At 45.3% G+C, this 115343-nt stretch carries 107 protein-coding genes, 1 pseudogene and 1 other annotated feature (2 of these 109 cut by a window edge); of the genes and pseudogenes, 55 read left to right on the top strand and 53 right to left on the bottom strand.

Features of this window, described 5'->3' with window-relative positions:
* Positions 1–406, bottom strand: partial view of a DKNYY domain-containing protein gene (locus YWE_RS0105950; RefSeq protein ID WP_029093697.1) — the beginning only. It extends 914 nt beyond the left edge of the window; 406 of the gene's 1320 nt are visible here — the first part of the coding sequence; it begins with the start codon at positions 404–406; its stop codon lies off the left edge, out of view.
* A 205-nt stretch (positions 407–611) separates the two neighbouring features.
* Between YWE_RS0105950 and YWE_RS0105945 the strand changes: the two genes are divergently transcribed.
* On the top strand, positions 612–923 hold the full coding sequence (locus tag YWE_RS0105945; protein ID WP_029093696.1) for a hypothetical protein: 312 nt from the start codon (positions 612–614) through the stop codon (positions 921–923).
* Between the two features lie 197 nt (positions 924–1120).
* Here the strand turns inward: YWE_RS0105945 and YWE_RS0105940 are convergent, their stop codons facing one another.
* From YWE_RS0105940 to uxaC, 3 genes are all read right to left on the bottom strand, one after another.
* Complete coding sequence (locus tag YWE_RS0105940) at positions 1121–2611, bottom strand: UxaA family hydrolase (RefSeq protein ID WP_029093695.1); 1491 nt, start codon at positions 2609–2611, stop codon at positions 1121–1123.
* Positions 2612–2621: 10 nt separating this feature from the next.
* Positions 2622–4070: a tagaturonate reductase gene (locus YWE_RS0105935; RefSeq protein WP_029093694.1), complete on the bottom strand. Its 1449-nt coding sequence runs from the start codon at positions 4068–4070 to the stop codon at positions 2622–2624.
* A 163-nt stretch (positions 4071–4233) separates the two neighbouring features.
* Positions 4234–5643, bottom strand: coding sequence for a glucuronate isomerase (gene uxaC, locus YWE_RS0105930; protein WP_029093693.1), 1410 nt, complete (start codon positions 5641–5643; stop codon positions 4234–4236).
* Between the two features lie 543 nt (positions 5644–6186).
* Between uxaC and exuR the strand changes: the two genes are divergently transcribed.
* The 3 genes from exuR to YWE_RS0105915 all read left to right on the top strand — a co-directional run bounded on the left by exuR (position 6187) and on the right by YWE_RS0105915 (position 9636).
* Positions 6187–6957: a transcriptional regulator ExuR gene (gene exuR / locus YWE_RS0105925; RefSeq protein ID WP_029093692.1), complete on the top strand. Its 771-nt coding sequence runs from the start codon at positions 6187–6189 to the stop codon at positions 6955–6957.
* Between the two features lie 719 nt (positions 6958–7676).
* Entirely contained in the window at positions 7677–8945 is a 1269-nt protein-coding gene (locus tag YWE_RS0105920; RefSeq protein WP_029093691.1) for an MFS transporter, read from the top strand.
* A gap of 208 nt (positions 8946–9153) precedes the next feature.
* Complete coding sequence (locus YWE_RS0105915) at positions 9154–9636, top strand: hypothetical protein (RefSeq protein WP_029093690.1); 483 nt, start codon at positions 9154–9156, stop codon at positions 9634–9636.
* Between the two features lie 57 nt (positions 9637–9693).
* Here the strand turns inward: YWE_RS0105915 and YWE_RS0105910 are convergent, their stop codons facing one another.
* The 7 genes from YWE_RS0105910 to YWE_RS0105880 all read right to left on the bottom strand — a co-directional run bounded on the left by YWE_RS0105910 (position 9694) and on the right by YWE_RS0105880 (position 14542).
* Positions 9694–10344, bottom strand: coding sequence for a glutathione S-transferase family protein (locus tag YWE_RS0105910; protein ID WP_029093689.1), 651 nt, complete (start codon positions 10342–10344; stop codon positions 9694–9696).
* Between the two features lie 126 nt (positions 10345–10470).
* The gene (gene yajD, locus YWE_RS0105905) at positions 10471–10815 is read right to left on the bottom strand and encodes an HNH nuclease YajD (RefSeq protein ID WP_029093688.1); all 345 of its coding nucleotides are present in this window, start codon (positions 10813–10815) and stop codon (positions 10471–10473) included.
* A gap of 113 nt (positions 10816–10928) precedes the next feature.
* Positions 10929–11564 (bottom strand): helix-turn-helix transcriptional regulator, encoded by a 636-nt coding sequence (locus YWE_RS0105900; protein WP_029093687.1) that lies wholly within the window; start codon positions 11562–11564, stop codon positions 10929–10931.
* The gene (locus tag YWE_RS0105895) at positions 11561–12700 is read right to left on the bottom strand and encodes an aminotransferase (RefSeq protein WP_029093686.1); all 1140 of its coding nucleotides are present in this window, start codon (positions 12698–12700) and stop codon (positions 11561–11563) included. The genes YWE_RS0105900 and YWE_RS0105895 overlap by 4 nt, the downstream gene beginning before the upstream one ends.
* A gap of 19 nt (positions 12701–12719) precedes the next feature.
* The gene (locus YWE_RS0105890) at positions 12720–13676 is read right to left on the bottom strand and encodes an ornithine cyclodeaminase family protein (RefSeq protein ID WP_036015232.1); all 957 of its coding nucleotides are present in this window, start codon (positions 13674–13676) and stop codon (positions 12720–12722) included.
* A 187-nt stretch (positions 13677–13863) separates the two neighbouring features.
* Positions 13864–14151 (bottom strand): hypothetical protein, encoded by a 288-nt coding sequence (locus YWE_RS0105885; RefSeq protein WP_029093684.1) that lies wholly within the window; start codon positions 14149–14151, stop codon positions 13864–13866.
* Between the two features lie 25 nt (positions 14152–14176).
* On the bottom strand, positions 14177–14542 hold the full coding sequence (locus YWE_RS0105880) for a hypothetical protein (RefSeq protein ID WP_036015230.1): 366 nt from the start codon (positions 14540–14542) through the stop codon (positions 14177–14179).
* A gap of 603 nt (positions 14543–15145) precedes the next feature.
* Here YWE_RS0105880 and YWE_RS0105875 point away from each other — a divergent pair.
* The gene (locus YWE_RS0105875) at positions 15146–17140 is read left to right on the top strand and encodes a multiheme c-type cytochrome (RefSeq protein WP_029093682.1); all 1995 of its coding nucleotides are present in this window, start codon (positions 15146–15148) and stop codon (positions 17138–17140) included.
* A 104-nt stretch (positions 17141–17244) separates the two neighbouring features.
* A complete protein-coding gene (locus YWE_RS26745) occupies positions 17245–17709 on the top strand; it encodes a rhodanese-like domain-containing protein (protein WP_051323220.1) in 465 nt (154 codons plus the stop codon).
* A 70-nt stretch (positions 17710–17779) separates the two neighbouring features.
* Here YWE_RS26745 and YWE_RS28920 read toward each other — a convergent pair whose 3' ends face one another.
* The 3 genes from YWE_RS28920 to YWE_RS0105855 all read right to left on the bottom strand — a co-directional run bounded on the left by YWE_RS28920 (position 17780) and on the right by YWE_RS0105855 (position 23402).
* Positions 17780–20113: an autotransporter domain-containing protein gene (locus YWE_RS28920; RefSeq protein WP_051323219.1), complete on the bottom strand. Its 2334-nt coding sequence runs from the start codon at positions 20111–20113 to the stop codon at positions 17780–17782.
* 398 nt (positions 20114–20511) lie between these two features.
* Positions 20512–21420, bottom strand: a complete 909-nt coding sequence (gene ccmI, locus YWE_RS26735; protein ID WP_051323218.1) for a c-type cytochrome biogenesis protein CcmI — start codon at positions 21418–21420, stop codon at positions 20512–20514.
* 20 nt (positions 21421–21440) lie between these two features.
* Complete coding sequence (locus YWE_RS0105855; protein WP_029093681.1) at positions 21441–23402, bottom strand: heme lyase CcmF/NrfE family subunit; 1962 nt, start codon at positions 23400–23402, stop codon at positions 21441–21443.
* A 668-nt stretch (positions 23403–24070) separates the two neighbouring features.
* Between YWE_RS0105855 and YWE_RS0105850 the strand changes: the two genes are divergently transcribed.
* From YWE_RS0105850 to YWE_RS0105835, 4 genes are all read left to right on the top strand, one after another.
* Entirely contained in the window at positions 24071–24718 is a 648-nt protein-coding gene (locus YWE_RS0105850; protein ID WP_029093680.1) for a 4Fe-4S dicluster domain-containing protein, read from the top strand.
* Positions 24719–24734: 16 nt separating this feature from the next.
* Entirely contained in the window at positions 24735–25532 is a 798-nt protein-coding gene (gene phsC, locus YWE_RS0105845) for a thiosulfate reductase cytochrome B subunit (protein WP_029093679.1), read from the top strand.
* Positions 25533–26038: 506 nt separating this feature from the next.
* Positions 26039–27373, top strand: coding sequence for an APC family permease (locus YWE_RS0105840; protein ID WP_227659941.1), 1335 nt, complete (start codon positions 26039–26041; stop codon positions 27371–27373).
* Positions 27374–27584: 211 nt separating this feature from the next.
* Positions 27585–29303, top strand: a complete 1719-nt coding sequence (locus YWE_RS0105835; RefSeq protein ID WP_029093677.1) for an amidohydrolase — start codon at positions 27585–27587, stop codon at positions 29301–29303.
* 154 nt (positions 29304–29457) lie between these two features.
* Here YWE_RS0105835 and YWE_RS0105830 read toward each other — a convergent pair whose 3' ends face one another.
* A complete protein-coding gene (locus YWE_RS0105830) occupies positions 29458–30651 on the bottom strand; it encodes an amino acid aminotransferase (protein WP_029093676.1) in 1194 nt (397 codons plus the stop codon).
* A gap of 289 nt (positions 30652–30940) precedes the next feature.
* On the opposite strand from YWE_RS0105830, the gene cobO reads away from it, so the two are divergent.
* Positions 30941–31540, top strand: a complete 600-nt coding sequence (gene cobO, locus YWE_RS0105825; RefSeq protein WP_036015226.1) for a cob(I)yrinic acid a,c-diamide adenosyltransferase — start codon at positions 30941–30943, stop codon at positions 31538–31540.
* Positions 31541–31628: 88 nt separating this feature from the next.
* Here cobO and YWE_RS0105820 read toward each other — a convergent pair whose 3' ends face one another.
* A complete protein-coding gene (locus YWE_RS0105820; RefSeq protein ID WP_029093674.1) occupies positions 31629–32186 on the bottom strand; it encodes an acyl-homoserine-lactone synthase in 558 nt (185 codons plus the stop codon).
* Between the two features lie 95 nt (positions 32187–32281).
* The gene (locus YWE_RS0105815; protein WP_029093673.1) at positions 32282–32710 is read right to left on the bottom strand and encodes a DUF4902 domain-containing protein; all 429 of its coding nucleotides are present in this window, start codon (positions 32708–32710) and stop codon (positions 32282–32284) included.
* Positions 32711–32949: 239 nt separating this feature from the next.
* Here YWE_RS0105815 and YWE_RS0105810 point away from each other — a divergent pair, with 239 nt between their 5' ends.
* Positions 32950–33660, top strand: coding sequence for an autoinducer binding domain-containing protein (locus YWE_RS0105810; protein WP_029093672.1), 711 nt, complete (start codon positions 32950–32952; stop codon positions 33658–33660).
* A 296-nt stretch (positions 33661–33956) separates the two neighbouring features.
* Here YWE_RS0105810 and cobT read toward each other — a convergent pair whose 3' ends face one another.
* From cobT to YWE_RS0105785, 5 genes are all read right to left on the bottom strand, one after another.
* Complete coding sequence (cobT, locus tag YWE_RS0105805; protein WP_029093671.1) at positions 33957–35009, bottom strand: nicotinate-nucleotide--dimethylbenzimidazole phosphoribosyltransferase; 1053 nt, start codon at positions 35007–35009, stop codon at positions 33957–33959.
* 73 nt (positions 35010–35082) lie between these two features.
* The gene (cobC, locus tag YWE_RS0105800; protein ID WP_029093670.1) at positions 35083–35679 is read right to left on the bottom strand and encodes an alpha-ribazole phosphatase; all 597 of its coding nucleotides are present in this window, start codon (positions 35677–35679) and stop codon (positions 35083–35085) included.
* A gap of 3 nt (positions 35680–35682) precedes the next feature.
* On the bottom strand, positions 35683–36432 hold the full coding sequence (gene cobS / locus YWE_RS0105795) for an adenosylcobinamide-GDP ribazoletransferase (protein ID WP_099044172.1): 750 nt from the start codon (positions 36430–36432) through the stop codon (positions 35683–35685).
* A 5-nt stretch (positions 36433–36437) separates the two neighbouring features.
* Positions 36438–36998: a bifunctional adenosylcobinamide kinase/adenosylcobinamide-phosphate guanylyltransferase gene (gene cobU / locus YWE_RS0105790; RefSeq protein WP_029093668.1), complete on the bottom strand. Its 561-nt coding sequence runs from the start codon at positions 36996–36998 to the stop codon at positions 36438–36440.
* Positions 36998–38563 (bottom strand): cobyric acid synthase, encoded by a 1566-nt coding sequence (locus tag YWE_RS0105785; protein ID WP_029093667.1) that lies wholly within the window; start codon positions 38561–38563, stop codon positions 36998–37000. Before YWE_RS0105785 ends, cobU begins: the two co-directional genes overlap by 1 nt.
* A gap of 188 nt (positions 38564–38751) precedes the next feature.
* On the opposite strand from YWE_RS0105785, the gene YWE_RS0105780 reads away from it, so the two are divergent.
* Complete coding sequence (locus YWE_RS0105780; RefSeq protein ID WP_029093666.1) at positions 38752–38952, top strand: 2-hydroxymuconate tautomerase family protein; 201 nt, start codon at positions 38752–38754, stop codon at positions 38950–38952.
* Positions 38953–39096: 144 nt separating this feature from the next.
* Here the strand turns inward: YWE_RS0105780 and YWE_RS0105775 are convergent, their stop codons facing one another.
* From YWE_RS0105775 to fdrA, 4 genes are all read right to left on the bottom strand, one after another.
* Positions 39097–40023 (bottom strand): carbamate kinase, encoded by a 927-nt coding sequence (locus tag YWE_RS0105775; RefSeq protein WP_036015223.1) that lies wholly within the window; start codon positions 40021–40023, stop codon positions 39097–39099.
* Between the two features lie 148 nt (positions 40024–40171).
* Positions 40172–41047: an oxamate carbamoyltransferase subunit AllH family protein gene (locus YWE_RS26730; protein WP_051323217.1), complete on the bottom strand. Its 876-nt coding sequence runs from the start codon at positions 41045–41047 to the stop codon at positions 40172–40174.
* 93 nt (positions 41048–41140) lie between these two features.
* A complete protein-coding gene (locus YWE_RS0105765; RefSeq protein ID WP_029093664.1) occupies positions 41141–42400 on the bottom strand; it encodes a YlbE family protein in 1260 nt (419 codons plus the stop codon).
* 10 nt (positions 42401–42410) lie between these two features.
* Positions 42411–44078: an acyl-CoA synthetase FdrA gene (fdrA, locus tag YWE_RS0105760; protein WP_029093663.1), complete on the bottom strand. Its 1668-nt coding sequence runs from the start codon at positions 44076–44078 to the stop codon at positions 42411–42413.
* Between the two features lie 457 nt (positions 44079–44535).
* Between fdrA and allD the strand changes: the two genes are divergently transcribed.
* The 4 genes from allD to allE all read left to right on the top strand — a co-directional run bounded on the left by allD (position 44536) and on the right by allE (position 49148).
* Positions 44536–45585: an ureidoglycolate dehydrogenase gene (gene allD / locus YWE_RS0105755; protein ID WP_029093662.1), complete on the top strand. Its 1050-nt coding sequence runs from the start codon at positions 44536–44538 to the stop codon at positions 45583–45585.
* Between the two features lie 229 nt (positions 45586–45814).
* Positions 45815–47050, top strand: coding sequence for an allantoate deiminase (gene allC / locus YWE_RS0105750; protein ID WP_029093661.1), 1236 nt, complete (start codon positions 45815–45817; stop codon positions 47048–47050).
* Positions 47051–47067: 17 nt separating this feature from the next.
* Positions 47068–48312, top strand: coding sequence for an MFS transporter (locus YWE_RS0105745; protein WP_029093660.1), 1245 nt, complete (start codon positions 47068–47070; stop codon positions 48310–48312).
* 47 nt (positions 48313–48359) lie between these two features.
* On the top strand, positions 48360–49148 hold the full coding sequence (allE, locus tag YWE_RS0105740; RefSeq protein WP_029093659.1) for a (S)-ureidoglycine aminohydrolase: 789 nt from the start codon (positions 48360–48362) through the stop codon (positions 49146–49148).
* Positions 49149–49221: 73 nt separating this feature from the next.
* Here allE and YWE_RS0105735 read toward each other — a convergent pair whose 3' ends face one another.
* Complete coding sequence (locus YWE_RS0105735) at positions 49222–50139, bottom strand: DMT family transporter (RefSeq protein ID WP_029093658.1); 918 nt, start codon at positions 50137–50139, stop codon at positions 49222–49224.
* 228 nt (positions 50140–50367) lie between these two features.
* Positions 50368–51597: a dicarboxylate/amino acid:cation symporter gene (locus YWE_RS26725; RefSeq protein ID WP_211230993.1), complete on the bottom strand. Its 1230-nt coding sequence runs from the start codon at positions 51595–51597 to the stop codon at positions 50368–50370.
* Positions 51598–52359: 762 nt separating this feature from the next.
* On the opposite strand from YWE_RS26725, the gene allS reads away from it, so the two are divergent.
* On the top strand, positions 52360–53298 hold the full coding sequence (allS, locus tag YWE_RS0105725) for an HTH-type transcriptional activator AllS (protein ID WP_029093657.1): 939 nt from the start codon (positions 52360–52362) through the stop codon (positions 53296–53298).
* Between the two features lie 60 nt (positions 53299–53358).
* Here the strand turns inward: allS and YWE_RS0105720 are convergent, their stop codons facing one another.
* Positions 53359–54174, bottom strand: a complete 816-nt coding sequence (locus YWE_RS0105720; protein ID WP_029093656.1) for a VanW family protein — start codon at positions 54172–54174, stop codon at positions 53359–53361.
* A 455-nt stretch (positions 54175–54629) separates the two neighbouring features.
* On the opposite strand from YWE_RS0105720, the gene YWE_RS0105715 reads away from it, so the two are divergent.
* The 3 genes from YWE_RS0105715 (at position 54630) to ade (ending at position 59620) form a co-directional block, all read left to right on the top strand.
* Positions 54630–55952: an NCS2 family permease gene (locus YWE_RS0105715; RefSeq protein ID WP_029093655.1), complete on the top strand. Its 1323-nt coding sequence runs from the start codon at positions 54630–54632 to the stop codon at positions 55950–55952.
* A 15-nt stretch (positions 55953–55967) separates the two neighbouring features.
* Positions 55968–57773, top strand: coding sequence for an adenine deaminase (locus tag YWE_RS0105710; RefSeq protein WP_029093654.1), 1806 nt, complete (start codon positions 55968–55970; stop codon positions 57771–57773).
* Between the two features lie 113 nt (positions 57774–57886).
* Entirely contained in the window at positions 57887–59620 is a 1734-nt protein-coding gene (ade, locus tag YWE_RS0105705; protein WP_029093653.1) for an adenine deaminase, read from the top strand.
* A gap of 111 nt (positions 59621–59731) precedes the next feature.
* Here the strand turns inward: ade and YWE_RS0105700 are convergent, their stop codons facing one another.
* The gene (locus tag YWE_RS0105700) at positions 59732–59944 is read right to left on the bottom strand and encodes a YccJ family protein (protein WP_029093652.1); all 213 of its coding nucleotides are present in this window, start codon (positions 59942–59944) and stop codon (positions 59732–59734) included.
* Positions 59945–60222: 278 nt separating this feature from the next.
* On the opposite strand from YWE_RS0105700, the gene yqhD reads away from it, so the two are divergent.
* Positions 60223–61380 (top strand): alcohol dehydrogenase, encoded by a 1158-nt coding sequence (gene yqhD / locus YWE_RS0105695; RefSeq protein ID WP_029093651.1) that lies wholly within the window; start codon positions 60223–60225, stop codon positions 61378–61380.
* A 79-nt stretch (positions 61381–61459) separates the two neighbouring features.
* Here the strand turns inward: yqhD and nikR are convergent, their stop codons facing one another.
* Positions 61460–61915: a nickel-responsive transcriptional regulator NikR gene (gene nikR / locus YWE_RS0105690; RefSeq protein WP_029093650.1), complete on the bottom strand. Its 456-nt coding sequence runs from the start codon at positions 61913–61915 to the stop codon at positions 61460–61462.
* Between the two features lie 386 nt (positions 61916–62301).
* Here nikR and YWE_RS0105685 point away from each other — a divergent pair, with 386 nt between their 5' ends.
* The 5 genes from YWE_RS0105685 (at position 62302) to artM (ending at position 66033) form a co-directional block, all read left to right on the top strand.
* Positions 62302–62892, top strand: coding sequence for a phosphatase PAP2 family protein (locus YWE_RS0105685; RefSeq protein WP_029093649.1), 591 nt, complete (start codon positions 62302–62304; stop codon positions 62890–62892).
* Between the two features lie 253 nt (positions 62893–63145).
* Positions 63146–63874, top strand: a complete 729-nt coding sequence (gene artP / locus YWE_RS0105680; RefSeq protein ID WP_029093648.1) for an arginine ABC transporter ATP-binding protein ArtP — start codon at positions 63146–63148, stop codon at positions 63872–63874.
* 46 nt (positions 63875–63920) lie between these two features.
* Complete coding sequence (artJ, locus tag YWE_RS0105675; protein ID WP_029093647.1) at positions 63921–64652, top strand: arginine ABC transporter substrate-binding protein; 732 nt, start codon at positions 63921–63923, stop codon at positions 64650–64652.
* An 11-nt stretch (positions 64653–64663) separates the two neighbouring features.
* On the top strand, positions 64664–65368 hold the full coding sequence (artQ, locus tag YWE_RS0105670) for an arginine ABC transporter permease ArtQ (protein WP_029093646.1): 705 nt from the start codon (positions 64664–64666) through the stop codon (positions 65366–65368).
* On the top strand, positions 65368–66033 hold the full coding sequence (artM, locus tag YWE_RS0105665) for an arginine ABC transporter permease ArtM (protein WP_029093645.1): 666 nt from the start codon (positions 65368–65370) through the stop codon (positions 66031–66033). Before artQ ends, artM begins: the two co-directional genes overlap by 1 nt.
* Positions 66034–66190: 157 nt before the next feature.
* Here the strand turns inward: artM and YWE_RS0105660 are convergent, their stop codons facing one another.
* On the bottom strand, positions 66191–67018 hold the full coding sequence (locus YWE_RS0105660; protein ID WP_029093644.1) for an SDR family oxidoreductase: 828 nt from the start codon (positions 67016–67018) through the stop codon (positions 66191–66193).
* Between the two features lie 85 nt (positions 67019–67103).
* A complete protein-coding gene (locus YWE_RS0105655) occupies positions 67104–68390 on the bottom strand; it encodes a DUF2207 family protein (RefSeq protein WP_029093643.1) in 1287 nt (428 codons plus the stop codon).
* Positions 68391–68877: 487 nt separating this feature from the next.
* On the opposite strand from YWE_RS0105655, the gene hisL reads away from it, so the two are divergent.
* The 9 genes from hisL (at position 68878) to hisIE (ending at position 76118) form a co-directional block, all read left to right on the top strand.
* Positions 68878–68925, top strand: coding sequence for a his operon leader peptide (gene hisL / locus YWE_RS30360; protein ID WP_114987577.1), 48 nt, complete (start codon positions 68878–68880; stop codon positions 68923–68925).
* Positions 68901–69025 (top strand) — a sequence feature (His leader region). (Overlaps the previous gene by 25 nt.)
* A 46-nt stretch (positions 69026–69071) precedes the next feature.
* Complete coding sequence (gene hisG, locus YWE_RS0105650) at positions 69072–69971, top strand: ATP phosphoribosyltransferase (protein ID WP_029093642.1); 900 nt, start codon at positions 69072–69074, stop codon at positions 69969–69971.
* 5 nt (positions 69972–69976) lie between these two features.
* Positions 69977–71272, top strand: coding sequence for a histidinol dehydrogenase (hisD, locus tag YWE_RS0105645; RefSeq protein WP_029093641.1), 1296 nt, complete (start codon positions 69977–69979; stop codon positions 71270–71272).
* Between the two features lie 8 nt (positions 71273–71280).
* On the top strand, positions 71281–72336 hold the full coding sequence (gene hisC / locus YWE_RS0105640; RefSeq protein ID WP_029093640.1) for a histidinol-phosphate transaminase: 1056 nt from the start codon (positions 71281–71283) through the stop codon (positions 72334–72336).
* A 14-nt stretch (positions 72337–72350) separates the two neighbouring features.
* Positions 72351–73418: a bifunctional histidinol-phosphatase/imidazoleglycerol-phosphate dehydratase HisB gene (gene hisB / locus YWE_RS0105635; protein ID WP_029093639.1), complete on the top strand. Its 1068-nt coding sequence runs from the start codon at positions 72351–72353 to the stop codon at positions 73416–73418.
* Positions 73419–74006, top strand: coding sequence for an imidazole glycerol phosphate synthase subunit HisH (gene hisH, locus YWE_RS0105630; RefSeq protein WP_029093638.1), 588 nt, complete (start codon positions 73419–73421; stop codon positions 74004–74006).
* Between the two features lie 5 nt (positions 74007–74011).
* Entirely contained in the window at positions 74012–74749 is a 738-nt protein-coding gene (gene hisA / locus YWE_RS0105625; protein WP_029093637.1) for a 1-(5-phosphoribosyl)-5-[(5-phosphoribosylamino)methylideneamino]imidazole-4-carboxamide isomerase, read from the top strand.
* Positions 74731–75507, top strand: a complete 777-nt coding sequence (gene hisF / locus YWE_RS0105620; protein ID WP_029093636.1) for an imidazole glycerol phosphate synthase subunit HisF — start codon at positions 74731–74733, stop codon at positions 75505–75507. Before hisA ends, hisF begins: the two co-directional genes overlap by 19 nt.
* Positions 75501–76118, top strand: a complete 618-nt coding sequence (hisIE, locus tag YWE_RS0105615) for a bifunctional phosphoribosyl-AMP cyclohydrolase/phosphoribosyl-ATP diphosphatase HisIE (RefSeq protein WP_029093635.1) — start codon at positions 75501–75503, stop codon at positions 76116–76118. Before hisF ends, hisIE begins: the two co-directional genes overlap by 7 nt.
* A 90-nt stretch (positions 76119–76208) precedes the next feature.
* On the opposite strand, the gene YWE_RS0105610 is transcribed toward hisIE, so the two are convergent.
* The 4 genes from YWE_RS0105610 to YWE_RS0105595 form a co-directional block, all read right to left on the bottom strand.
* A complete protein-coding gene (locus tag YWE_RS0105610; protein WP_029093634.1) occupies positions 76209–76637 on the bottom strand; it encodes a hypothetical protein in 429 nt (142 codons plus the stop codon).
* A 78-nt stretch (positions 76638–76715) separates the two neighbouring features.
* Complete coding sequence (locus tag YWE_RS0105605; protein ID WP_174768726.1) at positions 76716–76943, bottom strand: DUF7660 family protein; 228 nt, start codon at positions 76941–76943, stop codon at positions 76716–76718.
* Between the two features lie 36 nt (positions 76944–76979).
* Positions 76980–77507, bottom strand: a complete 528-nt coding sequence (locus tag YWE_RS0105600) for a GNAT family N-acetyltransferase (RefSeq protein WP_029093632.1) — start codon at positions 77505–77507, stop codon at positions 76980–76982.
* A 200-nt stretch (positions 77508–77707) separates the two neighbouring features.
* Positions 77708–78991, bottom strand: a complete 1284-nt coding sequence (locus tag YWE_RS0105595; RefSeq protein ID WP_373875614.1) for a TolC family outer membrane protein — start codon at positions 78989–78991, stop codon at positions 77708–77710.
* Positions 78992–79781: 790 nt separating this feature from the next.
* Here YWE_RS0105595 and fucO point away from each other — a divergent pair.
* On the top strand, positions 79782–80933 hold the full coding sequence (gene fucO, locus YWE_RS0105590) for a lactaldehyde reductase (RefSeq protein ID WP_029093630.1): 1152 nt from the start codon (positions 79782–79784) through the stop codon (positions 80931–80933).
* A gap of 80 nt (positions 80934–81013) precedes the next feature.
* Here fucO and YWE_RS0105585 read toward each other — a convergent pair whose 3' ends face one another.
* The gene (locus tag YWE_RS0105585; RefSeq protein WP_029093629.1) at positions 81014–81910 is read right to left on the bottom strand and encodes a LysR family transcriptional regulator; all 897 of its coding nucleotides are present in this window, start codon (positions 81908–81910) and stop codon (positions 81014–81016) included.
* Positions 81911–82023: 113 nt separating this feature from the next.
* Between YWE_RS0105585 and YWE_RS0105580 the strand changes: the two genes are divergently transcribed.
* The 3 genes from YWE_RS0105580 to fghA all read left to right on the top strand — a co-directional run bounded on the left by YWE_RS0105580 (position 82024) and on the right by fghA (position 85524).
* Positions 82024–83238, top strand: coding sequence for an MFS transporter (locus YWE_RS0105580; protein WP_051323216.1), 1215 nt, complete (start codon positions 82024–82026; stop codon positions 83236–83238).
* Positions 83239–83353: 115 nt separating this feature from the next.
* On the top strand, positions 83354–84478 hold the full coding sequence (locus tag YWE_RS0105575) for an S-(hydroxymethyl)glutathione dehydrogenase/class III alcohol dehydrogenase (protein ID WP_029093627.1): 1125 nt from the start codon (positions 83354–83356) through the stop codon (positions 84476–84478).
* A gap of 197 nt (positions 84479–84675) precedes the next feature.
* Positions 84676–85524, top strand: a complete 849-nt coding sequence (gene fghA, locus YWE_RS0105570; RefSeq protein WP_036015207.1) for an S-formylglutathione hydrolase — start codon at positions 84676–84678, stop codon at positions 85522–85524.
* Between the two features lie 61 nt (positions 85525–85585).
* Here the strand turns inward: fghA and YWE_RS0105565 are convergent, their stop codons facing one another.
* The 6 genes from YWE_RS0105565 to YWE_RS0105540 form a co-directional block, all read right to left on the bottom strand.
* The gene (locus tag YWE_RS0105565) at positions 85586–86089 is read right to left on the bottom strand and encodes a DUF4274 domain-containing protein (protein ID WP_029093625.1); all 504 of its coding nucleotides are present in this window, start codon (positions 86087–86089) and stop codon (positions 85586–85588) included.
* A gap of 258 nt (positions 86090–86347) precedes the next feature.
* Entirely contained in the window at positions 86348–87205 is an 858-nt protein-coding gene (locus YWE_RS0105560; protein WP_029093624.1) for an AraC family transcriptional regulator, read from the bottom strand.
* A gap of 88 nt (positions 87206–87293) precedes the next feature.
* A complete protein-coding gene (locus tag YWE_RS0105555) occupies positions 87294–88895 on the bottom strand; it encodes a UxaA family hydrolase (RefSeq protein ID WP_029093623.1) in 1602 nt (533 codons plus the stop codon).
* Positions 88896–89004: 109 nt separating this feature from the next.
* On the bottom strand, positions 89005–90288 hold the full coding sequence (locus YWE_RS0105550; RefSeq protein WP_029093622.1) for an MFS transporter: 1284 nt from the start codon (positions 90286–90288) through the stop codon (positions 89005–89007).
* Positions 90289–90738: 450 nt separating this feature from the next.
* Complete coding sequence (locus YWE_RS0105545; RefSeq protein WP_161628767.1) at positions 90739–91806, bottom strand: GGDEF domain-containing protein; 1068 nt, start codon at positions 91804–91806, stop codon at positions 90739–90741.
* A 955-nt stretch (positions 91807–92761) separates the two neighbouring features.
* Positions 92762–93244, bottom strand: coding sequence for an anti-virulence regulator CigR family protein (locus YWE_RS0105540; protein ID WP_029093620.1), 483 nt, complete (start codon positions 93242–93244; stop codon positions 92762–92764).
* A gap of 306 nt (positions 93245–93550) precedes the next feature.
* On the opposite strand from YWE_RS0105540, the gene YWE_RS0105535 reads away from it, so the two are divergent.
* On the top strand, positions 93551–93751 hold the full coding sequence (locus tag YWE_RS0105535) for a hypothetical protein (protein WP_029093619.1): 201 nt from the start codon (positions 93551–93553) through the stop codon (positions 93749–93751).
* Between the two features lie 658 nt (positions 93752–94409).
* Here the strand turns inward: YWE_RS0105535 and YWE_RS31855 are convergent.
* A complete protein-coding gene (locus YWE_RS31855; RefSeq protein ID WP_227659999.1) occupies positions 94410–94625 on the bottom strand; it encodes a YceK/YidQ family lipoprotein in 216 nt (71 codons plus the stop codon).
* A gap of 188 nt (positions 94626–94813) precedes the next feature.
* Positions 94814–94921 (bottom strand): annotated as a pseudogene (locus YWE_RS31355) (IS630 family transposase); the annotation flags it as partial.
* A gap of 285 nt (positions 94922–95206) precedes the next feature.
* On the opposite strand from YWE_RS31355, the gene YWE_RS0105530 reads away from it, so the two are divergent.
* Positions 95207–95440: a hypothetical protein gene (locus YWE_RS0105530; RefSeq protein WP_029093618.1), complete on the top strand. Its 234-nt coding sequence runs from the start codon at positions 95207–95209 to the stop codon at positions 95438–95440.
* 366 nt (positions 95441–95806) lie between these two features.
* A complete protein-coding gene (locus YWE_RS0105525) occupies positions 95807–96121 on the top strand; it encodes a BON domain-containing protein (RefSeq protein ID WP_029093617.1) in 315 nt (104 codons plus the stop codon).
* 123 nt (positions 96122–96244) lie between these two features.
* Here the strand turns inward: YWE_RS0105525 and YWE_RS0105520 are convergent, their stop codons facing one another.
* The 3 genes from YWE_RS0105520 to YWE_RS0105510 all read right to left on the bottom strand — a co-directional run bounded on the left by YWE_RS0105520 (position 96245) and on the right by YWE_RS0105510 (position 97756).
* The gene (locus YWE_RS0105520; RefSeq protein WP_029093616.1) at positions 96245–96547 is read right to left on the bottom strand and encodes a hypothetical protein; all 303 of its coding nucleotides are present in this window, start codon (positions 96545–96547) and stop codon (positions 96245–96247) included.
* Between the two features lie 271 nt (positions 96548–96818).
* On the bottom strand, positions 96819–97112 hold the full coding sequence (locus YWE_RS0105515; RefSeq protein WP_029093615.1) for a hypothetical protein: 294 nt from the start codon (positions 97110–97112) through the stop codon (positions 96819–96821).
* A gap of 269 nt (positions 97113–97381) precedes the next feature.
* Positions 97382–97756, bottom strand: a complete 375-nt coding sequence (locus YWE_RS0105510; RefSeq protein ID WP_029093614.1) for a SecDF P1 head subdomain-containing protein — start codon at positions 97754–97756, stop codon at positions 97382–97384.
* A 305-nt stretch (positions 97757–98061) separates the two neighbouring features.
* On the opposite strand from YWE_RS0105510, the gene YWE_RS30355 reads away from it, so the two are divergent.
* The 7 genes from YWE_RS30355 to dmsD all read left to right on the top strand — a co-directional run bounded on the left by YWE_RS30355 (position 98062) and on the right by dmsD (position 105973).
* Positions 98062–98211, top strand: coding sequence for a hypothetical protein (locus YWE_RS30355; RefSeq protein ID WP_154661405.1), 150 nt, complete (start codon positions 98062–98064; stop codon positions 98209–98211).
* Between the two features lie 225 nt (positions 98212–98436).
* Entirely contained in the window at positions 98437–99867 is a 1431-nt protein-coding gene (gene sbcB, locus YWE_RS0105500) for an exodeoxyribonuclease I (protein WP_029093613.1), read from the top strand.
* A gap of 153 nt (positions 99868–100020) precedes the next feature.
* A complete protein-coding gene (gene rarD / locus YWE_RS26720) occupies positions 100021–100938 on the top strand; it encodes an EamA family transporter RarD (protein WP_036015202.1) in 918 nt (305 codons plus the stop codon).
* 543 nt (positions 100939–101481) lie between these two features.
* Entirely contained in the window at positions 101482–103914 is a 2433-nt protein-coding gene (locus tag YWE_RS0105485; RefSeq protein ID WP_051323215.1) for a DMSO/selenate family reductase complex A subunit, read from the top strand.
* A gap of 12 nt (positions 103915–103926) precedes the next feature.
* A complete protein-coding gene (locus YWE_RS0105480) occupies positions 103927–104544 on the top strand; it encodes a DMSO/selenate family reductase complex B subunit (RefSeq protein ID WP_029093610.1) in 618 nt (205 codons plus the stop codon).
* A 1-nt stretch (position 104545) separates the two neighbouring features.
* A complete protein-coding gene (locus YWE_RS0105475) occupies positions 104546–105325 on the top strand; it encodes a dimethyl sulfoxide reductase anchor subunit family protein (protein ID WP_029093609.1) in 780 nt (259 codons plus the stop codon).
* A 51-nt stretch (positions 105326–105376) separates the two neighbouring features.
* Entirely contained in the window at positions 105377–105973 is a 597-nt protein-coding gene (dmsD, locus tag YWE_RS0105470) for a Tat proofreading chaperone DmsD (protein WP_029093608.1), read from the top strand.
* Positions 105974–106141: 168 nt separating this feature from the next.
* Here dmsD and YWE_RS26715 read toward each other — a convergent pair whose 3' ends face one another.
* Positions 106142–107572 carry an APC family permease gene (locus YWE_RS26715; RefSeq protein WP_084167004.1) on the bottom strand — a complete coding sequence of 477 codons (1431 nt, stop codon included), beginning with the start codon at positions 107570–107572 and terminating at the stop codon, positions 106142–106144.
* A complete protein-coding gene (locus YWE_RS0105460; protein WP_029093607.1) occupies positions 107568–107777 on the bottom strand; it encodes a hypothetical protein in 210 nt (69 codons plus the stop codon). Before YWE_RS0105460 ends, YWE_RS26715 begins: the two co-directional genes overlap by 5 nt.
* 457 nt (positions 107778–108234) lie before the next feature.
* Between YWE_RS0105460 and YWE_RS0105455 the strand changes: the two genes are divergently transcribed.
* The 4 genes from YWE_RS0105455 to sanA all read left to right on the top strand — a co-directional run bounded on the left by YWE_RS0105455 (position 108235) and on the right by sanA (position 112193).
* The gene (locus YWE_RS0105455) at positions 108235–108630 is read left to right on the top strand and encodes a CidA/LrgA family protein (protein WP_029093606.1); all 396 of its coding nucleotides are present in this window, start codon (positions 108235–108237) and stop codon (positions 108628–108630) included.
* Positions 108630–109313 carry a CidB/LrgB family autolysis modulator gene (locus tag YWE_RS0105450; RefSeq protein ID WP_036015199.1) on the top strand — a complete coding sequence of 228 codons (684 nt, stop codon included), beginning with the start codon at positions 108630–108632 and terminating at the stop codon, positions 109311–109313. Before YWE_RS0105455 ends, YWE_RS0105450 begins: the two co-directional genes overlap by 1 nt.
* A 247-nt stretch (positions 109314–109560) precedes the next feature.
* A complete protein-coding gene (locus tag YWE_RS0105445; RefSeq protein ID WP_029093604.1) occupies positions 109561–111258 on the top strand; it encodes an NAD-dependent malic enzyme in 1698 nt (565 codons plus the stop codon).
* Positions 111259–111431: 173 nt separating this feature from the next.
* Positions 111432–112193, top strand: coding sequence for an outer membrane permeability protein SanA (gene sanA, locus YWE_RS0105440; RefSeq protein ID WP_029093603.1), 762 nt, complete (start codon positions 111432–111434; stop codon positions 112191–112193).
* On the opposite strand, the gene yeiB is transcribed toward sanA, so the two are convergent.
* Positions 112186–113397, bottom strand: a complete 1212-nt coding sequence (gene yeiB / locus YWE_RS26710) for a DUF418 domain-containing protein YeiB (protein ID WP_051323214.1) — start codon at positions 113395–113397, stop codon at positions 112186–112188. The genes sanA and yeiB overlap by 8 nt on opposite strands.
* Before the next feature lie 15 nt (positions 113398–113412).
* A complete protein-coding gene (gene folE / locus YWE_RS0105430) occupies positions 113413–114084 on the bottom strand; it encodes a GTP cyclohydrolase I FolE (protein ID WP_029093602.1) in 672 nt (223 codons plus the stop codon).
* 227 nt (positions 114085–114311) lie between these two features.
* Between folE and moeA the strand changes: the two genes are divergently transcribed.
* Positions 114312–115343: the 5' portion of a molybdopterin molybdotransferase MoeA gene (gene moeA, locus YWE_RS0105425; RefSeq protein ID WP_029093601.1), read on the top strand. The gene runs 213 nt beyond the window's last position; the window shows 1032 of its 1245 coding nt (coding positions 1–1032); the start codon lies at positions 114312–114314; its stop codon lies beyond the right edge, outside the window.

Below are 115343 nucleotides of genomic sequence, written 5' to 3'. Positions count from 1 at the left end.
CCTGATAATAGATACTCGATTTATCAACGGCAAAAGAAAAATTATTGAAGGGTTGTCTGAAGGTTTTCGCATCAATAGCCGGCAAATCGGGTGAGTTGGCCAACACCTGACCGTTATACAACACTTGCTTATTGTCGGTAAAATAATTGGCATCATTGAAATAACGGACGCCATCGACCCAGCTTTTAGGATCCTTATCTAATGGCAATACCCGATGAAACTTAGCCAAATTAACACCGGCTAACCGCTGCGCTATCGATACCGTTTTATCTTCACTCCATCGTTCATAGACCAATTGGCCATATTTAGCCGCGTAGCGGTATTCGTAAAATATCGGTGAACACGCCAGCGCGGCACCGGAAAAAAACCATAAACCAGCCAGACTGCCTAACGTTTTTAGTTCCATCTAATCCTCATCGGTCTGCGAGTTATCACCATGAATAATCTGTTTAACGACCTGATTTATCTCTGAGCCTGTTCGACATTAGCCTGACGGTAAATTGAAAATCCGCATAGGCCGTTGTCGTCAATTCGCGCCCGATATCACTATGCCATAGTATAACGATATAAAGATAAGCGTTTGTGAATGAATAAAAAAACCACGCGGTTGCGTGGCTGAGAAGGATAACCATCGTGTTCAACTGGCGTTGGAACACGACGCTAACGCGGCAAATTCTCGTTTCAAGATGGTCAATGCACGCTTAATATCGGCCCGATTAATGCCGCCAAAACCGAAAAGCATCAGCGCTAATTCATTCTCTTTCTGGTTCCACCTATGTGAACAGCGCTGCCAACAGCAGGACAACTTTGGATTCTATGCTTCATTATCATCGTTGCTACAGGCATTTATTCAACAAGATATCAGTCTGTTACAAGAATGGATTGGGTTAGCTGAGTCATCACAAAATAGCCCGGCGGTTTAATATTGATAGTGTTATCACGTCTGTTTGGTACTGAAATCCGTGCCGATTAAAAGACAAAACCCACGCTATTGCGTGGGTTTGATTAATAACAACGTCATTTAATGTCAGTGCAGGTTTGGTCGGTATATTCAACGGCAGAATAGTTGTGTTTTCTCGCGGTCCGGGGGACGGTTTTGCATCCATCCCTCGGATAATAGTTACAACGTCACACCACTTTTAAAAATAGCCAGCTCACGGAAGTCGTTAATCTCATTGCGAGCCTGTTGGCCATTGGCAATATTAACAATAAGATCGACGAACTCTTGCAGCAGAGTATCCATATCCGTGCCGTGAATAAGTTTACCGGCATCAAAATCAATCCAATGGGGCTTTTTAGCCGCGATCTCACTGTTGGTTGCCAGTTTGACCGTCGGAACAAAACCACCGTAAGGTGTACCCCGCCCGGTACTGAATAAAACCATATGACAGCCAGCGCCCGCTAAGGCGCTGGTTGCGACGGCATCATTGCCCGGTGCACTTAACAGGTTTAATCCCGGCGTTTTTAAGCGCTCACCGTATTTGAGCACATCCACTACCGCACTTTGCCCTGCCTTCTGTGTACAACCGAGGGATTTCTCTTCCAAGGTAGAAATACCGCCGGCTTTATTACCCGGCGACGGGTTTTCATAAATTGGCTGTTGATGGTCAATAAAATAGCGTTTGAAATCGTTAACCATGCTGACCGTTTTTTCAAACGTTGCCTGGTCGCGGCAATGGCTCATCAAAATCCGCTCCGCGCCAAACATTTCAGGTACTTCTGTTAGTACTGATGTTCCGCCGTTAGCAATAACATAGTCAGAGAAACGCCCCAACAGTGGATTAGCCGTAATACCTGACAGCCCGTCCGAACCGCCACATTCCAGGCCAAACTTCAACTCACTCAACTTACCGCGGGTACGGCGATCGTTACGCATAGCCTGATAAAGCGCTTGAAGTCGTTCAACACCGGCTTCAACCTCGTCATCCTGCTGCTGACAGATCATAAATCGGGTGCGTTGGTCATCGACTTCCCCCATGGTCTCACGGAAGGCATCAACCTGATTATTCTCACAGCCAAGTCCGATAACCAGTACCGCTCCGGCGTTGGGGTGACGTACCATATTTTGCAGCATTGTTCGGGTGTTTTCGTGGTCTTCTCCCAACTGAGAACAACCAAACGGGTGACTGAAAAGATGAACGCCATCAATATCTTCAGCCCCGTTATTTTCTTTCAAAAAACGCTGCTGGATTTGACGGGCAATGCCGTTAACGCATCCTACGGTTGGGATAATCCACAGTTCGTTACGAATACCGACTAAGCCGTTATTACGACGATAGAGCTGAACGTCACGATCCGGTATTTGTGGCATAAGCTCAATAGGCGTTGGCTGATACTGGTACTCATCAATCTCGTTGAGATTAGTTTTGATATTCTGTGAGTGAATAGATTCACCTTCAGCAATATCAACCAATGCATGGCCTATAGGTAGCCCGTATTTAACAATATTTTGCCCGCGGGCAATCGGATTCAAAGCAATCTTATGCCCGCGAGCTACCGGTTGCTGCAAAGTAATAAACCGATCGCCTAATTCCAGTTGCTGGCTTTGTTCCAAATCGCACAGGGCGACGGCAACGTTATCCAGAGGATGTATTTTAATAAAACTTTGCATCACAATACCTTTAACAATGAGCTGCCAGAGCTGCTCTCATACCACGATCAACGATAGCCTGAAGTTGTTCCGTTACATTCTCAGCTAACTGGGGAACCTGATTAAGATCTTCTCCCCAATGGGCGCTGTCCGATAGCACCTGTTCAACCAGTTTAGCAACGGATAGTTTGCCCTCAGCCACCTGTCCCCATAGGTTTTTAAAACGCTCTAACCAGTGAGCATCGTCCTGTAGCGGATAAGATTCACCATCGCGTTCGCCACGATAGAACGCCAGCAGAGCCGCTAGCGCAAATGTTAAGCGCGCAGGCACAGTGCCGTTCTTTTTCTGATTAGCCAGTAATTGCGGAAGGATACGGGTACGGAACTTAGTCATTCCATTAAGAGAGATCGACAGCAACTGATGCTGAATAAATGGATTGCGGAAACGACTCAGTACCGCCTGAGCAAAAGAGCGGAGTTCTTCAGCCGGTAAATCCAGCACCGGAACAATTTCTTGGGCAATGGTTAACTCAACGAAACGGCTCACTTGTTCATCAGCCATTGCTTCACCCACGGTATTAATACCGGCAACAAAAGCAACCGGTACCAGCGCGGTGTGAGCACCATTAAGAATGGCCACTTTTTGTTCTTTATAAGGCTTAATATCATCCACGATGCGGATATTTAGCGGATACTTATCTAAGCGTAGCTCTTGAGCCAGCCACTGTGGGCCCTGGATAACAAACAGGTAAAAGTATTCAGCGGTATCAAGAAAACTATCCTTATAACCGAGTTCAGACTCCAGCGTTGCCACTTCATCAGCCGGGTATCCGGTCACAATACGGTCAACTAAGGTTGAACAGAACGTATTATGCTGGGTTAACCATAAGGTAAATGCCTCGCCAAGCTGCCACTGTTGCGCATAACGCAGCACTAATTCCCGTAAGGCTTCCCCGTTATAATCAATCAGCTCACAGGGCAATAACACCCAGCCTTTATCCGCCGCACCGGCAAAGTGGCTAAAGCGCTCATACAGTAATCGGGTTAATTTGGCCGGGAAAGAGGATGGCGGAGTATCGCTAAACTTATCACTTTCGACGTAGGCAATCCCTGCTTCGGTGGTATTAGAAAACACCCAGCGCATATCAGGGTCGCGGGCCAGCGCTAAATAAGCGTCGAAATCCTGATAAACATTAATTTCGCGATTAACAGAGCGAATCAGGCGAGCATCTCGTACCGTCTCGCCCTGCTCATTTAACCCGCGGATGACCGTGGTATATAAACCGTCTTGTGTATTAAGCGATGGCGATTGACTATCGATCGGGCGCACAATAACCACCCCGGCATTAAGGTCAGTATGCTCATTCAGTAAATCCAACTGCCAGTCAACAAAGGCGCGCAGGAAATTACCCTCACCGAATTGAATAATTTTTTCTGGGTGGCTACGCCCCGGGAAGTTACTACGGTTTAACGTTAACATAAAAAATCACCTATCAACCTGAATAATGAAATGTAGTAATACCTGCGTATCGATAGCGAGGTATTCACTAGCTAAAATTTTATTGAATAACCGTCTTGATAAACCATTGCAGCCATAGTTGTTATGACGGCAATGGTGCCGTTATCCATGTCGCTATGCGCGACTAGAGCTCAATTGAAAAATACTGTTCTGCATTATCGAAGCAGATGTTTTTCACCATATTGCCCAGCAGTTCGATATCAGCCGGCGCTTCCCCTTCCTGAACCCAGCGCCCGATCATTTGGCACAAAATACGGCGGAAATATTCATGGCGGGTATAAGAAAGGAAGCTGCGGCTGTCGGTTAACATGCCAACGAAGCGGCTCAATAATCCAAGGTTAGCCAGCTGCGTCATTTGGCGCTGCATACCGTCCTTCTGATCGTTAAACCACCAGCCTGAACCAAACTGCATTTTGCCCGGCGTTCCCTCACCCTGAAAATTACCCACCATCGTACCGATGGTTTCGTTATCGCCAGGATTCAGGCAGTACAGGATGGTTTTAGGTAATGAATTATTCTTCGCCTGAGCGTCAAGCAGGCGAGAAAGCGGCTCTGCTACCGGCTGATCGTTGATTGAATCAAATCCGACATCCGGACCAAGCGTCTGGAACATCCGAGTATTATTATTGCGCAGGGCACCGATATGGTATTGCTGAACCCACTCGCGACGTTGATATTCGCTGGCTAAAAAGAGTAATACTGCCGTTCTGAACTGAGCAATTTCCTCTTTAGTCGGCAAGGTCCCCTTCAGGCGACGGGACAGAATAGCGTCCAGCGTTGACTCATCGGCTTCGCCGTAAACCACTACGTCCAGCGCATGATCGGATACTTTGCAACCGTGAGCGGCAAAATGGTCCATGCGTTTTTTCAGCGCATCACACAGCGAACTAAAATGAGTAATTTGGGTATCGGCAGCCTGACCTAAGCTATTGAGATAATCATTGAAGCCCTGAGCTTCAATATTAAATGCTTTATCCGGGCGCCAGCTTGGTAAAACTTTAATCGAGAAGCTGGTATCCAGCGCAATCGCCCGATGATGTTCAAGAGAGTCGATTGGATCGTCAGTAGTGCCGGCCATTTTCACGTTCATTTGTTGCATGATACCGCGGGCACTGAAGCTCTCTTGTTCTAATAATGAATTACAACGCTGCCAAATATCTTCAGCGGTTGACGGCGATAATAGCCTGTCAGTAATGCCAAACGGGCGGCGCAGCTCTAAGTGGGTCCAGTGATAAAGCGGATTACCAATCGTATGCGGAACGGTCTCAGCCCAAGCGCTAAATTTTTCCCAATCGCTTGCATCACCGGTACAAAACCGCTCTGCAACACCGTTAGTACGCATTGCCCGCCATTTATAATGGTCACCTTTCAACCAGATATCATACAGGTTTTTAAACCGCGTATTTTTAGCGATGTGTTCCGGCGGTAAATGACAATGGTAGTCAAATATAGGCTGGTCCTTTGCGTAATCGTGGTACAAACGGCGTGAAAATTCAGTATCCAGCAAAAAATCTTCAGTTAAAAACAAAGACATATCGAGTTCCTTATCTTGTTGAAAATGTTAAATCGGTATCCACCAATAAAGTTATTACACCAATTATTTATGTTACCCAGCGTTACTTCTTATCCATTACGCCAAGAAAAATCACAAAAAAACCTTATTTATTAACGTTAACTAGAAATCAGGTCAATTGAAAGCAATAAATACCCTTTCCATCATTATGGCTTAGTTAATAAATTTCTTTTGTGATGGTTCTCATCTTTTTAAGAGGTATAACAACTTTTAGCAACTTTATTTTTTATCATTCCAGAAATTCACTCAACCGCTATCGATCAACTATGGACGACTTAGCTAAACGTTAACTACCATGACTCAATCGAGGCTAACGTCGGTAAAATATGAAAAAAACCTCGTTCATCTCCCAGTTTTTTATCGACAAACCGTGACAAGAGTAGGCTTAGTTACTGAAAATAAGGTATACTCGCCAAGTGGTGTAACAAGTTTAAAACAGATGGTAACTCACTTAGACTATTGGTTTTATAGTCATGTCCGCGACACAACCCAAGAGCATTTATTATGGAATTAATCGAAACGAGTCGGCTATATCAGCAGTTGGCCTCGACGTTAAAACAGCGCATTGAAACCGGCGTATACCCTGTCGGGGAGAAGTTACCGGCTGAGCGCTTAATTGCTGAAGAAATGAATGTGAGCCGTACCGTCGTTCGTGAAGCCATTATCATGCTGGAAGTTGAAGGCTATGTTGAAGTCCGCAAGGGCTCGGGTATTCATGTTATTGCCAGCCAGCAGAAGAATCTGATTGTTCCCAACAACCTGTTCGAATTTGGTACCGTGGGGCCATTTGAGCTACTACAGGCTCGGCAACTCATTGAGTGTAACATTGCTGAATTTGCTGCGACTCAGGTCACCAAGCAAGACATTGTTCAACTAATGGAAATACAAGAGAACGCGCTGCAAGAAGACCGCCACCGTGACTCTGCCTGGGACCTAAAATTCCACGTACAGATCGCTATGGCTACCCAAAATACCGTTATGATTACCATCGTAGAGAAGATGTGGAGCCAGCGGGTTCATAATCCATACTGGCGAAAACTGCATGAGCATATTGATGATAAATCGATGGAAAGTTGGTGTGAAGATCACGAACTGATTCTAAAAGCCCTGATGCGAAAAGATCCTCATGGAGCAAAACTCGCCATGTGGCAACATCTTGAAAAAACTAAAAAAATGTTATTTGATGCAACGACTGATGACTTTGAATTTAACGTTGACCGTTACCTGTTTACTGAGAATCCGGTGGTAAACATCAATTCATCTATCTTAAAGTAATCCGTTAACTTAATTGGCTGACCGGAACAAGGTCAACCAAGCCGGCTAAAAATACCACCACCGTCAATCACGGCATCTCACCGATGCCGGCAGGCTTACCACCATCTCCCTCATGCTTTTCTAATATTAGCTCCCCCACACGTTCAATATATTAATAACTCTGGTTAACGACCCGTTAGAGACCACTATTTTGCCCTGCCCTCATTTTTGTCCACATCGGCTCAATTTATCAGTCTATCCACCAATAGAACGCCCTGTAACCCAGTCTCCACAAGGCATAGACCAATGCCAATCATGTTATACCAATAAAAATAAAAGCTATTTCTCGAACAAAAAACGCCATCAAACAGAAAAGTGTCAAACAACAAGAAAAATAAAAAATTCAATAAATTCAATTAAATAAAAATAACCTTACTTTATTATCGTAATTTTGTGATGAGCCTCAAACACAAAAGATGTAATACAACTTAACATAAGCTGTATACCATAAGTTTTATATGGTTAATAACTGTGTCAGTACTGGGTAACTCTTACTACGAAACACTAGTTACACAGGCTTAGCGTTTAGCGTAGAAACGCAAACGTATGAAAGGTTTAGAGGAGGAACCACAATAAAATCATAGCCTGCGAAAAATACCAAAAAAATAATTACATCATATTTTAAATAAAGCCCATCAGCCATTGGCTTATATGGATAAATAAAGCGAAGGAAACTCAGTATGAAGAAAATATTGAAATTAAGATGGTATATCGTGTTTATCATTTTAATTGGTACTATTCTCAACTATCTGGCTAGAAGCTCTTTATCGGTAGTTGCACCGACCTTAACCAAAGAGTTTTCTTTAACAACCGAGCAATACTCTTATGTTATTGCAGCATTCCAGGCTGCATATACTATTGCTCAGCCTCTCGCCGGTATGGTTATTGACCTTATTGGCGTGCGTGTCGGATTCTTTATCTTTGCATTAGGTTGGGGCATCTCTTGTATGCTTCACTCTTTCGCAACCAGTTGGCCGACGTTGGCGGTATTTCGTGCCATGTTGGGGCTGTCAGAAGCGGCTATTTTCCCGGCAGCCATAAAATCGATCTCTAACTGGTTCCCAAGAAAAGAACGCTCTATCGCCATCGGTTGGGTTAACTTTGGTACCAGCATTGGTGCAATGATCGCCGCGCCGATTATGGTGTTTTTCATCATTAACTATCAGTGGCAGTATGGATTCCTGTTTATCGGTGGACTAGCCGTATTCTGGGCTTTGATCTGGTTGTATTTCTACCGTGACCCTAAAAAGAACAAATGGTTAACCGACGAAGAACTTAAGCATATTCTGGGTGATAGAAACGATAGCGCTCAGCTAAGCGATGAAAAACCGATCAGCCTGTGGCAGCTATTTAAGAAAAGAAACTTCTGGGGTATCGCGATTCCTCGTTTTCTTTCTGAACCGGCATGGCAAACCTTTGGTTTCTGGATCCCAATTTATCTGGTCACCGTGCGTAATATGGATCTGAAAGATATTGCGATGTTCGCATGGCTTCCTTTCCTGGCTGCTGACTTAGGCAGTATTGTTGGTGGCTATCTGGCTCCATTCTTCCGTAAATTCTTTAATGTAAGTACCTCTACCTCTTATAAACTGACCCTGTTCTGCGGTGCAGTATTTATGATCGGGCCTGCCTGTATCGGTTTGGCGTCCAGTGCTTATGTTGCTATCGCTATGTTCTGTATTGGTGGTTTTGCTCACCAAATAGTCTCAACATCGTTGTACTCATTAACGACCGACAATTTCTCAGAAAAAGATGTCGGTAAAGCAACCGGTGGTGCCGGCATGATGGGATATTTAGGCGGAACTATATTCTCATTAATCGTTGGTGGACTAGCCACAACAATCGGCTTCAACCCGCTGTTTATTTGTCTGGCCATCTTTGATATTGCCGCCGCTATTGTTGCCTGGGTGGTATTAAAACCGGTGGTTAAAAGCGTTATTAATTCCTAACTGATTAGTGCACCCGTTGAATTGAGCGCCTTAGCTCAGCCCATCGGGTGCATTTTTTATTCGCCATAACCTCGTTACTCAAATAATCAGTCATTAACCACAGAAGTCATAGTTCACTCCCGTTATTAACCGATAAGCGACTGATTTATTTTCCTCAACACGCTATACTGCCCGCCGCGGTTACCCGAATAAAAAAAGAGAATAATGAATGGACGTGGTGAAGTACTCATATAAAATCAATCGTTTTTTTGTCCTTATGGTAGCCTGCTTTTTTGGCGGTTTGGCTAACTTTACCATCAATCGAATAGGTACGGCCGATAGTGAGCTTGCCGTTGGCAAAATAATCACCCTGTCATCCGGCCAGACCAAAGTGCTGTTAATTGTCGTGGTATTGATCTTTATTACACTGGCACTGATGTCGCTCGCGGTACTGCTCATCAGTTTTCTTCCCCGCCAGAACGTTATTTTCTCTGCAGATACTGTGAGCTATCCTGTTAGTGCCCTGCGTAATAAAACGGTGACTATCCGCTACTCCGATATCAGCCAGCTTAAACGGGTTAACGCCCAGCATAACGAAGCGCTGCAGGTGACAACCCCACAGGGGCAATTTTTGATTCAACGAAGCATGCTAAAAAACGATAAGGTTTTTACTGAAGTGTGCGATTTATTGAAGAAAAGAGCCGGAATCTAACGTCCCCCTGTTTATTCGCCGCATCCGAGATGCGGCGAAGACTATCAAGCAGGTCTTCTACTGACTCCGAGAAACTAATACGGCTTTGGCCGATGGGCGTTCTCTTATCCGCTTTAGATAAAGCGGCAGATACTGCAGATCAGCAAACAGTCGGGCTGAGTGAGGCAGTTTTTCAATGTAGTCCAACATCGGTATTAAGATAGCATCGGCAATAGTAAATGATTCTGTTCTAAAAAATTGCTTGGTACCAAGCTGATTATCCAACAATTCGAGCATTTTCATCACGGCAGGCTCAGCCGCTTGAACAACCTCCCCCCTGATTTGCTTATCTGGCCCCTTGGGAAAAGCAAACTCCAACAAGTAGTCGCGAACCAAGATGCGATCGGTATATAAAGACAAACTGTTAGACCACTGATCGACATCCGCTCTCTCTATCAGACTTTCAGGCTGTAGATCGGCTCCGCTAAAGGCGGCGTCCAGATAACGACAAATGGAGGCCGTCTCAAACAGGCGATGACCGTGATGAATCAGCACCGGGACCTTACCAAACGGGTGAAACTGATAGCGACTGTCGTCAGCCAGATTGACCATCTGCCCTTCATAGGTTGTCCCTAGCGTATAGTCGATCCCTTTCTCTTCACAACAGAGCTGGACACTACGAACAAAGGTACTGAACTGTGGACCTAAAATATGTGGCTTATGGTTCATAATAACACCTTGGAAAAGTGACAACGTAACTATCACTGAGCTAAGTGGAATACAATCAATAAAAATACCATGATGGCCATTATCCCTCTGAGCGGTAATAGGGACAAAGAAATAGCAACTGCGGGGCTATTTCTTATTCATCATTGCTTTTAGATCGGCAAAAGGATTGTGCGTCGCCAACCCTTGATCCTTTTGAGCATCATCTCCGGCAATAACCGTTGAACCATACATATCAGCCTCGGTATATTTAGAATGCTCGTGATCGTGGCAAAACAGGCAAAGCATCTCCCAGTTACTGCCATCTTCCGGGTTATTTGAGTGGTCGTGGTCGATATGGTGAACCGTCAGTTCCCGCAGGTTGGAATAGACAAATTCACGGGAACACTTGCCACAAACCCATGGAAACAATTTCAGCGCTTTTTCGCGATAACCGCTTTCAAGGCGGGCGTAGTTATTTGGTATATAAGCCATCGTTAATCCTGATGTTAATCTGCTGTAGAACCCCATCGATTTATTCTGACATCTTATCGCTAAAACGACGGGGTTAACAGACTGAAAATAGCTCACCGTGCCGGTACTCTGGCCTATGACTTTAACTCTTTAATATACTTAAAAACGCTGGCGCGGCTAACGCCGACAATATTAGCAACGTAGTTCGCCGCACTTTTACCGTTAAACGCCCCTTCAGCATACAGCGCCTCGACTAACAGGCGTTTTTCAGCCCTTGATAGGGTAGACAACGAAAGCCCCTGCTTTTGTAACCAACTGTGCATAAAGGTATTTATACGCTCCTGCCAGTCATCGCGAAATAATTTCTCCGGCTGTGGAATCAGCTGCCCGCCGGACAGAAAAATATTCAGCGCACCTCGGATTTGTTCAAAATCATAAGTATTAAAATTGATGCACAGCAGAGCTTCCGGCTGACCAGTCAGAGGCGAGCGGATTACGCTACTGATAGCCCGCATTTTCCGCCCGTCCCAGTTGAGTTTTTCATAAGGTCCGATAACGTTTTCCGACTCAGTAAACTCAATGTTTTCCAGTGCTGAATCATCGCCGATTTCCCGGCGAGAAATATTATTGGCCAGATAGCTGACTTTCTGCGTTAGCAGGTCGTGAATCACCACCTCAACATAGGGATAAAATAGCGCAGAAATGGCCTCACACAGCGGGTGATACCCTGCCAGTAATCGCTGATGCTCAGAATCAATACTTAGGCTCATTGTGCGTTGGCTTCAACATCAAGGGTGCGCAGGAATCCGGACAGCGCAATCAGGCCCAATCTTAATATCTCCGGATTATTAGCATAGCCAATGCGTAAGTACCCTTCCATATTCAATACGCTGCCCGGAGATAACATCACGCCGGTAGTTTCAACCAGGCGAACGCAGAAATCCCACGAGGTCATATCAAAGTCATATTTTAATAATGCCGTCGTACCTGATTTTGGCCGGATATATGACATACGCGGCTCTGAGGCAATCCACTCATCTAAAATTGCCAGATTATTTTGGGTAATTTCGCGACTCCGCCCCAAAATTTTGTCTTTGACTTCCAGCGCCATCACGGCGAAGTAATCGTCCAACATACCGACGCTGATCGTGTTGTAATCTCGGCGGGTGATAAGCGTAGTAATTAACTCCGGGCTGCATACCACCCAACCAAGGCGTAACCCGGCCAGGGAATACGCTTTTGACATACTCGAAGTACTAATCCCCTTTTCATACAGGTCGGCAATTGATGCGGTAAAACCATCACCCTGCTGGTCAATACCGCGATAGACTTCATCACACAAAATATAGGCATCGTTAGCTCTGGCAATATCGATGATCTGATTGAGAAATGCCTTGTCCATCAATGCACCGGTTGGATTGTTCGGGTTATTGATGGCAATCAGCTTAGTTTGTGGATTAACCAGCTGCTTCAGTTGCTTCAGATCTGGCATAAAACCCAGCTCTTCTTTCAGGGGCCATAGGCTGACGCTGGCGCCGTAGCTTTCCGGAATTGAGTGATGTTGTTGATAGGTTGGAGAAACCGCCACCACGTGGTCGCCGGGCTCAATCAGGGTTTCATACACTAAGGCATTGGCACCGATAGCGCCGTGAGTGATTAACACATTATCTTTTGACTGACGCTCATACAGGCCGGCCACCAGCGTTTTTAACCGTTCAGATCCGGTTATCGCACCGTAAGTTAGCTTCATGGGCAAAATATCAGCCAATAACGTCTCTTTCTTATCGGCTAACTGCAATAAGTGGGCAACGGTCAGGGATTCAACGCAGGTTTCAGCCAGATTATACCGGCATTTGTTTTCATATAAGTCCATCCAGCGTTCAATACCAAAATCTTGAATATTCATATTGAGTTCTCTTATCGATTTATTCTGTAATAGATTGCTGATAAACAGCATAAGCAATGGCAATATCTTCTATTCCAAGCCCGATTGAGCGGAAAAAGACCGAGCGCTGGTAGTCAGGCTTCTGACATTGCTGGCTAACTAAATCGGCTAAATCGCCTTTGATGCTATCCGCTGACCAATGATGTCGTTCCGCAGCCAGCAGCATCTCGCCGGCACTGTGCGGGGTCGAGATTTTATCATCACAATAAACGTCCATATCAGGCAGGCAAGCAGGATCAATTTCATGTGCTTTCGCAGCATTGGTACTGATAGAGGTAATCAATGCCGTTTTTCCGATATCATTGAAATTAAATACCGGCGCCGCAGATGAAGTACACAGCATCACAACGTCGGCCTGTTCAACGCATTCTTCCGCAGAATTGGTAATTAAAATACGGGAATCCAGAGACAAGAATGTCGCCTGCTTCAACCCGTTCTGACTGAGGCTCGGAGAATAGACTCTTACCGACTCCCATTCGCGCAGGGTTAATACATAGTTTAAATGCGCCATAGCCAGCGGACCTGAACCAATTAACGCCAGCGTTTTGCTCTCATTAGGGGCTAGTCTGTCAATGGCCAGCGCTGTCACAGCAGCCGTACGCTGCTGGGTTAATCGTCCGGAATCACAAAGTAATAAAGGTTGGCCAGACTCCATCGACATCAATGTAGTCCACGCGGTAACGATTGGGGCAGCGGATGTCGGTAAGTAGGGTGACATTTTACTGCCAAATACCTTTAAGTGGCCCAATACGCCAGAATAGGTAATGAAGTCGCCGCTATCTTCGGGGAACGGCGTTAGCACCTGAGCGGGCTGAATAACGTCCCCCTTTGCCCGTGCTAAAAACGTCTCTTCCATCGTCTTAAGCACGTCAATTTTACTCAGACATCTGGCCACATCGGCCGCTGTCAGTACTTGTATCTCCGTTTGTCTGCTCATATACAGCCTCTGCGTTTTTATTCTTACAAAGAGACTTTATAGTCTAATACAGACTTTTTTTCTATATATTTATGCAATAACGGGGAACAATAGCGGTTAAAGAATCCGCAATTTATCATTTCTATATTGATTAATAGCCGTATTTCTCCTCATGCCAGAGGATGTCGTGAGAGTGCTTCACTGCGTTCTACACTTCTTCAATTGAATAACCGACTGACAGCCGGTTAAGCACCGTTTCGATTAACTGAAACAAACTCTTATTACTGCTACCGTTCATATTGGTCACAATAAAAAAACCGTCATCACTTTTTTCTATTGAAAAATCTATCCAGTGACTGTATTCACCCGGCAACCATAATGAGTGGCTATCATCGGATATTTTAGCCTCAGGTATATTCTGGATAATATTTTCCGCAACGGCATCAAAGCATTGGTTTTCTCCCGGAGCCATAAAAACGGTATATTCGAGACTCATTGGCTTCTACCTATCAATGAATAAATCAATAAAAATGCTTATCGCCAAACTGATGAATAATCTCAATCAGGCCTACAATATTCTTATTTAACTCGGCTAAATCTTCAGCAGGTATCCACCATTCTTTATGTTCTGCACCACCGGCTGAATGTATTTGATAGCGTGACATAAACTCTTTTTTCACTTGAAATATCGTGACAAACCCGCTTCCACTTTCAGGCACATTCCAGTCGCGGGCAATTTGAATGGCATACTGCTCATTGGTGACAGGATAAAATATAGGTTGTTCTGGCAATCTGGGCGGCCATTGTTTAAAACCGGATTGACGCACTAACGCTAATTCAGCCGGTCCGATGGGACGATATAAAGTTACCGTTTCATCTGTATACATATCGATATATCCTTATTGTTTTGGTAAATTTTCCGTAGAATTCGTTGATCATAATAAACATTTATTCAGTAGCTATCTAAAGCACCTTAGCTTAGGAATGATCCTTATCACAAATTTTAAAATTAACTTTAAGATAAACCCCCGCATAAAACAATATGCTGCAAACGCTTAATAATGTTAAAAACAAAAACCATTAATTGACTTAACAATAAACCGATAAGTGGAAAACATTGAATCCTCCTATTAGTTAGATAGGAAACACTATATTTAAATTCTCAAGCAAGGTTAAACGGAATAATTATGGCGTTTTTATTATCTGCTATGTAATGAATTTGTTATTGACTGTTAAGAAACAAACTTCCTTATTATTTTTAATCGCAGTGAATTGACAATTTTGCATGTTGTTCAGCCAATTAGCTCAATTTATACGTGCTTGAAATATGACCAAAATCAATAACCACACTCATCAAAAGGTTATCTTATCTTCATCACTACCTCTTTGTGCGTAGTGTGAGGCACCATAACTATTCTAAGAAATATCAAAAAATAAAAATTTATCCCGGTTTGCAAAGGATTAACTTTTAATACATGAGGGGCATACGTATGAGCATACGTCGACGATCTCTTTCCTGTGCGGCGTTACTTTCTTTTAGCCTGTTATTGCCATCAGCAATGGCTCAGCCGGCAGAAAGTAATGCTTCAACGGCAACGGCACCCGCGCCGCTTGCTGTACCCGAACCTTATACACCCAGAACGTTAGAAGACTATGTGGTTCAGGAAAAAGATTACTTTGAGTTTCTGTTTAAAAACCATCCGATGTTCAAGTATGAAGCTGAAGGGAGGCTGATTGGGAAATACTCTATCAGCAACCGTGAAGAAGAGTTCGTTGAATTTGGTGGTGGTAAGCAATATGCAGAAAAGCACGGCAGACCTACCGCAATGACCTATCGGCTAGGTGCCGAATCCTTCCTTGATTTCCCAAACAAATATGTTGGCCCGGCTAAATGTGGTGAGTGTCACCCGGCACAGTACGAACGCTGGGAACGTTCCCGTCATGCGAAAACGCTGCGCTTTCCGAGCGAAATGGATGAAGTTCCGGATAAGAACTTCAACAAAGGTATGTACGGCGGCAAAGCCTCCATTCTTCCACAAGGAATCACTGGCGATGCCGTATATGGAATTGTCGGTACACCACGTACTAAATATGGCTTTATCGATAGTTATTTAGTCCGCGGGACTTACCATGTCAAAGGTGGTTTGCTGAAGGACGGCACCGGTACCATGGTGGCCGGAGGTAACCAATTCTCCCGAGGCTGGGCAGAATCCTTAACGCCTGAAATGGTTAAGAGAATTGCCAGCTATGTGCCCGGCTTCCCGACTAAGATCGATCAGTTTGGCATTCGGGGTTCAGAAATTTGGGGAATGACCTCTTACGGTGCTTCTGACCGTGAAAATATGTTATTTCAGCCAGCCAGCGCCTATTGCGAGGTCTGCCATACCTTCAAGTTTGACTTTAAGAATGCCAATGAGTTTTATGCCGCCTTGGGTAATCCGAAAGCCTTGCAGGAACATACCGTCAGTAAAGGCATTGCCTGTGAGGAATGTCATGGTGCCGGCGCCCACTTATACGGAGCGCGAGGGGCTGGTATGCCATCCAACTGTGAACGCTGTCACCAGCGCTTTGCCTGGACGGCTGAAGGGGCCGAAAAAGATCCAAAAAATCCGTTCAACTCCTACTTTAAATCATCTTGCCCTTCTTGCGGTACCGAAGGTTCACAAATGTATAACTCTGCCCACTACGGCAAAGGTATGCGCTGCTCAACCTGTCACGACCCGCATGAAGTTACCTCTAATGATTGGCAGTCTGGTGTGACCCGAACCAACCTGAAAAAGGAGTGTTCTGATTGTCATACCCAACAGGCACAGGTGCTTTCACAGGGTGATACTCACAGTAAAAATAACTGTACCGCCTGTCACATGCCGAATATGGGTAGCTGTGAAAACTTTGCAGCCATTCAGTATCCGGATATGGCCGGATTCGATAACGTACGAAAAGCGCATATCTGGAAGATCCTGGTCGATGAAGAGGCTAAAACGCTCAATCCTCCAGAAGGGAAACCGCGTGATTCAAACGTTAAAGGCTGGACCATTGCTAAGCAAGACGGTAAAGGCTATCTCGACCTGATGTGGTCTTGTGGACGAACCAGCTTTAGCGACGTCGATATGCTCGAAGGTGGTGGTTGCCACAGTCCGGTACAAACGGTGCTTTCAGAGCGGCTTCAGTTTAAAGATCAGGAAACTATCTATGGCAAAGTGATTGAATGGCAAATGCCGGTGAAAGATGGCTATGCCACCATTCAGAACTCACTGAAATCCATTGATAAGAAACTGCCGAAGAGCAAAATCACGCTGGATGAGAAAGTACAGGTCCAGCTGTTGGCTAAACAGGCCAGAGAAATTGCCGACGCCGTTAAGAAAGATGGTTCCTGGGGTGTTCATGGACCGAACTACACCAAGAGCCGGATTGATGAAGGTGTAGTCTATGTTCAACAGGCTGAAGCTATCCTTAGTGGTGAAGCCCGTAAAACCAAGAAGTAATTGCCGGAATCCTTGTTGATAACACGGTCTATAGCGCCGGCATATTTGCCGGCGCTATTTATACCAGCAAACTTATGCTGAAATAAATGGCTATAGGAGCCGATATGTCGATACGCAAGGCACTAATTCCTATGATATTCATCCTGTCAGGGCTGTGCATCACACCGACCGTTTTGGCTAATGGCGGTACATGGGGTGACGATCAGGCCTCTGCGCCCAGCTTTCACTCCCCTATCAGCCTAAAACAGGCTGAACGGTTATTAGGCCAAAAAGACGTCTATTTCTTTGATGTTAATCCTGAAGATATCTGGCAACAGGGCCACATTCCGGGAGCGGTCAATATTAATAAACCAGATTGGCAATCGCTATTGCCGAAGAATAAAACCGCGACGCTGATTTTTTATTGTATGAATAAGCTGTGCGTTGCCAGTGATGAAGCGGCCAAAGCGACCGAGGCAATGGGATATACCCATGTTTTTACCATGCCTGAAGGCATATTTGGCTGGATGAGTTCAGGTAGAAACTTAGAGAAAGAGCCGGTTGCCGATTTCAACTTCAATCCTAGCTAACACCCCGATTATCACTACCGGGCCTTAATATTTAAGCCTTAAGACCCGGCGTTATTTCAAGACAATCAAATCAGAACTTAAAGGTAAAACCGGCCCTGATACTGGTATCAGGCTGATAGCTACGGCCAATTGTTGACGTTGCCGCCGCAGAAATGCCCATATCCGACGTCAGTTGATACGACATTCCCAACGTAACTTCACTCCAGTCGGTCGGTAAATCAACCTTATCAGACTGAATATCAGCTACGCCGATTAGTTCGCCGGAAACCCGATCAACACCGCCGGACAAACGATGAACCCATGCAGCGCTGGCGTTAACATTCAGTTGATTGTTAATGGCATAGCGCAGTTCACCACCGAGACGTGAATCAGTTTCATCCGCGCTACGGCCATCATAATCAATCGGAAAAGTGCCGTTAGATTCACGATATCCATCAATGGTAGCCCTTGCCCAATTGACTTCGGCAAACGGAATCACCGCAACATCAGCCACCGGGCGGAAAGTCCAGCCTAAACGGGCCAGCGCACCTAATGAATATCCTTTGCTGTCACCGTCAGAATAAGTATTCAGCTGAGTGTTATTACCATAATTACGCCGGATGTCGTAATCCAGATGGTTGGCAGTAACGGCCCCGAAAGCGCTTAACCCTTCATCACCACGGGTGTAATTAACAAACAAAGCACTACCATAACTATCTACTTTATTTTTACCATTCAGGCGCAGGTCAACATCGCTGCGCCCCAGATAAGCGCTGGCGCCTAAGGTCAATGAGGGTGACAGGCGAACGGCTAAACCGACAGAGCCGCGCCCCAGTGAACCATCCCCACGCCAGAATTCTCCGCTACCGGTTATAAAGCTACAATAGCGTTTATCACTCTCATTCCATAGCCGATCGGAATCACACTGTTGTGCAGCAATAAACCGCTGATCCTGCAATGCACCCTGAGCAACGGAAAGCCCGGCCATCGGCACATAGGTCATATCGGACAGTGAACGATTCAGCTCATTGATAGAAATAAATCCCGGCGGCGGAGTGACTTCCGGATCGGGGTCGATGGGCGTCGTCGGATCCGTCGGGTCAGTAATAATCGGCGGAGAGATCGGAGTTTCCGGCTTAGGTATACGCGCCATCCAGCCCTCAGCGTAACCGTCAGGATTCGTGCCCATGCCAACAACCACTTCGCCATTCCCTGATATTGAAGAGGCATCTTCTAATGCCCAGCTATCAAGGTTAATGCCGTTGGAGGCGAGGAAATCCTGAATGCTAATCATGCCGAACTCTTCACGCCAGATATAGGCAGCAGCCGTATCCTGATCGGTAGAGCTGAGGCCGACAATGGTAGAACCATCGGCGCTTAATGCCCTGGCCTGACTAACATGTATTGTATTCCCGCCCAGAAACCCTAAGCCGACCATTCCACTCTCTTCAGTCCAACGAAAGCTTTCAACCGGACTGTCATCCTGAGTGGTTGAATTACTGCTTGCACCCACAATCACACGACCGTCAGCGCTGATGGCGACCGGAATGCTTTTAGGCATCAAACCGCCACCGTCAATAAAGCCCAACCCTTTCATTCCGCTATTTTCGGTCCAGACAAAGGCTTCGCTAAGATCGCGGTCATTGTTACTAACACCAGAAACAACCCGGCCATCATGGCTAACAAATAAAGCCATGCTTGACGGGGCAGTTCCGCCACCGTTAATAAAGCCCAGCCCTTTGATTCCGCTATTTTCGGTCCAGCGGAATGCTTCATAATAAGCATCGGAATTAAGGCTATAGCCCACCAGCGTATCGCCGGTTTCATCAATAGCGATTGCCTGAGAAAACCTAAGCGGCTGAGTACTGTCAGTAAGAAAACCTAACCCTTCCATACCCCGGCTTTCAGTCCAGCGGAATGCTTCCATATATCCGCCCATCGCATTTCCGCTATACCCTGCAACGGCTTGACCATCATTACTGATAACGGAAGCGTGGCTATCCTCAACCAGCGGATCGCCAAGGACACCGAGCAGTTGATACCCGCTATCGGCACGCCAGATAAATGCTTCATTTTTACCCATAGCATTTCTGCCGGTCCCCAGAATCGTGGCACCGTCACCGCTGATGCTATCTAACGTAAGCTGAGTCAACCCTTGTCGATCGCCGGTAAGGCTCTGTAATCCCTGCCCCGGCGTCCAAAGTGCATATTCAAATTCGGAGCGGTCGTTCAAACCGGCAAGTATTGCCGTACTTCCGTCATGGCTGAGTTTCCATGCGCGGCTATGAGGTGTGGACGCTCCCGGGAAAAATCCCATAGGATCAAAAATATAATCCTGAGCATAGGCGGATGAAGATAAAAGCAGAGAGAGACCTAGCGCGGTTTTCGCCAAACGAAAACCACCGCGAGATGGCGTACATAACATAATGAAATCCCTGTTAACTAAAGCGCGTCATTCCATTTGAAAAATAATTACGTTACGTGCACAAAAAAGCACCGATTAACCATTTGTAATATATTAAATTTAAAATATGGATCAACTAATTAAAAAACAACCAATCAAACAAGTTGCAAAGTCTATATTTTGGCAAGTATATCGGTGGGAGCCGGTGGCTTCAATAACTATTTTACAATAAAAAAATATCAATAACTTACTAAATAGCAAGGAAATTATACCAACAGAAGTCATTATCCCTTCAAAGAGGGGCTTAGCTATTGTTTTTAAAAAGACAAAGTGAAAAAATATTATTGCTATAGGCTAACATCCCCCATAAATAACATAAATGTGTGGTTATAAATAATTTTTAAAAAACTCATATATAACTATTTTGGGCTAGATGGTATTAACATCTGTTTTCTCGCCATAGCGATACTGTCTTCAATCATTTGAATACGTTTATCATTTGGCGGTAGGTTATTTAATAAAACTTGCCACGCCCGGATAGCCTGTACATAGTCCTTCAGCTCAAACGCGTTGTAACCAAACAGGCTTAATGCCTGAATATTATTACCTTCTTGCGATAGAATCTTCACTAAAACCACGCTCGCCTTAATATTGTCATCATTCTCTTGTGAGCGGACTAACAGTTCCGCATAGCCAAGCTGAATGTCAATATCGTCCGGTGCCAGCTCGCTGGCATGGGCGAAGGCATTAATCCCGGTAGACATATCTCCCATATACATTCCTAAGCGCCCCAACAACACCCAGTCGGCCAGATTGTCCGGCTGTTGTTGTACTTGATGGCGTATTCCAACCGCCAGTGCCGCCATCTGATTGGGCCCCATACCTTCTGGCCCTTTCTCCATTAACTGATGGCGTAATTCCGGCAGCCGAGCTACAACAGACTGCCACTCTTCCACTTTTGAATATCCGCCAACCGTGTAATAAACCATCAAGGAAACGCCAATTAAGAGTGCCATACCCGGAAGTAATATTACTGCATCAAACCTTTTACGTTGCTGAGCCTTTGCGGTTTTGCGCGGGTTGTTTTCATCAGGAATATCTTCTAATAAATTTTGCTGTAACTCCTGAACCAAAGACGCACTTTCAGCCACCAGCCCTTGCTGCTCATCCTGCATCAATTCACTTAATCGATGCTGATAGTAAACTTTATTCATTTCATCCCGGGACGGCCCGTTTTTTTTATCTGCACGAGAGCAAAGCAGCGGCCAGATAAAAGCAATCACGCCGATCGCCAGCAGCAGTAAAAAAACAATCCATAACTGCATCATAGGTAAATCCTGCCTTATAACTATGCTAATGCCGCACGTTGTTTTGATCGATAAGCCCTATACCGGCCGTCGAGCATACACAGCAGCCCCCCGAATGCCATCATCAAACCACCGCCCCAAATCCAGCGCATAAACGGCTTGTAATACAGCCTTACCGACCAGTCGCCATTCCCCAGATTTTCGCCCAAGGCGGCATACAGATCCCTGCCGATACCGGCATCAATCGCCGCTTCAGTCATGACCATCTTAGTCGTGGCGTAATATCTTTTTTCCGGCATCAGGGTAGTAATCAATTTATCCCCCAGTCGAACTTCCACTACCCCTTTATCCGCAGTGTAATTAGGACCGGTAATGTGGCTCACTTGGTGGAAGGTAAACTGATAGTGATTAAGAATAATGCCTTCGCCCGGCTTCAGCCGAACGTCTCTTTCAAGGCTATAATTTTGGCTAAATGCAATACCAATCACGGTAACGGCAACACCTAAATGGGCGATCGTCATCCCCCATTGGCTAAAAGACAGCCCTTTCAAGCCGGCTATAAACCGACCGCTATGCATAATACGTTCATATAACGCTAATAGCGTCAGTAGGACTATCCATATTCCCATCATCAAACCGATAAGCGTCATAACCGAAAAAGTATCCTGACTGCTCCAGATTAGTCCCGATGACAGCAGCAGCGTCAGAATGGCCGTCAGCGATAATTTTTTTACCTTAGGAGCCAATGAATCTTTACGCCAACGCACCAGCGGACCTAGTCCTAAAATCGCAGCAAATGGCACCATAAGCCAAACAAACATGGTATTAAAGAAAGGCTCACCGATAGAGATAGATCCCAACCCTAGCTGCTTATGGACCAACGGAAGCAGAGTCCCTAGCAACACCACCAGCATAGCAGCGGTAAGTAAGACGTTATTGCACAGTAGTAACGTTTCTCGAGAAAAAAGCTCATGGCGAGCCCGACTCTTATTAACCTGCCCGCCTTTAAAGGCATAAAGTAATAACGAACCGCCAATCACCAAAACCAAAAATGCCAGAATAAACATCCCTCGGGTAGGATCAGAGGCAAAAGCATGTACCGACACTAATATTCCTGATCGAACTAAAAAGGTGCCTAGCAGGCATAAAGAGAATGAGATAATCGCCAGCAATACGGTCCAGGCTTTGAAGGTTCCTCGTTTTTCAGTCACCGCCAGTGAGTGGAGTAATGCGGTACCTGAAATCCATGGCATTAACGATGCGTTCTCGACCGGATCCCAAAACCACCAACCTCCCCAACCCAGTTCGTAATAAGCCCAAAAAGAGCCCAACACAATTCCCAGCGTTAAGAATATCCAGGCGGCAAACGTCCAGGGTCGGGACCATCTGGCCCATGCGGTATCTAAACGCCCGGTCATTAACGATGCGATAGAGAAAGCAAAAGCAACGGAGAATCCGACATAGCCCATATAGAGCAGCGGCGGATGGAAAATCAGCCCCACATCCTGTAACAGCGGATTAAGATCTCTGCCTTCTAACGGGAAAAATGGCAAAATTCGTTCAAACGGATTAGAGGTTAAGCTGGCAAACAGTAAAAATCCGACGCTGACCATTCCCATCACCGCCAGAACCCGAGCGACGGCATCGAGCGGCATTTGCCTGCTGAATAAAGCGACGGCCAATGACCATGAGGAAAGCAGCATCACCCACAATAATAGTGACCCTTCATGCGCTCCCCATGCGGCAGCAATTCGGTAATAAACCGGCAAATCATTATTGGAGTTATTGGCAACATAGACGACGGAAAAATCATTAACGGCTAATAGATAGACTAAACAGAGAAAAGAAATAAGCGACGTCGTAAAGAGTGCATAGCTTAAAGGACGGGCCAGACTCATTAATCGCCGGTCGTTTTTATAAGCACCAAGCAATGGGTATATACTTAATAAAATGGCAAGTGCCAGTGATAACCCCAGTGCGAAATTGCCAATTTCCGGTATCATATGATTTTATTCTCCGGATAACGGATTTGTTTGTTCAAATCACTATATCTGTCACTGCGCATATATTCCCTTCCGATTAAAACAATATAAAATCGAGTAATATTCCAGAATATTTTATATATCATCATCATTATTCTTATAGACTTAAACGATGGCTACCATTATACGTTCCATTCATTACCGTTACTGAAAATCATTCCCATTAAGAAATATTTATACGGATGGTTTATGATTCAATCTTAGCGATAAACAACGATAGGTCATACCAGGTAATTTCATTTATTCGTCCTATATCAAATAATTAAAAAAATACCCCTATTTTCTTTAAGTTTATTTTTTATACCGCTACCTAGTTTGAGTTAGATCAAGCTAAATGAAAAAAATTACCACTACAGTATTTGGTGTTTTCAATTATTTATAAAAATATTACTCATGATTAAAAATTAAATCTTCGCCTGATATGAGTTATTCATTGCATGGATGCATTCTCATATCAGCTACGTTTCGCAATATAGCGATAAACGCGCGGTATGTGAGAGGAAAATAGAAATGAATATCCTGTGTTCATTATTAATATCTCTACAAACAAATAAACTTATTCATTCTGATAACAAAAAAACAACAGTGCCAAAGAAAACCCTATTATCATTATCTTTGGAGGGAATATTATGACTTATTCCCGACGCCATTTTGTTTTAGGTGTAGGTTCTGCGATATTAATGACTTCATCAGCCGGTCGAGTATTGGCTAACGCACAATCCAAAATGGGCAAACGCTATGTTTTAATTCACGATGAAAGCCGTTGTATTGGCTGTGATGAGTGTTCAGTCGCCTGCAATAAACAAAATAATGTCCCTTCAGGATATTCCCGGCTGCGTATGGTGCCTATTCCAAAGGCCGACAATGCAGAAGAAGGAAGTGAACAGCATTATTTCCGCCACTCCTGCCAGCACTGTGATGATGCGCCCTGCATTACCGTTTGCCCCACCGGTGCATCTTATCGAGACGAAAATGGCATTGTGCAAGTTAACCGGGCGCTGTGCCTTGGCTGTGACTACTGCGTTTCAGCCTGTCCGTACAAGGTACGTTATATCAATCCGCTTAATCATATTGCCGACAAATGTGATTTTTGTAGTGAAAGCCGTTTAAGTCAGGGATATATGCCGATCTGCGTCAGGGTTTGTCCTAAAAATGCGCTGACGTTTGGACCGGAAAACAGCGAGCCAGTTCAACAGCTATTAAGGCCTGACTCATACTATGTTCATCAACTGAAAAATACCGGTAAGCCGCATATTTACCGCTTAATTTCACTCTAAGCCAGGGAGAGAAAATATGAGTCATTCTTGGAATGCTGAACAATTTCAGTCCCAGTTAGAATCCCTAACCCAGATCTATACTCCCGAGTTTTGGCCAACCTGGCTGATTATTGTCGCAATGGGCATCCTCGGTATGCTGGCAGCCCTCGCATTACACGCCTTGCTACGCTATATACTGGTTCCTGCCAAAAAGTGGGGACATGAACACCGGGCTTATTTATATCCTTTTGCCGTACGTTTATGGCACTGGACCAACGCGTTTCTGTTTATCGTTTTATTATTTAGTGGCCTCATGAACCACTTCGCGATTGGCACTTATCTGATCATGGCTACCCTGGTTCAGGTTCATACTATCTGTGGTTATTTACTGCTTGTCAGTTGGATTGGCTTTGTTGCTGTCAATGCCTACGGCGGTAATGGCCATCACTATATTATTCGATTTAAAGGCTGGATTGGCCGCTGTATTAAACAGGCCAGATATTACCTTATCGGTATAATGAAAGGAGAGCCCCATCCCTTTGAAGCCAATGAACAGAGTAAATTTAATCCGTTACAGCAGGCTGCCTATACCGCAGTGATGTACGGATTAGTCCCTCTGTTACTCTTCAGCGGGTTCTTCTGTTTATATCCAACGTTAGGGTTAGAAACCGGTGCCGGATACTGGATGCTGAAAATACACTTTATTCTGGCTCTCGCCAGCGTGGCTTTTATCTTTGGACATTTGTATTTATGTACCACCGGAGATACCCCGACGACGGCGTTTAAATCCATGATCGACGGATACCATCGCCATCGTGAAGTAAAACCAGAATAGAAAGTTAAGCCCTATCATCTATTGTGTCCGTCACTGGTCATCTTGACTGCTGACGGACGACTACCTCTGCAAAGTCATTATTTAAATTTGTCGTTCAACACGCTTTCGATTGCCAGAAAAATCTGTTGATGTTATTTATCGATCTGAATCAATAACAATTAACACTAAATAACAACAAAAAGCTTCGCATTACGCCTATTTTTCACCCCACGGGTTTATTGCATAACTTACTATAATGTATTAAGTTATTTCGAACCTCTGCGTTAAATTTCCCGCAGGGGGCCGCTATTTATTGCTAAATACAAATAACTGCTATATGGTACGCCCCCTGCGCTCACCCCAGCGATGGAGGATGACTTAATTTAGACTTAAGTTTCTCCCCAACGTATTCACTGAAAATGAGCGCATCTATCGATTATTTCAGGTGTAGTTCTATATCTTATAGGCTGCATTGAGTAGGGCTTTTGGGAAGGGCTTGGAAAATAATGCATCAAGAAGCAGCACGTATGAAAAGAGTACTAACCACTCCGGCTTTAGTATTCTTCGGTTTGGCCTACATGGTTCCGTTAGGCATCTTTACCACTTATGGCCAAGTCACAGTACTTAGCCAAGGTCACTTGCCAGTGGCTTATATCATCACCTTAGCTGCGATCCTGTTTACGGCGTTAAGCTATTGCCGTATGACCAGTCAGTTACCTCTTTCTGGTTCAGCCTACTCTTATGTTCAAAAAACATTCGGGGGCAATCTTGGATTTCTGGTTGGCTGGACTCAATTACTTGATTATCTGTTTTTGCCTATAATCAATTACATTGCTATTGGTATATTCTTAAATCAGGCATTCCCGTCCATTCCAATGGGCGTATTTATCTGTGGCACCATACTTCTGGTGACCGGCTTAAATATTCTGGGAATCAAGCTTGTCAGTTCAATGAATATGCTGATCATCATTTTACAGTTGCTGTTTATCAGCGTGTTTCTGTATCTGTGTTTTCGCACTTCGGCACCGTTAGATGTTAACGCATTAATGGCTCCGTTGGCCTTTACTCAGGATCAGGTTTCCGGCCTATTTGCCGGTGCCGCCATTCTTTGTCTGGCATTTCTTGGTTTTGACGCAATATCAACCATGGCTGAAGAGACTAAAGACGCTAAACGCTCATTGCCGCGCGCTATCATGTATACCGTACTGATCGCCGGAGCCCTGTTCATTCTAATTTCTTACTGTGCTCATCTGGTCTATCCGGAATGGCAAGATTTTCTACCGAATACGGATATTGCCAGTCTGGCGGTAATGGAGCGCGTTGGCGGATCGCTGATGGGTGCCGGTTTTGTTATTTTTTATGTCACCGGCGTATTTGCTTCAGCCATGACGTCACAAGCCAGCATCGTACGAATTTTCTATGCCATGGGTCGTGAAGGCGTTTTGCCTAAGTCTGTTTTCGCCTATATCCACCCGCGTTTGAATACGCCGGTTCTGTCTATCATTTTTGTTGGTTTTACTTCGCTGTTTGCGCTGGTTCTGACCTTAAATATGGTGGCATCGATGATTAGCTTTGGTGCTTTGATTGCCTTTACGTTCGTCAATCTGTCAGTCATCAAGCTGTTTATTATTGATAGTAAAGAGCCGTCTCACAGTATGAAAAAGCTATTTACCTGTCTGGTTCTGCCTTCCATCGGTGTTCTGCTAACCCTATGGTTATGGACCAGTTTAGATAAAGAAGCATTAACGGTGGGTATGATGTGGTTATCCATTGGTATTGGTTACCTTGCGGTACTGACCAAGGGATTCCGTAAAACTCCGCCGGCGATCTCTGCTGAAGAAGTGGATCTGATCATTGGCTAATCATCAACCCGGCCTCGGGAACTGATGAATAAAACGGGGGGAATCTCTCCCCGTTTGTTATTTTCGATATACCCGTTTAATTCGCAAACTCCCTGATGATGCAACTAACAACACTCAATGTGGGAAGCGTTAAAACAAACATAAATATGCCGCTGCCAGATTGACGCGTCGGTAAGTGAATAATATTTTTGACCCAAATGGATGACAGACCATGAGTAATCAACTGGCCGACGTTATATATTTCAATGGTTATATCTACACTGCAGACGCTCAAGACAGCATTGTAGAAGCTATTGCCATTGCCTGCGGTAAAGTACTGGCCTGCGGTACCAGCCAACAGCTAGAAAGCTACGCCAACGAGCAAACGCTTAAAATCGATTTACACGGCAAAATGATGATGCCGGGTATCATTGACGGGCACATGCACCCTTTCTGGGGCGGAGAACAACTTTCAGGTTGCCATCTGAATTATGAATCGCTGACCATTGAACAAATTATCGATCGGGTGCAACAACACCTGGATAGCGACCTATTAACCGGTGAAAACGACTGGCTCAAAGTCACCGCATGGCTACGTCAGGGAATGCTCCCGGCGGGTACTGATATGTACCGTTCAGATATGGATAAGTTGAAAACTAACCGTCCGGTTATTCTGTTTTCAAATGACTGTCACACGATGTTGGCCAACAGCCGCGCATTAGCACTGTTTGGTATTGACCAGAATACACCTGAGCCTAGCGACGGCAAAATCGGCAAGTACCCAAATGGCGAGCTGAATGGCATTCTGGAAGATGCTCCGGCAATGCGTGCCGTAGACAGTATTCCGTCACTTAATGCTCAACAGGCTGAGCAGGTTGCCCGTTTGGTACAAAAAACCTTGAATGCACAGGGCGTCACTACGGTGATGGACGCCCGCGTTTCAGCTAAACAGCTTGATGCATTTAGTTCACTGCAAAATAAAGGCGAGCTAACTCTGCGTTTCCAGGCTGCCCGCGAAATTACGCCTGACGATGCTAACAGCGTTGAAGCCGTTGCCGGTGCAGTTGAAAAAGCCGTTGAATTTGCTAACCGTTACCATCAGCAACAGTGGACCCCTGAGCCGGGTATTGGTTTACACAATATCAAAATGTTTGTCGACGGCGTGTTGCAGCCGCCGACCATGACCGCCTCCCTGCTTGAACCTTATACCATTAATCAGGGTACGGAAGAGGCGCCTGACTGGCAGTTAACCGATCGTTATGGTGACCTGTATTTCACACCAGAGATTCTGGATGAACTGATGGAAAAAATCGCGGCCGCCGGATTTGATCCTCATCTGCATACCGTTGGCGAAGGTGCAGTATCAATTGCTCTGAATGCCATTGAAAAAATGCGCGCGGCTCATCCGGGAAAGGACATTCGCCCGGGCCTTGCACACAATGAGCTGGTAAATGCGAATGATTACCAGCGTTTTGCTCGTTTAGGCGCTATTGCCTGTTTGTCATTCCAATGGGCTGCCCCAACGCCTGAATTAGTCATTGCTGAGCGCCATATGCTGGGTGAAACTCGTTTTCAAGAGTTGGAACCTATCGCTAAATTTATCGATGCCGGTGCAGTCGTGGCTTTTGGTAGTGACTGGCCAATTGACGGATTAGATGAATGGTATGACCTGAAGGTTGCAGCCACTCGTCAGGGGCGAACCGTTAATGGCATAACACCGCCGCGGCTCGATAACGATCGTAATCTGACGGTGACCGAAGTTTTACGCTCCGCGACGATTGATTCAGCCTATGCTCAGCATCGTGAAGACGTAATCGGTTCTTTAGAGGTCGGAAAATTTGCCGATATGATCGTTATTGACCGCAATGTATTTACTATCCCGCCTGAAGATATTGAAAACGTAAAGGTGTTATTAACCGTTGTGGGTGGTAAGACCGTTTATCAGGCTTAACGTTATTAACCAATTAAAATATAAAAAATTATAGAAAAAACCCCGGACGATACAGTGTCACGTATTGTCCGGGGTTTTGTATTTGATGATCGTTCATAACATAAAAAATGGCCCGATAAATTTATCGGGCCACTCAAGGTTAAATTATCTGTTTTTACTGCACTGCTGCAAACGCCGCTGCAACCCGATCAACATTCGCACTGTTTAACCCCGTCAGGCACATACGACCGTTTCTGACCAGATAGATAGCAAACTCATTGCGTAACCGATCAACCTGTTCCGGCGTCAGGCCGGTATAACTAAACATACCGGTCTGTTTCACTAGGAAGCTCGCATCTTTACCCGGCAACGCCTGCGTCATCACCCTCACCATTTGCTGGCGCATCTGCAAAATTCTCAAGCGCATTTCTTCCACTTCTGCTATCCATGTTGCTTTTAGCTCAGGATCAGACAGCACCATTGAAACGATTTGTGCCCCATGAATCGGCGGACTGGAATAGTTACGACGCACGGTAGATTTTAACTGCCCTTGCACTCTGGCTGCTTCATCTGCGTTATTACAGAATACCGATAGCCCGCCACAGCGTTCACCGTAAATGGAAAAGTTTTTAGAGTATGAGTTAGACAGTAAACAAGGCAGGCCGGCATCAGCAACGGCGCGTATCGCGTATGCATCCTGATCGAGGCCTTTACTGAATCCTTGGTATGCAATATCCATAAACGCAATGAGCTGACGCTCACCTAATACGCTAATCACTTGGTCCCACTGCTCTGGAGCCAAGTCAGCGCCGGTGGGATTGTGGCAACAAGGATGCAGTAAAACAATGCTATTAGCCGGTAATGTTTTCAGAGTAGCCAGCATCAGTTCGAAGGCAACCCCTTTCGTCTCGCTGTCAAAATAAGGGTAGCGATTAACTTTAATGCCCGCCCCTTCAAAGATTGCAACATGGTTATCCCAAGTCGGATTACTGACCCATACCTGCGAATCTGGAAAATATGTTTTAAGGAAGTCGGCCCCGACTTTCAACGCCCCTGAACCACCCAATGTCTGAATCGTCGCGACGCGATTATTGGCTATTGCCGGGCTTTCATCTCCTAGCAACAAACGTTGAGTCACTGAACGGTATGATGCCAGCCCTTCCATCGGTAAATAAACCAGAGGGTCGTGATTAGTCTTAAACAGGCGCTCTTTGGCTTGGGCAACCGAATTCAGAATAGGAATACGGCCTTGCTCATCGTAATAAAGGCCAATACTTAAATTCACTTTGTTATCACGCGGGTCTTTACCAAAATCTTCCATTAATGAAAGGATCGGATCGCCGGCATATGCATTCACGTGTTCAAACATTCCCTACCCCTTAAATTGACTATTTTCTTATTTCTTCTGCGATTCAATTCACCGACTGAGCTCCGGCTCATGATAACGATGATTGTTGTATTCGAAATGTGTTGGCCTGAACTACTTTAGTACATAACGTAATAATCTAATACTACAAAAATGACATTGATAACAAAGAAATATCGACAAAATGGTGATAAAAAGTCACTCAGCCACGGATTATGGCAATAACACTGGATAATAGATAACACAAATTGCTACCCTTATCACTTCCCATTATCAAAAGAGCAACATAGTCATGACAAACTCAACCGACAACCGCTACCAGCAACGCCAGCAGCGCATAAAAGAAAATGTCGATAAACGTATTGCTGCGGCAACCGAAAACCACGGGCTGCTGTTGATATTCACTGGTAATGGAAAAGGTAAAAGTACCGCCGCTTTTGGCACCGTCGCTCGCGCGGTAGGACACGGACAAAAAGCCGCGGTTATCCAATTTATCAAAGGTACCTGGGAATGCGGTGAACGTAACCTGCTTGCACAGCACGGCGTCGAATTTCAAATTATGGCAACCGGATTTACCTGGGATACTCAAAACAAAGAAACTGATACTCAAGCGGCCCAAGCGGTTTGGCAACACGGTAAACGCATGCTGGCTGATGAATCGCTCAGTCTGGTGGTGCTGGATGAACTCACCTATATGATTACCTATGATTATATCGATTTAAATGAGGTCATCGAGGCATTAAACCAACGTCCTATCGACCAGACTGTGATCGTTACCGGCCGGGGATGCCATCGTGAACTTATCGAGCTCGCGGATACCGTCAGCGAATTAAGACCGGTGAAACATGCTTTTGAAGCCGGTATTCAGGCACGTCAGGGAATAGATTGGTAAATGTTTGGCGGTAAATGGAATAGTAGCCAGTAATATCAAAAATGCACATTTATACCACTGGCTATGTTTATTTCTACCTAGGAATCATTTAGGTTAGATCAATAATACAGGCAATCACTGGGTGGCCATCGACTAATACCGGTGGCCCACCACGGTGTACTTTATATCCCAATCCTTTAATTAATCTCTCTACCGCTAACGGTGAGACGGTAATAATGGTAGTGATATTATATCTGGCCAGATAATTAATCGATTCTTTCAACAATCCGGCAGCCACAACGGATGATAAACTACCTTTCTGTTTCTCTAAACTTGATGCATTTAAGTCCAGAGCAGAAAAGCGGGATATCTCCCAGATGGCCGGAGAATGCGGCGGTGGATTTCCGTTTAATAAATGCGGGAACACTTCGCTTAATAAATAGGGTTCAGATGTAGGTAATAATCGTGAGCAGCCGATAATCTCTTTGTCACTATTTCTCGCAACGACATACACCGTATCAGGTTTATCAAACTGATCTCTTTCATATCCTTTCGGTGTATCTAATTCCCAGCCTAATCGCTCGACAAATACTTTATAACGATAGACGGCAAGCTCATTTTCTAACCCAACGGGCAAATTGTTTGTTGGTCCGGACAAAAATTCCATAATATGTAATCCTATATTATTAATAGAGTGAAAATATATTAATAACATTGGATTACAGATAGTAACCTGACAGAACTACCAGCTTTAAAACGCTTTTACTGAGTGATAGACTGGAGTATTTTTTTCTCCCAGCCAATCAGCCTTATTTTGCTATCGATCAGCCTTTGAGTATAGGCATCTTCATTCAGGTCTGAATAGTCATTATTTTTGATTAAAAATGCAATATTACTGAATGCAGGACCGGTTTTAACATATTGACAGGTCGCATTTTCGTAACGCAGCTCCCAATCCCAACCAATTGATATAACTGGTGATATTTTACTCACCCATTCTGTATACCCATTAATTCGAGTAATAATCCCCCCAACAGAATGCGAACTTTCTGGTTCTTCATAAGCGGCAGAATATAGGTGAATTAACTCAAGATCGCGAAAAAAATCGACTTCAATATTGATACGGAAGTCTTGTTTTATTGCCGATTTTTCACTTAAACTTTTTTCACAAATATTTTTTTTATTACGCATTTATCCCCCACAGATCCCATTTAATGACTATCTTCAGATAATCATGACTTATTTCATTTACAGGTTTCACTTATGCTATTAGTATACTAGTTAACGTAACATGCCTGTGACATGGTGATTAATTAACCGGCTAAACAACTGAATTTATTGTATATAGCCACACAGTAGTAATAAACCACTAAATAATACTTACCGATACTGAGTTCCTGTCTGAGTTTATTGCTATCAAAGGAAGGATTTTGAAAATTAATCTCTATAAAACTTATGAAAATTTATCAAAAGCCAAGGATAAAGGCACTTTTTTCACTGCATTACAGACAGCGGTTTCTAATTTAGGTTTTGAATATTGTGCTTATGGCGTCAGGTCTATTTACCCGATTTCTTCGCATGAAACTCAGGTTATTAATAATTACCCTGATGACTGGAACCAAACCTATAGTACCAATAACTATCTAGAGATAGATCCTACCGTTAAGCACGGAATGCGTTCAACCCAGGTTTTATTCTGGGAAGAGAACGTCTTTAAAGAGGCGCCTTACTTTTGGGAAGACGCGCGTTCTTTCGGTATTAAGCAAGGTATTTCCCAATCACAAAAAGACGTAAACGGCCGTATAGGTATGCTGACCTTTGCCAGCGATAATCCCGAAATAACGCAAAAGACGCTGTTAGTTCAGGCCCCTTCCCTTATCTGGCTATCTCAGTTAGCCCATACCGGTTTAGCAGAAAAACTCATGCCGCTAAAATCGAGTGAAATTGACCACAAGCTAACTAAAAGAGAAATAGACATTCTTCGTTGGACTGCAGAAGGCAAAACGTCCAATGAGATATCTGTCCTTATGTCTATTAGCGACCGTACGGTTAACTTTCACATAAATAATGTATTAAAAAAGCTCGCAGTATCAAATAAAACGGCGGCAACCGTAAAAGCGATCGTACTCAACTTACTTTAATAACACGCGTAACTATTACAACAATTTATATCACTGAGCTTTTAATATTTAGCGAAAATTTTGCTAAATTTCGATCAAACATAAATAAATTTTAGCATAATATATTAAATAATGATTAAATAACGATCTATTCGATCGAAATAAAACCAGTATAACCAAAACCTACATATTCCCGGTACCAAATAACAATATTATTCTATTTCAGTACGGGTAGCTGTGCCTTGTTATCAACGTAAACAGATACCCGTACATGTTCATGCTGAGTCATCAGCCACATTTAATAACAGCATAGAACATTAAACCGGTAATTCAATATTTGACCCGGCCAGGGTTCCCATCTGGTTAGCCATTACGCAGGCGGCATCAATAATAGGGAAAGCCATCGCTGCCCCGCTTCCCTCGCCTAATCGCATTTCCATATCTAAATAGGGTTTTAATCCTAAATTATTTAATGCGACACCTGCGCCATATTCGGCAGATCGGTGAGACGAAATTAAATAGGGTCGAGCGTTCGGAGCAATTTGAATCGCTATCAGAGCAGCGGCATAAGAAAGAAATCCGTCTAAAACGACCGGAACACCCGCTGATGCAGCTCCAATCATCACACCGGCCATACCGCCAAGATCAAAACCACCGACTTTTGCTAATACATCGATACCATCGTTTGAGTCTGGCTGGTTAACTTCAATCGCTTTTCTCACTACCGCGACCTTGTGCGCTAGCTTATCCGTCGGCAAATTAGCACCAACGCCAACGGTCAACTGTGGGTCAACGTGACAAAGTACGCTGACAATCGCTGCTGCCGGCGTAGTATTACCCATACCTAACTCACCAACCCCGATTAGCTGAATACCATTGTTAACCTGCTCAATTGCCAACCGAGCACTGTTCTCCAAAAGAGTAACTGCCTCACAGCGACTCATTGCAGCCTGTTTGGCTATGTTGCCAGAGCCATCCGCCCTGACTTTATGATTCAGTACACCCTCAATGGGAGCGCATTTAATGCCGGTATCTACCAGCAAAACCTCTGCTCCGGCATTTTTAGCCAGTACGCATACGCCGGTGACACCTTTAGTCATGTTCAACATTTGGATTTGAGTCACTATCTGCGGTGATACGCTGATACCTTCGTCAAAAACACCGTGATCTGCGGCCATAACAATAATTTGTTTACGCTCAAAGTGGATATCAGTGGAGTGTGAAATACCGCTAAGCTGAATGGCCAGCGTCTCTAGCTGCCCCAAACTTCCGGTCGGCTTTAGCAAACCATCCAGCTTATCCGACATGTCTTGCATAGCATCGGTATTCAACGGACGGATAGCGTTAATTATCTGAGCCAGAGTTTTCATTAAATATAGGCCTTTATTGTCTATTTTATGGATGCAAACGAACATCCATGGGTTTGATATTGAAACACTCGCGCTATTCAGCGCGAATATTAATACTCTCAATCACCGCGTGCCCTTGCCGGATATCAATCACGCTGTAAGCGCCTTGCATAAAGGTAAAGTGCCAAAATGCCTCGGCGGGAAGTCCGAGTAAAGTGAGTAAAATACAGCGCAGCGTCCCTTGGTGCCCGACCAACAGCACTGACTGTCGTTGATTGTCAGCCAGCCAGTCAGTCAATGATTGCTGAATGCGTTGAAAAAAATGGTGGAAACTTTCACCTTGTGGCGGCGCAGTATGCTGCCAGTCGTCAGACCATGCGGCGTAAGCTATCGCATCATCCAAAGCAATATCCTTGTAATGCCGACCTTCCCAGCGACCAAAATTGATCTCATTAAACTCAGCGATAGCACGATGTTCGGCCCGGTTTCCGGGCGAAATATAGCTTGCCGTTTGGCTGGTCCGTATCAATTTGCTGGTAATAACACCGTCAAAATGTATTCCTGCTAAAGCTTTGGCTAATGCTTGAGCCTGAAGAATGCCGTTGTTATTAAGCGGGGTATCACTGATGCCGGAATAAACACCGCTTTTATTCGCCTCTGTTTCACCGTGCCGGACTAAGAATAATTTCATCTATTAATGAACCATCAACAGTAAGAACAACAATTCACCTATTTCGATACCTGCCCCAATAGTGTCACCGGTCTGCCCGCCGAGTTTATTCTGAATAAGCGTACGGTAAATTAACACTACCACCGCCGTAGCCACGATAGTCAGTAGCGCATAGCTACCGGCAAGGAAAAAGACCAAAACGGCACACAGTATCAGGGTTTGGCAGAACTCACTGCCGCTGATTTTACCAATATATAAATTACCTACGCCGCTTTCTCGGGCATAGTTTTGGCGATACATCAGTAAGACACTTAGCGACCTACCGACAACCGGTGCGGCTATCAGTAGCCCCATAACCGCCGCCTGATTTTCGGCCAGTTGATAAACAACTAAAATATGCAGGGCAATTTTAAATATCAGTGCCAGCGTTCCGTGAGTGCCAATACGGCTATCGCGCATGATTTCCAACATCCGCGCTCTCGGTCTGGAAGAAAAAATACCGTCAGCGGTATCCGCTAAGCCATCCAGATGAAACCCACCGGTAATAGCCGCCATAGTCAATACGGCACAGGCTGCGGCAAGCAAATTACCCCACCACATTTGAGTCAAGACAAAAACAAACGCACTGATAACACCAACAACAAGACCAACCAATGGAAAAGTGATAATTCCCTTGCGATAGTCAGTGATATCTAAACCGGATGTATAGCGTTCCGGCACCGGAATACGGCTCATAAACTGTAACGATGCTAAAAAGAGTTTTATATATTTCATCTTTTTTAACCCTTAATTTTCATATCAATACCTGAAACCACAAAGTGAACTTCCTGAGCCTGTTCAGCCAAACGTTGATTCACCCTACCGGCAATATCAAGAAAACGTCGTGCCAGCGTATATTCCGGCACGATGCCACATCCCAACTCATTGGTGACGATGATGATATGGCTTTCACTGCTAGCACAGGCTTGCAATAGATCATCAATCTCAAGCGACAGGCGTTGTTCAATTGCGTCATAGTCCAGCTTTTCAGGATCTGCATCACCGGCCTGATCAAACAGTAAGTTAGTCAGCATCGTGGTAATACATTCAAGTACTATCACCGGAAAATTTGTCGATTGTTGGCGAATTTCATTGCCCAACTGGCGGTATCCTTCATGGGTTTTCCAGTGTGCCGGACGTGCCTGTTTATGTTGTTCAATACGTAGCGTCATCTCAGCATCGGTAGCCACTGAAGTCGCAATATAAAGAACATCAGCGCCATCACGGATTGCCCGTTGATTGGCCATTTTCTCTGCCAGGCGGCTCTTACCGCTTCGGGCTCCGCCGGTAACTAAAATCATCATATTTTTGTCTGCTTACTTTGCTGCTCAGCATGGTCGGCCATCAGCCGGTAGATTTTTTGAATATCAATATATTCACGCATATTATCGGCCAGATGGTCATATTCCCGCTGTTTAAACGCGTCGAGTGATTGGCTCTGTTCCAGTGGCGGCAGCTGTTTTCGCTGGCGTAACTTATTTAACAGCTGGCGGGTAAAGGGCTCGCGATCAAAAATACCGTGAATATAGCTACCCATGACATTCCCCGATAGACTGACCGCGCCGTCATCAGATTCAACAACCTGGCCGTTACGGCTGATCAAGCGGCAGAAAGGCCGAGTGTTTGAGCCTATAACCGTTTGTCCCATATGAATTTCATAGCCTTCAATGATCATTTCATTATCCACCTGAAACAATCCTTCATCATCAGGCGGTAAAACGCTAACTTTGGCTTCAACCTGAGTGGTGGTTTTTTCCGCGGAAAACCGGGTTTCACAATCAAGTAATCCCAATCCGTCCATTTGAGCTATACCTGATTCAATACCGTCATATAACCGATTCCCCAGCATCTGGTAACCGCCACAGATCCCTATAATAGGAATGCCTAACTGGTTAAGCCGCAGAATTTCCTGTTCCATACCGCTTTCCCGCAGGTATTTAAGATCGCCGAGGGTGTTCTTACTGCCGGGTATAATCAGTAAATCCGGATATCCAATCTTCTCATCGCGCATAACATAGCGCAGATGAACATCAGGCTGGATAGCTAACGCGTTAAAATCGGTAAAGTTAGACAAGTAAGGCAGGTGAATAACGGCGATATCTAATTGATTGTGGCTGGCATGATTACGCTGGCGGTACTTATTTTGGCTAAGCCCGACGCTGTCTTCATCTTCAATATTGAGTTCAATAAAAGGCATCACGCCTAACACCGGTACTGACGTCATTTGTTCAATCATTTCAATACCGGAATGAAGTAAGGCAACGTCTCCGCGAAATTTGTTAATAATGACCCCTTTCACTCGCGCCCGTTCATCATCGCTGAGTAACGCAAGCGTGCCATAAATGGCAGCAAATACGCCGCCGCGATCGATATCGGCCACCAGAATCACCGGTGCATCTATTCGTTCAGCCATGCCCATATTCACGATGTCACGATCGCGCAGATTTATCTCGGCCGGGCTTCCGGCGCCTTCCAGCACAATAATTTCCTGCTCAGAAGCCAGACTGCGGTATACCTGTTCAATGTGATCCATTAATCGAGGTTTATACTGGTGATAGGTAACGGCATCCATATGGTTGAATACTTTTCCCATCACAATAACCTGAGCCTGCATATCACTAGTGGGTTTAAGTAAAACCGGATTCATTCGAACGTCCGGTTTTATTCCCGCCGCTTCAGCCTGAAATATTTGTGCCCTGCCCATCTCATCACCTGCCTCGGTAATTCCCGAGTTCAGGGCCATATTTTGAGATTTAAATGGGGCAACCCGATATCCATCCTGAAAAAAAATCCGACATAAGCCAGCAACCAGAACGCTTTTCCCTACGTCGGATCCTGTTCCCTGCAACATAATAGATAAGGCCATCGGCTACCTTCAGATTGACTCCGAGCCCAGAGTCGGTAAGTTGTTATTTGCCTAAGGATAACGTTGTTTTGGGTCCCGGCTCAACTTAAGCACCACATCACATAGCGAAAACACCACTTAACGGTCATAATTCAGCTCGATTAAGTTCGCTGTTATTTACCATGTTACCCACTTTCACGGAGTAAAGTATGCCTTACGTTAATATCAAAATAACCAATGAAGGGGCCACCGCCGAGCAGAAAAAGCAGCTCATTGAAGGTGTCACTCAACTGTTAGTCGACGTGCTGAATAAAAACCCCGCGACGACCTTTGTGGTAATTGATGAAGTAGAAACTGACAATTGGGGGATCGGTGGCGTGCCGGTAACTGAGTTAAGAAAAGCCAAATAACGTTGGTACAGAATGGATATTTAGAGCCATCGAAAAAAGGGCGCGCAATAAAAAACTGCACGCCCTTCTGTTTTCGCTCAAGCGATCAGAATCATAGTAAAAAATCACTCACACCCAAAGCAGGTCAGAGCTGAGTGAGTCAGATTATAAATGAATCTTAGTGCCTTTCTCGCCCTTCAGAATCTGTGCCGCATCATGCAATGCACCGATATAGGCCGGGTTACCGCTTTTCTCTACGTAGCCAATCACCGCCTGAGCTTTAGGCCCCATTGAACCATCAGCGATAGCGAAAGGCTTAAGCTCTTGCGCGGTGACATCCCGCAGCGCTCTCTGATTTGGCGTTCCCCAGTCCTGATAGACCGCATCGGCATCGGTCAGCACTAACAGACAATCTGCATTTAACTCAGACGCAAGTAATGCCGCTGAGAAGTCTTTATCGATAACCGCCTCTATACCACTAAAACCGCTATCTCCGTTATTAACGACCGGTACTCCGCCGCCACCGTTACATACCACCACGTGGCGCATATTTAATAATGCATTGATAGCATCCAGATCTAAAATACGCTTAGGCATTGGCGATGGCACCACACGACGGATATATTTGCCATCTTCCTTCATGGTCCAGCCATAACGCTGTGCCATTTCTACCGCTTCCTGCTCATTATAAACCGGACCGATAAATTTAGTCGGGTCCTGGAAAGCAGCATCATTAGTATCAACCAGTACTCTCGTCAGCACGGATGATACCGGTGGCATCCCTTGTTCTTGCCCCAGGCTCTGAGTAATCATATAGCCCAACATTCCCTGAGTTTCAGCAACCAGAATATCTAACGGATAAGCAGGTGTCTCTTCATAAGCCAAATTTTGTAGCGACAGCAGACCAACCTGAGGTCCGTTACCATGAACAATCACTACGTTGTAATCTTCCGATAAGACTTTGACAACTTTAGCGACTGCCGCAATATTTTTATATTGATTATCAGCTGAAAGAACTTCATTTCGCTGTAATAAAGCATTGCCACCTAAAGCAAGAACCAACGTTTTATACTTCTTGTTTTCAATATCCATTATGACCTCTTGCAGAAAACATCAGTAGGGCCTGAAGATTATTTCAGACCTGATTGTTGACTGATTTTATTGATGAAACTTAATAACCATTTAAAAAGACAACCCGCCTTTTCAAATAACTATTAATTAAATTATTTTATTTATACGTCTATTTAATATAAGGCTTATTAATATATTCATTCAGTGCCAGGCAAACTAACCCGACGCCCAATAAGGTGTCTGCACCTGAATGGTGGCCTAAACTTAATATCTGCTCGACTCTTCGCTTGGTTTTTATTTCATCACTCACCGAATAGCCACATATTGCTCGTGATAAATGTAATAGCGGGGTCGAAAAAACACCCTGTGCCGCGCACTGAAGATAGTTAACGCTAACAATGGTGGTCAGCTTATCTAAATGCCGGAACTCTTCCGCGGTAAAAAAATCTGACTGTTGCAGCCTTTGCGCCAAACGACAGTCGCTGTATATCATCAGTAATATGCCAATTAAGGTGTCATCCATGCTTGGCGTCAGCCCCGGGCCTTTACCGATTAAATCTTCCCAGCTCACGGTTTCGCCTTCCAGCCAATAAATAATTCTGCGCTGTATTTCAATAAGTTCACTGTTTAATGGCGTCTGTAAGGCCTGAGCAAGATCGCCATATAAACCGGTTTCACCGCCGCTCTGCGCAACAGAACGGAAAAAACACTCACGGCGTACTTCACCGTTGGTTTGAACCTGTAAATCTAAATAGCGCTTAGGCAATGCAATATTAAGTGCCCCGAAGATGATTCCCTGATGGTTTATTTCACCAACCTGCCCTGGTGATAATTCATCGGCCAAATATAAAAACTCATCTTCTGTCAGAACTATTCCGAACGGGCTAATACCTTGCCCGGTTCGCTGAATGGTTAATAATTTATTTTCACCCACGCAAAGATTAATGGCCTTTGAATAAATGCTATGGCATGTAATCCGCCCCTTAATTCCTTGAGTATTCAGGCTGGCGGCCAGTGGAGTAAATAAAATATTCGCCTGTTGCATAACATTCCTTACCATCAGCAGTATTGCCGCTAGAAACCAGAAGGCTAAGTTTTGCTGATAAGCAAAAAGGCTTAGCCTTCTTCGGTTACTTAGTTACTCAATACCCATCTCTTCAGCCAATGCCTCTAACGCTTTTTCAAAACAGGCCAGAGGAGGACGAACAGTACCGGCACCAATCTGGCCAATGCCCGGTTCTTTATGTGCGATACCGGTATTAATCAGTGGCGTAATGCCGGTTTCAACAACCCGACGAATATCTAATCCGATACATGCACCTTGGAAATCCCAAGTAGGAATTTGCAGTAACATGTTGTGCTCAAGATAGATTTCACTCATCTCTTCGGTAACTTCTGTCGCGGCATCAATACCACCGGCACCCACGAAACGGGTCACGCCCGGAGCCGCTAACATCGCTGCACCACCAACGCCGAAGGTTTCAGTAATCGCACTATCACCGATATCCGGATTGGCATCAGCTTGGCTAAAGCCGGTGAAGAACAGCCCCTGTGGCGTATTTACCGGCGCAGTAAACCAGCGATCCCCTAGCCCACTGACGCGGATACCGAAGTTTTGACCGTTACGGGTCATCGCGGTAACAATACTACCGGCCTTAATTTGTGCACCGGCATCCATCGCCGCTTTACAGTAAGCCATTGCCAGATTAAGGAAGAACTGATCGGTAATACTCAGGAACTGCAGAACCTCGGTAATCTCTTCTTTATTACGCTCCAGTTGAGAAATTTTGGGTGCCAGCGTTCTCATCAGCAAGGCTGATGTGGCGATATTACGCTGATGGAATTCATCACCCATGGTAATGCCTTGAGCCATCATAGCCGTCAGGTCAATACCGTCTTCAAACTTCTGCAATGTCTCACTGAGTACCGGAGATAAAACATCGCGCATCCAAGCCAGGCGTTGCTGCACATCTGGGCCATAAGCACCAAAGCGCATAACCTTACCGATACCTTCGTTCAGGTTACAGTAAGCATAGTTGCCGTGTATGGCGTTATAGGCAACGATCATTGGCATATTCGCCGAGGTAATTCCGCCCATAGGGCCAACCGCATCTACGTGATGGCAAGGAATAAATTCAATCTTCCCGCCATTAAGCAATGCCAGCGCTTCAGCTTCGTCTTTTGCCCAACCTTCAAACAGGCAAGCACCGATGCAGGCTCCGCGAACCGGGCCACTCATATGAGCCCATTCCACCGGAGGCCCGGCGTGAAGTAACTTTTGGCCGGTTTGAAGTGCAGGAATCACTTCTTTTGCTGGCTTCACATCAATCCAGCGCGGACGAGCTTCTTTAATACGGTCGATAACTGCGGTATTGGCTTCTGCAATAGACTTATACATAACAATGCCCTTACTGTAATTTTTTCAATAAATTAGCTAACTTCTCATTTCCGCCGGCAACCGGTGCCCATTGGTAATGCACCACGGGAACATTACTGCTTTGAAGATCTTCAGCAAACCCTCGCAGACCGGCATTGATCACGTTGACACCGTTAAGCAATGCGGTCGGTTTCAGTTCTTTAGCTGGCGGAACGTCGGCAATCATGGTACCGGCAAGCAAAATAGCCTGCGGTAGGGTTTCACAAACCACAATGTTTGCATCTTCCAAGATTTTTATTTGACTGGAACGACACTGAGGGTCCTGTTCGGTACCGGTGACGGTGGCAATAATGGTGATTGCCGGCTGAGAGCCGCGCTTTTCACGCATTTTATTGACCGCCTCAACCACGGCACCCGCCGGGTCTAGCAGTGAACCGTAACCCAGCACCACATCAATGAGCAGAACGCCGGTTTCTGCAGAGTCCGCCAGTTTAATGATTTCCAACTGACGTACAGTCGGGTCAATCATGGGATGAGGACGGCCTACGGTATAGAAGTCATCACCGAGATCGATAACTTTATGTCCATCAGCGGCTAACATAACGCCTTTGGCATGCTCACTGTCGGTCTGCAGTCCAAGCTGCTCGGCCAACAACATGGCCGCTTCAGCTGCCAGCGTACCGCCGGTATACAGCCCGATAATTTTCTTCTTCGGCGCTTTGGTATGCAGCGCCGCGGCGTCTTCAACCTTAGATAAGGCAACCGCCAGCTCTGCAGCTTGATTCAGGGTATTGGCAAAATAGACATTCCCTTCACGCGCTTTGGCATGCGCGGTTCCTAAGAACAGTGCAACGACAGGTTTATTGATGGCTTTCATCGCACTAATCACCTTCTGGCGCACTGCTTCTGCCGGAGGTTTAGAAACAAAAGCGATAACGTTGCTGTCTTGATCGTTGGCCAGCATATCCAGTGCGGTTAATGCACTAACGCCACCGACGCCAACCGATAAATCTCGGCCACCTAAGCCAATCGCATGTGTAATACCTTGCCCGGCCAGCGCAACCTGAGAAATCAACTCTTGAATACCGGTACCTGATGCGCCTATAACGCCAATGTTTCCCTTAGGCATCACGTTGGAAAAGGCTAAAGGAGCACCGGCTATAATCGCGGTACCACAGTCAGGTCCCATCACAATCAGACCTTTACTACTGGCCTTGTTTTTTAAGCGTACTTCATCTTCCAGCGTCATATTGTCTGAGAAGATCATCACGTTTTTATCGCTGTCTAACGCCTGTTCAGCCAGGTTAGCGGCATACTCACCGGCAATAGAGATCAGCAGTAAGTTTGAATCAGGGAGTTTTTTCAGCGCGCTTTCCCAGCGGCGAACTTTAAGCAGTTTTTTACCGCCGCGTTGCCCCTGAGCCAAGGCCTGTAGGGCGGCCTCTAATTCACCGCTAATAAAGTCGATAACGCTCGGGTCGGTATTCTCTGCACGTATTGCCACACAGATATCGTTGGGCGTTGCCTCTAAAAACTGGTCGTGCCAGAAGCCGGTTGTTTCCAATAACGATTTATTGGCCGGCGTTCCCATCATTACAGAAACTTCATCAACCTCAGGAGATTCACTCAGTTTTCGGGAGATCACCATCAAACTCACCGAATCCTGAAAGCTCCCTTTCTTCACAAACGCATGTATCATTTTATTCACCTTAAAAAGCCTAACCATGAATACATTGCCCGAATGATATTTTCGGTTTTCTCAAAATATAAATAATATTCTTAATCTGTATAATTATTATCACAAACATGCAGTGAGACAAATAACTTAGCAGATAACTGATTTTCCGAAAAATCACGCAATTAACGCTGTGGACACAGTACAAATAAAAAATTACTTATAGGGTGAACTAAATCACATTAAATCCATTATCATAAAATTTAACTGATTAGTGCATTTATATTTAAAAATTATTCAAAGATAGAAAGTGGCTTAATAAAAAATAACCATTTATTAAATTTTTTTAGTATTAATGCCCTATTTTAAAAAAACATCTAACTATGTAATAAAAGATAATTGGATCACATTATTTATTACTTAGCCGCGTATTGTGCTACGCAACAAAACGCCTAATTCGCGATGTCAGAAGGAAAATGTCATGAAAGTCACTCGACAGAAGCTCCATCAGCTTATTCAAAATAAACTTAATAAAGCCGGACTATCAGAACAGCATGCCTCAATGGTAGCTGACGTTCTGGTTCATGCCGATGCCAGAGGTATTCATTCTCATGGTGCGGTACGAGTTGAATATTACGCAGAACGGATATCTAAAGGTGGCACAAATACCAGCCCCAATTTCCATTTTGAACAGACAGGCCCTTGCTCTGGCGTATTTCACGGCGATAACGCCGCAGGCCATGTCGCCGCTAAGCTGGCGATGGACGAAGCAATCACCTTAGCTCAAACCAACGGCATTGCCATCGTTGGCGTTAAAAAAATTGGTCACAGCGGCGCCCTTTCCTATTTTGTACAGCAGGCCGCTAAGCAGGGAATGGTCGGTATTTCACTGTGTCAGTCAGACCCGATGGCGGTACCTTTTGGTGGCACCGGCGTTTACTACGGAACTAACCCGATAGCGTTTGCCGCCCAAGGTGAAGATGATAAAGTCATGACGTTTGATATGGCAACAACCGTTCAGGCGTGGGGAAAAATCCTTGATGCTCGCTCACGTAATGACGTAATTCCCGATAACTGGGCGGTAAACGAACAGGGTGAACCAACGACAGATCCGTTTGAAGTTAAGGCTCTGGTTCCACTTTCCGGCCCTAAAGGCTACGGATTGATGATGATGGTTGACGTTCTATCCGGTATTTTATTAGGCCTGCCATTTGGTAGCCGGGTCAGCTCGATGTATAACGATTTGACTGAAGGCCGTAATCTTGGTCAGTTGCATATTGTCATTAACCCGTCTTATTTTACCGACCCGCAAACCTTCAAGCAGAATATCAGCCAAACGATGAAAGATCTTAATGCTGTGAAACCGGCTCCGGGTGTTAAGCAGGTGCTTTATCCGGGGCAAAATTGCGATATCAATGAAGATGAGAGTAATCTGAACGGCATCGAAATTGTTGATGAAATATACCAATACCTTCTTTCTGATACGCTTTATAATCATTCTTACGATCATAAAGACCCATTTGCTCATTAATAATACTCGAAAATAGAGTCGATTAATTTGCATCCTAATAATTTGTTTTAGTAACTAATACCTGCTTTTAAGAAATGATATTTAAGTCCGGTGAACGATTTAATTACACCGGACTATTAAATGAACATCAATGGATAATGCACTCTGAATATTTATTTTCAACCATTCGTTTGGTTGAAAAATGAAATAACGCTATTTGAAGCTAACTATTCAAAACAAAGGTGATTATATGATGGAAAATATTATTCAAGACGTAGAGAGTAATGTTAGCTGGCTCAGTCAATTCGGCAGTGTCCCTAGCGGTGGAATAACCCGCCTGCTCTACTCCAAAGAATGGTTTGATGCTCAGCAAGCATTAAAACAAAAGTTTGAGGACATGGGATTAGAAACGTCGTTTGATGAAGTCGGTAATTTATCAGGCAAGTTAATCGGCAGTCAGCATAAAGACCAAGTGATTATGTCTGGCTCGCATATTGATAGTGTGGTTAATGGCGGTAATTTAGACGGCCATTTTGGCATTATTGCTGCCTATTTGGCGGTTCAGTATTTAAAACAGCAGTATGGCACGCCCCTGCGCACCATTGAGGTGATTTCTCTGGCGGAAGAAGAAGGCAGCCGTTTCCCTTATGTATTCTGGGGAAGTAAAAACTTGTTAGGCCTGGCTAAAAAAGAAGAAGTGCTCAATATTAAAGATGCTGCGGGCACCCCTTTTGTCGATGCCATGCGCGGCCTTGGCTTTGACTTCAAACAAGATGACAGCGCTGCACGAAAAGATATTAAAGCCTTCGTTGAGCTGCATATTGAACAAGGCAGCGTACTGGAAACTGAAGGAAATACCATTGGCGTTGTGACCAGTATTGTTGGTCAGCGCCGCTATAACATTACCCTGAAGGGTGAAGCAAATCACGCAGGCACCACGCCGATGAGCTATCGCAAAGATGCGGTGTATGGTTTTAGCCGTATCTGTACAGAATCTATTGCTAAAGCAAATGCTGCCGGCGATCCGCTGGTTCTCACCTTCGGGAAAGTTATTCCGAAACCCAATACCGTTAACGTCGTACCCGGCGAAGTCATGTTTACCATGGACTGCCGCCATACTGACCAAGCCTATCTCAAATCATTTACTGAAGAAATTGAAAAAGATATGCAGGCGATTGCTCATGAAATGGGCATGGAGATCGTGATTGACCGTTGGATGGACGAAGCGCCGGTCCCTATGGATACGGATTTAGTGAATACCCTGAAAGATATCTGTGAAAAAGAGCAGCTTAATTATCGCTTAATGCACAGCGGCGCAGGTCATGATTCACAAATATTTGCACCTCGTATCCCTACTGCCATGTTATTTATTCCAAGCATTAAAGGCATCAGCCACAACCCGGCAGAAAAAACCAAGACTGAAGACTTAGTCGAAGGGGTTAAAGCCCTGACTCAGGCCCTTTATCAATTAGCCTATCAGAACTAGAGACTCACATTATGCAAATGGACAGCGTAGATCAAAATGTAAAAAGTGGTGGTATCCAATACTGGCACAAGATCGTTATTATTCTCTGCCTTGGTTGGGTCTCTATCTGGATCTATCGGTCAGTATTAACTCCGATATTTCCAGAAATCCAAGCCTCTCTGAACGTTACATCCAATGCCGAAATGGGGCTGATAGCCAGCTTCTACTTTTTTGCCTATACCGGTATGCAAATACCGGCAGGTATGCTGGTCGACAGATTTGGCCAAAAAGTGGTATTAATCCCCGGATTCCTGTTATTCACCGCGGCAGCATTAGTGATTGGTAATGCCTCTAGCCTGTCGATGGTATATTTAGGTAGCCTGATGGCGGGTATCGGTTGTGGTTCTTACTATGGTTCAGCCTATTCCCTGTCATCAAAAAATATTCCTGCCGAACGCCGCGGTCTGGCAACGGCGATTATCAACAGCGGTTCAGCCGTTGGTATGGGTATTGGTCTGATTGCTTCGAGCTTTTTTGTAAAAAGCCTGAAGATGGACTGGCAAATCATGTTGTATATGATTGCCGCAATACTGTTCCTGATGGTGTTAGTTTTTGCCATTGTGATCAAAACTCCGCCAAAAGAAGAGAAACCGGCAGTTTCCACCAGTGCAAATATGCCTGACTCACCGGTAACCGCCGGAGGAAAAGCAAACCTGTTTACCTCCAAGATGATCGCAGCCTACATCATCTATTTCGCTACCTGCTACGGCTACTATATGGTGGTTACCTGGTTACCATCCTTCTTACAGCAGGAACGCGGTTTTGAAGGCGTCGCTATCGGTTTCTCATCTGCCCTGGTGGCTTTCTCTGCGATTCCGGGTGCCCTGTTCTTTAGCCGCATGTCTGATAAATTCCGCGACAGAAAAGTCGGTCTGATTATTTTCCTTGAGATCTGTGCGGCAGTGATGCTGATCGTCACCGTTATTGCACCAAATTCAACCATCTTACTGATCGGTCTGATTCTGTACGGACTGCTAGGTAAATTAGCCGTTGAGCCAATTCTGATTTCTTATGTCGCTGACCATGCACCAAAAACCGGATACGGCACCTCTTTCGGCGTATTCAACTTCTTTGGCATGAGTTCATCGGTTATCGCCCCGTTCTTAACCGGCGTAATCTCAGATCAGTTGGGTTCAAAGCAGATGGGCTTCTATATTTCGGCCATTATTCTGGTAGTCGGTACCGCCGTATTCTTCTTCTCTAACCTGAAGAAGAGTAAATAATTTAATTAATACTGAGTAACAAGATTTGTTTCTTATAGGAGTTGAACATGGGTTATTTCAATAATAATACGGGCTATCCGCGCGATCTGTTGGCATCCCGAGCGGTAATTAAACGTGAAAACTATGCGTTAATTCCAACTGATGGTTTAGTGAAGAATATCGTGCCCGGGTTTGAAGAGTGTGATGTCACCATTCTGTCCTCACCCAAGCTGGGGGCGACCTTTGTCGACTATATCGTCACTATGTTGCCTAACGGTCGTAATGAAGCAGGCTACGGAGCTGAAGGCGTTGAAACCTTTGTCTATGTTATCGATGGCAACATTAAGGCTTCTGCCGGAGAGCAGCCGTTTGATCTATCCACCGGCGGTTATCTCTATTGTCCGGCGGGTACCATGATGTACCTGAAGAATAATAACGGCGACAAAAATAGTCAGTTATTCCTGTATAAGAGAAAGTACTCACCGCTAGCCGGTCATTCTGCTGAGGTTGTTTCAGGTAATGCCAATAATCTGGAAAAAATCCATTATGAAGGCATGAGCAACGTTATTCTGCAAGACTTCCTGCCTAAGCATTTGGGCTTTGATATGAATATGCATATTTTGAGCTTTGAGCCGGGCGCCAGCCATGGTTATATCGAAACCCATATTCAGGAGCACGGTGCCTATATTCTAAGTGGTGCAGGTATGTACAACCTAGATAATGAATGGATACCGGTTAAAAAAGGCGACTATATCTTTATGGCCGCTTACTGTTTACAGGCCGGATATGCGGTAGGAACCGATGAACCTTTTAGCTATATATATTCCAAAGACTGTAACCGGGATGCCGAGCTGTAATTAAGCTAACGCCCTGCAACCTTACGCCAAACGGCCACTTAACGGTGGCCGTTTTTATTTTCTTTAGATAAAGCTATCGCGATCGTAGCGGCCGTTTTACCGAACATAAATAAATCCCGCACAGAATAAATAAGGCGCTGACTAAGTGATAATAGCTCACCGGCGCACCCAGAAATATAATGCTCATAATGCCACCCGACAGCGGAATGACGTGGGTAAAAATTTCACCCCGAGTGGCGCCTAAGGCCATAATGCCTTTGTGCCAAAACAGGTAAGAAAGCCACGACGGAAAAACCACCAGATAGGCCAGGCCAAGCAGAAAATTGGGGTTATTCGCTAATTGTGAAATGTTAACCACCAAAGGCGGCATATCAAACGTTAAATAGTAGCCAATAGCGGCAGGTATTAAGATTAATGCCCCAATAATCGACGATGAAGTGACGAAAGCATAGCCGCTGATACGCCGATCTTTGGTTCGCAAAAACGAACAGTAAAACGCCCAGCTTAAGGCAGAAGCTATAGCCCAAAAATCGCCTTGATTAATATTGTCGGCGAGCTGTTCTAAATCAAGAAAATTACCTTTGAATAATAAGTAAAGGACGCCAACGGTACTGATGATAACCCCAAATATATTCGCTTTAGTGACGCTATCATTAAATACCAGCCGGTTAATTACCAATACGACACAGGGCGTTGCTGACATATAAACAGCGGCATTAAGTGAAGTGGTATATTGCAGCCCGATATAGAGCGTTAACGGAAATAACACCTGTCCCAAAATAGACAGGCAGGCAATTGTTCTCAAACTCCCGATGATAAGCGTTAGGTTAGTGCGTAGCTGTTTATGGTATATCATCGTTAGCAGTATGGCGGTAAATAGCCAGCGTAACGCCGATAGCAAGAAGGGATTCGTGTCCTCAACCAGAATCCGCCCCACCACATAATTGCCTCCCCAAAAGACGGCTGCCAAAAATAAAAAAATATAATTCATCTCGCCCCCTGCTTATATATCAACGAATATATTACAGGCGCAGGCGATTATGGTACTTTTTCGTCGTGTGATTCTGCCGAAAAGGCATTTTTAAACAAGGCTAAAACAATATAGTCCCCGCGAGGTAGCAAGGACTATATTTATTCTCAAGGCGTATATATTGGACTGCGGACGAAACTCGCATTGAGACTCAATAAAACGGCTTTGCCATCAATCGAGTCTCTGCTATCAGTTACCGCTGTTCAACGCAATGTCCGCACTCTTTCCATCAAAAATATCACGATCAAATTCATCTTCACCAACGGCGATAATCAACGCAATCAGCGCATCATCAACCACGTTTAATACCGTGCGGAACATACCTGAGAACCAATCAATACCGGCTAATAACGCGATGCTTTCCAACGGTAATCCCATTGAAGGTAAAACAATGGCTAAAGCAACCAGGCCGCCACCGGGCACGACTACCGTGCCCAGCGTCGCTAATGTAGAAAGAACAATAATCTGGATCAGAAAAACCAGAGACATTTCGAGATGGTAAAACTGAGCCAGCGTAATGCAGGAAATCGCCAGAAACAGTGACAGTCCGTTACTGTTCAGCGCCATACCCAGCGGATTAACTAACTGAGAGATACGCTTGCTGACGCCAATTTTTTGTTCTGAATCTTCCATCTTCACCGGTAAACTGATAGCGGATGACGTTGTGGTAAACGCAACAACCCCCATCCGCCAAACTTTACCCGCCAGCTTTAGCGGGCTTACCTTGGCATACATTGCCGTTAGGGTAATAAAAAGAAACAGAATAATGACCGTTCCCACTGCCATACAGATAAGGAACTTCATCAATGGCACCATCACCTGTAGACCAATGGTTCCGGTTACCCAGGCTAATAGTGCAAATATCCCTAACGGGGCCATCTTCATAACCAGCTTAACGACCCCCAAAATAATAATATTGAAGGTTTTAATCGAATCCAATATCCGTTTATCATTGGTATTATGGCTATATAAACTTAGGGCCATACCAAAAAGTAAAGAAAAAACAATGCATTGAATCATATTGCCGGCAGTCATGGCCTCTATAATATTTTTAGGAAAAAAGTTCACAACCATCTCATAGATGGTTTGTTGCGGTGCCACAATATCGGTAGCGGAGGTCAATTTAACGTCAATGCCCGCTCCCGGCTGAATGATCTCAGCTAAAATAATGCCGATAATGGCGGAAATAACGGTAGAGATCATAAATAAAGAAAATATCTTGCCGCCCAGCTTACCTAAATCCTTAGGCGCTATCTGGCCGACCGCTTCAATAACGGCTCCCATGACTAATATAACAACCGTCATTTGTATCAAACGCAGGAAAATATCACCAATCGCGCGAATATTACCGATAGCCGGACCTACCACGATTCCTGATACAATTCCGAGTACCATGGCAATCATAATCATTGTGGTCATTGATATATTTTTTATCTTCATTATTTTATCGCTCACTCAGATACTAATGATACATTCAGATTTCAGCGTTGATTATTGTTCTGATTGTTCATAATTTGATTAACTAGATAATTTAAATAAATCAGAATAGGCGATAGACTCGATTCAGCTATAAGTGTGCCGTTTCTCATTGAAATAATCCTTCCCATAATTATTTTCTTGGCGACATATTAACTAAACGCAGATATAAAATATTAGCGGTATTACACACTTTCAAAAATAAATGATATTGATAAAAAAATATTGCTATAGGTAATTTAATTAATAAGTTTATTTTAATAATTAAGCAAACCCCAATAAGAACAATAAGATATATTTAAATTAAAATATCGAGAGCGATATCTGCAATAGCAACAGCCACAATGCCACTTATTAACCACAAAATAAATGGTACTATTTTAATGTGTGATATATGACCCATTTTCATAGCCAAGAACCCGCTTAATTTACTTGATATCTACCGCTGCTGCTTTACTATTTATAACTTGAGCTTACTGGTTGTAACAACTTCATTATATTCCTCTGGAGTTTATTATTTTAATTATTTTCGGCCCGCGTCAGACGCCATTTAGAATAAATACACTCATTGCTTGATGTTAATTTGCGACGCAGCTCATAACAACTGATTAGACCAATCGAAAAAAATGAGCTTTTATGATACTAAAGAGTCTGGAAAGCGAGCACCTGCAGCGACAACTTGGCGAAAAACCATAAGGCTATTTAATGTTAGATCACGATACTATCCGCTCATTTATTAAAGTTGCCGAATGCAGTAGCTTCTCTAAGGCAGCAGAACTGCTGCATAAAACTCCCGCCGCCATCAGTTACCGCATAAAAACGCTGGAAGACGACGTCGGTACCCAACTTTTTTTACGTACAACCCGCAGCGTTTCCCTTACGCCCGCGGGGCTACACTTACTAGACCAGTGCCGGATGTGGCTATCGTGGCTAGACAGCGTTCCCAATGAACTGCGGCAAATCACCGATGGCATTGAGCGGCAGGTCAACATTGTTGTGAACAACCTGCTGTATAACAATGAAAGCTGCGCCGCCCTGCTGTGTTATTTGCATCAAAAATTTCCATTTACCCAGTTTCAGGTTTCCTGCCAGATCTACATGGGCGTTTGGGATAATCTACTGTATGGCGATTGCCAGTTAGCTATTGGTGCCACCGGCAGCGAGTCTCTGTCGAATAATATTAATATTCTCTCCCTTGGCGACGTTGAGTGGATCTTTGTTATGTCGCCGAACCATCCGTTAGCCAAAGGAGCGGATACGCTAACGGAAGAGATGATGCGACCTTATCCGGCTATCAACGTTGAAGATACCTCAAAAAATCTCACTAAGCGCGTCGCCTGGCTACTTCCGGGGCAAAAAGAAATTAAAGTGCCCGACTTAGACAGCAAGCTGCAGTGCCACCTCAACGGGCTCGGCGTTGGTTTTCTACCGCGTAAACTGTGCCAACCTTATTTAGATTCGGGCCAGTTAATTACTAAGAATATCCAAAACAGCCGCCAGCCTTCTCAGCTATCACTTGCATGGAATAATGAGAAAGACGGCCAAATAGTGCAGCATATCGTTTCACTGTTTGAAACAAACGATCCTTTGATTAAAGGGTTTTTAGATTTGATTACGCCGGGAAGCGCTAAAAGTAAGGTTTAATCACATCGATGAAGGGCTGGCTTTCAGCTTTGCCCTTCATTCCAGCCAGCTGTCCGTCACTTACTCTATCCGCGCCTCTGCGACATCATACTTCACGATCACATCATTCTGATATAAGCACTCGGAGTGCAACACTATGGGTTCCTGACCTTTAGTTGATATATCCCGCCAAATTTCATTTTGCCGGTAAATACGTTTTCCTCTACCAACAAAACGATGCGCTTTCTGATAAATATGATATTTCACCGTACGAGGCTTGGAGCATAAAAGCTCCCCTTCCAGCTGATGTTCAGCCACGTTAAATACCAGTTGGAAGCTATCTTCGGTCGGATTATGCAACACTAAGTCAATGTAGTTATAAAATATCGCCGCACCGGAACCAAAGGGCAGCACCCGCCCTTCATCAGGAAAAGGGTCAAAGCTATGATTTGCCCGTTCAATCACCACCAGCGGTGAATGCATCGCCATCCAGTGGATTAAATTACTCAGTTGGCAAATCCCTCCGCCAATCCCGCTGCGAGCTTCACCAAATGATAGTTCCATGCCCTCAACAAATCCCCGCTCACGGCTGGGCTTTCCGACTAACTGACAGAAAGAAAAGTATTCCCCCGGGCCGATAATAATGCCACCGATAGCCTCAGTAGCCAGACGCAGGTTAATCACTTTGTTATGTTGCAAAGCAATATCACTATCACCTAATTGACGAATAAGTTTTGAAGTATGTTTGATAAAACGATGGTCCAGCCGTTGATCCGGCCGTTTCTCTTGTGCATAACGGCGAGATGAGCATGCCCACGCCAAACGGCGAAAAATCCGTTTTTGCTGAACTCTTAACCAGTAAAGAATCGGATGATAGCAAGATAAAGGCTTGCGCATAACGTTAGTCCATTAATCACAAATAATGTCCGCCAGATTAATCGGTTACTGTGTGTTTTATATGAAGTCTGAATAACGATTACCTACCGTTGCATTGTTGATTGTCAGTCGTAAAAATTTTTCTGCCATAAAATCGCCCTTCAAACCATCAAGTTTCCTTGCTGTATCAACTTGCTGCTTGTCTTCGATAAAACACGGATGAAACTTTAATCTCAAGAATGTTAAGCAAACGATTGCAATTTCAAGTAAACGATTGCTATGATACACCACATAATAAGTACCACGATTTACCCGGCTCGTTTTTAACCTTTAAATTTCAGTTTTATATACCCCTTTTCTATACGGTTGTGCCGCTACACTTTAAAATGTAGTGGCCTTTTTGGTTTTTATAAAATACTGAAATTTATCAATTTAATTAATGATTGTTCAGTCTCTGGAGAAAGCAAGTGTCTGATATTGCTACCAATGCACCGATAACAAAGCGTTCATTGTTACAACGGGTATTTAAACTGGAAGAGCACGGTACTACGGTCAGAACTGAGCTTATTGCCAGCTTCACGACCTTCATCACCATGGTGTACGTTATCTTTGTTAACCCACAGATCCTCGGTGCGGCCGGCATGGATATGAAAGCGGTTTTCGTTACAACTGCGCTTATCACCGCAATCGGTTGCATATTAATGGGGCTTATTGCCAACCTACCGATTGCCGTTGCACCCGGTATGGGTATCAATGCCTACTTTGCCTATGTTTTGGTTGCCGGTATGGGTCTGGCATGGCAAACCGGTATGACCATTGTCTTTCTCGGCGCCGTGGGGTTTTTCTTATTATCGGTGTTTCGCGTCCGTTACTGGATGGTCTCCAACATCCCCCTCTCCTTACGCATTGGTATCAGCAGCGGCTGTGGTTTATTAATTGCGCTGATCGGACTTCATAATGCCGGCATCGTTGTTGCGAATCCCGATACTATGGTGGCGATTGGCAATGTGAAATCCATTCCTTTTGTCTTAGGTAGCCTGGGCTTTTTGCTGATTGCGGTTCTGGCCTATCGCGGCCTGCATGCTGCCGTATTGATCTCTTTTGCGGTAGTCACATTGATTGGCTGGCTGCTGGGCGATGTACAGTATAAAGGGGTGATGAGCACGCCACCGGATATTTCGCCGGTTTTTGGTCAGCTTGACTTGAGCGGCGCGCTGAATATGTCGCTGGCCGGAATCATTATTTCGGTGATGCTGATTAACTTGTTTGAGTCATCCGGCACCCTGATCGCCGTCACGGACAGAGCCGGACTAGCCGATGACAAAGGCTGCTATCCCAACCAGCAAAAATCATTGTGCATTGACAGTATCAGCTCCGTCGGCGGCGCCTATATGGGTACTTCAGCCGTTACTGCCTATATCGAAAGTACGTCTGGCGTAGTAGTCGGCGGCCGCACGGGCTTAATGGCCGTCGGCGTTGGCGTGCTGTTTCTATTTGCCATCTTCTTTTCACCGTTGGCCGAAATGGTGCCTGGTTACGCCACCGCCGGCGCGCTGATTTACATTGGCGTATTGATGATTTCTGACTTAACCCGCATTGACTGGCACGATTTAACTGAAGCCGTTCCGGCCTTCGTCGCCACGGTCATGATGCCATTTAGCTTTACCATCACTGAAGGTATTGCCGCAGGATTTGTTGTTTATTCATTTATGAAACTGGGTACTGGCCGTTGGCGTGAAATATCCGCCTGTACGGCAGTAATGACTACTTTGTTCCTTGGACGTTATATCTTTTTATAAATTGGAGTATTTGGGATGTTACAAGAAGACTTACGTGAAATGATTGATGCTGGCGCGGCTAAATTCCCGGCGGACATCGTTATCTGTAATGGCCAATTGGTTAATGTTAACTCAGCGGAAATCTATCAGGCTGACGTTGCGATTTATCGTTCACAAATCGTTGCCACCGGTGACGTATCTGAATATATCGGCCCTAATACCCAACGCATTGATGCTACCGGTAAATATCTGGTTCCCGGACTGATCGACGGCCACCTTCATATTGAATGCAGTAAATTGTCGATGACCAGCTTTGCTAAAGCGGTTGTTCCACACGGTACCACCAGCATCATTTCCGGCCTTGACCAGTATGTCGTGACTTCCGGTCTGGAAGGCGTGCGTGAAGTGTTAGACGAAATCGATATGGGGCCGTTAAAAGTATTCTGGGGCCTGCCGTTTATTACCCCTTATACCCTGCCACAAAGCAACGTTGGTTTTAACGTGACGGCAGAAACCCACCGCGAAGTTCAGAAGTGGCCAGAGGTTTTCGGCGTATGGGAAACCGTATCCGAGTTTGTCGAAAACCAGCACGATGACGTAATGAAAGCCATTGAGCTGGCGCGTGAAAATCGCCTGCCGGTATTCGGCTGCGCACCAATGACCCGCGGTAAAAAACTGAACTCGGTACTCTGTGCCGGCCTTCGCCTTGACCACGAGAGCTATGACCATCAGGAAATGATGGAAAAAGTACGTAAAGGTATGTACGTGCTGATTCGCGAATCGTCTATTTCTCACTTTATGCGTGAGAACCTGAAAATCGTTACGCATCTTAATCCGCGTATTTCACGCCGAGTTAGCTTCTGTACCGATGACGTTATTGCCTCAGACATCATGGCTAACGGCCATATGGACAAGCTAATTCGTATGGCTATCTCCTGCGGTGTTGACCCGATGACCGCGATTCAGATGGGGTCAATTAACTCAGCTGAAGCTTATCGCATTGACCACTTGGTCGGTTCAATCTCTCCGGGACGCTTTGCCGATATCCTGTTAGTCGAAGATCTGTGCAAATTTGAAATCGATACCGTTATCGCCAAAGGTAAGCTAACCGTAGAAAACGGAAAAATGGCTTATGACCTGCAGCCACCGGTGCGAAGCGCAACCTTACTACAAAGCATGAAGCTAAATCCGGTGTCTGCCGATGATATGAAAGTGCGCACCGAGCTGGATGCCGATCGGGTGCACGCCCTGTCATTAGACGTTGACTTCAACGTTCCTTTCGTGCGTAAAGGACGCAATGTTGAGCTGAATGTGGTCGACGGCGTCGTTCAACCTGACGTTGAAAATGACGTACTGTATGCCACCGTTGTTGAACGCTTTGGTAAAACAACGACCAAACCGGCGGTTGGCTTCTGCTCCGGCTGGAAACTCAAAGCCGGTGCAATGGCCAGTTCATGTGCTCCGGATGATAACAACGTTATCTGTATTGGCACCAATTCAGAGGATATGGCGTTAGCGGTTAATCATTTAGCGGAAAACGGCGGCGGACAGGTTATTATCCGTGACGGAAAAGTCTTAGGATTCTTACCTCTACCAATTTGCGGTATTGTCTCCGACCTTGAGCCCGATGTTATGGCTGCGGAAGAAGAGAAACTGCTGCAATTAGCCAGAGAGCTAGGCTGTGACCTACCGGATCCACTGTTTTATATGTGCTGTCTGCAGATTACAGCCATACCTGACTATGCAATCACTGATTTAGGTGTGATTGATTTCCACCAGCAGAAGACCTTTGACCCTGTGCTGAGATGTGGCTGTAGCCATGGGAAATTGCATAAGCAATAATTGCCGGCGATAACTAAAGCGGCGCTACGGCGTCGCTTTAGTTTTATGATGCAATAATTTGATTTGTCCAGATAAAATTCAACGTACTAAACAGTAACTTTCAGAGGTATAAAGTGAGCGATAAAGCCCAATTGGCAACACTAATTGATATGGCGGCGGGACGTATTCCTGCTGATTTACTGATTGTAAACTGTAAAGTGGTAGACGTATTTAACCAAACGCTGATGGATGGTCCTTTAGCTATCGGCGGCGGAAAGGTTATCGGCTGTGGTGACTATCAGGCTAAAGAGATTCTGGATGCTAAAGGCGGATATGTGATGCCGGGCCTGATTGATGGACATGTGCATATCGAGTCATCATCGCTGACACCACCTCAGTTTGCCCGTTGTATTCTGCCTCACGGCACCACCACGATTATTGCCGATCCGCACGAAATTGCCAACGTCTGCGGCCTGGACGGTATTCGTTATATGCTGGACTCTTCGCGCAATTTGCCATTAAACGTTCGCGTTATGCTACCGTCCTGCGTTCCGGCGACGCCGTTTGAACAGGCCGGCGCCATTCTGGAAGCCGAAGATTTAGAACAGCTGATCGACTATGACGGCGTTTTAGGCCTGGGCGAAGTGATGGATTACCCGAGCGTAATCAATCACTCTCCGTCAATGATGAATAAAATCATGATGGCCCGCCGCCACGATCGCGTAATTGACGGCCATAGCCCGGGCATGAAAGGCAAAGACCTGACCGCTTATGTGATGAGCGGCGTAATGACTGACCATGAGTGTAGCCGTCGTGAAGAGATGATCGACCGCCTGCGGTTAGGCATGTACGTGCTGTTGCGTGAAGGTTCAACCTGTAAAGACTTGCTTAACCTGATCCCGATGATTACCCCGGCAAACTCACGCCGTTGCGTTATGTGCACCGACGACCGCGAACCGTCAGACATTCTGTCTACCGGCCATATTAATAAAAGTCTGCGCCTGGCGGTTGAAGCCGGGTTAGATCCATTAATGGCCATTTCTATGGCGACGCTGAACGCTGCCGAATGTTTCCGTTTACGCGGTAAAGGTGCGTTAGCTCCGGGCTATGATGCTGATATTCTTATCGTCGATAACTTAGAACAGTTTAATGCCAAGCACGTCTTCACGGAAGGTAAAGAAATTGCCCGTGATGGCCAGATGCTGGTTGAAATTGAAAATATTATTCCGGATACCGTACTTAATACGGTTCGGTTAGCACCGTTAACCGTAGACAACTTTAAGCTGCCGTTAACCAGCAATGTGGTACGGGCTATCGGTGTTAAGCCGCGCAGCGTTGTAACGCTAAATCTGGAGTTGCCGGTGGTTGCCGATGCCCAAGGGTTATTTAACGCTGAGCTCAATCCCGGTTTGAATAAGTTAGCCGTTATTGAACGCCATCACGCGACCGGTAATATGGGGTTAGGCGTGTTATCTAACTATGGTCTGAAAGGCGGCGCTATTGCTATTTCAGTTGCCCATGACTCCCATAACATCGTTGTCGTCGGTGATAATGATGCCGATATGCTGACCGCCGTTAAAGACGTAGAGTCTATGGGGGGCGGTTTCACGCTGTGCCGTAAAGGTGAAATTCTAGCCCATCTGCCATTACCGGTAGGCGGACTGATGTCAGATAAAAGCGCTCAGGAAGTGGCCGAACAGATCGAACATATGCTGAAAATTGCTCATAAAGAATTTCACATCAATGAGAACATCCAGCCATTAATGACGCTGGTATTTATGACATTACCGGTAATCCCGGCATTGAAACTGACCTCAACCGGGTTATTTGATGTGACTAAGTTCCAGCCGGTCGAAGTGTGTGTCTGATAGCGGTGAATCGCTAAGCGGATAAACCAGAGGGCAGAGTACGTCACACCGACTCTGCCCTTTTCTTATCTGATATGGAATCAGATCAACATATATTAAGCGATACCACGATTAAACGTTTTTACGCTCAATCATTTCCTCACCCCAGAACAACCGATCTTCATCAGTTTTACTGAAAGCAATCACTAAAACCTCATCATTGCCCTCTTCCCAAATTTGCTGAGCAATCACTTCGTCATTGCCCGCAATCTGAAAAATAGCCTCTGCAATTTCTACAGACGTCTCGCGAACTTTGGCCCATTCTTTGATTTTCAAATCATGCATTTCAGTTCCTCCGGTTAACTACTAAGTAAAAGTGTAGTCCTGTTAATCAGTAATTGATATTGATTTGAGGTATTGATAAGCCACTTTCTTAACGCAAATTCTGTTATCAACGTATCAAACACCATCCGCTATTGAATTACACATTTACATTAATCCCACACATCCTTGCGATCGATTTATGGTAATGTTACGGGTATAGCATATTGACTTAACGCTTTTATCAATGTCGGTTAATCCTTATATTTCCTATCTATAACCTACAGTCAGGGTCTATTATCATGAATAATTTCAGCTTACATCTCGCAACGAAAGTCCTATTTGGCGAAGGTCAGATTGCACAGCTTCCTACGGTTATCCCCTCCGATGCCCGCGTATTAATCACCTACGGCGGCGGCAGCATTAAGCGTAACGGCGTTTTGGAGCAGGTACATAACGCACTTAAGGGTTATACCTTATTTGAATTTGGTGGCATCGAACCCAACCCAACGTATGAAACATTGATGAAAGCCGTGGAAGAAGTTCATAACAACAAGATTGATTTCTTGCTGTCCGTGGGCGGTGGGTCAGTATTAGACGGCACTAAATTTATTGCAGCAGCGGCTGACTACCTCGGTGAGCCGTGGGAAATTGTCACCAGCCGCGGCAAAAAAGTGACTAAAGCGATACCGATTGGCTCAGTGTTAACCCTGCCGGCGACGGGTTCAGAAATGAACGATGGCGCAGTCATTAGCCGTCGTGAGACCGGTGATAAGCAAGCCTTTATGTCAGAACACGTTCTGCCTAAGTTTGCCATTCTAGACCCGGTAACTACCTACAGTTTACCACCACGTCAGGTGGCTAACGGCGTAGTTGACGCCTTTATTCATACCATTGAGCAATATCTGACTTATCCGGTTAACGCCAAAGTTCAGGACCGTTTTGCCGAAGGCCTGCTATTAACCCTGATTGAAGAAGGCCCTAAAGCGCTAAAAGATCCGGAAGACTACGCCGTGCGGGCAAATATTATGTGGAGTGCCACTATGGCGCTGAACGGCTTGATTGGTGCCGGCGTACCGCAAGACTGGACGACCCATATGCTGGGCCATGAATTAACCGCTATGCACGGTTTAGACCATGCCCAAACGCTGGCCATTATTCTTCCTGCCGTAATGCGCGCTAAAAAACAGCAGAAGCGTGAGAAGTTATTACAATATGCCGAGCGCGTATGGGATATCCGTTGCGGAACGGATGATGAACGAATTGAAGCAGCAATTGTTGCCACCGAACAGTTCTTCCAGCAAATGGGCGCGCCGACCCGCTTATCTGACTATCAGTTAGACGGTAGCACTATCCCGGCACTGGTGAAAAAATTGGAAGAGCATGGCATGACTAAGCTGGGTGAGCGTCAGGACATCACATTGGCTGACAGCCAAAAGATTTACCAGTCAGCTATCTGATACGCTTGTTTGATAAAATAGCGCCGACCTGAGGCGTATACTCAATACGCTTCAGGTTAATTTGAATTCAATAAGACCGTTATTCATGTTCGTCAGAATGGCCGTGGTGATGTCCGTCTTCGCCATGCGCAGTCGAATTATCCGGCACCATAATCAGTTTACCGTAGCGAACGCCCCGTTCAGTAATCACCTGCTCAGCCAGACGCTCTACTTCATCAGTATTTCCCTTCAGCATGGAAACCTCCATACAGCTGCCATGATCAAGGTGGACATGAAGACTGGCCAACGTCATATTATGCTGGTCATGAAACGTTCGGGTTAATCGTTTAGATAACTCTCTGGACTCGTGATCGTAAACATAGACCAGTGCGCCTACGCAAGGCGGATTCCCTTCAACGCTCAATGATGAATTCTGAATGCCGGTACGGGTTAAATCTCGTATTGCTTCAGAACGGTTCTGATAATTTTTCTGCTTGATAATCTTGTCGATCTCTTCCATTAGATCATCATCAATAGAAATAGTGATACGATGCATCGCCGCTCTCCGTGGGATTAAAACCGCCTAATTCAGAAATTCCATCATAGCGATAAATAGCCAACGCGTCGAGATCGCTTCCCTATCTAAAACTATTAACCAAATATTTACATCTGGTTTAAATGTGAGATTTTTTATCTAAAATATATTTATGTTGTCTATTTAGCCAATATATAACAATCCAAAAATCAGCGTTTTTATTTAATCAATTCATTGTAAATGAAATAACTTTTCACAGCTTGATACAAATAACCGCACATTTGGTAAATGTTTTCAAAGAACATGGATACCCAAACAGAAGTAACTTATATATTATTGGTCTTAATTACCCTACGACATCACCACTGATTGATATATCAGTATCATTACGGTTAAAGGAATAACAAGTGAGCACTATAGATTACATTATCAACCTGATTTTAAGCGGAATTCTTATTGTCGGTATCTATCAGTTCTACTTCTTCACCCAACGGAACGCTATCAGAAAAGCAAGATCATTTCATTCTCCGATCGACGAGAAAATACCCTTCTGGCCCATTTGGTCTTGGGTTTATAGCTTTTTATACTATCCGGCTATTCTATATATCAACTGGATAGTCGAAGATCATCGACAATTTGTTATTATCGTCTTTAGTTATACCGTACTGTTAGTTATGCAAATGTTCTTTTTCATGTTATTTCCAGTTTCAACGCCCCCTCACTGGAGAACGATGAATACCGGAAAGAACTTATCAGAACGCTTTCTATTATATGTACAAAAATTTGATGACTCATCAAACTGCTTCCCGAGCATGCATGTTTCAGTGGCAACCTTAACGGCTTTATTGGCATTGAGCACTCTGGGTCCTTGGGTATTTATGTTCCCGCTATTAATTGCGCTGTCATGTATGTTTACCAAACAACATTACCTAATCGACCTGCCAGCCGGAGCACTACTGGGTTGGGTTGCCTTTCAGGTTTACTGCGCCGTTATGTAATATCGACTAAGCCGGTAGCTTTACTGTTACCGGCTCTATGATTCCCGTCATCTCGCCCCACACTTATACTACCCGTTTGCTGCCGATCGCTTAATGTGATTATATTTTCATCAAAGACATTCTACCTTAGCGGTTAAATTATGCTTTTTTAGTCGCTAAATGTGAGACAAACACAAAATTTATGCGGCTTTGATTGCATCCCCTTGCTGTCAACGTTACCATTACACCATTCATTACTATTCATTAATGGCGCATGAGTATTCATTTAAACGGCATAAACTGTTTCTACGGTTCCCATCAGGCACTTTTCGATATTAGCCTCGATTGCCCGGCCGGAGAAACCCTGGTATTACTCGGTCCAAGCGGCGCGGGTAAAAGTTCTCTGATCAGAGTATTAAACCTGCTGGAGATGCCCCGTTCGGGTCAGCTTACCATTGCGGGTAATAACTTTGATTTCAGCCATCCGCCAGCAGAAAATGCAATCCGCGAACTACGTCGTAATGTCGGCATGGTCTTTCAGCAATATAATCTGTGGCCGCATTTAACGGTTATGCAGAATCTGATCGAAGCCCCCTGCCGCGTTCTTGGATTATCTAAAGAAGCCGCGATAAACCGTGCAGAAAAGCTGCTTAATCGACTGCAACTGACAAAATTCAGCACCCGTTTCCCACTGCACCTCTCCGGCGGTCAGCAACAACGTGTCGCAATTGCCCGAGCGCTGATGATGGAACCTCAAATACTGTTATTTGATGAACCAACCGCTGCGCTGGATCCTGAAATTACGGCTCAGGTGGTGAATATTATTCGCGAGCTGTCCGACACCGGAATTACTCAGGTCATCGTGACTCACGAAGTTGAATTTGCTAAGAAAACAGCCAGCCGGGTTATCTATATGGAACAGGGTCGGATTGTTGAGCATGGCGATGCACAAGCATTTATCCATCCGCAAACCAAAGAGTTTGCAGGCTATCTATCACATTAATATCTGAATGATATTGAAATAATTTTATCTATCACTGGAGTTTGTCATGAAAAAACTACTGGTTGCTACTCTTCTTGCCAGCATCAGCCTTTCCGCTGCGGCCGCAGAGAAAATTCGTTTTGCTACAGAAGCGTCCTATCCTCCGTTTGAGTTTGTCGGTGCCGACAATACTATTCAGGGATTTGATATCGATCTGGCTAAAGCCTTATGTAAAGAGCTTCAGGCGGAATGTACTTTTACTAATCAGGGTTTTGACAGTCTGGTTCCCGGCCTGAAGTTCCGCCGGTTTGATGCCGTTATTGCCGCACTGGACGTTACTCCGGAGCGTTTAGAACAAGTGGCCTTTACCAAAACCTACTACGATAACTCGGCTCAGTTTATTGCTCTTAAAGATAAAATCGCTGATATCTCTGCGTTGAAAGGGCTAAAAGTAGGTATGCAGAACGGCACGACTCACCAGAAATATCTGATTGAAAAGCATGCTGAAATTAAGCCTGTCGCCTATGACAGCTATCAAAATGCCATGCTGGACCTGAAAAGCGGCCGTATTGATGCGGTATTCGGTGATACTGCCGTAGTGGCAGAATGGCTAAAAAACAATGCTGAACTGGCTACCGTGGGTGAAACCATCACTGATGATGCTTACTTCGGTACCGGCTTTGCCATTGCCGTTGGCCCTAAAAATACCGATCTGCGCGACAAACTGAATACTGCGTTAGATAAAATCAAACAAGACGGCACGTATAAAGTTGTCTACGACAAATGGTTCCAGAAGTAATCAGATAAGCGATGAATGAAATCCAACCTTTAGCAAGCGCCGCCGGGATGACCGTCGGCCTTGCCGTTTGTTCTCTGGTCATCGGCCTGATACTGGCAATGTTTTTTGCCGTATGGGAGTCGTCTCGCCTGAAGTTTGTCAGCTATATCGGCACCGGTATTGTGATGATTCTGCGCGGGTTACCGGAAATTCTGGTGGTACTGTTTATTTACTTCGGTGCCTCTCAGCTATTAATGACGCTGGCTGACGGCTTTTCAATTTTCGGTTTTACCCTTCAGTTAAATATCGAAAACTTCGACGTTAGCCCGTTCCTGTGCGGTGTGATTGCACTATCGCTGTTGTATGCCGCTTATGGTTCTCAAACTCTGCGAGGAGCACTGAAGGCCGTGCCGCACGGTCAAAGGGAATCCGGTCAGGCATTAGGGTTAAGCAAGTCAGCTATATTCTTCCGCTTGATCATGCCTCAGATGTGGCGACATGCTCTGCCGGGGCTGGGTAACCAATGGTTAGTTCTGTTAAAAGATACCGCGCTTGTTTCGTTAATCAGCGTTAATGACTTAATGCAGCAAACCAAAAGTATCGCCACCCGTACGCAAGAGCCCTTTACCTGGTTTATGATTGCTGCACTGATCTACTTGGCGATTACCCTGATAAGCCAGTACGTTTTAAAGGCAATAGAGCTGCGGACCACCCGCTTTGAACGGGGAGCGTCATAATGTTTCAATACTTACCCGACGTTCTTCAGGGGCTATATACCAGCCTGACATTAACCGTAACCTCACTGATTGTTGCTCTGGTACTGGCGCTGTTATTCACCGTGATTCTTACCTTAAAAACGCCGGTTATTAACTGGGTCGTTAAAGGCTATATCACTCTGTTTACCGGCACTCCGCTGCTGGTTCAAATTTTCCTGATTTATTACGGTCCGGGCCAGTTTGAGTTTATTAAATCTTTTCCCGTGCTGTGGCGTTTACTGTCTGAGCCATGGTTATGTGCCATGGTCGCGCTGGCGCTGAACAGTGCGGCTTACTCCACGCTGCTATTTCATGGTGCGGTGCGCGCTATTCCTGCCGGACAATGGCAGTCCTGTGAAGCATTAGGAATGTCAAAAGGCCAAACGTTACGCATTCTGCTGCCCTATGCTTTTAAGCGTTCGCTGTCATCTTATTCCAACGAAGTGGTTCTGGTATTTAAGAGTACCTCTCTGGCCTATACCATTACGCTGATGGAAGTTATGGGCTACAGCCAACTGATGTATGGCAGAACCTACGATGTTATGGTGTATGGCGCTGCCGGTATCATTTACCTCTGTGTGAATGGTCTGTTGACCCTGATGATGCGAGAAGTTGAGCGTAGAGCGTTGGCATTTGAACACCGGTAATGTTTTCTGCGATCAATAAAAAGGCGTGAAGATAATCTTCGCGCCTTTTTATTTTAGATTGCTGACAAGGTTATATCATTGGGTTTCAACATAGGCTTGGTGCGCAAAAACAATAGCAAAATATGGCTATTTTCCGGCGGCTAGAGGCTTAATCGTCTTACCGTACCGGCATACGTTCAGGATCCGGGAACTGATATTCAAAGCCCAGCTCGTGGCAGATTTTCTGCCCGTTTATAATCCGACCCAGCGATTGTCGGGTAGTCGGCGTATATGACGGTGCGTCTACACCTAGGGCTTTAGCCATAGCCGGATAAAAATCTCGCTTACGCGGATGCATCTGAGCGCATAGGTTATAGATATGCCCGCCCTGTGGCTGAGCCAGCAAAAGCTTAATCGCCGCAATCACGTCTTCCTGGTGCACCAGATTCACACCGCAGTTTCCTTCCGGTAACTCTTGCTTACCGGCCATAAACCGTCCCGGATGACGATCCGGACCAATCAGGCCTGCCGGGCGTAAAATATCAATGCTGACATGCGGCAAGTCATGTAACCAGTTTTCCAGCTCGACCAAAATCTTGCCGGATTGGCGTACCGCATTACGCGGCGACTCTTCTGTCATCTCCCCTTCAGCATCACCATACACCGAGGTTGAACTGATAAAGATAATACGCTGAACCTGTTTACCCAGCGCACTGTCCACCAGAATTTGCACTGACTGGCGATAAATTTCACCTTTCTCCGGCGTACGGCTGGCGGGTAGCGTAATGATAAGTACATCACACTGAATAAGCTGTTCCCAGTCATCAGCCTCACATTCCGGCTGTGGCGTCATCACTAACGGGTAAGCATCAATGCCCGACATGCGCGCGGCTTCAAGACCGTCCGGCGTCGTCTTACTCCCGACAACCTGATATCCTTTTCCCATCAGAGAAAGCGCTAACGGCATTCCTAACCAGCCCAAACCAATAATAGAAACTTTCTTCATTTGTATGACACCTATAGAAAACTCGACAAAGTCAGCGTTGCATTTTAGTAGTAATGATAAGCCAGATTGCTAATCATTGCCGGATTTACTCAGCGATTTGTGCCATCGCTTCTTTCATTATGGCCGGAGAAGCTTCTCTCACTTTCTGAGTCAATGACCTGAAACAAAAATCCCTTAATAGTGATTCTGTTGTACCAGGATACCAGCTAAAAATAGCCGGATAATATCCCCGCTGACGGCAAAATAACTCAAAGCGGCGGCACCATATACCGTCAAGATTGAACGCCAGTGCATAAGGTAAATAGCGTTCAAAAACATCATCACCGGCCAGAAACGGTGAATTATGTCGGTTATTGTTCTCGGGCGATTCATCAGATAAATAATGTCTGAAAGACGCTATCTGATGTTGATAATTAAGCATTGAAGGCGTCGGTCTTTTCAATAAAATAAAGGCCAGAACGTGTAATGGAGTAAGTAAATGGATAGCGATAATGCCGTCAAGACGCAGAGACCCTATGTCACTATCTATATAATCAAAGCTGAAAAATACAGCGCCAATCGCCATCAGCCAGACCATGATGACCAACACTATTGACTCATCTTTCGGTTTTTTAATTATGCCGGTCGTTAACTTATAGAGTGCCCAGCCGATCAATATAAAGACGCATCCCGAAATACAGGTAGTGACGCCATAGACAAGCAAACCCGAAAGCATTTTGGCAACATCCCCATTGCCCCAATAGCAGGCAATAACACTGATAATCATCGACTGAAACACCAACCCGGTCCAAATAACCCAGCTATCACGATGGTAAAGTGGCATCAAAAAGCCTTGATGCCACGAACTATTAAGATATTGAGATAGCTTGTCAAAGTGCTTTTGAATCTCGAAGTCATCAATCCATAAACAGCGACTCTTTTGCTGTTGAATTCTTTTGGCTAATAAATATTCATCATGTTTCAGGCTGTCTTGACAACGCCGGTCTGAATTTAGAATAACGCCACTGATGCCAATCTTATCTTCACCGCTGTTTAACAACTTAATTTCAAAGCGAATCACGCCTTTTATCGCAATGGAAAATAGCACCGCATCCAGTACCTGATAGCGATCTCTGTCTTGCAAAGTGCAGACTTCTGACAGCGTCAAATCACCAGGCGGAGTATCAGAAAAGGCCGTGGTACCGTAAAAGCCTTTCCCTTTACTTAGATAAAACCAGCTGAAAAAATAGCCGATTGCTAAAGTGAGTAAACCACCCACAGCCAAATTACTGACCGCATTTTCGCTTAACTGGCTGAATGGTGATAAAAAAGCATCAATGCACCCTACAATAAACAGCGGAGTGGCCAAAAAAAGGGCAAAGCGTTTTATCATCAAATTAGTCCATTAATTTATATCGTGCGTAGTCGGATAACTGATGTCGATTACGCGTAAACGCCCTTTTCTAAGGTTGTCAGTGTGAACATGGTTAGTATGAGTATATTGAGCTAAAAATACATCCTTACAGTCACTATTAACAATAAGATAATTGTTAAATAAGGATCAAGTTAAGCGCGATCATTCCTTTTTTAGCTGAAATATTCAATTACGGGTAAAGTCGTCAGCCCCGGTGAGAAGATATATTTATTGCCCCGGAATACAAAATTATCAGCAACATTACCTAAAAAGGCGGCGCTATCAGGTGGTTTATTTCTCCTTCTGATTGGCATTCAACACAGTAGATAACCCGGGATTTTCAGTTCCTTTTCTGATTATCACTAATATTTAAAAAAGTAGTTGCCATTCATCCTAACAATGGTTAGGTTATTGAACAGCAACATCGAAATGTCATTTTTAAAACACATTCAAGGCATAACAAATTATGAATAACGTTCTGTTTAACCACCATCATCACCATCACCCTGATTAGTCTTTGGGCGTTTGGTGCTGGAAGACGATCAACGAATCTTCCAGTGGCGACAGAAAGTTAAAGAGAGCCCTCGGAAGATTCCTTCCGAGGGCTTTTTTAATGCCCACGATTCAAGAAATAAATTAGAAAAATTTAAGAGGATTACCATGTTAGATAGAACTCGTTTACGGATAGCAATGCAGAAGTCAGGTCGTTTAAGTGATGAATCAAGGGAGCTGTTTGCCCGTTGCGGTATCAAAATTAATCTTCAGGAACAACGCCTTATTGCCTTTGCTGAAAATATGCCTATCGATATCTTACGGGTTCGTGATGACGATATTCCGGGTCTGGTAATGGATGGCGTGGTTGATTTAGGTATCATCGGCGAAAACGTATTAGAAGAAGAGTTACTCAGCCGTCGTGCTCAGGGAGAAGATCCTCGCTATATCACGCTGCGCCGCTTAGATTTCGGCGGATGTCGCTTATCCATTGCTATGCCATTAGATGCTGAATATCAAGGCCCTCAAAGCTTGCAAAACAGCCGTATTGCCACCTCTTATCCTCACTTATTAAAGCGCTACCTCGACGAGCAGAAAGTTCGCTTTAAATCCTGTTTGTTAAACGGGTCAGTTGAAGTTGCGCCGCGAGCCGGCCTGTCCGATGCCATCTGCGATTTAGTCTCTACCGGCGCAACCTTAGAAGCCAACGGCCTGCGCGAAGTCGACGTTATTTATCGCTCTAAGGCCACCCTGATTCAGCGCGACGGTGAAATGTCTGACGAAAAACAGCAGCTGATTAATAAAATGCTGACCCGTATGCAGGGTGTGATTCAGGCCAGAGAATCTAAATACATTATGCTGCACGCGCCAAGCGATCGTTTAGACGAGATCATTGCCCTACTGCCTGGCGCTGAACGCCCGACCCTGCTACCACTAGCCGGTGATAAAAATCGTGTCGCTATGCACATGGTAAGCAGCGAAACCTTGTTCTGGGAAACCATGGAACAGCTTAAAGCCTTAGGTGCCAGCTCAATTCTGGTGTTACCAATCGAAAAAATGATGGAGTAACGGCGATGCAACTGACCTATTGGGAAAAAAGCACTCAACAGCAGCAAAAGGCGCTGTTGTCACGCCCGGCCGTTAATGCGTCGGACCGAATCAGCACCGCAGTCAAAGAGATTATTGAACAGGTGAGATGCGACGGCGACAAAGCGCTGCTTGCATTAACGGCCAAGTTCGATAAAACGGAACTGAATGATATCCGCGTAAGCCAGCAGGATATTGACGCTGCCAGCGCCCGCTTAGGCGATGAAATTAAGCAGGCAATGGCGATTGCTGCCCGAAATATTGAGACGTTTCACAGCGCTCAGGCTATTGCGCCGGTCGATATCGAAACCCAACCCGGCGTGCGCTGCCAACAGGTCACTCGCCCAATCAGATCTGTCGGTCTCTATATTCCCGGAGGCACCGCGCCACTGCCTTCTACCGTATTAATGCTGGGAATTCCTTCCCGGTTAGCCGGATGTAGCCAAGTCGTGCTGTGCTCACCGCCGCCGATTGCGGACGAAATTTTATATGCGGCTAAGCTGTGCGGAATTAAAAACGTATTCCAGCTCGGCGGAGCGCAGGCCATTGCGGCCATGGCATTTGGTACCGACTCAGTGACTAAAGTCGATAAAATCTTCGGGCCGGGTAACGCCTACGTGACCGAAGCCAAACGCCAGGTCAGCCAGTCAATTGACGGTGCAGCCATTGATATGCCGGCAGGCCCGTCAGAAGTTCTGGTCATTGCCGACAGCGGTGCAACACCGGCCTTTATTGCCTCTGATCTGTTATCACAGGCAGAACACGGCCCCGATTCTCAGGTTATCTTACTGACGCCGGACGAAAATATTGCTCAAGCCGTTTCTGATGAGTTAGAAAAACAACTAGTGACACTGTCACGCTCAGCTATCGCCCGTCAGGCACTGGCTGAAAGCCGCCTGATCGTGACCAAAGATCTGGACCAATGCATCGAAATCAGTAACCAATACGGGCCTGAACACTTAATTATTCAAACTCGCCAACCAGAACAAATGGTTGACCGTATCACCAGCGCCGGTTCGGTGTTTTTAGGGGATTGGTCACCTGAATCTGCCGGTGATTACGCTTCAGGTACCAACCATGTGTTGCCGACATACGGATATACCGCCACCAGTTCCAGCTTAGGCTTGGCTGATTTCCAAAAGCGGATGACCGTTCAACAGCTAACGCCTCAGGGCTTTCTGGCTTTAGCGCCGACCATTGAGATACTGGCTCAGGCAGAACAACTGACTGCCCACAAACAGGCTGTCACCCTGCGGGTAGCCGCGCTGAATAACAAGGCTTAGGAGACGTTATGACTATTGAACAACTGGCCCGAAATAATGTGCGTCAACTAACGCCTTATCAGTCCGCCCGACGCATCGGCGGAAACGGCGATGTGTGGCTGAACGCCAATGAATATCCGGAAGCTACTGACTATCAACTGACTCAGCAAAACCTCAATCGTTATCCTGAATGCCAGCCGGTCAGCGTCATTCAACGATATGCCGCTTACGCCGGGGTTAAGCCGGAACAAGTGATTGTTAGCCGCGGTGCCGATGAAGGTATCGAACTGCTAATGCGCGCTTTTTGTGAGCCTGGCATTGATGCGGTACTTTACTGCCCGCCTACCTATGGAATGTACAGCGTCAGCGCTGAAACCCTGGGCGTTGAGCGCAGAACCATTGCCAGTAAATCTGACTGGCAGTTAGACCTTCCGGCAATTCAGGCGGCACTGGACGGCGTTAAGCTGGTTTATGTATGCAGCCCGAACAACCCTACCGGCAATCTGATTAATCCGGCAGATATCCGTGAACTTCTGGCTATGACCCAAAATCGTGCATTAGTGGTGGTCGACGAAGCCTATATTGAGTTTTGCCCTGAAGCCAGCGTGGTAAGCTGGTTAGCTGAGTTCCCGAACTTAGTGATTCTGCGCACGCTGTCTAAAGCCTTTGCACTGGCAGGCTTACGCTGCGGTTTCACGCTGGCCAGCGAAGAGATTATCGGCCTGCTGCTGAAAGTTATCGCCCCATATCCATTATCAACGCCGGTGGCTGATATTGCTGCCCAAGCCCTGAGCGAACAGGGTATTGCGACCATGCGTCAGCGGGTGACTGAGCTGAACGCACGCCGTGATAACCTGAAGAAAACCTTAGCTGAATGCCGCGCTGTGACTCAGGTATTTCCCAGTGAAACTAACTACCTGTTGTTCAGCCTGAATGATTCTGACAAAGCATTTAAGGCGCTATGGGAAAAGGGAATTATACTCAGAGATCAAAATAAACAGCCGGGTCTGAAAGGATGTCTGCGCATATCTATCGGAACTCAACGCGAATGTGACGCTGTCACAGATGCATTAAAAACCTACTAACATCAGGAGCCGCCATGAGCCAGAAATTCCTTTTTATTGACCGCGACGGTACCTTAATCGCCGAGCCGCCTGAAGATTATCAAGTCGACAGGCTGGATAAACTGGCCTTAGAACCTCAGGTTATCCCTGCCCTGTTAAAATTACAGGCGGCCGGTTTTGAGTTAGTGATGATTACCAATCAGGACGGTTTAGGCACCGCCAGCTTCCCGCAGGAAGACTTTGAGCCGCCACATAACCTAATGATGCAGATCCTTGAGTCTCAAGGTATTTGCTTTAAAGAAACGTTGATCTGTCCGCATTTACCGGCCGATAACTGTGATTGCCGTAAGCCAAAAACCAAATTGGTGATCGGTTATCTGAATAAAGACGTGATGGACTATGACCAGTCGTACGTTATCGGCGATCGTGAAACTGACCTGCAACTGGCCACCAATATGGGCATTCAGGGTATCCGCTATCAGCGTGATACCCTGGGATGGAGCCAGATTGTCGAGCAACTCACCAAGTTAGACCGCCATGCTCACGTTATTCGCACCACTAAAGAAACCTCTATCGACGTTGAAGTATGGCTGGATCGCGAAGGTGATAGCAAAATCCACACCGGGATCGGATTCTTCGACCATATGCTGGATCAGATTGCCACCCATGGCGGCTTCCGGATGAATATTAACGTTAAAGGCGATCTGTTTATTGACGATCACCACACCATTGAAGATACCGGTTTAGCCTTAGGCGAAGCGCTTAAAAAGGCGCTGGGCGATAAACGCGGCATCGGTCGCTTCGGTTTTGTCCTGCCAATGGATGAATGCTTAGCCCGTTGTGCGCTGGATATTTCAGGCCGCCCGTTCCTGGAATATAAGGCTGAATTTACCCACCAGCGCGTAGGTGACATGAGCACAGAGATGGTTGAACACTTCTTCCACTCCCTGTCTTACGCAATGGCTTGTACCCTGCACTTAAAAACTAAAGGTAAAAATGACCACCACAGGGTTGAAAGCCTGTTTAAAGTTTTTGGTCGTACCTTGCGTCAGGCCATTCGGGTTGAAGGCGATACCTTACCGAGCTCAAAAGGGGTGCTGTAAATGGACGTGGTTATTTTAGATACCGGCTGCGCCAACCTTGCGTCCGTCTCTTACGCCATTAAGCGCTTAGGATACAACGCCAAGATCAGCCGCGACTCAGAGGTTGTACTTCGTTCAGACAAGCTGTTCCTGCCGGGAGTAGGTTCTGCACCTGCTGCGATGAAACTGCTTAAAGAACGCGACCTGATAGAGTTAATCCGTGCCTGTACCCAGCCGGTGCTGGGAATTTGCCTTGGCATGCAGCTTATGGCTAAAAGCAGCGAAGAAGGCAATATCAATACTCTGGGCATCATTGATGCTCCGATTAAGCAGATACCGGATCACGGTTTACCATTACCGCATATGGGCTGGAATAAAGTGAATTATCAGGCAGGCCACCACCTGTTCCGTGGCATTGAAGAAGGTGCCTACTTTTACTTCGTACATGGATTTGCAATGCCCGTATGTTCAGCCACTATCGCGCACTCCACCTACGGCGAGGCCTTCACCGCCGCCGTACAGCAAGACAACTTCTTCGGCGTGCAGTTTCATCCAGAACGTTCTGGACAAGCCGGTTCTCAGCTGTTGAAAAACTTTCTGGAGATGTAACACCAATGATTATCCCCGCTTTAGATTTAATTAATGGCACGGTTGTTCGCCTCCATCAGGGCGATTACGGCCAGCAACGTGATTACGGCAATGACCCGCTGCCAAAGCTGCAACAATATCAGCAGCAAGGCGCTCAGGTATTGCATTTGGTCGATTTAACCGGGGCTAAAGACCCGGCAGCTCGCCAGCTTCCGCTGTTGCGTAAACTGTTGGCCGGCGTATCCGTTCCGGTTCAAATCGGTGGCGGGATCCGTACCGAGCAGGATGTAGCCGATTTAATCGAGGCCGGAGCCAGCCGCGTAGTGATAGGTTCTACCGCCGTTCGCCAGCCGGACATGGTTGAGAGTTGGTTCTCCCGCTTCGGGGCTGATGCACTGGTATTAGCGTTAGACGTGCGTATTGATGATAACGGAACCAAAAATGTCGCTATCAGCGGCTGGCAAGAGAACTCCAGCAGCACGCTGGAAGAGATTGTCGAACGCTATCAGTCCGTTGGTTTAAAACATGTGCTCTGTACCGATATTTCACGTGACGGCACGCTGGCCGGCTCTAACGTTGAGCTCTATTGTGAACTGACCCAGCGTTATCCTGACATTGCTTTTCAAGCCTCCGGCGGTATCGGCAGCCTTAATGACATCGCAGCGCTGCGCAACAGCGGCGTTCAGGGCGTTATTGTAGGCCGGGCATTACTGGACGGTAAATTTAACCTAGAGGAGGCTATTTCATGCTGGCAAAACGGATAATTCCTTGTTTAGACGTCCGCGACGGGCAAGTTGTCAAAGGCGTGCAGTTCCGCAATCATGAAATCATCGGCGATATCGTCCCGCTGGCCAAACGCTATGCCGAAGAAGGTGCCGATGAGCTGGTGTTCTATGATATCACCGCCTCATCCGATGGCCGGGTGGTAGACAAAAGCTGGGTGTCTAAAGTTGCAGAGGTGATTGATATCCCGTTCTGCGTAGCCGGTGGCATTAAGAGCATCGAAGATGCAGCTCAAATTCTGTCATTTGGCGCAGATAAAATCTCGATTAACTCCCCTGCATTGGCTAATCCATCGCTGATTACTCAGCTATCCGATCGCTTTGGCGTGCAGTGTATCGTCGTCGGTATTGATACCTGGTATAACGAAGAGCAAAATACCTATCAGGTTTATCAGTTTACCGGTGACGAAGCCCGCACTAAAGCAACCGCATGGAGCACGCTGGACTGGGTTCAGGAAGTTCAAAAACGCGGTGCCGGTGAAATTGTACTCAATATGATGAATCAGGATGGGGTACGTAACGGCTACGATTTAAAACAGCTCAAACAGATTCGTAAAGTGTGTAAGGTGCCGCTAATTGCCTCCGGCGGGGCCGGTACCATGGAACATTTTTTAGATGCGTTTAAAGTTGCCAACGTTGACGGTGCTCTCGCCGCTTCCGTGTTTCATAAGCAAATTATTAATATCGGCGAACTTAAACGTTATCTGGCCGATAATCAGGTGGAGATCAGAAAGTGTTAACACAAAAACAGCATGACCAACTGGACTGGGAAAAAACCGCAGGCATGATACCCGCAGTGGTTCAACACGCCGTTTCCGGTGAGGTTCTGATGCTGGGCTATATGAATCAGCAAGCCCTTGCCGAAACGGAAAAAACCGGCAAGGTCACCTTCTTTTCACGCACGAAGCAGCGTTTATGGACCAAGGGTGAGAGCTCAGGTAACTTTCTCAATGTGGTCAGCATTACGCCTGACTGCGATAATGACAGCCTGCTGGTTTTAGCTAACCCTATCGGACCAACCTGCCATACCGGCACCAGTAGCTGCTTTTCACCGACCACCAGTGACTGGACCTTTCTGTATCAGTTAGAAGAGCTGTTGGCCAGCCGTAAGAATGCCGATCCAGACACCTCTTACACCGCCAAGCTATATGCCAGTGGCACTAAACGCATCGCTCAAAAAGTGGGTGAAGAAGGTGTAGAAACGGCCCTTGCCGCCACCGTGAACGACCGTGAAGAGCTGACCAATGAAGCCTCCGATCTGATGTATCACCTGTTAGTGCTATTGCAAGATCAAGATTTAAACCTAAGCACGGTGATTAATCGCCTGCGGGAAAGGCATGCAAAGGCCTGAAGTGAATACATAGCTGCAGTTCCGGAGTCTGTTGGTTAAGACTCCGGTATTTTTCACCCTCATGACTCAAACTGACTCACTCAAACCTCGTCATTCAGCGGTATTTCTAATCGCATCCTGCAATAGCTGGTAAGCCTTAGCGGAAAAACGGCAGTCGTCTATCGAATCTGGAGTGACTAATCGGTAATAGAACACTTGATCAAACATCAGATTAATATCATACGGCTGAAAGTCAGTATCCTGTTCGAATTCAAATAAGGATGCTTTGCCATCCAATTTAACTTTTTTAGCTTCAACACCGAAGCACCCTTCGCCATTTATAGCCGTGTTATATCCGTTATCCATATGGTCTTTCAGCATGGCTGCATTTGTATAAAAAAGTAACGAGCACTCAAGGTTATATTCATGATAATCAAACTGATAACCCATTTTCATCGCCTGAGTTTTCAATGTGTTAAAAACGGCTGATATCTGTTTGTTGCTATAAAAATAGTACAGGGTACCGGTCCATTCACTCATCTGTTTTCCAATTAATATCCTGAATAAGCCCACGGACAGAACCTCAGCAAAATAGCTGAGTTGGCACCACTGGCTCAGTTACTCGTAAACGGCGGCGGCAGATAAGATATCGGCAAAAACGCTCCAGTTAAGGTTATCAGGTATATCTTTACCGGTATTCTTATAATACCCGTCCATATCTTCGATCCATGCGGCCATCGCCTCTAAATAGAGCGGCAACGTATTATTTTCTAATTCTTGCGGGTTATTACGCGCCTGTAGTGCTAACGACGTGATTAAGGTTATCAGCTCATCTTTAGTGTTCACTCTGGGTAATCCCTCTGTTATATCGATAAGCCAGGCTCACTTGACCATCACCACATCAACCAGGTCCTGACAAAAACGCTGATGTTCAGCCTCAGTCAGTTCTCTGCCGCTGGAAAGCACCCGCAGGCTATGACCATTAAACTTAGGTTGATAAGGCGGATGAACGTGGGTAAACCGATTTTCTACAAAGCCCAGCGCCAGATAGAAACGTAATCTTTTACGTGAGATTTCATCGATAACCGGGTCGATCTCCAACACCACAATTTTATCCGTTTGCTCAATTAACTCTCTGAGCAGAAGCGTGCCATAGCCCTGTCCCCTGACGTTATCGCTAATGGCGTAATGCTCGATGTAAATATACTCAGCAAACGCCCAGTAAACAACAAACCCGATAAACTGCCCGTCCTCTTGCTGATAGCAGTTTATAAAGCAGTTTTCTGCCGTCAGCGCTTTAGCATGATGAGTAAAGGTACGTTGTTCGTACTCAGGAAAAGAGATGCGGTAAAGCCGCTCAAATGCAGGGAATAGTTGATCGTCCGTTGTGCGTAAGCGAATCACGTTCATGGTCGGTTATTAGCTCTTCAGAGTAATGGTAACAGTCAAATAAATCAGTCTGTAACCATACACAATTCAGATAATGATGCAATAATTCGCGCTAATAAACCGTTAAGAATAGGGGTTGAAGCACCGGCGCATTCAACCGCAAGACAGCTTAACCCGCCGCATTTTATTTAATCTATATAAATCAGTCATGAAGTAAATAACTATAAGTTTGGTAAGTCATCCTGATGCTTTCTAACGATATCTAACAGAGGTAGCAAATTATCGACAGCGGCCGCATAGCTCACCGATGAGTTCCATCCGTCAAAATCAGCCGAAAGCTGCGCTACTGCCGCCTGGTGAACATCCTGTTCGACGGTGAGTAGATCATTGAGGCTACGCTTGCTGAGTTTATATTCATTTTTATAAACATCCCGGGCAGTTACCGCACTGGTAAATTGCTGCTGACCGGCCTCTTCTCTTTCTCTGGCACCATTCCAGTTAGCAAACGCCGTTGCTGCACGCTGGTTAATATCCATCTTAGCCTGATTAACCTGTGATTCAGCGGCCCGTCTGGCGCCTTCCGCCTGCTTAATTCTGGCCGATGTTGCACCGCCCTGATAAATAGGTGCCTCAACTGACAGCTGCATCTGATCGTTCCAATATGCGTGATTGTCAGTCTCATAGCGAGTGCGCCCGGCCTGAAGGCTTAGCGTTGGCCAGTATTGAGACTGAGCATTTTTTACACCATAACTGGCCGCATTTTGCTGCGACTGAGCGGACTGGACCTGTGGATTATTCTGATAGTTAATATCATTTAGGCTAATAGGTTGCTCTAATAATTGCTCGGGGAAGTCGGGTAATATATCGGCGCGAATACCGGTTAATACCGCCAGTTGTGACTTTGCCGTTTCCAGCTCGGCTTTATACTGTTCTAACGTCGCTCGCATTGCCGCTATCCGACTCTCAGCCTGTAATACATCGGAACTTGAGCTCAGACCGGCATCGGCACGTAAAGCAGCCATGCTTTTTACATTATCCAGAGAGCGAATATTTGTCTCTACTGCGCTGCACAGCGCCTGATAACGTTTAACCTGTAAATAGGCCAACGTGGTTTTTTCTCCGACCTCGGTCATTACGTTCAATAAATTGTAGTGATAAGAGGCCGACAGAGTCTGTTGCTGCTTGATATTATTATTGGTTTTACCGAAGTCATAGACTAACTGAGACAGCGTGATACCGTACGAGGCAGAGTTTCTAAGCGTTCCATTGGAGTCAGTTTGCTTGGACTGGCCTGCCGCTCCGTTTAAGCCAACCTGTGGCAGCCAGGCACTTTTTGCCTCATCGATTTGCGCCTTTCCAATACCGGCCTGAGCGGCCGCCTGCTCTATCGCAGGGCTCCTCCCGAACGAACGCAATATAGCCTCTCTTAATGGCAGCGAATTTACCTGTTCAACCTTGGGTGATTCAGCCCACTTCGGCAATGGCGCAGCCGAGAGGCTAGCCATGCTATCGATCGCAAACAAAGAAATAGCTAAGGCTAAGCGTACCGCAGCCTTTTGATAACCAATATAACTTTGGTCAGTTGGACAATTTCGCTGAAAACAAACCGGTAAAGCAAAAGACTTACCAAACATAATAATCACAATTCCCTTTGATTATAAAACAACAAGATATAAAGAGTTGGTTAAAACCATTAAACGAACAACCAAACACGTTGCCCATCGAATTCAATCAATGAACAATGAAGACATAAAAATCATTAGATGCAGATTCTACTTACCCTTGCGGGCAAAAACAATAACGATTTATAGATTAGAGATAATGCTTATAAATATTAATAAAACAATACACAACAATACAAAAAAATGACTCTTTATAGTTAAATAAATATGTTTTATTAAAAGTTAACAATAGAAAATGGTTAAATATAATAATTATTAGCCATATCAATAATAAAAAACACCTTAAATAATAGTGTTAAATAAATGGACATACATAAAAGTATTTAATTTAGCTCAATGATAGGCTCATAGCGCTTCCATGTTGATAGTTACACCAATATAACTTCTGGATAATATTGCTATTTTTTCTAACCGGCTGTAATTTTTTGTTCTCCGCCAAGCGATTTCCTAATCTAAATCAAACAACAATCAGATAATCGATTTCCCCTGTTTCCCTATCAGGTTAAGTGCGCTAAAACTGAACTAATTTAATAATTATCCGGCTTTAGTGGTCTGTGCCGTTATAACGATTTCCTTATTTTTCAATATCCCAAAACTAATGGAGCTTATAAAGATGGCAAATAGAATGATTCTGAACGAAACCTCTTACTTCGGTCCGGGCGCCATCGCCCATATCGTTGAAGAAGTTCAGAAACGCGGCTTTACCAAGGCATTATTAGTCACCGATAAAGATCTGATCAAATTTGGCGTAGCCACTAAAGTCAGTCAGTTATTGGATCAGGCTAAACTCCCTTACGAAATCTTTGATGAGGTTGTTCCAAATCCGACTATCGCCGTGGTTCAGAAAGGCGTTGAAAAATTTAAGGCGTCTGGCGCTGATTATCTGATTGCCGTCGGCGGCGGTTCTCCGCAAGATACCTGTAAAGCTATTGGCATCATTATCAATAATCCGGAATATGCGGATGTCAGAAGTCTGGAAGGCGTTGCTCCAACTAAAAAAGCCAGCGTGCCGATGATTGCTATTCCAACCACTGCGGGTACCGCGGCAGAGGTGACGATTAACTACGTTATTACTGACGAAGAGAACCGTCGTAAATTCGTTTGCGTTGATCCGCACGATATTCCGGTGATCGCAATTATCGACTCCGAAATGATGTCCAGCATGCCGGCCTCATTAAAAGCGGCAACCGGCATTGACGCACTGACTCATGCTATCGAAGGTCTGACGACCAAAGGTGCATGGGAACTGACCGATATGATGCATCTGAAAGCCATCGAAATTATCGCCCGTTCACTGCGCTCTTCAGTAAAAGGAGAAGCGGCCGGCGTAGAAGATATGGCTCTGGGTCAGTATATTGCCGGTATGGGTTTCTCTAACGTCGGTCTGGGATTAGTACACGGAATGGCTCACCCGCTGGGAGCCTTCTATAACACGCCGCACGGCGTCGCTAACGCAATCCTGTTACCACATATTATGGCCTACAACGCTGACTATACCGCTGAGAAGTTCCGGGATATCGCCATTGCCATGAACGTAGCAAATGCTGCGACCATGCCACTGGCCGAAGTACGGGAAGCGGCAATTAACGCGGTTAAGCAGCTAAGTAAAGATGTCGGTATTCCGGCCAAGCTACGCGAAGTTGGCATGAAAGAGAGCGATATTGACGCTCTGGCTGAAGCTGCATTTGCCGATGTATGTACCGGTGGTAACCCTCGGGATACCAATGTAGAAGAAATTAAGCAGCTCTACCGTTCGATCTATTAATCGCATTACGCGGTCAATAACGGCGTCGGTAATTTTCGACGCCGTTTTTTATGCCATCCGATAACCAATTAAACTGAAAATCAACCCAGTTCCGCCAACCTTTTTTGAACCAGTTCAAGAAACAGGCGCACTCTGGCCGGTACATATTGGCGGCTAGGATAAAGTGCTAACAGTTCCAGCGGTGCAGGCACCATTTCAAACTCAACCTTAACCAATCGGCCGGATTCAATATCATCCCGACAGCCACTCTCAGCTAAAATAGTCAAGCCAATACCCCGTAGCGCCGCCGTTCGAGCCAGTTCCCCGCTGTTTACCTTATACCTGCTGCTTACCGCGACTTTATGCAGGCTGCCCGATTTATCAATAAACTGCCACGGCTGCCCTTTTAGCACACTTAAGGTCGTCACGCAGGGCAACTGCTTAAGCTGCCGGGTCAGCTTAGGAATTCCGATTTGTTTCAGTAACTCGGGTGAGGCAACGACTACGCTGGTCATTGACGCTATTTTTCGGGCGATCAGTGAGCTGTTATCTAGCAGGCCGCGGTTAAATACAATCGCTAAATCAATATCATCTCGCAAGATCTCACTGCCTGGTAATCCGGTATTACACTGAATCTCAACCTGCGGATGGCTTTGGGCAAAATCTGCCAGGATAGGCCCCAGAACGCCCGGTCCGAACTCTCCCGGAAGACAGAGTTTTAAGGTACCACTTAACACAGCCTGCTGTGAGGTCAGGGTGAGTTCGGCTAATTCAAGGGATTCTAATAGCGGTTTGGCATGCTGATAGAGCAGTTTACCGGCCTCGGTAATTCGCATATTTCTCGTGCTGCGCTCCAGTAAACGACAATTGAGCTGTTTTTCTAATTGTGAAATATAACGACTCACGTTCGAAGTTGGCAGCGAAAGCATGGTTGCCGCGCCGACAAAACTCCCCCGGTCGACCACCGCGACAAAAACATGTACCAGATTCAGATCCATACCACCCGTCCATTATCCCGAATAAAGTCACAATCAATCTCACTTTATCACTCTAATCCTATAATCAGCCATCGAATAAGATAACTATTCAACCTATGACATGGAGTATTTTTTTGAATCGTTACCAACACATTAAATCTAATATCTTTATCTCAGCGGCTATTATCGCCCTGCTGCAGTTCACGCATGCACTTGAATACATGATGGTCGGGCCGCTGTTTAAATATATTTCTGACGATCTCGGGTTACCCATCGGTGCCGCAGGCTATGTCACCGGTGCGTATACTGCGGCATCGGTCGTTTCTGGCATTGTTTCATTTTTATTTATTGACCGGCTGGATAAGAAAAGAACGCTGACGATTAATCTTGCCCTGTTGGCAATCATCACCGCCATTACGCCGTTTTCACCCGGTCTTAGTACTTTGTTAATATTACGCATACTGGCCGGACTGGTGGGCGGCATCACCTTAGGCATTGGTCTTGCGCTATTACTTAATCGGGCACCGCCGGAGATCCGTGGTCGAATTATCGCTATCGTGGTGGGCGCATTTTCAGCGGTGAGCCTTCTGGGGCTCCCCTTATCACTTTATCTGGCAGAACATCTAAGCTGGCACGCTCCGTTCTGGCTGATTGCCGCCATTTGTGTTATTTGCCTGCCTCTGGTCAGCTATTGTTTACCTGAAGAAACGGCAGAGAAAATCACTCGGCCGGCAGCTCAAAGCCTAAGCATGTCACCTGCCGTATTACTGGCTTCTGTCGCTAATGCCGTCTCTAACTTTGCCCCTTTTGTGATTATTCCGATTCTGGTTCCGATATTAATTAATCTGACTCAAATCCCTTCTGACCAGATTCCATTGGCATTTTTTGTCGGCGGTCTTAGTAGCTATATCGGAACCCATCTGGCTGGAAGACTCGCCGATAAGTGGGGAGCGTTATGGACAGGGAGCGCAGCCAGCCTGCTTTATTGCCTAACGCTGGTGTTATTAGCGCTGAATATGATTAACGGTTACTGGTTTATGATTCTGTTTATGTTTTCAACCTATATGCGCATTGTTTCATCATCGGTGATGTCGTCTTATTTTCCCGATAATGCCCATCGGGCAGGGTTTAATCTACTGCAAACCGCACAGACAAATCTGGCAGCAACCGTTGCGTTTTTTATTCCTGCTGCTTTACTCGGCAATAACGATGTGAGTTCTGCCAGTATCAGCACCATTTTGCATCTGGCGATAATCGCCGGGGCATTGCTGCCACTTTACCTTTGGATTCTGAGCCGGATATTAAAACGGCGAGCGATATCTCAGGTGGCTAAAATCACATCGCCATAAAACCTTCGCCCTCGCTATTCAGGCGATCATTTTCTTCAAATATCAGCCTAAACGGTTACACTAAGGGATAAGTTTTTACATTCCTCCATTATTCCGTCATAAAAGGAAGCTTACTATGCAGATGATCAAAACTCGCGCCGCCGTTGCATGGGGCCCGAACCAGCCTCTGGTGATTGAAGAGCTGGACCTGATGCCGCCGCAGAAAGGCGAAGTGCTGGTCAGAATTGTCGCTACCGGTGTTTGTCATACTGATGCCTATACGCTTTCGGGCAAAGATCCTGAGGGCGTATTCCCTGCGGTACTCGGTCATGAAGGTGGCGGTATCGTCGAAGCTATTGGCGAAGGCGTGACCAGCGTTCAAGTTGGTGACCATGTGATTCCGCTATATACCCCGGAGTGTGGTGAATGTAAGTTCTGTAAATCAGGTAAAACCAATCTGTGTCAGGCTATTCGAACCACTCAGGGCAAAGGGCTGATGCCAGACGGCACAACCCGTTTCTATAAAGACGGTAAGCCTATTTTCCACTATATGGGAACCTCAACCTTCTCCGAGTACACCGTATTACCGGAAATCTCGCTGGCTAAAATCAGCAAACAAGCCCCGTTGGAAGAAGTCTGCCTGTTAGGCTGTGGTGTGACCACCGGAATGGGTGCGGTAATGAATACCGCTAAAGTTAAAGCCGGTGATAGCGTGGCTATTTTTGGTCTTGGCGGTATCGGGCTTTCAGCCATTATTGGCGCTAAAATGGCCGGTGCAGGCCGAATTATCGGGATAGATATTAACACCAGTAAGTTTGAACTGGCCCGTAAGCTGGGGGCAACCGACCTGATTAATCCTAAAGATTACGATAAGCCTATTCAGGATGTGATCGTTGAACTGACTGACGGCGGCGTAGACTTCTCCTTTGAATGTATCGGCAATGTTAATGTGATGCGTTCAGCGCTGGAATGCTGCCATAAAGGCTGGGGTGAATCGGTTATTATCGGCGTCGCCGGTGCCGGAGAAGAGATCTCAACGCGTCCATTCCAACTGGTCACCGGCCGAGTATGGCGTGGTTCGGCCTTTGGTGGTGTTAAAGGGCGTTCTGAGTTACCGGGTATTGTTCAGCGTTATCTGGATGGTGAATTTAAGCTGGATGACTTTATCACTCATACTATGGGCCTGGATGAGATCAACCATGCCTTCGATCTGATGCATGAAGGTAAATCAATCCGCAGCGTTATTCACTTTAACCGCTAATCGATGAGTTAAATAAAATAGGCCGGAAGGCTTCAGGTTCGGCCTATTTTACTGAAAACGGATTATCTGTCAGTTTACCCACCAAGAACGCGGTGGAATTCACTATTTCTGGCGACCAATATGATATTTTAAATGCCGGGAGTCACTCCCCTCTAACGGCACGGCTCTCTTTAAGACTACCAAGGAATTCGCTATTTATGTCTAAACCTGAAAATCTGACCTTAACTGAAGAACACCGGTTATTTGGCGGCAGGCAGCAACGCTATAGCCATTATTCTGCTTCGCTAAAATGCGATATGACCTTAAGTATTTATTTACCCCCGCAGGCTGAAGATAATACACCGCTGCCATTAGTCTATTGGTTATCCGGCCTGACCTGTAGCGATGAGAATTTCACCACTAAAGCCGGAGCACAGCGGATCGCTGCCGAACTGGGGCTAATATTAGTCATTCCGGATACCAGCCCTCGCGGAGAGCATGTGGCTAACGATCCGGCCTACGACTTAGGTCAGGGGGCAGGATTTTATCTCAATGCCACTCAGGCCCCTTGGGCAGAACATTTTAAAATGGATGACTATATTAGTCAGGAATTACCCGTGCTGCTGGCGGCTAATTTTAATCTGAGCGGCAAACAATCTATCTGTGGGCATTCAATGGGCGGACATGGTGCATTAACCCTAGCCCTGCGCAACCCACAGCGCTTTAGCTCAGTATCCGCCTTTGCACCTATTGTGAATCCGTCACAGGTTCCCTGGGGAATAAAAGCCTTTAGCCATTATTTAGGCGATGATAAAACATGCTGGCAACAGTACGACAGCTGCTATTTACTCAGCCAGAGCACCCATCAGTTACCGATATTAATCGATCAGGGTGGCGCAGATTCATTCCTGCCTGAACAGCTACAGCCGGAGGCTTTTTGTCAGGCCGCTCAGGCTCGCAACTGGCCGGTAAAGGTCAGGATTCAACCGGGCTATGACCATAGCTACTATTTTATAGCCAGCTTTATTGAAGACCACCTCAGGTTTCATGCCAAACATCTTGGCTAGAGTTTGACGGATATCAGAGAGGGTTATCGCTGATATCCGTTTATTCGCTTGCTGATAGATATCAGCTATACAGGGCAAATATCTGTTCGGCGATATCCATCGGTAATCCGTCATCGTATTGGTCATCATCCAGATCGACAAACTCCGTTCCTTCCACTGCGATTAACATCAAGTCAGGAATTGGGCGCTTCACCACTAAGTCAGCATAATCATCAGGCCTTCCGCCCTCTGACTGTAACGGATCAAACCAGATATTATGGCAAGCGTAATAGCCTTCGCTATAGCGTTGTTCAAGCAACTTTAGCTGTTGAAAGGTTTCTCGCTCATAGGACTGCATCTTCTGTTCAGACTCAAACTGAACGTACCACCCGGCACCTAAATACCAATAGATCAGTAACGCCGTTGCCCGATCGAGATTAGGATTATCAATAAGCCAGCGTAGCGGTTGATCATTGCCATCATAGTTTGAGCGAGCAGCGAATAGATGCCACTGTGCCGGCGTTGCCTGTTCCAGATAGCGACGGACAATATCCCACTCCTGCTGTTGTTGATTTATCTGTTCCATATAACAATTTATTTCCTAATGTTTTGATAATATTCAGAGTTTCGCTAATCACATAGGCCGACAGAATGCTGGTCGGGATTGCCAAAGACAAATACCCCCAACTTAGGCCCGAACAATACGGCGGCAAATAAATAACGGATAGCCGTATATTGCGTCGAGTCAGGGCATGACGCAACTTTTACCATCGAGTGACAAACAGAATAAAGCATTGAGGAAAATATACATCAAACGGCGGGAGGCCGAACCCGCGCACGGTCGTTACCCGGCCTTCTCCACCTGCCCGCCGCCTTTTCTGTATTCCCTTGGCGTTTTACCCGTCAGCTGTAGAAATGCGCGGTTAAAGGCTGAGGTGGTATCAAAACCAATATCCTGCCCGATATTAATAATCGGCTGAGGGGTGCTGTGTAATAGCGCACATGCCTTTTGAATGCGTAGCGAAGTGAGATATTTGCTAAAACTTACCCCAACATAAGTATTAAAAAATCGGGTAAAGGTACTGCGCGACATACAAAAATGTTTAGCAACCTCATCAACCAGTAATTTTCGGAAGGCATTTTCGTTGATATAGCGAAGAACCTGCTCTGATTTAAGCTGATTTTTACGAAAGTCAGAGTGATAATCGTAATGTTCAGAGATGATGCTAAAACGGTTATTGACCGAGAGCTGAATCAATAACGTCAGTATATGAATAGCCTGCATCAGGCCGGATTCTGTTTTAATTAACCTGACCAGAAAAGGAAAATAATCGTTATCCTGCCCGTGGAATATCATTCCCTCAATTGCACGGTCCAGTAAGTCACGCAGTTCTTTAGTAATTTCACTGTCAAAAAAGCCGGACACTAAAAAGTCCCGGTTAAAAATCAACGACACCGAATGGTGATTCAGGCTATCTTCCAGAAACTCATGCGGGATCCATGGGCCAAGCAGAATCAAATCCCCTGCTTTATACGCTTTCACGCCGGAACCGTACTGTATGTGCCCCCACCCTGACTCAATATAAACAATTTCGAAATCCCGATGAACGTGCCAGGTTGAACTGAACCGGTGGACAATTGTTTCGAACACCAGACAAGAATTATGCGGGATTTCGCGATTATAGACCTGTATTTTTGGCATGGTTTGCAACTCCATTTTCGCGTCATACATCCGGCTTACGGCCGATAGTCATTGATAGCTATCGGCCGAAGGCTTTAAGCAACAGGGCTTATAACGATGTTTCCCGCTTCCAGAATATAAAATCATATTGAGCTAAGCGGTCGGCTTTAACAATATAGTCGCGTCCGGCAGTCTCAATCACTTTATCAAACAGTTGCTCACCGATGGCATTGATCGCTACACCATCAATAATCGGGCCACAGTCAAAATCAATCATGTCACTCAATTTATTAGCCATCGTCGTATTGGTCGCAATTTTCAATACCGGCACTATCGGATTTCCGGTCGGCGTGCCCAGCCCGGTAGAAAAAATCACTACGTTGGCCCCGGACGCCACCATACCGGTAACCGCTTCAACGTCATTGCCCGGAGTACACAACAAAGACAAACCGCTGTCCGGCATGGGTTCACCGTAATCTAATACGCTGGTAATCGGAGCTGTCCCCGCTTTTTTAGCCGCACCGGTAGACTTGATGGCATCGGTAATTAATCCGTCTTTAATATTACCCGGGCTCGGATTGTCAGCAATCGATGCGCCGCAGGCCTGAGCTTCCACCTCGTAGCGTTGCATCAAATCCACAAACCGCTGTTTATCTTCGCGCTTAAGACAGCGGTCGATCATATTGGCTTCCGCCCCGCACAGCTCAGGAAACTCAGCCAGCACTGAACCGCCACCCAGCGTCACCAAAAGATCGGAAACTACCCCCATCGCCGGATTAGCTGAAATACCGGAAAACCCGTCAGAACCGCCACACTTCACGCCAATCTTTAATGCTGAAACCGGGACCGGCTGCCTGACGAACTTATTGGCATCCTTTAAGTGTTCAAACGTTTCTGCGACTGCCCGCTGCATCATTTCGGCTTCGCTATGCCAGTCCTGCTGGCGATAAATCAGACAGGGTTTATCAAAGTCAGGATTACGCGTATTAAGAGCCTGTTTAAACATTTTAATCTGCGCTTTCTCACACCCCAGGCTGAATACCGTTATGCCGGCCACGTTAGGGTGATCGGCATATGCGGCTAAAATTTTGCACAGTGACTGAGAGTCGACCGTCGTTCCGCCGCATCCGCTGTTATGAGTGATAATACGAATACCATCTAAGTTGGGGAATGGCCGTGGGATAACCGGATCGTGATTTTCACTTAATTGGCCCAGTAGCGAAGCCGTCAGCGATGTCAGGTCGTCTGTTCGATAACCTAACGGCTTCTCTAACGCATCGCGTAATTTTTCTACCGTTCGATTTTCGCAAAAGACTAAGGGAATAATCAGCCAATAGTTAGCAGTACCTATTCGGCCGTCGGCTCTGATTACGCCGTTAAACATTCGCCCCTGCCACTGACTGACATCCGGAGCCTGCCAGTGATATGGCCTGGCTGAATTAACGTCGACCTCTGCGGCATAGTGTTGAATATTTTCTGTCGTAACGGTCTCACCCTTAGCTATTGGTCGGGTTGCTTTCGCTACCGGCACGCCATATAAGCAAAGAATGTCACCTGCCTGAACGTCTCGGCGGGCAAACTTATGTTTAGCCGGCGTCTCTGTCACTAAGGTAAAGCGTTCGTCGTTCCAACTGACCTGCTCTCCCTGATATACATCTTTTAGCGCGACTAACATGTCATCGTCAGGATGAATACATAGTATCTTCTGCATTAATATCTCCTTTCATCACAACAGAGCTTACAGCCTGCCTGTTGCTGCCATAATAAATGCCATAGCCGTTGCTATCGTTGAGTTTGAAACATCTGTATCAGTCGGGTCATTAAGCAGATTTAACCGCCTCTTTAGCCTTAATGGGGCGAACAAAGAATAGAATTGCAGCCGCACCAATAATCGCAATTACGCCGGCAATCACAAAGGTCAGTGGGAATGAGCCACTGCGATCCAGAATATAGCCGGTCACCGTCGGGCAAATAACACCGGCCAGGTTGGCAATAAAGTGGATAAAGCCGCCAACGCTGCCGATGCTTTTTTGAGGAATGGTATCCAGCACCGTCGACCATATACAGGTGCCTGCGTTATATAAGCAGTAAACCGTCAGTGTCATCAGTGCGACCGCCGGATATACGGTAGATATATTACTGGCATAAATAATCCCGGCGGCTGATAGCAGCATTCCGCCGACCACAACGGTCTTGCTGGAGGCCAATGCTTTACCGCTGCGACGGAATAACCAGTCACAAATAAGACCGCCGGTTAATAAGCCTACCGCGCCAAATAGCCACGGAATCGCATTAACAAACCCCATGGTTTTAATATCCAAACCATGTTCACGCACCAAATAGGTCGGAAACCAGGTCAGGAAAAACGACAGCACATAGCTGTAGGCAAAATAACCGGCAGCAGTTGCCCATACGGTCGAACGGGTCAGGTAATAGCTCAGCTTAGGCGCATCAGTCGTCGAAGCTTGGTCACTGGGTTTTTCTTCCAGTCCGGCCTGAATATATTCTAATTCTGCCTGATTAACCTTGGGATGCTCTGCCGGTGTATCTCTGGCAATTCGATACCAGCCATATAGCCATAAAAAACCGAACAACATGATGATGATAAACGCCGCCCGCCAGCCTAAAAAAAGAGCAAAAGATCCGACTATAGGCCCGCATAAGGCACCGCCTAAAGGTTGCCCTGAATTTACAAAACCGGTAGCCGTTGCCGCCTCTTTTCTCGGAAACCAGCTTTTAATGGTTTTATTAATCGTGGTCTGCATCGGCCCTTCGCCCATACCAAATAACACCCGCACCACCACCATAGAAAAGAATCCGGTAACGGCAGCGGTCAGTCCACAAAAAATAGACCAGAGTCCAATGGCGCCGGCCATGGTTTTTCTCGGCCCGAACCGATCGGCACACATACCACCAATAAAGCAGAACAGCGCATAACCAAGAAAAAAACTGCTAAAGACCATCCCCATTTGGGTTTGTGTTAACTGTAAATCTTTTTCAATAAAAGGTGCCATCACTGACAGTGATGCCCGGTCCATGTAGTTAATAATGCCACCGATAAACATAAAGGTAGCCAGTGTCCATCTGATGCGAGTTTTTGCCATGAAAAATCCCCTCAACAACTTGAAATTCCGTTGATATCCGCTTTCCATTATTTTGAAAAAATACGGTGTGATATTTATGACTCTCTCAAAGAGAATATAGGTTTAGACTATTATGTGTTGTCTATTCTCTTTTTTGATTGAGCCCATTATCTTTAGGGATATAAAGCAATACTATGCAAATAAAACTAATTACCGGCTAAATTAGTTCACAATGTTATTTTTTTGAAGTTGAATAACCTGTTGCAGGGTAATTTAATGTGATGTAGATCTCTTTAATTAAATGGCTTATTTCGAGTGAATTAATTCGATGGTTAATTTAACCATAACAAACCTATAGCTTATTATATTTAAATTAGGCAGGCAGGTGCGCTCTATTATCATCTGCCAATGGTCACTTCCCACAGTACAAATACATCGGCTAAATAGAATTTAGTCAGGCTACGGTCTCGATTACGTCAGCGGGACCGGCGAATTACTCTCTGCCTCAAAGTCCTGCTGCTGATAAACCACGACCTGATTTCGCCCCTGATACTTAGCCCGATATAAAGCCATATCGGCTTTGCGATAGAGTTCATTGATGGTTTTACCATCTATTGGCGACCGACTTATGCCAATAGAGATTGTCACTTTTAGCTCCTGTTCATCAGGCAGAATAAACTCCGACGCTTCAATCGCCTGCCGCAGCTCTTCCGCCATTTGATAACTTTGTTCCGGCGTCATTTGCGTTAATATCACTGCAAACTCTTCACCACCTACCCTGAACGGCTCTTGGTTATTATGGCAATGGGTTTTCATTACCGTCGCTAACTGTTTCAAAACCGCATCTCCGCCATCGTGACCATACCGATCGTTAATTGATTTAAACTTATCAACGTCAATAACTAATAGCGTGGTGTCATAAGAGAACTGCAACAGAACCTCGATCTTCTTGGTAAAAATTCTCTTATTCTTTAGGCCCGTTAGAAAATCTATCTCAGCCTGTTCTCGATAAGAATGGAATTGTACCGTTTGCTGGCGAAGATCCTTCATAAATATAAATACAATCACTAATGCTATTGTAGAAGAAACCGTCATAATTAAAATAAATTTTAATGCGACTATTTTATCATTTGAAAAGAACAATAGGTAATTAATACATATACATAACATTGTTATAATGCTAAATATAATACCCCGCACCTTAATCACTCTGGATACATATTTATCACTAAAATAAAGTATCAGACCCAACATTAAATAGGTTAGAGATACGCTTATGGCGGTAGCGCTCAGGCCAAACTGTAAGCGCGCAACGGCAATAATGATACAGGCAATCAGCGCAGGTAACCCGCCAACGTAACAGGAGATAATAATAAGCGGTACATGGCGAAAATCGAGTATGATTTGGTCACTAATCGGGGCTGGCACCGCCGATAACATCAAAATATAACCCAGTAACCCGGTGGTTATCCCTAACTGAACTTTTTTACCCACCGATAGCGTTGGACTCAGTGGCTCATGGGTCAGTTTCGTGATCAAATAAAATCCGGTGATCATGATACAGATATTACTCATAATGCCATGAAATAGCATATTTCCAACGCCTCTGGAATCATAATTTATTTATATCAGTTTTATTCGGCAATATAGAATATATCGCTAAGTATGTAAAGTTATCTTATTCGTCTTAAACATAAATCTTCATTATGTAACAAGGTAAAAAGCAACGGTATCATCGAAATTTAAACCCTATTTATCATTACACTGAATGCAATCACTTTAAATAGATCACACACAACCAATATGTTGTATTTTTTAAAACATCAAAACCTACGTTTAACAAATCACAGCTAATCTATGGCAATAATCATAAGGATTATATCGTAAGATTGACTTTAGGTTGTAAAAAAACCACTCACGACTGGCATTAACCGACTTGTCATCTATGCTTGTGTTGTAGGTACTGGCGACACCATACCTGCAATCATTATGTAATTTTTGCCCCACTCGCTGGGGCTTTTTTATGGCTGCTGAATGCCATGACTGACCAGATGCCCCCATTCTCGAAGAGAAAAACCATCTCACCGCCGCCTAGACCAGCCACTAATACCCACAGCAGTTTGTATCAATAAGTTGCCACCGTTGGAACATAATTAAAGATTAAAATTGCCTTAAAGTGTGTTTTACATACTGGAATTGATTTAAATCATAAACTATAACTTTTAGTAAGTATTTATGGAGGTGTTCAAGGTGATGAAATTTAGTAAGTTTGAAAAGGTATTTGTCACATTCATCTGCCTTTCCTTATGCCTAAGCGTTATATTCGGTGCTTTTATTATTACTGAATATGTTCGTTTTTGATGAATGATAAAAAGAAAAAACCGCCTTACCATGGCGGCTTTAACCGTATGCTCGACCTATTATCCCACCATTAATATTCAATTGGTTGCAACACAATTTTTTCTGCTCATAAGATATATAGCAATCAATGGCATCAATTAAATACGCTGTGCAAAACCGTATTCACAATCAGAGTGGTCGCAGCGACAAGAACTAAATCATCACCGACCATGTACCAGTCATATCCCGAATAATGTGGTAATCCACTCAGCATATTTGCAGGAACTCGTTTTTTGGCAATTCCGGGAGGTAATGGCTTTCCTCGGGCGAGGTTTTTGGCAATGCCTGGCGGTAGAGACTGGTAACCGGTTAAACCATAGCTTACCGCTAAGCCTCTGGCCTGATCTACCGAAAGAGTAATACTTATCGGGCTACCGTCAGAAGGGTTATTTTTGGTATCTGAATTGCCCTTATTGGAGTTACCCTTATTGGCTTTCCCTTTATTCCCTTGCTGCTTGTGGTTATTGCCATCTTGATGACCTTTTCCATTACCGCCCGGATCGGCCATAGCCGGAGATAAGAACATCATAAACGACACTATGACGGCAGATACCCCAGCGGTTAGTTTTTTGTTCATATTTAAGAATCTCATCGGCCCAAACTCTCTATCAATATAGATCATTTCTATTATTTGAGCACGGTAATGAACGCCATCGTTATCGGGTCAGAGGCTAACCCTGACGTTATGCGAATAGAGCCGCTAACAAGGATTTAACTAACAAATCAATACCTATATTAACGCTTAGTCATTGATTTTTAGACATCTTAATCACCTCAATGACATATCCCCTCGTCGCTAATGAACAATATCGCTTAAACCAGTGGCGAGTTAAATAAAAGGATCTAAAATGTTAATACATAGTTAAATTCAGGGGTACCACAGATGAGTACATCAATTTCAACCATCACGCTAATCATTAGTATGGCCGCAATATCTGGTTTAGCCGTCAGTGAGATAGCAAACAAAAGAATAATATTAAATTTTAAACAGTTAAGCCTTAACCTACCTCCCGTTCAAACAACAAATAAGCAGCTAAATGATCTATCAACGCTTCAGCGTGAGAACAAAACAACAGGCATGTGAACTGACCTATAAGTTCACCCTGTTATGGCTTAATACTTAACGCAAATATCACCACAGCCCCGAATCGGCTGCTGCTCATTATGGCTTGCTGTACATCCCATTAAAATAAGTACCAATACCAATATGATAGATTTCATCTTCTATTTCCCTATAAAGTGACAGAATAGCCATGTCAAACCACTCAACTAATGAACATCATAATCGCGATAGCCGCCGATTTGTTTTGCTTATCATCCCATTTCACTTTCCTTCAGTCGTAAAAAAGACCACCGAAGTGACCTGACTAAATTAAAGTGTGGTGTCTTGTTAAGCCGATACTCGCCATTAATTAGAAGCATTACCCCAACAATTTGTGTGATTAACTGCAGTGATATATATAAAGTCGCCCTCAGTCATATTTGGGTTTATGCTGCCAAACGGGACTTTTACCATCTCGGTTATCTCTGATTTTGATAATGTATTACTCATTTCATTATATAAACAGGTGCAATTCTCTTTTGTTCCCGACTCAAATATTTTCTGGGCATCTAAGCAATAAGCAACAACCTTCTCTTCCATCGAGTCAGTACAGGCAAATAGAGAAAAAGAAAAAAATACAATTAATATCCGTTTTATCACCATAGCCTCTAATGGCCATTCAGCTACAATTTACGCTAGGTTAGTTATTATTGGAATCTATTGCATAAATAATGCCATCGACAGGTAATAAGACGGTATCTAAGACAAACGAAAATGGAAGATCAATCATAATCAATGGAGAAATCAAAGAGTCCTTATTGCTCAACTCATCAAGATCGCTCCTTACGCCTGTATATGCATATGTGTAACGACCATTGTTGCTCGACCTCTCAAACACGCTTACGCAGCCTGACATGATGAAAGCAAGCAATAATATTGATAACAGCTTTTGTAGTTTCATTTAATTATGATTTAAATTATTTTTAAAATTAATTAGTTATGTACTATATCTCTATTTAAAATCTTAAACTAGCGATCGGTTTTTGTATAGTGAGCTGTGTCAGATGTTAAATAACAGATGTTAAATAGCTGATGCTAATATCGCTACACTTTAGCCAGTCCATGCTTCCTGCCGGGAAATGGGCTTACCGTTTTCATCAAGCAGCCCATTTTGCTCAGTAACTGCCACATCGGACGACCACAATGATTTCGGAGATAAAAAAGTCTAACCGGCGCTGAACTATGTGATGCAGGTCAATATAGAAAGCACAAAATGATCAACATTTATTTAACAATTGATCAATATTTAGCCTTCATAAAAATAATGAACAAACCCTGTGTCCGATCCTTTCCCCTTGGTCATCCTACCCGTTGATTGAGGGGATTTTTTTGCCGGTTATGGTGATTGAAAATATTGGCTTGTCTTTTTCCTGAGTGTTTTATGCACAAAAAAACCACTTATTGTGATATAATCAACGGCCCATTCAGGAGCTCCTAATGAAATCCTCTGATACGTTAGATTGGTACCCTTCCCTATTACCCAACGTTAAATTAATACTCGGAAAAGCGGTTGTTGCTGTAGGTCGGCAAGGGCGGGCTATAAACACCAGAACGCTAATTGAGTACCTGTATGTTGTTCAAAAAAGAAAGATGAAACCGGACGATAGGGTCGCCTTAAAAACAGCGATATCCGTGCTCAATGATAATCAACTTAAACACGGGCACATCTAATTTTAACGCCAGCTCCGGGTATAAATGAATGTTGCATGCCGGATAAAAGCAATGGATTGGCTTAGAATATAGAGTATCTGCAACTAATTAGCCACTTCACCTACCTTTAACCATTAAGTTGGATAATTAGTTTGCATTACTCGCAGATTGGCGGAGTATTGAGCTATCAACATAATCCTAATTCTTGTGTTGATGCATAATTTGCTAATTTTTGCTTTCCCTCATTACTATTTTTGAGGGCTTTTTTTTTAAACGCTTAATAACTCATAAGCACCAAATACTTTCCATTCTTAATTCAATGAGTTTTAACCTATTGAATTTTTAAACCTCATTAACCGTATTAACCTCACTGGCAAGGAAATGACTATGAATAAAATATATCAATATCTTGGCGCGTCTATATTAGCAATCGCCCTGATTTCTATCGTTGGCTGTGCGCCAACCCAGAAGCAAGAAGGCACTGGTGAATATTTTGATGATACGTTAATCACAACAAAAGTGAAAACTGCAATATTCAACGTCCCGGTGTTGAAATCATCTGAAATTAGTGTGGAAACATTTAAAGGCGTTGTTCAATTAAGCGGCTTTGTCAGTTCGGTGGATGCATCTTATCAAGCAGTAAGTGCCGCATCAGCAGTCGGCGGTGTGAAGGCTGTAAAAAATGATATGCAAATCAAATAACGTCACTATCAATCAAATATAGACCTGTTATATGCCCTCGATAGCCGAGGGCTTAGTCCTTTTTATTCACTTCCTGCCACAATTTAGCAGTACCAGCACTGCCCTGCACTACAGAGCGGTAAGTTATAAATAATAGGGCGTAGATTCAGCTATATCTTTAAACTCATTGACTAGCTCATCGGAATCAACGTTAGGAACGCATACATCATCCCTACTCTTCGCTTCTTCACAACCTCTTACTCGATATCCAGATTTGTAGGCAATGGTTATAAAGAATTTGATATTTGTTACGCAGAGCTTTATATCCGTAGCACCGGACTGCTTGCAAGCATCAACCATGGTTTTAGCCAGTCCATCTAACTCAGTTTCAGCCACAGTCCCAAAGCTGGCTAATCCCATCGCAATACCCAGTATTAACTTTTTCATCTTACGTCCTTATATGTATGTTGGATGGATATCAGCCGTTGTAGCGATTAAATCAATGATATAACGGTCACGGTGACAGTTTGATATCGGGTTTAAATATGGGTTGATAAAAATACCGAGATTCTTGCAGGCTTCTGTGTCACTTACGCTATTAGCGCTAATGGCATAACAGCTATCAACAGCGGTACCGGTAACCCTTTAGTCACACCAAGATTATCATTATCAAGCAGAATGGCTAGTGAGGCCCAGAGGCTAACGGTGAAGGGAGACGTTAGTAAGAATTAAAGTGCTTGATGTCTTCCATCCTATCTTTGTCATTTTTCAATCGAATACACCCCTCTTTTTGTTTATTTTCTTTCTTCGCACATAAGCTATCCGTATAGCCAATTTCGTAAGCCATCTGAGTGAGTTTTTTAAGCGTTAATATGCATTGCTGTTTATCTGATTCCTTAGATGACGCCGCGTTGCAATAGCTATCAATACGGCCGGTAACTGTTTTATCTTTATCCGCTGTAGCGCTAAAACTAGCCAGCACCAATACCCCTCCCAACATCACCTTTTTCATCTTGTACCCTCATATGTGCGTTGGATGGATATTATCATAAGGAAAATAAATGACTAACTGTGACTATTCAAAATTAAACGACTTTAGAGTATCAGCTAATCGTCGCCAATAACCTTATTGCCGCCCCCCTCTTTTCTTTAGATATCCCATCACCTTTAATAAGGTTTTTTCTACTTATTCTAAGGTGATGGAATCATAAGTTTCAAATCGTGACTATGGATTTTTAGACTAATATCACAGGCACATTATTATCATTCTTGAGAATTTCGTTATCGAACAACCAGGCAATGACTTAATAATTCTTTGCTGTGTAAAAGTTCATCGGCGTTTCCGGCAGTAATCATAAAATTACTCCCCAATTCAGCGTATATGTTAGCCGTGGAAATAACCTTATCTTTATAAGAGAAAACAACTTTCTTTCCCATGTTTTCTTGAGAAAACGTCTTCATTTTCTCACCTTCTTCATCGCTAAACTTTATAGATAAAAAGGCAAATCCAGATTGATCAACGCCGGCATCAGTAGAGATTAGATTTTTGCACTCAATATTAATCTTATTATCTCCAGCAGCCATCGTTAAAAACTCATCCTGCTCATTAGAGCATGCCACTAAAAAAGGAATTACCAAAAAAGACAGATACTTCATAGATACATCATCCCTAACTAATTGAAATATTAAAATATCTTATATCACTAATCAGAGAGTTATCAACACTATTGCGCCTTCGGCGCGGTTTTTAATACCGTAGGATTTATGGGAACACATCAATTGCTGATGTTGATATCTATTGCAAAAAATTGAGTAAGGCCTTTGAAAAAGCTCTATCTATCAAAAAAAGATCGATGAATGCCCATACTCTCAGTTCGTTATTTTTAATCATTAAAACTGTGCTGCATACAACAAAAATAGCAACCTTTTAGTTAAATATAAACATCACAAGGCTAAAAAATATGAAAGAAACTATCGAGTACATCACTAATTATTTAGCTTACGATAACCTTTATCGGGACCTTACGCCGGACTTAGCGCAACAGCTAGCTAACGATCTGGTGCGTGATATCCAAGCCGGGGCGGTACCTAATCTGGAGTTTAAAGAATGATACCCACCGACGAGTAAAAACAGGAAATATTGGACGTTATGAAGGGATAATCTTTGCAGTTTGCTTTTCAGCGCTACCGATATTGGAATGTTATAATCCCTTTTGGTGTTATCCTTACGGGCAGGCAATGACCATCCGTAAGCTCTAGATTGAATCAACGCAAGAATAACATTAACTTGTTAATATTTAAGTATAAATTAATACAACGAAAAACAGACAATTATAATGACCAACAAACGCGCTCAACCTACATTCTACGTTCATGATTACGAAACTTTTGGTATTAGTCCGTCTTATGACCGGCCGGCTCAGTTCGCCGGCGTACGGACCGATAGCGATTTTAACGTTATTGCCGAACCCTTGGTCATCTATTGTAAACCTGCCGATGACTACCTGCCGGAACCTGATGCAGTGATGATCACCGGTATTACACCGCAGGAAGCGTTGCGTAAAGGGGTGAATGAAGCCGAGTTCGCCCGCCAAATTCATCAAGACTTTAGTACTGCGGAAACCTGTATTCTGGGCTATAACAATATTCGTTTCGATGACGAAGTCAGCCGGAATATTTTTTACCGGAACTTTTACGATCCATATGCCTACTGTTGGCAAAATAATAACTCACGTTGGGATCTTCTGGACGTGATGCGAGCCTGCTATGCCCTGCGCCCAGAGGGTATTCAGTGGCCATTAAATGATGAAGGCTTGCCCAGCTTTAAACTTGAACATTTAACCAAAGCTAACGGCGTTGAACACCTTCAGGCCCACGATGCGATGTCTGATGTTTATGCCACTATCGCTATGGCTAAGCTGGTTAAACAGGCTCAGCCAAAGCTTTTCGATTATCTGTATCAGCTACGTAATAAGCGCAAAGTCGCTGCGCTGATTGATATTCCTGAAATGACGCCTTTGGTTCACGTTTCCGGCATGTTTGGTGCCCTGCGTGGCAATACCAGTTGGGTGGCACCTTTGGCATGGCACCCTGACAATAACAACGCCGTTATTATGTGCGATCTGGCCGGTGATATGACTCCGCTGCTGGAACTGGATGCCGATACGCTACGCCAACACCTTTATACTCGGCGAGATGATTTACCTGATGGGGCATCGCCGGTTCCTTTAAAGCTGGTACACACTAATAAGTGCCCGGTGCTGGCTCCGGCAAAAACGCTGTTAAAAGAAAACGCCGAGCGACTGGGAATCGATCGTGAACGCTGTCTGGCTAACCTTCAATTATTGCGCCAACGTCCGGACATCAGAGAAAAGGTGGTAGCCATATTTGCTAATGCCGCCCCCTTCACACCGCCAACGGATGTCGACGGTCGCTTATACGATGGCTTCTTTAGCGACGCTGACCGGGCAGCAATGAAGATAATTCAACAAACTCGCCCCGAAAATCTGCCGGCCCTAAGCCTGACCTTTAACGATAACCGTTTAGAAACGTTATTGTTCCGCTTTCGTGCCCGCAATTATCCGTCGACCTTGGATGATAGTGAACAACGTCGCTGGCTGGCCCACCGTCAGGAAAAACTCAGCCCTGAACGCATTCAACAATATGTATTAAAGATTGAACAATTGGCTGAAATTAACCGTGAAGATGCTGAAAAACTGGCCCTGCTTAAACAGCTGTTTAAATACGCTGAAGAGCTAGTGGGCTGATGTTGGCTGTTTCTTAACACAGGGCCATAGATCAATCGTTGATTTAAAAACCGTTGTTATATGGCCGGACTTGATATCGCTCCCAACATAGAAGAGTTATCTGTAGTACTATGCCCTTATCGGTTCATGACATAAGTTCAGAGCAAAATAGAAATGAAGTCTCGTTCAGGACCGGCGCTTGCTATATTTTCCTTTATTCTTTGGGGCATTACTCCGCTGTTTTACCGGCTACTGCCCGACGCCAATCCCCTTGAGTTATTAGCTCAGCGCGTTTTCTGGTCGTTGCCATTATTACTGTTGATTCGCCCATTGATTAAACAACGCACCCTGTGGCGAAGCGTTTGGCAAGATAAGCGTTCACTGTTTTATTGTCTGCTGGCCACATCCATTATGGCGGTATCGTGGTGCACCTTTACCTATGCTATTACCCATAATCAGGTGCTGGCGGCCAGTTTGGGTTACTTTATTAACCCGCTATTCTCTATTCTGCTGGGGATGATTTTTCTGCACGAAAGGCTGAGTCTCACTCAGAAGCTGGCGGTCATATTTGCCTTTGCCGGCGTCGGCTACCAGCTTTGGCAATATGGCGAATTACCGGTGCTGGCATTAGTTATGGGCGGTGCCTTTTCCCTGTACGGTCTGGCACGTAAATTTATCAATTTTGACATTATCACTGCATTGACCGTCGAAACACTTTGGCTCTTTCCTGTTGCTATCGGACTAATGATTTGGCTGCCGGCTAACCACGCCAGCGCCCTGACCGATGCCGATATCACCACCAAAATTTATTATGCTTTAACGGCACCGGTTACTTTGCTTCCACTATTGTTCTTCGCTGCCGCGATTAAACGTACCACTTTAACAATTGTCGGGCTGTCCCAATACATCGAACCTACCCTGCAGTTTATTCTGGCAATATTTTTGTTTGGTGAGGCGTTTGACAGCGTCAAGGGCGTCAGCTTTTCATTGATCTGGATAGGATTATTGTTTTGTATGTGGGGCTTATTTCACGGCTGGATTAACCAACGTAAAAAACTCAACCATTCAGTCAAGTATGTACAGAACGAGTAACCCATCTTATGCTGATTTTTACTTTTCCATTCAGTTGGCGAAAGTTAAATCATTCTGAATAATATAAGAACAGTCATTGGAATAGTTAAAGGTGTTTGATAAGTAGATAGAAACATTATTAATGCGCAATGATAATAGTTAACTGCCATTAATTTAACTTTAATTAATTATATACCTGGTGTATTACGCTGTTGTTTAATAGCCAACATTTTAACAGTTAACTCATTGTTTATAAATCTTAACTGACTATCACAGATATTTTTAACATTATTATATTAAAATTCAACATTTCCCTGCTGACCATCATCATACCGTTGATTTATATTCAGGGTAACGGCCCGTATTTATTCTCCTTTGATCGTCATCAATATAATCATAATCAAAAAGAAGTAATTTCATTACTGATGATTCAACTTTGTTTAGGTTTATTTATTGTTAAATTTAAACTTCACGTGTTTACCCCACCTGAAATATTAAAGATCGCTATTTATTAAAATTAGAAAAATCCACAAACCAATTATTTCAATTTTGTGAGCAACCCATATGTCAAAAACGATTGATGACTTACTCGTTAGGGATATTTCCCGACGATCGCTATTGAAAAATAGTGTTAAAACCGGAGTGGCCATTACCGCGGTCAGCTCTGCAACCTTACCTTTTGTTTCTGTTCAGGCTGAACCTACGGTTGCCGGTACCCCTGGTGCAAAAGAGACCGTGCGCCATAGTGCTTGCTTGGTGAACTGCGGTAGCCGATGTGCACTGAAGGTTATTGTAAAAGATGACACTATTGTGCGCATTGAGCCTGAAGATTGCAAAAATGACGACGTTTTTGGTGAACACCAGATCCGCCCTTGCTTACGCGGGCGCGCCAGCCGCTGGCGGGTATATAGCCCGGATCGCTTAAAGTACCCGCTACAGCGCGTTGGTAAACGCGGTGAAGGTAAATTTAAACGAATCAGTTGGCAAGAAGCCTCATCGATTATCGCTAAAGAGCTAACCCGTATTACTGAAAAATACGGTAATGAATCTATCTATTATAACTACCAATCAGGGGCTTATTACCACACTCAGGGCACCAATGCCTGGAAGCGGTTATTGAACCTGAACGGCGGTTTTCTAAAATATTACAATACCTACTCTACGGCACAAATCAGCGTAGCAACTCCCTATACTCAGGGTACCTACGTAGCCAGCCATTTTGATCAGGTCAAAAACTCCGATCTGGTGGTCTTTTTTGGTATGAATTTATCAGAAACCAGAATGTCTGGTGGCGGTCAGGTTGAAGAATTACGCAGGGCGCTGGAGCAATCTCAGGCCAAAGTCATCATTATCGATCCCCGCTATACCGACTCGGTTATTGGCGAACATGCTGAATGGTTAGCGATAAAACCAACCACCGATGGTGCTCTGGTTGCCGGTATTGTCCATACGCTGATTAATGAAAACCTACTGGATGAAGCGATGATTAATCGCTATTGCGTCGGTTTTGACAGCCAGACGCTGCCGGAATCAGCCCCGGCGAATGCCGGATATAAAGACTATATTCTGGGTCTTGGTGATGATAAAACTGAAAAGACGCCGGAATGGGCGGCCAAAGTCACCGGCTTACCTGCCGTTCGCATTCGCCAGTTAGCGCGTGAAATTGCCAACGCGAAAGCCTGTTATATTGCTCAGGGCTGGGGCCCGCAACGCCATGCAAACGGCGAACAGACCGTGCGTGCCATTCAGTTACTGCCTTCATTGACCGGCCACTTTGGCCGACCGGGAACAAATACCGGTAACTGGCCTTATGCTACCAGCTACGGCGTCCCTAAACTGCCTGAGGGTACCAACCCGATTAAAACTGCGATTCCGTGTTATTTATGGACCACCGCGATTGATACTCCTGAAACTATCACCCCGACTAAGCTGGGTTTACGCGATGCCGATAAGCTGAAGACTGGCATTAAATTTATGCTGAATCAGGCCGGTAATGCCTTGCTAAATCAGCATGGCGACGTTAACCGGACTAAAGAAATTCTGGCCGATGAGTCTAAATGTGAGTTCATTCTGGTGATTGATAACCATATGACGCCTAGCGCTCGTTTTGCTGATATTTTATTACCTGAAACCAGCTATCTGGAAGCTAACGACCTCGTCGATAACTCTTATGCCTCCGGCTCCCACAACTATATGATTGCGATTCAGCCGGTAGTGACACCGATGTGGGAAGTGCGCAGCACTTACGATATGTGTGCTGATATCGCCGAAAACTTAGGTAAGCGTCAGGAATTTACTCAAGGCCTAACGCAAATGCAGTGGATCGAAAAGAACTACGCAGAAGTCAAAAGCAAACGCACCTACCTGCCTGAGTGGAGCGTGGCGAAAGATATGGGCGTTATTGATCAGCAAATTGCGACTGAAAAACAGAGTATTGCCTTGGCCGATTTCCGTCGTGATCCTGATGCTAATCCGATAAAAACTCCGTCAGGAAAAGTTGAAATCTATTCTGCCCGTTTGGCTGATATTGCCAGCAAGTGGGAATTAGACAGTGATGAAAAAATCACGGCGATACCGGAGTTCTGCCCGTCTTGGGAGTCTCATTTGGATACCAAAGCATTAGAGAAGTATCCTCTACAAATGATCGGCTTCCATACCAAAGGCCGTACTCACTCAACCTATCACCCCATTGCGCAGCTGCGTGAAGCCGTGCCTGATGAAATCTGGATCAACCCGATAGATGCGGCAGCACGAGGCATTCAGTCTCGCGATCGCATTCAGGTGCGTAACGATCGCGGCATCATTGAGATTCATGCAAAAGTCACTAACCGGATTGCTCCCGGCGTCGTTGCCGTACCTCAAGGTGCATGGACCCAAAGTAATAACGAAGGTGTCGATATCGGCGGATGTATTAATACGCTGACAACGCTGCGCACATCTCCGTTAGCTAAGGGTAATCCGCAACACACCAATCTGGTCGAAATTAAAAGAATATAAAGGAACATACTTGTGACTCAATATGGTTTTTTTGTGGACTCATCCAGATGTACCGGCTGTAAAACCTGTCAGGTTAGCTGTAAAGACAACAAAGATCTGGACGTAGGGCCAAAGTTCCGTCGGGTATATGAATACGGCGGCGGCGAATGGATTAAACAAGGGGATGCGTGGCAGAACAGTACCTTCAGCTACTATTTGTCAATTGCCTGTAACCATTGTGACGAGCCGACCTGCGTGCAAGGCTGCCCGACTGGAGCGATGCATAAGCGCGAACAGGATGGCCTGGTTGTCGTCAATGAAGAAGTTTGCGTCGGTTGCCGCTACTGTGAAATGCGCTGTCCTTATGGTGCTCCACAGTTCGATCCGGTCAAGAAAGTTATGCGTAAGTGTGACGGCTGTTTTGATCGACTGGAACAAGGGCTACATCCAATTTGTGTCGATTCCTGTCCTCAACGCGCACTGGAATTCGGTAAGATTGACCAACTGCGTGCTAAATATGGCGACAGTAATGAAATTGCGCCGCTACCCAGCTCACAGCTGACTAAACCAAACCTGATTGTTAAAGCTCACCCGAACGCACGTCCGACTGGTGATACTCAGGGCTCCATTCAGAATCCGTCGGAGGTATAACATGCATGAATTACCACTAGTGCTATTTACGGTGTTAACTCAGGTTGGCGTAGGTGCATTTATCATCCTCTACCTGAGTCATAAATTATCTACCATCAGCGATCGTCAACTGGCCGTAGGCCTGTTTTGTTCAGTCATTATATTCGGTCTTGGCGTGGTTTTGGCTTCATTCCATTTAGGGCAACCGCTGCGCGCGCTGAATGTATTCCACGGCATTGGTCGTTCACCAATGAGCAATGAAGTTTTACTCTCAGCCCTGTTTGGTGCCTGTGCCGGACTATCTGCCTTGGGTTTACTGTTAGATAAAGGCGGAAAAGGACTGTTTAACCTGTTGGCCGGCGTTGCTGTACTACTGGGAGTTGGATTTATCATTGTCGTTCCAATGGTATATCGCATAGAGACAGTTCCTACTTGGGCAAACAGCTACACCACTTTAGTCATGATACTCACCCCGTTTATTGGCGGTGGTGTACTGGCAGCCACATTTGGCGCAATCCGACTGGGCTCGGCGTTGAGTGCATTGGGTATTATCGTTGCGCTGGCAGTACGCACCGGATATATCAACGCACTTTCTTTCGCCAATGCCAGTCTGGCAACGGCACAGGAAAGCTGGTTTACTGCGCAGTCAGCAATTTTAGCGATTGTATTAGTATTCTGCGTTGCCGGGTTATTTAACCGATTAACCAGTAAAGGACTCTTTGCCCTGTGTACTTGCATGGCAATTATTGCTGAATTATTGGGCCGTATTGCGTTCTATAACCTATGGGTTATACCGATGTAACTTTCTTAAGGCCTGCGCTGCAGGCCTGTTTACTTTTAATATGGTTATGCAATGAATCAACATATCGCACTCATGCCCAGAGTTATCGGCTCGCTGTTCTACTATTCACCGGACAGCCCTCAGGTTAATGCATTAATTCCTCAAATCGAATCATTAAGTGAACTGTTTGAGTGGCGCGACAGGGCTAAAATCGGGCAAATTTGTCAAAACATTGAGCTGCCCAAAGAGGATGAACTGACTTGGCAATTCTCGGTCCTGTTTGAAGGCCAAGGTGAAATGGTTGCCCCGCCGTGGGGGTCCGTTTATCTGGATAAAGATAACCTACTGATGGGAGATAGTACCGTTGCGTATCGGCATTTTCTGGCAACCAATGGCATTGCGTTTGTCGCCGATGTTTGTCAGCCGGAAGACCAATTTGGTTTAATGCTGTTGGCGGCGGCTCAGCTGTTAGAACAGGAAAAAACCGAGGCGGTTAAGGCACTATTGGAACAGCACCTGATGCCATGGAGTTATCGATATTTGGAATGTTTAGTCAATAACACCATCAGCCCTTTCTATGCTGCACTGGCCAATATTGCGACGCTATTCTTACAGGATTTACAGACCCAATACGCATTGAAGCCGGCAGAGTTACGGTTGAGATTCTAGTCGTGGAGCGCTCTGCGCTTTACAGCCTCGTTCCTCGGCCGCCAGGAGAAATCAATATTCCGATATTGATTATGCGGACAAAATTTACACTGCAATCAAATTAGACTAATGTGTCATCAATCTAAGGCCATCAGTATTGATGGCCTTAGATTTCATCATCACAAGCCGCTATTTAATCTCAGTTACCGAAGGCACGACAGGCGTAACAGGTATCGTAAGAAGCTCAGGAACCAACGGTTGAGGCTTTCTGCCAACGGTGGGAACCGGTTGCCTGAATCCCCGGGTCAAATACACCAAGTATAAGAAGCCTAACGCCCCCCAAATCAGTCCGAGCCGTAGGGAGTCAACCTCTAAATTGAGCCACAGGACCACAATCATTGCGGCACCGATTAACGGCATGACCAAAAAACTTACTCTATCTTTAAGCGTTTTATTGCGCCCCTGACGAACAAAGAAAAACCAGAATACTGAAATATTCACAAAGCTGAATGCCACCAGCGCCCCGAAATTAATCAGTGAAATAGCACTTTCTAAATCCAGTACAATCGCCGTTAAAGCGACCACGCCAACCAGCAAGATATTGGTCACCGGCGTTTTCCACCGCGGATGAATATAGCCAAATATCTTTTCAGGGAAAACGTTATCTCGCCCCATGACATAGAGCAGCCTGGCGATACTCGCCTGTGATGCAAGGCCTGAGGCCAGTGCGCCTACGACAGTGCAGCACAGTAAAACCACTTGGAAGAATTTACCGCCAACGTACAGAGCGATATCAGGTAAAGCATTATCCGGATCGCTTAACATTGAAAGGTCCGGGAAAAACAGCTGAATAAAAAATGACACTGAAACAAAGATGATTCCGCCGTAAAATGCGGTTAAAAAGATCGCTTTAGGAATCACTTTTTTCGGATCCGGCGTCTCTTCTGATAAGGTACTTACTGCGTCAAATCCCAGAAACGAGAAACACAGCACCGTAGCACCGGCAATAATCGGTACCACTCTGGCTTCATCAGAGAAAAATGGCCGAGCCAAATCTCGTTGAATGCCTTCCGGGCCCTGACTCAGCCCCTGCCATACCAAATAGATAAACACCACCAGAATCGCGATTTGAATAAACACCAATACCATATTCAAATTGGCAACCCAGTTGACGCTTCGAAGGTTTATAACGGTCATCACGGCCACAAAACCGACCACCCAGATCCAAGGATCGACGGAAGGAAACAGAGCCATTAAATAGATTTTCGCCAACAGCGTATTAATCATTGGCAGGAACATGTAGTCCATCAGTGACAGCCAGCCCACCATAAAACCGACGTGCGGATTTATCGCTTTTTGCGAATAGGTGTAGGCCGAGCCCGCTTCAGGAAATTGCCGTACCAGCTTGCCGTAGCTTATCGCAGTAAACAGTACCGCCACTAAGGCCAGAATATAGGCGCTGGGAACATGCCCTTCAGTTTTACCCGATACAATAACAAATGAGTCAAACACGGTCATTGGCGTCAGGTAAGCCAAACCGATAATAACAATTTGCCACAGTTTAAGGGAACGCTTGAGTTGAACTCGATTAGGCGATGCTGAAATTGTTGACTGACTAATCGCCATAGCGGTATTCCCCCAAACTCTCAACTTTTTGGATCGATACAACATCAAGCAGAGAGGCCGCAGGGGAATAGTCTGACGAGCGGCTGGGATAAAGAGAGGAATAACATCGGTTTTCGCAAAGCGAAATGTTGGCACCATAGTCGCTGCGGCGGTATTTATTACCGACGCAGAGAGGCGGTTTGAGTACGGAAGTTGCCATTGATCGTTCCTTCTTAAAACGTTAACCGAAGCTAACTGATATTAGAGAATATTTATTCACTAGAGAAATTAGACTAAAAAATCGCTATCACTAGGATTTATAAATACTTTTCTCAGCCATAAACAAAAAAAATAACCGACGTCATTTTACGCCGGTTATTCACTATTCGGCCATTTTGCACCACAAGAATAACCTTGCCAATAGTGTGAAATAAATATTCTTGATGATAAGTTAAATTGTTTTAAAAATGCCTTAATAAACAAAGAATAATAAACATAAATATTATTGCTATCCCTTGAGCTTTCTCATATCTTCAATAGCGATATCTGAGTCGATTGTTTTACATTTTTCAGAAACGATTTGTAATAATATTCCATCGACTTTATTGTGTGACTTATAGCACACTTATTTTTTAAATTGTATGATGAATCAAATTCAACGCAGGGGACCATTTTTCATGCTTCCGTTCCTAAGACTCTGCTGGCAATACCTCCGGGCCTTTATTTTAATTTATATTTGTTTACTGATTGGTAATGGCATATCGGCCATTATTCCGCTGGATATTCCGGGCAGCATAATTGGTATGTTGGTGTTGTTTGCCCTGCTCTCCTCACAAATACTCCCCCCGGCCTGGGTCAAACCCGGATGTCACCTGTTTATTCGTCATATGGCCCTGCTGTTTGTGCCTATCAGCGTCGGTATCATGAATTATTATCAGCAGATTTTGACCCTGTTCGGACCCTTGGTGGTCTCCTGTCTGGTCAGTAGCCTGGTGACCATGCTTATCGTCGGCTTTTCATCTCATTACGTGCACGGCGTTAAGAAAATTAAGAGTAATAAGGAGCCATTATAATGTGGTGGGCTATCCCGTTAACCCTGGTGGTATTTTACGGCTCCCGTAAGCTGGCGATAAAATTGAACATGTCGCTGCTGAATCCGCTGCTGGTTTCATTATTTATTATTGTGCCGATTTTATTACTCACCAATACCTGCTATGACAGCTACTTCCAAGGCAGTAAGTTGCTTAATGATTTGCTACAGCCTGCCGTTGTCGCGCTGGCCTTCCCGCTGTATGAGCAACTTCACCAAATCCGTGCCCGCTGGAAATCCATTATCACCATCTGTCTGATCGGCAGCCTGGCGGCCATGATCAGTGGTACTGCCGTAGCGCTGTGGTTAGGCGCATCGCCCGAAATGGCGGCATCCGTACTGCCAAAATCAGTCACGACACCGATCGCCATGGCGGTCTCGGAGTCGATTCATGGCGTACCGGCTATCAGCGCTATCTGCGTGATGTTTGTTGGTATTTTCGGCGCCGTTTTCGGTTATCCGATCCTCAATTTAATGCGGATAAAAACCCCAATAGCTCGAGGATTATCTATCGGTTCAACTGCCCATGCCTTAGGCACCGCCCGCTGCGTAGAGCAAGATTATCAGGAAGGTGCTTATAGTTCTCTGGCGTTGGTTATTTGCGGCGTGATTACATCACTGACCGCCCCTTTTATTTTCCCTATCCTTTTACGTTTATTTAGCTAACACGCTATATCGGGTTGTCAGTAAATCTGCCATTTGCATTTACTTACAACCCGATAGAAACAAGAAGGGAATTTTCAGCTACCCTATAGAGGTATGCTTTACGCCAATCGGTCAATCAAATATGTAGTTCAGATCGCAATACTCAACAAAATGTTTATATCCGAGTAACATTGATTGAACATTTGAGTTGGGTTTCTTAAAATTGACTGACTTGTTGTTTTTTAATCTGATTTAAGAGCCCATCTTCATGGATATGGAACTAGAACATAAACGCCCTCTTTATATTCCTTATGCAGGCCCGGCTTTGCTTGAAACGCCTTTATTAAATAAAGGCAGTGCATTTACTCAAGAAGAGCGTAGTAATTTCAACCTTGACGGTCTGCTACCTGAAGCAATCGAAACTATTGAAGAACAGGCCGATCGTGCCTATAAGCAATTTCAGGGATTTAAAACTGATATTGATAAGCACATTTACCTGCGCAATATTCAAGATACCAACGAAACGTTGTTCTATCGCCTGATAGAGAATCACATGAGCGAAATGATGCCGGTGATTTATACCCCGACCGTGGGTGAGGCCTGTGAACATTTCTCTGATATCTACCGCCGCCATCGTGGTCTGTTTATCTCCTATCCGAACAGAGATAACATCGATGACATGCTGCAAAACGCCACTAAACAAAACGTAAAAGTCATCGTGGTGACTGACGGTGAGCGTATTCTGGGTCTCGGCGATCAGGGTATCGGCGGTATGGGTATTCCTATCGGAAAACTCTCGCTTTATTGTGCCTGTGGCGGTATCAGCCCGGCGTATACGCTGCCTGTGGTATTGGATGTGGGTACCAATAACCAGCAGTGCCTGAACGACCCACTGTATATGGGCTGGCGTCATCCGCGTATTTCCGGTGACGAATATTATGAATTCGTTGACGCCTTTATTTCTGCGGTAAAACGCCGCTGGCCGAACGTATTACTGCAGTTTGAAGACTTCGCCCAAAAGAACGCAACCCCGTTGCTTAACCGCTATCGCGATGAGCTCTGCTGCTTTAACGATGATATTCAAGGTACCGCAGCCGTCACATTAGGCAGCCTGATTGCCGCCAGCCGTGCAGCAAACAGCCAGCTAAAAGACCAACGAGTGGTATTCCTTGGCGCAGGCTCAGCCGGATGTGGTATTGCTGAACAAATCATTGCCCAGATGATCACCGAAGGTCTGAGTGAAAGTGAAGCCCGTAACCGTATCTTTATGGTTGACCGTTTTGGCCTGCTCACCGATCAAATGCCAACCCTGCTGGACTTCCAGGCCAAGCTGGTACAAAAGCATGATTCTCTGAGCCATTGGCAGCGTGACAGTGAAGCCATTTCCCTGCTCGACGTGGTGCGTAATGCTAAACCGACGGTCATGATTGGCGTTTCTGGTCAGGCAGGCCTGTTCACCGAAGAAATTATTCGTGAAATGCACAGCCACTGTGCCCGTCCGATTGTCATGCCGCTGTCTAACCCGACCTCTCGGGTTGAAGGCCGTCCGGAAGACATTATTAACTGGACCGACGGAGCGGCGCTGGTTGCCACCGGTAGCCCGTTTGCTCCGGTTATCCATAAAGAGAAAGTCTATCCGATTGCCCAATGTAATAACTCTTACATCTTCCCGGGTATTGGCTTAGGCGTACTGGCCTCTAAAGCCAGCCGTGTGACTGACGGTATGTTAATGGCTGCCAGTCGCGCACTGGCGGACTGCTCACCGTTAGCGAAAAATGGCGAAGGTGCGTTATTACCGGCAGTTGACGATATTCAGGAAGTTTCACGCTATATCGCGTTGAAAGTAGCCAAAATGGCTCAGCTTGAATCCGTTGCGGTATTAACCTCCGATGAGGCTTTACTCCACGCACTCAATGATAACTTCTGGAATCCGGAATACCGTCGCTATAAGCGCACGTCGTTCTGATCGGAATATTTGCCTGAACTTAGCCAGTGCCGCCCAATGGCACTGGCTGTTTTAACTGAATCTTACTGTTTTTCTGACTCTTTTCAGATTTTTTGCTCTCTACCATCTTGTGTTAACGCTTACCGTCGAGTAGCCTTGAAATGTCCCACTCAAGTTAAAAGTACTCAACTATGATATTAAAACGACTGATATACAGCCTGTTGGCATTGTTGATTTTATTAATCGGCACGGCCCTACTACTCGATCGCTGGATCAGTTGGCGTACTGCACCCTATATTTATGAAAATATAGAAGAACTACCCGAAAGCCACGTTGGCGTAGTATTAGGCACCTCTAAATACGTCAGAACCGGCGTGATAAATCAATATTATAAATTTCGCATTCAAGGTGCGTTGAATCTGTATAACAGCGGCAAGATTAACTACCTGCTGCTCAGCGGTGATAATGCCTTGCTCAGCTATAACGAGCCTATCACCATGCGCAAAGATCTGATTGCCGGCGGCGTTCCCTCTTCCGACATTGTGCTGGACTATGCCGGATTCAGAACCTTAGACTCGATTATCCGCACCAGAAAAGTGTTCGACACCAACGGTTTTACCATTATCACTCAACGCTTTCACTGCGAACGAGCGCTATTTATCGCCATGCATAGCGGAATAAAGGCTCAGTGTTATGCGGTGCCGTCGCCTAAAAATATGTTTACCGTCAGAGCGCGTGAAGTGATCGCCCGGTTGGGCGCCCTAACCGACTTATATATTTTAAAGCGTGAGCCCCGCTTTCTTGGCCCGATGATACCGATTCCGACACCTTATAGTCTGGAAGGTGATGTGCAGGATTATCCGGCCGTATCACCGGAACAATTGTTTGAACTGGAAGATGCCGCTATTCAGGCTCAGGCGGCTAAACGCCCCGCAGCGGCTAATAGCGTCAAATAGTAGGTTGTTTAGTCGCAGGCGGCTTACCGGATAGCAAACGCCATAGCCACTCGACGGGCCCCAGCGTAAACCAACGCAGCCACAGTACTGAAAACACAATATTAATGCACCAGATAAGCGGTACTAAGGCCAGCAATGATAAGCGGTCGAGCTGTTGGTACCAGCCCAGATGGTAAAATAACGTGGTGCAAACGACCGTTTGTAGCAGGTAGTTACTCAACGTCATACGCCCTACGCTGGCCAGATATTTGCTGATTTGGCTAAGCTGAATACGCTGACCGTAGCCATACCACAACGCCATATAGCCCAGCCCCTGTAAAACGGCCGCCAGGTCTTTCGGTACTTGTAAATAGTAGTTGGCCCAATCAAAACGCCAGTCGGACCACCACTGGAGTGCCGCCACCGGGAGATGAATAAGCAGAGAAAGGCCAAACAGCATCCATCCCTGACGGCGATAAGTGGATATCTCTGCATTGCCCTTAAGCCAGCCATTACGCATCAAAACAGCGCCGATCAACATCAACCCGACCAGCTCCCAGCCATACTGAATAATAATTGCCAGCTGGATCATCAACGTCATACTAAAACGGGCTGACCAAGCCTGAATGCCACCGGCCAGCTTCCATTGTGCTTCTGCATCCAGCTCTGCGGCAGTTGGCGTCCAGAAGCTATTAGCTTGACCATCGATACCCGTTAATAAGCCCAAACAGAGCAACAGCGCTATACCGATCGAGAAAAGCACTATACCGGTTCGTAACAGATTATCGCCGGACGTTGCCCCGTGAATTAACATCACAGCACCCAGCCCGGTAATACCGTACGACAGCAAAATATCGCCGTCCCACATAAATACGCTGTGAATAAACCCGATAACCCCAAGCCAAAAGAGCCGGATAACATTCCAGCGTCGGCCTCGTTTTTGTAGCAGTTCGAGCCCGCCGCCAAATAAAATGGCGAACATCGACAGAAAGGTGCCCTGAGCGAAAATGCTTAACAGCGACCATACCACCCCGTCGCTTAGCGAAGGTAACCCCGCATAAGCCGGGTTAAGATAAGCCGCCTTGGGCAGGCCAAATCCACTAATATTCAGCAGCAGAATACCGAGCAAAGAAATGCCCCGCACGCTGTCCAGTAATGAATTACGCCGGGCTGAGCCGTTAAAAGGTTCAGCTACCGGCGTAGAATCTGTGGAATATTGCTGCATTCAATAAGCGATGATTTAGGGGTGGTGAGAAGTATGACGCACCGAGGCCAAAAACTCCTGACGCGTACTTGGGTTGCTCTTAAACAAACCGCCCAGTGAGGTCGTACTGGTCGAGCTGGTTGCATCACAAACCCCGCGGGATTTGACACAATAATGAATGGCATCAATCGAAACCGCCACGTTAGTGGTGCCCAATAGGGTTTGCAAAGCCAGCAGGATTTGCTGCGTCAGACGCTCCTGCACCTGAGGGCGCTGGGAGAAAAACTGAACGATACGGTTGATTTTAGATAGCCCGATAACAGAATCTTTCGGAATATAAGCCACCGTCGCCTTACCATCGATGGTGACAAAGTGATGTTCACAGGTGCTGGTCAGTGTGATATCTCTGACCGTAACCATTTCATCCACTTTCATCTTATTTTGTATCAGGGTAATTTTCGGGAAATTAGCATAGTCCAGCCCGGAAAAAATCTCATCAACGTACATTTTAGCAATTCGGGTCGGAGTTTCGGCCAAACTGTCATCGGACAGGTCAAGATTAAGCAGTTGCATAATCTCGGTCATATGCGCCTGAATGCGTTGTTTGCGTATGTCCGAATCAAGTACCGCACCACGCAACGGCGTCTCCAGCCCTTTGGCTTCTAATGCGGCATGAACTAATATGGCTTCTTTACTCAGCGATGACATCGTATCTCTCCAACACGTTTGCAATATCTTTGATAAGGATCACACCTTACAGCCGACCACTGTAATTTAGCCTTACGGGTTTATCCAGTGCTCTGTAGTCATTTTGTTAATAAAAAATATCTTATGCTGAAATTTATCGCCGTTCACCCGACTGATGATATCAGGCATAATAGAAAGATTATTTTCTTTCAGCCCAAACCCAATCAGGTTTGTAACGGAGCCTCCGGATGGATTGTTGTGCAACTACATCATCAGATCTTCTTACTCTTAGCCAGGCCTTAGAAAAAATACTGTCACAGGTCAGCACGGTATCCCAAAGCGAACAAATAGACCTGACTCAAGCCGCGGGACGAATTACCGCCCGGTCAGTGACCTCTCCGCTCGACGTTCCGCCATTTGCTAACTCAGCCATGGACGGTTACGCCGTACGCCTTAAAGACGTGACTGAGTCGGCTATTTTACCGGTAGCCGGTAAAGCCTTTGCCGGGCAACCGTTCCACGGTGAATGGCCGACAGGAACCTGTTTACGCATTATGACCGGAGCCCCGGCACCAGCCGAAGCTGAAGCGGTTATTATGCAAGAGCAGGCTGAAGTGCTGGATAACGGCATCCGCTTCACTCATCTGCCTAAAGCCGGCCAGAATATTCGCTTAGCCGGTGAAGATATTATTAAAGGGGCCGAGGTATTAGCCGCAGGTTCAAGGCTGGGCGCAGCGCAGTTACCGCTGTTAGCCTCGCTAGGTGTCAGTCAGGTTGCCGTTTATCGCCGCTTAAAAGTCGCCCTGTTCTCTACCGGTGATGAACTCCAGCTCATTGGTCAGCCGCTACAGGACGGGCAAATTTACGATACTAACCGTTTCGCGGTTCGATTAATGCTCCAGCAACTCGGCTGTGAAGTTATTGACCTTGGTATTATCCGCGATAATGAAGCCGCTATTCGACAAGCCTTTGACCGTGCAAACAGTCAGGCTGATTTAGTTATCAGCAGCGGCGGCGTTTCGGTTGGTGAAGCTGACTACACCAAGCAAATTCTTGATGAACTGGGCCAGATTAGCTTCTGGAAACTGGCAATTAAGCCGGGCAAACCTTTTGCCTTCGGTAAATTAAGTCAGGCTTGGTTCTGCGGACTACCGGGGAATCCGGTCTCTGCCGCCCTGACCTTCTATCAATTGGTTCAGCCGTTAATTGCTAAACTCAGCGGATACACTCAGTGGCAAAAGCCACGTCAGTTCAGAGTCAAAACCACCAGCAAGCTGAAG

The organism is Budvicia aquatica DSM 5075 = ATCC 35567 (genome assembly GCF_000427805.1).
Classification (GTDB): domain Bacteria; phylum Pseudomonadota; class Gammaproteobacteria; order Enterobacterales; family Enterobacteriaceae; genus Budvicia; species Budvicia aquatica.
Note: the sequence above shows the minus strand (reverse complement) of the source record. Positions and strands in the feature narration are given on the sequence as shown.

Excerpts from the sequence above, each read along its gene's own strand:
- YWE_RS0105940 (WP_029093695.1), bottom strand. The coding sequence starts at position 2,611 with ATGCAAAGTTTTATTAAAATACATCCTCTGGATAACGTTGCCGTCGCC.
- YWE_RS0105935 (WP_029093694.1), bottom strand. The coding sequence starts at position 4,070 with ATGTTAACGTTAAACCGTAGTAACTTCCCGGGGCGTAGCCACCCAGAA.
- uxaC (WP_029093693.1), bottom strand. The coding sequence starts at position 5,643 with ATGTCTTTGTTTTTAACTGAAGATTTTTTGCTGGATACTGAATTTTCA.
- exuR (WP_029093692.1), top strand. The coding sequence starts at position 6,187 with ATGGAATTAATCGAAACGAGTCGGCTATATCAGCAGTTGGCCTCGACG.
- YWE_RS0105920 (WP_029093691.1), top strand. The coding sequence starts at position 7,677 with ATGAAGAAAATATTGAAATTAAGATGGTATATCGTGTTTATCATTTTA.
- YWE_RS0105915 (WP_029093690.1), top strand. The coding sequence starts at position 9,154 with ATGGACGTGGTGAAGTACTCATATAAAATCAATCGTTTTTTTGTCCTT.
- YWE_RS0105910 (WP_029093689.1), bottom strand. The coding sequence starts at position 10,344 with ATGAACCATAAGCCACATATTTTAGGTCCACAGTTCAGTACCTTTGTT.
- yajD (WP_029093688.1), bottom strand. The coding sequence starts at position 10,815 with ATGGCTTATATACCAAATAACTACGCCCGCCTTGAAAGCGGTTATCGC.
- YWE_RS0105900 (WP_029093687.1), bottom strand. The coding sequence starts at position 11,564 with ATGAGCCTAAGTATTGATTCTGAGCATCAGCGATTACTGGCAGGGTAT.
- YWE_RS0105895 (WP_029093686.1), bottom strand. The coding sequence starts at position 12,700 with ATGAATATTCAAGATTTTGGTATTGAACGCTGGATGGACTTATATGAA.
- YWE_RS0105890 (WP_036015232.1), bottom strand. The coding sequence starts at position 13,676 with ATGAGCAGACAAACGGAGATACAAGTACTGACAGCGGCCGATGTGGCC.
- YWE_RS0105885 (WP_029093684.1), bottom strand. The coding sequence starts at position 14,151 with ATGAGTCTCGAATATACCGTTTTTATGGCTCCGGGAGAAAACCAATGC.
- YWE_RS0105880 (WP_036015230.1), bottom strand. The coding sequence starts at position 14,542 with ATGTATACAGATGAAACGGTAACTTTATATCGTCCCATCGGACCGGCT.
- YWE_RS0105875 (WP_029093682.1), top strand. The coding sequence starts at position 15,146 with ATGAGCATACGTCGACGATCTCTTTCCTGTGCGGCGTTACTTTCTTTT.
- YWE_RS26745 (WP_051323220.1), top strand. The coding sequence starts at position 17,245 with ATGTCGATACGCAAGGCACTAATTCCTATGATATTCATCCTGTCAGGG.
- YWE_RS28920 (WP_051323219.1), bottom strand. The coding sequence starts at position 20,113 with ATGTTATGTACGCCATCTCGCGGTGGTTTTCGTTTGGCGAAAACCGCG.
- ccmI (WP_051323218.1), bottom strand. The coding sequence starts at position 21,420 with ATGATGCAGTTATGGATTGTTTTTTTACTGCTGCTGGCGATCGGCGTG.
- YWE_RS0105855 (WP_029093681.1), bottom strand. The coding sequence starts at position 23,402 with ATGATACCGGAAATTGGCAATTTCGCACTGGGGTTATCACTGGCACTT.
- YWE_RS0105850 (WP_029093680.1), top strand. The coding sequence starts at position 24,071 with ATGACTTATTCCCGACGCCATTTTGTTTTAGGTGTAGGTTCTGCGATA.
- phsC (WP_029093679.1), top strand. The coding sequence starts at position 24,735 with ATGAGTCATTCTTGGAATGCTGAACAATTTCAGTCCCAGTTAGAATCC.
- YWE_RS0105840 (WP_227659941.1), top strand. The coding sequence starts at position 26,039 with ATGAAAAGAGTACTAACCACTCCGGCTTTAGTATTCTTCGGTTTGGCC.
- YWE_RS0105835 (WP_029093677.1), top strand. The coding sequence starts at position 27,585 with ATGAGTAATCAACTGGCCGACGTTATATATTTCAATGGTTATATCTAC.
- YWE_RS0105830 (WP_029093676.1), bottom strand. The coding sequence starts at position 30,651 with ATGTTTGAACACGTGAATGCATATGCCGGCGATCCGATCCTTTCATTA.
- cobO (WP_036015226.1), top strand. The coding sequence starts at position 30,941 with ATGACAAACTCAACCGACAACCGCTACCAGCAACGCCAGCAGCGCATA.
- YWE_RS0105820 (WP_029093674.1), bottom strand. The coding sequence starts at position 32,186 with ATGGAATTTTTGTCCGGACCAACAAACAATTTGCCCGTTGGGTTAGAA.
- YWE_RS0105815 (WP_029093673.1), bottom strand. The coding sequence starts at position 32,710 with ATGCGTAATAAAAAAAATATTTGTGAAAAAAGTTTAAGTGAAAAATCG.
- cobT (WP_029093671.1), bottom strand. The coding sequence starts at position 35,009 with ATGAAAACTCTGGCTCAGATAATTAACGCTATCCGTCCGTTGAATACC.
- cobC (WP_029093670.1), bottom strand. The coding sequence starts at position 35,679 with ATGAAATTATTCTTAGTCCGGCACGGTGAAACAGAGGCGAATAAAAGC.
- cobS (WP_099044172.1), bottom strand. The coding sequence starts at position 36,432 with ATGAAATATATAAAACTCTTTTTAGCATCGTTACAGTTTATGAGCCGT.
- cobU (WP_029093668.1), bottom strand. The coding sequence starts at position 36,998 with ATGATTTTAGTTACCGGCGGAGCCCGAAGCGGTAAGAGCCGCCTGGCA.
- YWE_RS0105785 (WP_029093667.1), bottom strand. The coding sequence starts at position 38,563 with ATGGCCTTATCTATTATGTTGCAGGGAACAGGATCCGACGTAGGGAAA.
- YWE_RS0105780 (WP_029093666.1), top strand. The coding sequence starts at position 38,752 with ATGCCTTACGTTAATATCAAAATAACCAATGAAGGGGCCACCGCCGAG.
- YWE_RS0105775 (WP_036015223.1), bottom strand. The coding sequence starts at position 40,023 with ATGGATATTGAAAACAAGAAGTATAAAACGTTGGTTCTTGCTTTAGGT.
- YWE_RS26730 (WP_051323217.1), bottom strand. The coding sequence starts at position 41,047 with ATGCAACAGGCGAATATTTTATTTACTCCACTGGCCGCCAGCCTGAAT.
- YWE_RS0105765 (WP_029093664.1), bottom strand. The coding sequence starts at position 42,400 with ATGTATAAGTCTATTGCAGAAGCCAATACCGCAGTTATCGACCGTATT.
- fdrA (WP_029093663.1), bottom strand. The coding sequence starts at position 44,078 with ATGATACATGCGTTTGTGAAGAAAGGGAGCTTTCAGGATTCGGTGAGT.
- allD (WP_029093662.1), top strand. The coding sequence starts at position 44,536 with ATGAAAGTCACTCGACAGAAGCTCCATCAGCTTATTCAAAATAAACTT.
- allC (WP_029093661.1), top strand. The coding sequence starts at position 45,815 with ATGATGGAAAATATTATTCAAGACGTAGAGAGTAATGTTAGCTGGCTC.
- YWE_RS0105745 (WP_029093660.1), top strand. The coding sequence starts at position 47,068 with ATGGACAGCGTAGATCAAAATGTAAAAAGTGGTGGTATCCAATACTGG.
- allE (WP_029093659.1), top strand. The coding sequence starts at position 48,360 with ATGGGTTATTTCAATAATAATACGGGCTATCCGCGCGATCTGTTGGCA.
- YWE_RS0105735 (WP_029093658.1), bottom strand. The coding sequence starts at position 50,139 with ATGAATTATATTTTTTTATTTTTGGCAGCCGTCTTTTGGGGAGGCAAT.
- YWE_RS26725 (WP_211230993.1), bottom strand. The coding sequence starts at position 51,597 with ATGACCACAATGATTATGATTGCCATGGTACTCGGAATTGTATCAGGA.
- allS (WP_029093657.1), top strand. The coding sequence starts at position 52,360 with ATGTTAGATCACGATACTATCCGCTCATTTATTAAAGTTGCCGAATGC.
- YWE_RS0105720 (WP_029093656.1), bottom strand. The coding sequence starts at position 54,174 with ATGCGCAAGCCTTTATCTTGCTATCATCCGATTCTTTACTGGTTAAGA.
- YWE_RS0105710 (WP_029093654.1), top strand. The coding sequence starts at position 55,968 with ATGTTACAAGAAGACTTACGTGAAATGATTGATGCTGGCGCGGCTAAA.
- YWE_RS0105700 (WP_029093652.1), bottom strand. The coding sequence starts at position 59,944 with ATGCATGATTTGAAAATCAAAGAATGGGCCAAAGTTCGCGAGACGTCT.
- yqhD (WP_029093651.1), top strand. The coding sequence starts at position 60,223 with ATGAATAATTTCAGCTTACATCTCGCAACGAAAGTCCTATTTGGCGAA.
- nikR (WP_029093650.1), bottom strand. The coding sequence starts at position 61,915 with ATGCATCGTATCACTATTTCTATTGATGATGATCTAATGGAAGAGATC.
- artP (WP_029093648.1), top strand. The coding sequence starts at position 63,146 with ATGAGTATTCATTTAAACGGCATAAACTGTTTCTACGGTTCCCATCAG.
- artJ (WP_029093647.1), top strand. The coding sequence starts at position 63,921 with ATGAAAAAACTACTGGTTGCTACTCTTCTTGCCAGCATCAGCCTTTCC.
- artQ (WP_029093646.1), top strand. The coding sequence starts at position 64,664 with ATGAATGAAATCCAACCTTTAGCAAGCGCCGCCGGGATGACCGTCGGC.
- artM (WP_029093645.1), top strand. The coding sequence starts at position 65,368 with ATGTTTCAATACTTACCCGACGTTCTTCAGGGGCTATATACCAGCCTG.
- YWE_RS0105660 (WP_029093644.1), bottom strand. The coding sequence starts at position 67,018 with ATGAAGAAAGTTTCTATTATTGGTTTGGGCTGGTTAGGAATGCCGTTA.
- YWE_RS0105655 (WP_029093643.1), bottom strand. The coding sequence starts at position 68,390 with ATGATAAAACGCTTTGCCCTTTTTTTGGCCACTCCGCTGTTTATTGTA.
- hisG (WP_029093642.1), top strand. The coding sequence starts at position 69,072 with ATGTTAGATAGAACTCGTTTACGGATAGCAATGCAGAAGTCAGGTCGT.
- hisD (WP_029093641.1), top strand. The coding sequence starts at position 69,977 with ATGCAACTGACCTATTGGGAAAAAAGCACTCAACAGCAGCAAAAGGCG.
- hisC (WP_029093640.1), top strand. The coding sequence starts at position 71,281 with ATGACTATTGAACAACTGGCCCGAAATAATGTGCGTCAACTAACGCCT.
- hisB (WP_029093639.1), top strand. The coding sequence starts at position 72,351 with ATGAGCCAGAAATTCCTTTTTATTGACCGCGACGGTACCTTAATCGCC.
- hisH (WP_029093638.1), top strand. The coding sequence starts at position 73,419 with ATGGACGTGGTTATTTTAGATACCGGCTGCGCCAACCTTGCGTCCGTC.
- hisA (WP_029093637.1), top strand. The coding sequence starts at position 74,012 with ATGATTATCCCCGCTTTAGATTTAATTAATGGCACGGTTGTTCGCCTC.
- hisF (WP_029093636.1), top strand. The coding sequence starts at position 74,731 with ATGCTGGCAAAACGGATAATTCCTTGTTTAGACGTCCGCGACGGGCAA.
- YWE_RS0105610 (WP_029093634.1), bottom strand. The coding sequence starts at position 76,637 with ATGAGTGAATGGACCGGTACCCTGTACTATTTTTATAGCAACAAACAG.
- YWE_RS0105600 (WP_029093632.1), bottom strand. The coding sequence starts at position 77,507 with ATGAACGTGATTCGCTTACGCACAACGGACGATCAACTATTCCCTGCA.
- YWE_RS0105595 (WP_373875614.1), bottom strand. The coding sequence starts at position 78,991 with ATGGCTAGCCTCTCGGCTGCGCCATTGCCGAAGTGGGCTGAATCACCC.
- fucO (WP_029093630.1), top strand. The coding sequence starts at position 79,782 with ATGGCAAATAGAATGATTCTGAACGAAACCTCTTACTTCGGTCCGGGC.
- YWE_RS0105585 (WP_029093629.1), bottom strand. The coding sequence starts at position 81,910 with ATGGATCTGAATCTGGTACATGTTTTTGTCGCGGTGGTCGACCGGGGG.
- YWE_RS0105575 (WP_029093627.1), top strand. The coding sequence starts at position 83,354 with ATGCAGATGATCAAAACTCGCGCCGCCGTTGCATGGGGCCCGAACCAG.
- fghA (WP_036015207.1), top strand. The coding sequence starts at position 84,676 with ATGTCTAAACCTGAAAATCTGACCTTAACTGAAGAACACCGGTTATTT.
- YWE_RS0105565 (WP_029093625.1), bottom strand. The coding sequence starts at position 86,089 with ATGGAACAGATAAATCAACAACAGCAGGAGTGGGATATTGTCCGTCGC.
- YWE_RS0105560 (WP_029093624.1), bottom strand. The coding sequence starts at position 87,205 with ATGCCAAAAATACAGGTCTATAATCGCGAAATCCCGCATAATTCTTGT.
- YWE_RS0105555 (WP_029093623.1), bottom strand. The coding sequence starts at position 88,895 with ATGCAGAAGATACTATGTATTCATCCTGACGATGACATGTTAGTCGCG.
- YWE_RS0105550 (WP_029093622.1), bottom strand. The coding sequence starts at position 90,288 with ATGGCAAAAACTCGCATCAGATGGACACTGGCTACCTTTATGTTTATC.
- YWE_RS0105540 (WP_029093620.1), bottom strand. The coding sequence starts at position 93,244 with ATGAACAAAAAACTAACCGCTGGGGTATCTGCCGTCATAGTGTCGTTT.
- YWE_RS0105535 (WP_029093619.1), top strand. The coding sequence starts at position 93,551 with ATGAGTACATCAATTTCAACCATCACGCTAATCATTAGTATGGCCGCA.
- YWE_RS31855 (WP_227659999.1), bottom strand. The coding sequence starts at position 94,625 with ATGTCAGGCTGCGTAAGCGTGTTTGAGAGGTCGAGCAACAATGGTCGT.
- YWE_RS0105530 (WP_029093618.1), top strand. The coding sequence starts at position 95,207 with ATGAAATCCTCTGATACGTTAGATTGGTACCCTTCCCTATTACCCAAC.
- YWE_RS0105525 (WP_029093617.1), top strand. The coding sequence starts at position 95,807 with ATGAATAAAATATATCAATATCTTGGCGCGTCTATATTAGCAATCGCC.
- YWE_RS0105520 (WP_029093616.1), bottom strand. The coding sequence starts at position 96,547 with ATGAAAAAGTTAATACTGGGTATTGCGATGGGATTAGCCAGCTTTGGG.
- YWE_RS0105515 (WP_029093615.1), bottom strand. The coding sequence starts at position 97,112 with ATGAAAAAGGTGATGTTGGGAGGGGTATTGGTGCTGGCTAGTTTTAGC.
- YWE_RS0105510 (WP_029093614.1), bottom strand. The coding sequence starts at position 97,756 with ATGAAGTATCTGTCTTTTTTGGTAATTCCTTTTTTAGTGGCATGCTCT.
- YWE_RS30355 (WP_154661405.1), top strand. The coding sequence starts at position 98,062 with ATGAAAGAAACTATCGAGTACATCACTAATTATTTAGCTTACGATAAC.
- sbcB (WP_029093613.1), top strand. The coding sequence starts at position 98,437 with ATGACCAACAAACGCGCTCAACCTACATTCTACGTTCATGATTACGAA.
- rarD (WP_036015202.1), top strand. The coding sequence starts at position 100,021 with ATGAAGTCTCGTTCAGGACCGGCGCTTGCTATATTTTCCTTTATTCTT.
- YWE_RS0105485 (WP_051323215.1), top strand. The coding sequence starts at position 101,482 with ATGTCAAAAACGATTGATGACTTACTCGTTAGGGATATTTCCCGACGA.
- YWE_RS0105475 (WP_029093609.1), top strand. The coding sequence starts at position 104,546 with ATGCATGAATTACCACTAGTGCTATTTACGGTGTTAACTCAGGTTGGC.
- dmsD (WP_029093608.1), top strand. The coding sequence starts at position 105,377 with ATGAATCAACATATCGCACTCATGCCCAGAGTTATCGGCTCGCTGTTC.
- YWE_RS0105460 (WP_029093607.1), bottom strand. The coding sequence starts at position 107,777 with ATGGCAACTTCCGTACTCAAACCGCCTCTCTGCGTCGGTAATAAATAC.
- YWE_RS0105455 (WP_029093606.1), top strand. The coding sequence starts at position 108,235 with ATGCTTCCGTTCCTAAGACTCTGCTGGCAATACCTCCGGGCCTTTATT.
- YWE_RS0105450 (WP_036015199.1), top strand. The coding sequence starts at position 108,630 with ATGTGGTGGGCTATCCCGTTAACCCTGGTGGTATTTTACGGCTCCCGT.
- YWE_RS0105445 (WP_029093604.1), top strand. The coding sequence starts at position 109,561 with ATGGATATGGAACTAGAACATAAACGCCCTCTTTATATTCCTTATGCA.
- yeiB (WP_051323214.1), bottom strand. The coding sequence starts at position 113,397 with ATGCAGCAATATTCCACAGATTCTACGCCGGTAGCTGAACCTTTTAAC.
- folE (WP_029093602.1), bottom strand. The coding sequence starts at position 114,084 with ATGTCATCGCTGAGTAAAGAAGCCATATTAGTTCATGCCGCATTAGAA.